This is a genomic window from Actinomadura craniellae, assembly GCF_003289645.1.
In the GTDB taxonomy this organism is placed as follows: Bacteria; Actinomycetota; Actinomycetes; order Streptosporangiales; family Streptosporangiaceae; genus Actinomadura_D; species Actinomadura_D craniellae.
This window is the reverse complement of sequence record NZ_QLYX01000003.1, coordinates 57,504-167,916: the sequence shown is the minus strand read 5'-3', so window position 1 is coordinate 167,916 and position 110,413 is coordinate 57,504. Positions and strand designations below refer to the sequence as shown.

114 protein-coding genes (2 of these 114 only partly in view) are annotated in these 110,413 nt (G+C 71.2%); 50 read left to right on the top strand and 64 right to left on the bottom strand.

The window, feature by feature from the left end; translation table 11 throughout:
* Positions 1 to 341: the 3' portion of a TetR/AcrR family transcriptional regulator gene (locus tag DPM19_RS07500; protein WP_111864090.1), read on the top strand. The gene continues 247 nt to the left of window position 1, outside the view; only the last 341 of its 588 coding nucleotides appear in the window; its start codon lies beyond the left edge, outside the window; its stop codon occupies positions 339 to 341.
* Between the two features lie 105 nt (positions 342 to 446).
* Here DPM19_RS07500 and DPM19_RS07495 read toward each other — a convergent pair whose 3' ends face one another.
* Both DPM19_RS07495 and DPM19_RS07490 read right to left on the bottom strand, forming a co-directional pair.
* Positions 447 to 1,307, bottom strand: coding sequence for an AraC family transcriptional regulator (locus DPM19_RS07495; RefSeq protein ID WP_111864089.1), 861 nt, complete (start codon positions 1,305 to 1,307; stop codon positions 447 to 449).
* 496 nt (positions 1,308 to 1,803) lie between these two features.
* Entirely contained in the window at positions 1,804 to 2,241 is a 438-nt protein-coding gene (locus DPM19_RS07490) for a gamma-glutamylcyclotransferase (protein WP_111864981.1), read from the bottom strand.
* 86 nt (positions 2,242 to 2,327) lie between these two features.
* Here DPM19_RS07490 and DPM19_RS07485 point away from each other — a divergent pair, with 86 nt between their 5' ends.
* Positions 2,328 to 3,713, top strand: coding sequence for an NAD(P)H-quinone dehydrogenase (locus DPM19_RS07485; RefSeq protein WP_111864088.1), 1,386 nt, complete (start codon positions 2,328 to 2,330; stop codon positions 3,711 to 3,713).
* On the opposite strand, the gene DPM19_RS07480 is transcribed toward DPM19_RS07485, so the two are convergent.
* The 3 genes from DPM19_RS07480 to DPM19_RS07470 all read right to left on the bottom strand — a co-directional run bounded on the left by DPM19_RS07480 (position 3,710) and on the right by DPM19_RS07470 (position 6,925).
* On the bottom strand, positions 3,710 to 4,288 hold the full coding sequence (locus tag DPM19_RS07480) for a PH domain-containing protein (protein WP_111864087.1): 579 nt from the start codon (positions 4,286 to 4,288) through the stop codon (positions 3,710 to 3,712). The two genes, DPM19_RS07485 and DPM19_RS07480, sit on opposite strands and share 4 nt — an antisense overlap.
* Positions 4,285 to 5,379, bottom strand: coding sequence for an adenosine deaminase (locus tag DPM19_RS07475; RefSeq protein WP_111864086.1), 1,095 nt, complete (start codon positions 5,377 to 5,379; stop codon positions 4,285 to 4,287). Before DPM19_RS07475 ends, DPM19_RS07480 begins: the two co-directional genes overlap by 4 nt.
* Positions 5,380 to 5,656: 277 nt before the next feature.
* On the bottom strand, positions 5,657 to 6,925 hold the full coding sequence (locus DPM19_RS07470) for a thymidine phosphorylase (RefSeq protein ID WP_111864085.1): 1,269 nt from the start codon (positions 6,923 to 6,925) through the stop codon (positions 5,657 to 5,659).
* Between the two features lie 165 nt (positions 6,926 to 7,090).
* Between DPM19_RS07470 and DPM19_RS07465 the strand changes: the two genes are divergently transcribed.
* Complete coding sequence (locus DPM19_RS07465) at positions 7,091 to 8,611, top strand: ArnT family glycosyltransferase (protein WP_199484910.1); 1,521 nt, start codon at positions 7,091 to 7,093, stop codon at positions 8,609 to 8,611.
* Here the strand turns inward: DPM19_RS07465 and DPM19_RS07460 are convergent.
* Positions 8,595 to 9,020 carry a cytidine deaminase gene (locus DPM19_RS07460; RefSeq protein WP_111864084.1) on the bottom strand — a complete coding sequence of 142 codons (426 nt, stop codon included), beginning with the start codon at positions 9,018 to 9,020 and terminating at the stop codon, positions 8,595 to 8,597. The two genes, DPM19_RS07465 and DPM19_RS07460, sit on opposite strands and share 17 nt — an antisense overlap.
* A 168-nt stretch (positions 9,021 to 9,188) precedes the next feature.
* Between DPM19_RS07460 and DPM19_RS07455 the strand changes: the two genes are divergently transcribed.
* The gene (locus tag DPM19_RS07455; RefSeq protein ID WP_111864083.1) at positions 9,189 to 9,554 is read left to right on the top strand and encodes a hypothetical protein; all 366 of its coding nucleotides are present in this window, start codon (positions 9,189 to 9,191) and stop codon (positions 9,552 to 9,554) included.
* 176 nt (positions 9,555 to 9,730) lie between these two features.
* Here DPM19_RS07455 and DPM19_RS07450 read toward each other — a convergent pair whose 3' ends face one another.
* Complete coding sequence (locus DPM19_RS07450; protein WP_111864082.1) at positions 9,731 to 11,272, bottom strand: MDR family MFS transporter; 1,542 nt, start codon at positions 11,270 to 11,272, stop codon at positions 9,731 to 9,733.
* Between the two features lie 147 nt (positions 11,273 to 11,419).
* On the opposite strand from DPM19_RS07450, the gene DPM19_RS07445 reads away from it, so the two are divergent.
* Positions 11,420 to 11,998: a TetR/AcrR family transcriptional regulator gene (locus DPM19_RS07445; RefSeq protein ID WP_111864081.1), complete on the top strand. Its 579-nt coding sequence runs from the start codon at positions 11,420 to 11,422 to the stop codon at positions 11,996 to 11,998.
* 153 nt (positions 11,999 to 12,151) lie between these two features.
* Here the strand turns inward: DPM19_RS07445 and DPM19_RS07440 are convergent, their stop codons facing one another.
* The 16 genes from DPM19_RS07440 to DPM19_RS07365 form a co-directional block, all read right to left on the bottom strand.
* Positions 12,152 to 12,667 carry a methylated-DNA--[protein]-cysteine S-methyltransferase gene (locus DPM19_RS07440; protein ID WP_111864080.1) on the bottom strand — a complete coding sequence of 172 codons (516 nt, stop codon included), beginning with the start codon at positions 12,665 to 12,667 and terminating at the stop codon, positions 12,152 to 12,154.
* A gap of 11 nt (positions 12,668 to 12,678) precedes the next feature.
* Positions 12,679 to 14,142, bottom strand: a complete 1,464-nt coding sequence (locus DPM19_RS07435) for an AlkA N-terminal domain-containing protein (RefSeq protein WP_111864079.1) — start codon at positions 14,140 to 14,142, stop codon at positions 12,679 to 12,681.
* 95 nt (positions 14,143 to 14,237) lie between these two features.
* A complete protein-coding gene (locus DPM19_RS07430; protein ID WP_111864078.1) occupies positions 14,238 to 15,107 on the bottom strand; it encodes a class II glutamine amidotransferase in 870 nt (289 codons plus the stop codon).
* A 191-nt stretch (positions 15,108 to 15,298) separates the two neighbouring features.
* Positions 15,299 to 15,670 carry a plasmid mobilization protein gene (locus DPM19_RS07425; protein ID WP_111864077.1) on the bottom strand — a complete coding sequence of 124 codons (372 nt, stop codon included), beginning with the start codon at positions 15,668 to 15,670 and terminating at the stop codon, positions 15,299 to 15,301.
* Positions 15,671 to 15,675: 5 nt separating this feature from the next.
* On the bottom strand, positions 15,676 to 15,972 hold the full coding sequence (locus DPM19_RS07420) for a BrnT family toxin (RefSeq protein ID WP_111864076.1): 297 nt from the start codon (positions 15,970 to 15,972) through the stop codon (positions 15,676 to 15,678).
* Positions 15,973 to 16,041: 69 nt separating this feature from the next.
* Positions 16,042 to 16,683: a TetR/AcrR family transcriptional regulator gene (locus DPM19_RS07415; protein ID WP_111864075.1), complete on the bottom strand. Its 642-nt coding sequence runs from the start codon at positions 16,681 to 16,683 to the stop codon at positions 16,042 to 16,044.
* 81 nt (positions 16,684 to 16,764) lie between these two features.
* Positions 16,765 to 17,616, bottom strand: a complete 852-nt coding sequence (locus DPM19_RS07410; protein ID WP_111864074.1) for an enoyl-CoA hydratase/isomerase family protein — start codon at positions 17,614 to 17,616, stop codon at positions 16,765 to 16,767.
* Positions 17,617 to 17,659: 43 nt separating this feature from the next.
* A complete protein-coding gene (locus tag DPM19_RS07405; protein ID WP_111864073.1) occupies positions 17,660 to 18,769 on the bottom strand; it encodes an acyl-CoA dehydrogenase family protein in 1,110 nt (369 codons plus the stop codon).
* The gene (locus tag DPM19_RS07400) at positions 18,766 to 20,001 is read right to left on the bottom strand and encodes an acyl-CoA dehydrogenase family protein (RefSeq protein ID WP_111864072.1); all 1,236 of its coding nucleotides are present in this window, start codon (positions 19,999 to 20,001) and stop codon (positions 18,766 to 18,768) included. Before DPM19_RS07400 ends, DPM19_RS07405 begins: the two co-directional genes overlap by 4 nt.
* Positions 19,998 to 21,338, bottom strand: coding sequence for a CaiB/BaiF CoA transferase family protein (locus DPM19_RS07395; RefSeq protein WP_111864071.1), 1,341 nt, complete (start codon positions 21,336 to 21,338; stop codon positions 19,998 to 20,000). Before DPM19_RS07395 ends, DPM19_RS07400 begins: the two co-directional genes overlap by 4 nt.
* Positions 21,335 to 22,450: a CaiB/BaiF CoA transferase family protein gene (locus DPM19_RS07390; RefSeq protein ID WP_111864070.1), complete on the bottom strand. Its 1,116-nt coding sequence runs from the start codon at positions 22,448 to 22,450 to the stop codon at positions 21,335 to 21,337. The genes DPM19_RS07395 and DPM19_RS07390 overlap by 4 nt, the downstream gene beginning before the upstream one ends.
* Positions 22,434 to 23,291 carry an ABC transporter permease gene (locus tag DPM19_RS07385; protein ID WP_111864069.1) on the bottom strand — a complete coding sequence of 286 codons (858 nt, stop codon included), beginning with the start codon at positions 23,289 to 23,291 and terminating at the stop codon, positions 22,434 to 22,436. Before DPM19_RS07385 ends, DPM19_RS07390 begins: the two co-directional genes overlap by 17 nt.
* Positions 23,288 to 24,385, bottom strand: coding sequence for an ABC transporter permease (locus tag DPM19_RS07380; RefSeq protein WP_111864068.1), 1,098 nt, complete (start codon positions 24,383 to 24,385; stop codon positions 23,288 to 23,290). The genes DPM19_RS07385 and DPM19_RS07380 overlap by 4 nt, the downstream gene beginning before the upstream one ends.
* On the bottom strand, positions 24,385 to 25,926 hold the full coding sequence (locus tag DPM19_RS07375; protein WP_111864067.1) for an ABC transporter substrate-binding protein: 1,542 nt from the start codon (positions 25,924 to 25,926) through the stop codon (positions 24,385 to 24,387). The genes DPM19_RS07380 and DPM19_RS07375 overlap by 1 nt, the downstream gene beginning before the upstream one ends.
* Positions 25,927 to 26,028: 102 nt before the next feature.
* The gene (locus DPM19_RS07370) at positions 26,029 to 27,078 is read right to left on the bottom strand and encodes an ABC transporter ATP-binding protein (protein WP_111864066.1); all 1,050 of its coding nucleotides are present in this window, start codon (positions 27,076 to 27,078) and stop codon (positions 26,029 to 26,031) included.
* A complete protein-coding gene (locus tag DPM19_RS07365) occupies positions 27,075 to 28,097 on the bottom strand; it encodes an ABC transporter ATP-binding protein (protein ID WP_111864065.1) in 1,023 nt (340 codons plus the stop codon). The genes DPM19_RS07370 and DPM19_RS07365 overlap by 4 nt, the downstream gene beginning before the upstream one ends.
* A gap of 451 nt (positions 28,098 to 28,548) precedes the next feature.
* Between DPM19_RS07365 and DPM19_RS07360 the strand changes: the two genes are divergently transcribed.
* Positions 28,549 to 30,966 carry an AMP-binding protein gene (locus DPM19_RS07360; protein WP_111864064.1) on the top strand — a complete coding sequence of 806 codons (2,418 nt, stop codon included), beginning with the start codon at positions 28,549 to 28,551 and terminating at the stop codon, positions 30,964 to 30,966.
* Positions 30,966 to 32,036 (top strand): phosphotransferase family protein, encoded by a 1,071-nt coding sequence (locus DPM19_RS07355; RefSeq protein WP_111864063.1) that lies wholly within the window; start codon positions 30,966 to 30,968, stop codon positions 32,034 to 32,036. The genes DPM19_RS07360 and DPM19_RS07355 overlap by 1 nt, the downstream gene beginning before the upstream one ends.
* Positions 32,037 to 32,051: 15 nt before the next feature.
* On the opposite strand, the gene DPM19_RS07350 is transcribed toward DPM19_RS07355, so the two are convergent.
* Positions 32,052 to 32,936, bottom strand: a complete 885-nt coding sequence (locus DPM19_RS07350) for an SDR family NAD(P)-dependent oxidoreductase (protein ID WP_111864062.1) — start codon at positions 32,934 to 32,936, stop codon at positions 32,052 to 32,054.
* Positions 32,937 to 33,015: 79 nt separating this feature from the next.
* Positions 33,016 to 35,256 (bottom strand): acetate--CoA ligase family protein, encoded by a 2,241-nt coding sequence (locus DPM19_RS07345; protein WP_111864061.1) that lies wholly within the window; start codon positions 35,254 to 35,256, stop codon positions 33,016 to 33,018.
* A gap of 210 nt (positions 35,257 to 35,466) precedes the next feature.
* Here DPM19_RS07345 and DPM19_RS07340 point away from each other — a divergent pair, with 210 nt between their 5' ends.
* From DPM19_RS07340 to DPM19_RS07325, 4 genes are read left to right on the top strand one after another with little or no spacing between them, the layout of a single operon-like run.
* Complete coding sequence (locus DPM19_RS07340; protein WP_111864060.1) at positions 35,467 to 36,345, top strand: MaoC/PaaZ C-terminal domain-containing protein; 879 nt, start codon at positions 35,467 to 35,469, stop codon at positions 36,343 to 36,345.
* A 12-nt stretch (positions 36,346 to 36,357) separates the two neighbouring features.
* Positions 36,358 to 37,539, top strand: coding sequence for a thiolase C-terminal domain-containing protein (locus DPM19_RS07335; RefSeq protein WP_111864059.1), 1,182 nt, complete (start codon positions 36,358 to 36,360; stop codon positions 37,537 to 37,539).
* 11 nt (positions 37,540 to 37,550) lie between these two features.
* Positions 37,551 to 38,009: a Zn-ribbon domain-containing OB-fold protein gene (locus DPM19_RS07330; protein ID WP_111864058.1), complete on the top strand. Its 459-nt coding sequence runs from the start codon at positions 37,551 to 37,553 to the stop codon at positions 38,007 to 38,009.
* A gap of 53 nt (positions 38,010 to 38,062) precedes the next feature.
* On the top strand, positions 38,063 to 38,734 hold the full coding sequence (locus tag DPM19_RS07325; RefSeq protein ID WP_111864057.1) for a TetR/AcrR family transcriptional regulator: 672 nt from the start codon (positions 38,063 to 38,065) through the stop codon (positions 38,732 to 38,734).
* A gap of 105 nt (positions 38,735 to 38,839) precedes the next feature.
* Here DPM19_RS07325 and DPM19_RS07320 read toward each other — a convergent pair whose 3' ends face one another.
* The 6 genes from DPM19_RS07320 to DPM19_RS07295 are packed head-to-tail and all read right to left on the bottom strand — an operon-like array spanning position 38,840 to position 46,074.
* Positions 38,840 to 39,958: an acyl-CoA dehydrogenase family protein gene (locus tag DPM19_RS07320; RefSeq protein WP_111864056.1), complete on the bottom strand. Its 1,119-nt coding sequence runs from the start codon at positions 39,956 to 39,958 to the stop codon at positions 38,840 to 38,842.
* On the bottom strand, positions 39,955 to 41,211 hold the full coding sequence (locus tag DPM19_RS07315; protein ID WP_111864975.1) for an acyl-CoA dehydrogenase family protein: 1,257 nt from the start codon (positions 41,209 to 41,211) through the stop codon (positions 39,955 to 39,957). Before DPM19_RS07315 ends, DPM19_RS07320 begins: the two co-directional genes overlap by 4 nt.
* Positions 41,212 to 41,245: 34 nt before the next feature.
* Entirely contained in the window at positions 41,246 to 42,586 is a 1,341-nt protein-coding gene (locus tag DPM19_RS07310) for a CaiB/BaiF CoA transferase family protein (protein WP_111864055.1), read from the bottom strand.
* Positions 42,583 to 43,668 (bottom strand): CoA transferase, encoded by a 1,086-nt coding sequence (locus DPM19_RS07305; RefSeq protein ID WP_111864054.1) that lies wholly within the window; start codon positions 43,666 to 43,668, stop codon positions 42,583 to 42,585. Before DPM19_RS07305 ends, DPM19_RS07310 begins: the two co-directional genes overlap by 4 nt.
* Positions 43,665 to 44,534, bottom strand: coding sequence for a hypothetical protein (locus tag DPM19_RS07300; protein ID WP_111864053.1), 870 nt, complete (start codon positions 44,532 to 44,534; stop codon positions 43,665 to 43,667). Before DPM19_RS07300 ends, DPM19_RS07305 begins: the two co-directional genes overlap by 4 nt.
* Before the next feature lie 43 nt (positions 44,535 to 44,577).
* Entirely contained in the window at positions 44,578 to 46,074 is a 1,497-nt protein-coding gene (locus tag DPM19_RS07295) for an ABC transporter substrate-binding protein (RefSeq protein WP_158566719.1), read from the bottom strand.
* A gap of 403 nt (positions 46,075 to 46,477) precedes the next feature.
* On the opposite strand from DPM19_RS07295, the gene DPM19_RS07290 reads away from it, so the two are divergent.
* Complete coding sequence (locus tag DPM19_RS07290; protein ID WP_111864051.1) at positions 46,478 to 47,620, top strand: helix-turn-helix domain-containing protein; 1,143 nt, start codon at positions 46,478 to 46,480, stop codon at positions 47,618 to 47,620.
* A 15-nt stretch (positions 47,621 to 47,635) separates the two neighbouring features.
* On the opposite strand, the gene DPM19_RS36920 is transcribed toward DPM19_RS07290, so the two are convergent.
* The 7 genes from DPM19_RS36920 to DPM19_RS07255 all read right to left on the bottom strand — a co-directional run bounded on the left by DPM19_RS36920 (position 47,636) and on the right by DPM19_RS07255 (position 50,140).
* Entirely contained in the window at positions 47,636 to 47,935 is a 300-nt protein-coding gene (locus DPM19_RS36920; protein WP_111864050.1) for a DUF397 domain-containing protein, read from the bottom strand.
* Between the two features lie 120 nt (positions 47,936 to 48,055).
* The gene (locus DPM19_RS07280; protein WP_111864049.1) at positions 48,056 to 48,250 is read right to left on the bottom strand and encodes a DUF397 domain-containing protein; all 195 of its coding nucleotides are present in this window, start codon (positions 48,248 to 48,250) and stop codon (positions 48,056 to 48,058) included.
* Between the two features lie 40 nt (positions 48,251 to 48,290).
* Positions 48,291 to 48,485, bottom strand: coding sequence for a DUF397 domain-containing protein (locus tag DPM19_RS07275; protein ID WP_111864048.1), 195 nt, complete (start codon positions 48,483 to 48,485; stop codon positions 48,291 to 48,293).
* Positions 48,486 to 48,597: 112 nt separating this feature from the next.
* Entirely contained in the window at positions 48,598 to 48,792 is a 195-nt protein-coding gene (locus DPM19_RS07270) for a DUF397 domain-containing protein (RefSeq protein ID WP_111864047.1), read from the bottom strand.
* 40 nt (positions 48,793 to 48,832) lie between these two features.
* The gene (locus DPM19_RS07265; protein WP_111864046.1) at positions 48,833 to 49,027 is read right to left on the bottom strand and encodes a DUF397 domain-containing protein; all 195 of its coding nucleotides are present in this window, start codon (positions 49,025 to 49,027) and stop codon (positions 48,833 to 48,835) included.
* A 112-nt stretch (positions 49,028 to 49,139) separates the two neighbouring features.
* Positions 49,140 to 49,334, bottom strand: a complete 195-nt coding sequence (locus tag DPM19_RS07260; protein ID WP_111864045.1) for a DUF397 domain-containing protein — start codon at positions 49,332 to 49,334, stop codon at positions 49,140 to 49,142.
* Positions 49,334 to 50,140: a helix-turn-helix domain-containing protein gene (locus DPM19_RS07255; protein WP_111864044.1), complete on the bottom strand. Its 807-nt coding sequence runs from the start codon at positions 50,138 to 50,140 to the stop codon at positions 49,334 to 49,336. The genes DPM19_RS07260 and DPM19_RS07255 overlap by 1 nt, the downstream gene beginning before the upstream one ends.
* Positions 50,141 to 50,259: 119 nt before the next feature.
* Between DPM19_RS07255 and DPM19_RS07250 the strand changes: the two genes are divergently transcribed.
* Together DPM19_RS07250 and DPM19_RS07245 are read left to right on the top strand one after the other, a co-directional pair.
* Positions 50,260 to 50,706 carry an ATP-binding protein gene (locus DPM19_RS07250; protein WP_146778766.1) on the top strand — a complete coding sequence of 149 codons (447 nt, stop codon included), beginning with the start codon at positions 50,260 to 50,262 and terminating at the stop codon, positions 50,704 to 50,706.
* A gap of 435 nt (positions 50,707 to 51,141) precedes the next feature.
* Positions 51,142 to 51,522 (top strand): MmcQ/YjbR family DNA-binding protein, encoded by a 381-nt coding sequence (locus tag DPM19_RS07245; protein WP_233509957.1) that lies wholly within the window; start codon positions 51,142 to 51,144, stop codon positions 51,520 to 51,522.
* A gap of 46 nt (positions 51,523 to 51,568) precedes the next feature.
* Here DPM19_RS07245 and DPM19_RS07240 read toward each other — a convergent pair whose 3' ends face one another.
* The 4 genes from DPM19_RS07240 to DPM19_RS07225 form a co-directional block, all read right to left on the bottom strand.
* Positions 51,569 to 52,255, bottom strand: coding sequence for a hypothetical protein (locus DPM19_RS07240; protein WP_111864042.1), 687 nt, complete (start codon positions 52,253 to 52,255; stop codon positions 51,569 to 51,571).
* Between the two features lie 22 nt (positions 52,256 to 52,277).
* Entirely contained in the window at positions 52,278 to 52,874 is a 597-nt protein-coding gene (locus DPM19_RS07235) for a hypothetical protein (RefSeq protein ID WP_146778765.1), read from the bottom strand.
* Between the two features lie 461 nt (positions 52,875 to 53,335).
* On the bottom strand, positions 53,336 to 54,007 hold the full coding sequence (locus tag DPM19_RS07230) for an alpha/beta hydrolase (protein ID WP_111864040.1): 672 nt from the start codon (positions 54,005 to 54,007) through the stop codon (positions 53,336 to 53,338).
* Between the two features lie 199 nt (positions 54,008 to 54,206).
* A complete protein-coding gene (locus DPM19_RS07225; RefSeq protein ID WP_111864039.1) occupies positions 54,207 to 54,878 on the bottom strand; it encodes an alpha/beta hydrolase in 672 nt (223 codons plus the stop codon).
* A 231-nt stretch (positions 54,879 to 55,109) separates the two neighbouring features.
* On the opposite strand from DPM19_RS07225, the gene DPM19_RS07220 reads away from it, so the two are divergent.
* Both DPM19_RS07220 and DPM19_RS07215 read left to right on the top strand, forming a co-directional pair.
* A complete protein-coding gene (locus DPM19_RS07220; RefSeq protein WP_111864038.1) occupies positions 55,110 to 55,514 on the top strand; it encodes a four-helix bundle copper-binding protein in 405 nt (134 codons plus the stop codon).
* A 136-nt stretch (positions 55,515 to 55,650) separates the two neighbouring features.
* Entirely contained in the window at positions 55,651 to 57,393 is a 1,743-nt protein-coding gene (locus tag DPM19_RS07215) for a hypothetical protein (RefSeq protein WP_111864037.1), read from the top strand.
* A gap of 204 nt (positions 57,394 to 57,597) precedes the next feature.
* Here DPM19_RS07215 and DPM19_RS07210 read toward each other — a convergent pair whose 3' ends face one another.
* A complete protein-coding gene (locus DPM19_RS07210) occupies positions 57,598 to 58,503 on the bottom strand; it encodes a helix-turn-helix domain-containing protein (protein WP_111864036.1) in 906 nt (301 codons plus the stop codon).
* A 101-nt stretch (positions 58,504 to 58,604) separates the two neighbouring features.
* Positions 58,605 to 58,949 carry an ArsR/SmtB family transcription factor gene (locus tag DPM19_RS07205; RefSeq protein ID WP_111864035.1) on the bottom strand — a complete coding sequence of 115 codons (345 nt, stop codon included), beginning with the start codon at positions 58,947 to 58,949 and terminating at the stop codon, positions 58,605 to 58,607.
* Positions 58,950 to 59,106: 157 nt separating this feature from the next.
* Between DPM19_RS07205 and DPM19_RS35165 the strand changes: the two genes are divergently transcribed.
* From DPM19_RS35165 to DPM19_RS36125, 3 genes are all read left to right on the top strand, one after another.
* Positions 59,107 to 59,253, top strand: coding sequence for a hypothetical protein (locus DPM19_RS35165; RefSeq protein ID WP_158566718.1), 147 nt, complete (start codon positions 59,107 to 59,109; stop codon positions 59,251 to 59,253).
* Positions 59,254 to 59,573: 320 nt separating this feature from the next.
* Positions 59,574 to 60,740: an alkaline phosphatase PhoX gene (locus DPM19_RS07200; RefSeq protein ID WP_111864034.1), complete on the top strand. Its 1,167-nt coding sequence runs from the start codon at positions 59,574 to 59,576 to the stop codon at positions 60,738 to 60,740.
* Between the two features lie 112 nt (positions 60,741 to 60,852).
* On the top strand, positions 60,853 to 63,024 hold the full coding sequence (locus DPM19_RS36125) for a protein kinase domain-containing protein (RefSeq protein WP_233509956.1): 2,172 nt from the start codon (positions 60,853 to 60,855) through the stop codon (positions 63,022 to 63,024).
* A 7-nt stretch (positions 63,025 to 63,031) separates the two neighbouring features.
* Here DPM19_RS36125 and DPM19_RS07190 read toward each other — a convergent pair whose 3' ends face one another.
* Positions 63,032 to 63,271, bottom strand: a complete 240-nt coding sequence (locus tag DPM19_RS07190; RefSeq protein WP_111864033.1) for a DUF397 domain-containing protein — start codon at positions 63,269 to 63,271, stop codon at positions 63,032 to 63,034.
* 4 nt (positions 63,272 to 63,275) lie between these two features.
* Positions 63,276 to 64,145 (bottom strand): helix-turn-helix domain-containing protein, encoded by an 870-nt coding sequence (locus DPM19_RS07185; protein WP_407642491.1) that lies wholly within the window; start codon positions 64,143 to 64,145, stop codon positions 63,276 to 63,278.
* Between the two features lie 337 nt (positions 64,146 to 64,482).
* On the opposite strand from DPM19_RS07185, the gene DPM19_RS07180 reads away from it, so the two are divergent.
* The 6 genes from DPM19_RS07180 (at position 64,483) to DPM19_RS07155 (ending at position 69,996) form a co-directional block, all read left to right on the top strand.
* Entirely contained in the window at positions 64,483 to 64,956 is a 474-nt protein-coding gene (locus DPM19_RS07180; protein WP_233509955.1) for an ATP-binding protein, read from the top strand.
* Between the two features lie 327 nt (positions 64,957 to 65,283).
* Positions 65,284 to 65,499 (top strand): DUF2277 domain-containing protein, encoded by a 216-nt coding sequence (locus DPM19_RS07175; RefSeq protein WP_111864031.1) that lies wholly within the window; start codon positions 65,284 to 65,286, stop codon positions 65,497 to 65,499.
* A 92-nt stretch (positions 65,500 to 65,591) separates the two neighbouring features.
* Positions 65,592 to 65,945 (top strand): STAS domain-containing protein, encoded by a 354-nt coding sequence (locus DPM19_RS07170; protein ID WP_111864030.1) that lies wholly within the window; start codon positions 65,592 to 65,594, stop codon positions 65,943 to 65,945.
* A 108-nt stretch (positions 65,946 to 66,053) separates the two neighbouring features.
* Positions 66,054 to 67,310, top strand: coding sequence for a M16 family metallopeptidase (locus DPM19_RS07165; protein ID WP_111864029.1), 1,257 nt, complete (start codon positions 66,054 to 66,056; stop codon positions 67,308 to 67,310).
* Positions 67,307 to 68,662: a M16 family metallopeptidase gene (locus tag DPM19_RS07160; RefSeq protein WP_111864028.1), complete on the top strand. Its 1,356-nt coding sequence runs from the start codon at positions 67,307 to 67,309 to the stop codon at positions 68,660 to 68,662. Before DPM19_RS07165 ends, DPM19_RS07160 begins: the two co-directional genes overlap by 4 nt.
* Positions 68,663 to 68,703: 41 nt before the next feature.
* Complete coding sequence (locus DPM19_RS07155) at positions 68,704 to 69,996, top strand: hypothetical protein (protein WP_111864027.1); 1,293 nt, start codon at positions 68,704 to 68,706, stop codon at positions 69,994 to 69,996.
* Between the two features lie 278 nt (positions 69,997 to 70,274).
* On the opposite strand, the gene DPM19_RS07150 is transcribed toward DPM19_RS07155, so the two are convergent.
* Positions 70,275 to 70,496, bottom strand: coding sequence for a hypothetical protein (locus tag DPM19_RS07150; RefSeq protein ID WP_146778764.1), 222 nt, complete (start codon positions 70,494 to 70,496; stop codon positions 70,275 to 70,277).
* A gap of 189 nt (positions 70,497 to 70,685) precedes the next feature.
* Here DPM19_RS07150 and DPM19_RS07145 point away from each other — a divergent pair, with 189 nt between their 5' ends.
* Together DPM19_RS07145 and DPM19_RS07140 are read left to right on the top strand one after the other, a co-directional pair.
* Positions 70,686 to 70,853, top strand: a complete 168-nt coding sequence (locus tag DPM19_RS07145; RefSeq protein ID WP_111864025.1) for a DUF4158 domain-containing protein — start codon at positions 70,686 to 70,688, stop codon at positions 70,851 to 70,853.
* A gap of 21 nt (positions 70,854 to 70,874) precedes the next feature.
* Positions 70,875 to 71,180, top strand: coding sequence for a Tn3 family transposase (locus DPM19_RS07140; RefSeq protein ID WP_158566717.1), 306 nt, complete (start codon positions 70,875 to 70,877; stop codon positions 71,178 to 71,180).
* A 27-nt stretch (positions 71,181 to 71,207) separates the two neighbouring features.
* Here the strand turns inward: DPM19_RS07140 and DPM19_RS07135 are convergent, their stop codons facing one another.
* Together DPM19_RS07135 and DPM19_RS07130 are read right to left on the bottom strand one after the other, a co-directional pair.
* Entirely contained in the window at positions 71,208 to 72,566 is a 1,359-nt protein-coding gene (locus tag DPM19_RS07135; protein ID WP_199484909.1) for an ABC transporter permease, read from the bottom strand.
* Between the two features lie 2 nt (positions 72,567 to 72,568).
* Complete coding sequence (locus tag DPM19_RS07130) at positions 72,569 to 73,363, bottom strand: ABC transporter ATP-binding protein (RefSeq protein WP_111864023.1); 795 nt, start codon at positions 73,361 to 73,363, stop codon at positions 72,569 to 72,571.
* A 151-nt stretch (positions 73,364 to 73,514) separates the two neighbouring features.
* On the opposite strand from DPM19_RS07130, the gene DPM19_RS07125 reads away from it, so the two are divergent.
* Positions 73,515 to 74,114 carry a TetR/AcrR family transcriptional regulator gene (locus DPM19_RS07125; protein WP_111864022.1) on the top strand — a complete coding sequence of 200 codons (600 nt, stop codon included), beginning with the start codon at positions 73,515 to 73,517 and terminating at the stop codon, positions 74,112 to 74,114.
* Positions 74,115 to 74,312: 198 nt separating this feature from the next.
* Here DPM19_RS07125 and DPM19_RS07120 read toward each other — a convergent pair whose 3' ends face one another.
* The gene (locus DPM19_RS07120; protein WP_111864021.1) at positions 74,313 to 75,194 is read right to left on the bottom strand and encodes a hypothetical protein; all 882 of its coding nucleotides are present in this window, start codon (positions 75,192 to 75,194) and stop codon (positions 74,313 to 74,315) included.
* A gap of 418 nt (positions 75,195 to 75,612) precedes the next feature.
* Here DPM19_RS07120 and DPM19_RS07115 point away from each other — a divergent pair, with 418 nt between their 5' ends.
* Entirely contained in the window at positions 75,613 to 76,224 is a 612-nt protein-coding gene (locus DPM19_RS07115; RefSeq protein WP_111864020.1) for a DUF998 domain-containing protein, read from the top strand.
* 7 nt (positions 76,225 to 76,231) lie between these two features.
* Here the strand turns inward: DPM19_RS07115 and DPM19_RS07110 are convergent, their stop codons facing one another.
* Entirely contained in the window at positions 76,232 to 77,917 is a 1,686-nt protein-coding gene (locus DPM19_RS07110) for an ATP-binding SpoIIE family protein phosphatase (RefSeq protein ID WP_111864019.1), read from the bottom strand.
* Between the two features lie 256 nt (positions 77,918 to 78,173).
* On the opposite strand from DPM19_RS07110, the gene DPM19_RS07105 reads away from it, so the two are divergent.
* From DPM19_RS07105 to DPM19_RS07075, 7 genes are all read left to right on the top strand, one after another.
* On the top strand, positions 78,174 to 81,311 hold the full coding sequence (locus tag DPM19_RS07105; protein ID WP_111864018.1) for a M14 family metallopeptidase: 3,138 nt from the start codon (positions 78,174 to 78,176) through the stop codon (positions 81,309 to 81,311).
* A 399-nt stretch (positions 81,312 to 81,710) separates the two neighbouring features.
* On the top strand, positions 81,711 to 82,277 hold the full coding sequence (locus DPM19_RS07100; RefSeq protein WP_111864017.1) for a sigma-70 family RNA polymerase sigma factor: 567 nt from the start codon (positions 81,711 to 81,713) through the stop codon (positions 82,275 to 82,277).
* Between the two features lie 84 nt (positions 82,278 to 82,361).
* Positions 82,362 to 82,736, top strand: a complete 375-nt coding sequence (locus tag DPM19_RS07095; RefSeq protein WP_111864016.1) for an SSI family serine proteinase inhibitor — start codon at positions 82,362 to 82,364, stop codon at positions 82,734 to 82,736.
* Between the two features lie 198 nt (positions 82,737 to 82,934).
* Complete coding sequence (locus DPM19_RS07090) at positions 82,935 to 83,669, top strand: ANTAR domain-containing response regulator (protein WP_233509954.1); 735 nt, start codon at positions 82,935 to 82,937, stop codon at positions 83,667 to 83,669.
* 149 nt (positions 83,670 to 83,818) lie between these two features.
* On the top strand, positions 83,819 to 85,693 hold the full coding sequence (locus DPM19_RS07085) for a SpoIIE family protein phosphatase (RefSeq protein ID WP_111864015.1): 1,875 nt from the start codon (positions 83,819 to 83,821) through the stop codon (positions 85,691 to 85,693).
* 146 nt (positions 85,694 to 85,839) lie between these two features.
* On the top strand, positions 85,840 to 86,985 hold the full coding sequence (locus DPM19_RS07080) for a glycosyltransferase (RefSeq protein ID WP_111864014.1): 1,146 nt from the start codon (positions 85,840 to 85,842) through the stop codon (positions 86,983 to 86,985).
* A 37-nt stretch (positions 86,986 to 87,022) separates the two neighbouring features.
* Complete coding sequence (locus DPM19_RS07075; RefSeq protein ID WP_111864013.1) at positions 87,023 to 87,520, top strand: DUF6328 family protein; 498 nt, start codon at positions 87,023 to 87,025, stop codon at positions 87,518 to 87,520.
* Positions 87,521 to 87,580: 60 nt separating this feature from the next.
* Here DPM19_RS07075 and proS read toward each other — a convergent pair whose 3' ends face one another.
* The 3 genes from proS to DPM19_RS07060 all read right to left on the bottom strand — a co-directional run bounded on the left by proS (position 87,581) and on the right by DPM19_RS07060 (position 89,767).
* The gene (gene proS / locus DPM19_RS07070) at positions 87,581 to 89,029 is read right to left on the bottom strand and encodes a proline--tRNA ligase (RefSeq protein ID WP_111864012.1); all 1,449 of its coding nucleotides are present in this window, start codon (positions 89,027 to 89,029) and stop codon (positions 87,581 to 87,583) included.
* A gap of 87 nt (positions 89,030 to 89,116) precedes the next feature.
* Positions 89,117 to 89,530 (bottom strand): DUF2795 domain-containing protein, encoded by a 414-nt coding sequence (locus DPM19_RS07065; protein WP_111864011.1) that lies wholly within the window; start codon positions 89,528 to 89,530, stop codon positions 89,117 to 89,119.
* 12 nt (positions 89,531 to 89,542) lie between these two features.
* Positions 89,543 to 89,767 carry a DUF6158 family protein gene (locus DPM19_RS07060; RefSeq protein ID WP_111864963.1) on the bottom strand — a complete coding sequence of 75 codons (225 nt, stop codon included), beginning with the start codon at positions 89,765 to 89,767 and terminating at the stop codon, positions 89,543 to 89,545.
* Positions 89,768 to 90,014: 247 nt separating this feature from the next.
* Here DPM19_RS07060 and DPM19_RS07055 point away from each other — a divergent pair, with 247 nt between their 5' ends.
* From DPM19_RS07055 to DPM19_RS07045, 3 genes are all read left to right on the top strand, one after another.
* Positions 90,015 to 90,914 carry an ABC transporter permease gene (locus DPM19_RS07055; RefSeq protein WP_111864010.1) on the top strand — a complete coding sequence of 300 codons (900 nt, stop codon included), beginning with the start codon at positions 90,015 to 90,017 and terminating at the stop codon, positions 90,912 to 90,914.
* 61 nt (positions 90,915 to 90,975) lie between these two features.
* On the top strand, positions 90,976 to 91,758 hold the full coding sequence (locus tag DPM19_RS07050) for an ABC transporter ATP-binding protein (RefSeq protein ID WP_111864961.1): 783 nt from the start codon (positions 90,976 to 90,978) through the stop codon (positions 91,756 to 91,758).
* 67 nt (positions 91,759 to 91,825) lie between these two features.
* Entirely contained in the window at positions 91,826 to 92,347 is a 522-nt protein-coding gene (locus DPM19_RS07045) for a YbhB/YbcL family Raf kinase inhibitor-like protein (RefSeq protein WP_111864009.1), read from the top strand.
* A 265-nt stretch (positions 92,348 to 92,612) separates the two neighbouring features.
* On the opposite strand, the gene DPM19_RS07040 is transcribed toward DPM19_RS07045, so the two are convergent.
* The gene (locus DPM19_RS07040) at positions 92,613 to 93,977 is read right to left on the bottom strand and encodes a KamA family radical SAM protein (RefSeq protein WP_233509953.1); all 1,365 of its coding nucleotides are present in this window, start codon (positions 93,975 to 93,977) and stop codon (positions 92,613 to 92,615) included.
* A 432-nt stretch (positions 93,978 to 94,409) separates the two neighbouring features.
* Here DPM19_RS07040 and DPM19_RS07035 point away from each other — a divergent pair, with 432 nt between their 5' ends.
* The 4 genes from DPM19_RS07035 to plsX all read left to right on the top strand — a co-directional run bounded on the left by DPM19_RS07035 (position 94,410) and on the right by plsX (position 97,792).
* Complete coding sequence (locus DPM19_RS07035; RefSeq protein ID WP_111864008.1) at positions 94,410 to 95,150, top strand: DUF998 domain-containing protein; 741 nt, start codon at positions 94,410 to 94,412, stop codon at positions 95,148 to 95,150.
* Between the two features lie 160 nt (positions 95,151 to 95,310).
* Positions 95,311 to 96,168, top strand: a complete 858-nt coding sequence (locus DPM19_RS07030; RefSeq protein WP_111864007.1) for an alpha/beta fold hydrolase — start codon at positions 95,311 to 95,313, stop codon at positions 96,166 to 96,168.
* The gene (locus DPM19_RS07025; RefSeq protein WP_233509952.1) at positions 96,165 to 96,530 is read left to right on the top strand and encodes a hypothetical protein; all 366 of its coding nucleotides are present in this window, start codon (positions 96,165 to 96,167) and stop codon (positions 96,528 to 96,530) included. The genes DPM19_RS07030 and DPM19_RS07025 overlap by 4 nt, the downstream gene beginning before the upstream one ends.
* Before the next feature lie 182 nt (positions 96,531 to 96,712).
* A complete protein-coding gene (plsX, locus tag DPM19_RS07020) occupies positions 96,713 to 97,792 on the top strand; it encodes a phosphate acyltransferase PlsX (RefSeq protein WP_233509951.1) in 1,080 nt (359 codons plus the stop codon).
* 34 nt (positions 97,793 to 97,826) lie between these two features.
* Here plsX and DPM19_RS07015 read toward each other — a convergent pair whose 3' ends face one another.
* Complete coding sequence (locus DPM19_RS07015) at positions 97,827 to 98,606, bottom strand: MerR family transcriptional regulator (protein WP_199484908.1); 780 nt, start codon at positions 98,604 to 98,606, stop codon at positions 97,827 to 97,829.
* Between the two features lie 6 nt (positions 98,607 to 98,612).
* On the opposite strand from DPM19_RS07015, the gene DPM19_RS07010 reads away from it, so the two are divergent.
* The gene (locus DPM19_RS07010) at positions 98,613 to 98,900 is read left to right on the top strand and encodes a hypothetical protein (protein WP_111864005.1); all 288 of its coding nucleotides are present in this window, start codon (positions 98,613 to 98,615) and stop codon (positions 98,898 to 98,900) included.
* A gap of 54 nt (positions 98,901 to 98,954) precedes the next feature.
* Here DPM19_RS07010 and DPM19_RS07005 read toward each other — a convergent pair whose 3' ends face one another.
* Entirely contained in the window at positions 98,955 to 99,437 is a 483-nt protein-coding gene (locus DPM19_RS07005) for an ATP-binding protein (protein WP_233509950.1), read from the bottom strand.
* 342 nt (positions 99,438 to 99,779) lie between these two features.
* Here DPM19_RS07005 and argS point away from each other — a divergent pair, with 342 nt between their 5' ends.
* Entirely contained in the window at positions 99,780 to 101,537 is a 1,758-nt protein-coding gene (argS, locus tag DPM19_RS07000) for an arginine--tRNA ligase (protein ID WP_111864004.1), read from the top strand.
* An 85-nt stretch (positions 101,538 to 101,622) separates the two neighbouring features.
* On the opposite strand, the gene DPM19_RS06995 is transcribed toward argS, so the two are convergent.
* From DPM19_RS06995 to DPM19_RS06980, 5 genes are all read right to left on the bottom strand, one after another.
* Entirely contained in the window at positions 101,623 to 102,174 is a 552-nt protein-coding gene (locus DPM19_RS06995; protein WP_146778762.1) for a hypothetical protein, read from the bottom strand.
* 38 nt (positions 102,175 to 102,212) lie between these two features.
* Positions 102,213 to 103,328, bottom strand: a complete 1,116-nt coding sequence (locus DPM19_RS34755; protein ID WP_146778761.1) for a hypothetical protein — start codon at positions 103,326 to 103,328, stop codon at positions 102,213 to 102,215.
* Entirely contained in the window at positions 103,325 to 104,521 is a 1,197-nt protein-coding gene (locus tag DPM19_RS06990; RefSeq protein WP_158566716.1) for an aldehyde dehydrogenase family protein, read from the bottom strand. Before DPM19_RS06990 ends, DPM19_RS34755 begins: the two co-directional genes overlap by 4 nt.
* Before the next feature lie 121 nt (positions 104,522 to 104,642).
* Positions 104,643 to 105,713 (bottom strand): AAA family ATPase, encoded by a 1,071-nt coding sequence (locus DPM19_RS06985; RefSeq protein ID WP_233510009.1) that lies wholly within the window; start codon positions 105,711 to 105,713, stop codon positions 104,643 to 104,645.
* Between the two features lie 108 nt (positions 105,714 to 105,821).
* Entirely contained in the window at positions 105,822 to 106,262 is a 441-nt protein-coding gene (locus tag DPM19_RS06980; protein WP_111864000.1) for an ATP-binding protein, read from the bottom strand.
* A gap of 130 nt (positions 106,263 to 106,392) precedes the next feature.
* On the opposite strand from DPM19_RS06980, the gene DPM19_RS06975 reads away from it, so the two are divergent.
* Genes DPM19_RS06975 through DPM19_RS06955 form a run of 5 tightly spaced genes read left to right on the top strand, consistent with a single transcriptional unit; the run spans position 106,393 to position 108,081 of the window.
* Positions 106,393 to 107,202, top strand: a complete 810-nt coding sequence (locus tag DPM19_RS06975; RefSeq protein ID WP_158566715.1) for a helix-turn-helix domain-containing protein — start codon at positions 106,393 to 106,395, stop codon at positions 107,200 to 107,202.
* Positions 107,202 to 107,387: a DUF397 domain-containing protein gene (locus DPM19_RS06970; RefSeq protein ID WP_111864950.1), complete on the top strand. Its 186-nt coding sequence runs from the start codon at positions 107,202 to 107,204 to the stop codon at positions 107,385 to 107,387. Before DPM19_RS06975 ends, DPM19_RS06970 begins: the two co-directional genes overlap by 1 nt.
* 49 nt (positions 107,388 to 107,436) lie before the next feature.
* Complete coding sequence (locus DPM19_RS06965; RefSeq protein ID WP_111863998.1) at positions 107,437 to 107,604, top strand: DUF397 domain-containing protein; 168 nt, start codon at positions 107,437 to 107,439, stop codon at positions 107,602 to 107,604.
* 39 nt (positions 107,605 to 107,643) lie between these two features.
* Positions 107,644 to 107,832 carry a DUF397 domain-containing protein gene (locus DPM19_RS06960; protein WP_111864948.1) on the top strand — a complete coding sequence of 63 codons (189 nt, stop codon included), beginning with the start codon at positions 107,644 to 107,646 and terminating at the stop codon, positions 107,830 to 107,832.
* A 54-nt stretch (positions 107,833 to 107,886) separates the two neighbouring features.
* Complete coding sequence (locus DPM19_RS06955) at positions 107,887 to 108,081, top strand: DUF397 domain-containing protein (RefSeq protein ID WP_111863997.1); 195 nt, start codon at positions 107,887 to 107,889, stop codon at positions 108,079 to 108,081.
* A 107-nt stretch (positions 108,082 to 108,188) separates the two neighbouring features.
* Here the strand turns inward: DPM19_RS06955 and DPM19_RS06950 are convergent, their stop codons facing one another.
* A complete protein-coding gene (locus DPM19_RS06950; protein WP_146778760.1) occupies positions 108,189 to 109,208 on the bottom strand; it encodes a hypothetical protein in 1,020 nt (339 codons plus the stop codon).
* 321 nt (positions 109,209 to 109,529) lie between these two features.
* On the bottom strand, positions 109,530 to 110,413 hold the end of the coding sequence (locus DPM19_RS06945) for an MMPL family transporter (RefSeq protein WP_111863995.1). The gene runs 1,273 nt beyond the window's last position; the window shows 884 of its 2,157 coding nt (coding positions 1,274–2,157); its start codon lies beyond the right edge, outside the window; its stop codon occupies positions 109,530 to 109,532.

The window sequence follows — 110,413 nt, the reverse complement described above, 5'->3', positions numbered from 1 at the left end:
GGCGCAAGTGGCAGGCCTGGCGCGAACGGATCATCAAGATCTACGACGAGCAGCGCGCGGGCTGCCCGCTGTCCGCCCTCACCGCCCACCTGAGCCAGGCCGACCCGGCCGCGGCCCAGAAGATCGTCATCCGGATGAACGAACGCTGGCAGGCCCACCTCGCCACCGGCGTGCGGGCACTCAGCGACTCGGGCGAGATCGACCCGGCCACCGACCCTGACCAGACCGCCGCGACCATCATGACCGCGATCGTCGGCGGCGCCACCCTCCTCCAGGCCACCGACTCCATGACCTACCTGGAACTGGCCCTGACCCAGGCCCTGAACTCGCTACGCCGATAACGTCCTGGCCGCCGAACACCCACATGGGAGGCCGGCGACCAACCCAGGCCCTGGACCCGCTACGGCGGTGACGCGGCGGCGGGCCGGAGACCCGCCGCCGCCCGTTCAGACCCGCTCCACCGGGATCCACAGCTCGGCGTCCGCCTCGGCGCCGTCCTCCGACAGCCGGACGCGCGAGATCTCCGGCCCTGGCCTGCTCCGGTACGGGTTGGACGGGAACCACTGGGTGAACACGTCCCGCCACAGGTACTGGAGCGCCTGCGGGAACGCCCCCGAGCTCTCGAACACCGCCCACGTCCCCGACGGGACGTCGAGCGCGTCCATGTCCTCCGGCACATCGGCGCCGGACACCACCGCGTGGTAATAGTCCAGCTCAGCGCCCTCCCGGCGGTCCTCGCCCAGTCCCGCGCTGGCGTTGACGATCCCGCCCGGCTCCTGGTCCGACAGCTCCTCGATGCGCCGCACGGTCTCCGGATCGATGCTCCGGATGAACGCGGCGATCGCGGGGTTCATCCCCTCGTGGACGACGGTGACCCGGGCTCTCTTGCCCACCAGCCGGAACCCGTCCTTCTCTACCACCCGATACCGCATGCTCGTACTCCCTTCGACGATGAGACGGAAGGACATCCGGGGCTGGGATCGCAGCACCGCACCGGTCCGCCGGGCCTCCCCCGGCCCGATGCCGTGCATGGCGCGAAACGCCCGCGCGAACGCCTCGCCCGAGCCATAGCCGTAGCGCACCGCGATATCGAGCAGCGTCTCCTCCCCCGCGAGCACCCGGGCGCCCGCAACGGTGAGCCGCCTGCGCCGGACGTACTCCGACAGCGGCATCCCGGCCAGCGCGGAGAACAGCCGCCGAAAGTGGTACTCCGACGTGACCGCGATCCGCGCAAGCTCAGCCATCTCGATCCGCTGATCGAGGTTCCGCTCGATGTGCTCCATGGCCTGGTTCAGCCGATCCAGCACCCCGGCCTCCTTCCCTTACGCCCACTCACGCTAGGAAGCACCACCCACCCCGGACCCGACATCCCATGCCCGCCCCGGTCGGGTACACCCGGCCACCGACCACATCGAGAAACACCACCAGAAGCGAAGCGAACCTGATCCTTCAGCTTCCGGTGCCATAGCGCCCCGGATCCTGAAGGATCAGCGCACATCCACCTCTTGGCACTGATCCTTCAGCTTTCGAGGCGCCCTGACGCACCGGATGCTGAAGGATCTGTGAGTGTGTGCAGCGATGATCCTTCAGCTTTCGAGGCGCTATAGCGCTCTGGATGCTGAAGGATCACGCGACAAGGAACGGACGAGAGAGCAGCCGATGCGAAGCGAGGCGGTCCGGGAGCGGCGCCCGCGCCGTCTGGACTGAGGAGCGGTGAAGATCGTGAGGAACGAACGATCTTCACCGCGACGAGGGAAGACGGCGCGCCGAAGGCGCCGCGACAAGCGAGCGAAGCGAGCCAAGCTAACAGGGCCGGCTTCTCAGGTCCTTGACGTAGTCGTCCGGGGCGCCTGCCGCTTCCGCGGCGTCGGCGAGGATGCCCAGGTAGCGGGCCGACGGAAGCCCGCCCTCGTAGTCGTCGAGCACGTACAGCCAGCACAGCTCGTCCCCGTCCAGGGTCTCCACCCGGATGCGGATCTTGCGGTAGACGCCGAGGGCCGCGCCCTCCCAGGCGTCGAGTTCCTGCTCGTCCCACTCGGGCACGTCGTACAGGACGACGAACACGTGGTGGTCGGCGGCCTCGACGACCGTGGCCAGCGCGCCGTCCTTGCCGGCGGCCTCGCCGCCGAACGTCAGCCGCCAGCCGGGCAGCCACCCGGTGCCGCGCAGCGGGGAGTGCGGGGCCCGCTGGGCCATCTGCTCGGGGTCCATGTTGGAGGCGTACGCCGCGTACAGAGCCACGGTCGCCAAGCGTACGGCCTTCCGCGGGCGGACTGGCCACCGGATGGCAGGTCAGATCATCCCGGGATGTACGAAACAATGGGAACGTGACCCGCATTGTGATCATCGGAGGAGGCCCCGGCGGCTACGAGGCCGCCCTCGTCGCGGCGCAGCTCGGCGCCGACGTGACCGTGGTGGAGCGAGACGGTCCGGGCGGGGCGTGCGTGCTGACCGACTGCGTGCCGTCCAAGACGCTGATCGCCACCTCGACGCGGCGGGGCATCATGCAGGAGTCCGACACGCTGGGGTTGCGGTTCTCCGGTGGTCCCGACGGCATCGTCGGCGGGCTCGAAGTCGACCTCGGCATGGTCAACAAGCGGGTGAAGGATCTCGCCCGCGCCCAGTCGTTCGACGTCGCCGAGCGACTGGCCTACGAGGACGTGCGGATCGTCCGCGGCGAGGCCCGTTTCGTCGATCCCCAGATCATCGCGGTGGGCGACGAGCGGCTGCGCGCCGACGTGGTGCTCATCGCGACCGGCGCCACCCCCCGGGTGCTGCCGGGCGCCGAGCCGGACGGCGAGCGCATCCTGAGCTGGCGGCAGCTCTACGACCTGCCCGAACTGCCCGAGGAACTGATCGTGGTCGGTTCGGGGGTGACCGGCGCCGAGCTGGCCTCCGCCTACCTGTCGCTGGGTTCGAAGGTGACGTTGGTCTCTTCGCGCGACCGCATCCTGCCATCCGAGGACGCCGATGCGGCCGGCGTGCTGGAGGAGGTCTTCCGCCGGCGCGGCATGAACGTCCTGTCGCGGTCGCGGGCGGCCGGGGTGGAGCGGTCCGGCGACGGCGTGATCGTGACCCTGGACGACGGCCGCAAGGTCGAGGGCTCGCACTGCCTGATGACGGTCGGCATGGTGCCGAACACCCGCGGCATCGGGCTCCCGGAGGTGGGTGTGCGGCTCGACTCGCGGGGGTTCATCACCGTCGACAAGGTGTCCCGGACGTCCGCCCCGCACATCTACGCGGCGGGTGACTGCACCGGGGTGCTGATGCTCGCCTCGGTCGCGGCCATGCAGGGCCGGATCGCCATGTGGCACGCGCTGGGCGAGGCCGTCCAGCCGCTCAAGATGGGCTGGGTGGCGGCGAACATCTTCACCGACCCTGAGGTCGCCACGGTCGGGGTGACCCAGGCGATGGTCGACTCCGGCGAGGTCAACGCCCGCGAGGTCGTGCTGCCGCTGGCCACCAACCCGCGGGCCAAGATGCAGGGTTTCGAGGACGGTTTCGTCAAGCTGTTCTGCCGGCAGTCCACCAGCATCGTGCTGGGCGCGGTCATCGTGGCGCCGCGGGCCAGCGAGCTGATCCTGGGCGTCTCGGTGGCGGTGCAGCAGCACCTCACCGTCGACCAGGTGGCGCACACCTTCGCGGTCTACCCGTCGCTGTCGGGCAGCATCACCGAGGCGTCCCGCCGCCTGATGCAGGAGTCGGCCTACTAGCCGACGGCGAAGGCCACCGCCACCGCGAGGAGCGCGGCGGGGACGGCCAGCGCGGCGACGGCCGAGCGTGACCAGCGGGCGGTGCCCGTCCCGGCGCCCGGCTCCGGGCCGCCGCGGTGCCGGGCGGCCACTTCGTTCAGTTGCTCGACGGCGTAGGTGGTGGGGGTGCGGTCCTTCAGGGCGGCGTCCCGGGTGTGGCGTTTCTGCCGGGCCGCCGCGCGGGGGGAGGTCTGCAGCACCCAGGCGCGGGCGGTGCGCTCGGCCCCGTCCGCGCCGGTGTAGTGCAGGACCACCGCGTGGGTGGCCTCGATCTTCCGCACCGCGGGCCAGGGCGCGTCGATGTCGCGCAGCGGGTTGCGTAGCCGCAGGCCGTGCTCGCCGGCCTCGATCCGGGGGCGCAGGCCCAGCACGTAGGCGATCCCGCAGCCGAGCAGCAGCGCCGCGGCCGCCACCGCCGCCGCGGCGTCGCGGCCGCGCAGCGCCACGTCCAGCAGGTTGAGCGCGGCGAACACCAGCCACACCCAGGCGGCCACCCGCGCCCCGGTGGAGCGCAGCACCATCTCCGGTCCGGTCATGCGAGCGGGCGGTCGCCGTGCCACTTGAGCCGGTCGAAGCCGGGCTTGATGACGCCATTGATGAGTTCGAGGCGCTCGTCGAACCCGATGAACGCCGACTTCATCGCATTGACGGTGAACCAGCGCAGGTCGTCCCAGTCGTAGTCGAACGCGCCGACCAGCTTGGCGAACTCCTCCGACAGGGTGGTGCCGCTCATCAGCCGGTTGTCGGTGTTGACCGTGACCCGGAAGTAGAGGCTGCGCAGCAGCCCGATCGGGTGCTCGGCGATCGACCTGGCCGCCCCCGTCTGGAGGTTGGAGGTCGGGCACATCTCCAGCGGGATGCGCTTGTCGCGCACGTACGCGGCCAGCCGGCCCAGCTGCGGCCGGTCGGTGTCGCGGTCGGTGATGTCGTCGACGATGCGCACCCCGTGGCCGAGCCGGTCGGCCCCGCACCACTGGATGGCCTGCCAGATGGACGGCAGCCCGAACCCCTCCCCCGCGTGGATGGTGAAGTGGGCGTTCTCCCGCTGGAGGTACTCGAAGGCGTCCAGGTGCCGGGTGGGCGGGTAGCCGGCCTCGGCCCCGGCGATGTCGAACCCCACCACCCCGGCGTCGCGGTAACGCACCGCCAGCTCGGCGATCTCCATGCTGCGCGCCTGGTGCCGCATCGCGGTGACCAGCGTCCCGACCCGGATGCCGTGCTCGCGGCCCCCCTCGGCGAACCCGGTGACGACCGCCTCGACGATCTTCTCCAGGGGCAGCCCGGTCTGGGTGTGTAGCTCGGGGGCGAAGCGCACCTCGGCGTAGACGACGCCGTCGGCGGCCAGGTCCTCGGCGCACTCGTACGCCACCCGGCGCAGCGCGTCCTCGGACTGCATCACCCCGACGGTGTGGCTGAACGTCTCCAGGTACCGTTCCAGCGACCCCGAGTCGGCCGCCGAGGTGAACCACGCGCGCAGTTCCTCGGCGTCCTCGGCGGGCAGGTTCCGGTAGCCGCCCGCGCGGGCGAGGTCGACCACGGTCTGGGGTCGGACGCCGCCGTCGAGATGGTCGTGCAGCAGCACCTTCGGCGCGCGCCGGATGTCTTCGAGAGTCGGCCTGTCGGTCATCTTCCGAAGTTATCCCAGGAGGACGCCCCGAATCTCTGGCGGGTTCCGCCGAACCTGACCCACTCCACGGAAGACGTTCCACCTGCCCCGGTCAGGTGACGCGGTCGTACACCCCGCTCTTGAGCGCGGCGGCGAACGCGCGCCGACGCCGGTCCGGCGGGGACGACACCCCCGGGATGTGATCGTGGAGGATCCAAGGTGCCATGGCACCTTGGATCCTCCACGATCACAGCTCCGGGCAGACGGCGATGCGGGTGGGGCCGGGCACCGCACCAGGTCAGGTGACGCGGTCGATGACCAGGGGCAGGAGTCCGGACGGGCCGTCGATCTCGACGGCGCCGTCCAGGGCGGCCAGGGCCCGGTCGAAGCGGTCGGGGTCGTCGGCGTGCAGGGTGAGCAGGGGCTGCCCGGCGGTGACGTGCTCGCCGGGGGCGGCGTGGCAGGTGACGCCGGCGCCGAACGAGACCGGGTCCTCCTTGCGGGCGCGGCCGGCGCCCAGCCGCCAGGCGGCGACCCCCACCCCGTAGGCGTCCAGCCGGGTGAGGGTGCCGGTGGCGGGGGCGGTCACCACGTGGGTCTCGGGGGCGGCCGGCAGGGGCGCGTCCGGGTCGCCGCCCTGGGCGGAGATCATCCGGCGCCAGACGTCCATCGCCGAGCCGTCGCGCAGCGCGTCCGCCGGGTCGGGGCCGGCGATCCCGGCGGCGGACAGCATCTCGCGGGCCAGGGTGACCGTCAGTTCCACCACGTCGGCGGGGCCGCCGCCGGCCAGCACCTCCACCGACTCGGCCACCTCCAGGGCGTTGCCGACGGCCCGGCCGAGGGGGCGGTCCATCGCGGTGAGCAGGGCGACGGTCTTCAGCCCGTGGTCGGTGCCGATGGCGACCATGGTCTCGGCGAGTTCGCGGGCGCGCTCAACCGTCTTCATGAAGGCGCCGGAGCCGACCTTCACGTCCAGCACCAGCGCCCCGGTACCCTCGGCGATCTTCTTCGACATGATCGAGGAGGCGATCAGCGGGATCGACTCCACGGTGCCGGTGACGTCGCGCAGCGCGTACAGCTTGCGGTCGGCGGGGGCCAGCCCGGAGCCCGCGGCGCAGACCACCGCCCCGGTGCCGCGCAGCACGTCCAGCATCTCGGCGGGCGACAGCGCGGCCCGCCAGCCGGGGATCGACTCCAGCTTGTCGAGCGTGCCGCCGGTGTGGCCCAGCCCGCGGCCGGAGAGTTGCGGGACGGCGGCGCCGCAGGCCGCGACCAGCGGCGCCAGCGGCAACGTGATCTTGTCGCCGACCCCGCCGGTGGAGTGCTTGTCGGTGGTGGGGCGGTCCAGCGCGGACCACTCCATCCGCTCGCCGGAGGCGATCATCGCCTCGGTCCAGCGGGCGACCTCGGACCGCTCCATGCCGTTCAACAGGATCGCCATGGCCAGCGCGGACATCTGCTCCTCGGCCACGGCGCCCCGGGTGTAGGCGTCGATCACCCAGTCGATCTGCTCGGCCGACAGCGCGCCGCCGTCGCGCTTGGTCCGGATGACGTCGATGGCATCCATGGTTCCCCCACTCGCTCCCGGCGGTTCCGGCCCGCCGTGCCGCCAGCACAGACTAGACGCCCCGGAAACCGGCGCACCATCCGCCGCCCGGCCTGGGGAAACCGGCACGATCCGGTCACCGAGACGATCATGACTCGTCGAGTGCCGGCAGCGTAGGGTGCGGGCATGCCTGCCCCCGGTACGGCGGAATCCGCCACGGTCGAAGATCACTCCCCTCCCTCGATCCCCTGGCGGCCGGTGCTGGCCCTGGCCGGCGCGCTGGGTGTCGTGCTGCTGGCCCTCAGCACCCGGTACGGCTACCACCGTGACGAACTGTACTTCCGGGTCGCCGGACAGAATCTGGACTGGGGTTACCCCGACCAGCCCCCACTGCTCCCGCTGCTCACCCGGGCGATCACCGAACTGTTCGGCGACGCGCTGTTCGTACAACGGCTCCCGGCGGCCCTGCTGTCCGCGGCGGGTGTGGTCGTCGCCGCCCTGACCGCGCGCGAGCTGGGCGGGCACCGCCGCGCCCAGTTGCTCACCGCCGGGGCGTACACCGTCTGCCCCTTCGTGAGCGCCACCGGCCACGCCTTCTACACGGCGACGCTCGACCTGTTCGTCTCCACCGCCCTGGTGTGGCTGGCCGTCCGCTGGGTGCGCACCCGCGACCAGCGGCTGCTGCTCGGCATCGGCGTCGTGGCCGCCGTGGCGGTGAACGTCAAGTACCTGGCCGTCTTCCTGCTCGCCGCGCTCGTGGCGGGACTGGTGATCAGCGGGCCGCGGGACTTCGCGCGCCGCCCGATGCTGCTGGCCGGAGCCTTGATCGCCGGGGCCGCCGCGGTCCCAGGGCTGCTCTGGCAGGCGCGGCACGGCTGGCCGCAACTGGAGATGGCCGACCAGATCGCCGCCGAGGGGGATTTCGGCGGGCGACCCGGGTTCATCCCCTTCCAACTGCTCCTCACCGGGGTGGTGCTCTCATGGCTGTGGATCTACGGTCTGTGGCGGCTGTTCCGCTCCCGCGAGCTGGCCCCCTACCGCTTCCTGGGGTACGGGTACCTGCTGCTGACCGCTCTCTTCCTGGTCACCGCCGGCAAGCCGTACTACCTGGCGGGCCTGTGGGCGGCGCTGTGGGCGGCGGGCGCCGTCGAGGTCGAGCGCCGCGGCGCCCCGCGCGGGGCAGGCTGGACGATCACGGTCCCGGCGTACGTGTTCACCGGGATCTCCACCGTGCTGCTCACCCTGCCCGTCTACCCGGTGGGGATGCTGGCGGACACCCCGCAGCCGGTCATCAACGCGGACACCGCCGAGACCGTCGGCTGGCCGCGGTTCGCCGCCGAGGTCGCCCGGGTGCACCGCGCGCTGCCGGCGGCCGAGCGCGCCCGGGCGACGATCGTGACGTCCAACTACGGCGAGGCCGGAGCGCTCGACCGGTACGGCCCGGAACTCGGCCTGCCCCGCGCCTACAGCGGCCACAACGGCTACTGGTACTTCGGGCGGCCCGCCGACACCGGCGGCCCCACGATCTTCATCGGCCCCGAGGGCGACGCCGGTCTGCGCCGCTTCTGGACGGACGTGACCGCCGCAGGCCGCATCGACAACGGCGTCGACCTCGACAACGAGGAACAGGGCAAGTCGGTGTGGGTCTGCCGCGGGCAGCGCATGCCCTGGACAGCGCTGTGGCCGCAGCTCAGGCACCTGAGCTGAACCGCACCCGGTCCAGGTCGTCGGGGCCGAAGGCGTCGGGTAGCACCTCGGTCATCGGGACGACCCCCCGGGCGGTCTCCAGCAGCAGGTCCGGCCCGCCGTGCTCCCACAGCAGTTGCCGGCATCGGCCGCAGGGCATCAGCGGGTCGCCGTTGCCGTCCACCACGACCAGCGCCACCAGCCGGGGGCGCTCGCTCCGCTTGCCGGGCCCGTGCAGGTCGCTGACCAGGCTGCACTCGGCGCACAGCCCAACCCCGTAGGAGGCGTTCTCCACGTTGCACCCGCTGACGACCCGCCCGTCGTCGGCCAGCGCCGCCGCCCCCACCGGGAACCCCGAGTACGGCGCGTACGCCCGCCGCATCGCGTCCCGCGCGGCCGCCCGCAGCCCGGCCCAGTCGATCTCGTTCATCGTTACTCCTTGAGGCTGGAGACCCCCGGCTTCAGCCGTGGGGAGGAAGCCGGTCCCACCCTCGTGACCTGGATGATTCCCCAGGCACGATAAGCCCTGCCCGTTCCCGCCTCCGCCGGGGGGGGAGCCCGCCCGAACCCGGCGCGGCCACCGGCCATCCGACAGAGCATGGAAACAACCCAGAGCTGGACCGTCGCCGGCGGCACCACCGACGGCGTGACGGACGCGATCCTGCGCAGCCTCGCCGCCGCGGGGTGGCGGGACCTGACCCGGCAGGACGGATCCGTCCAGGCCCGTTTCGGATCGCGGCTGGCGTTCCGCCTTTTCGGCGCCTACCTGGCCCCGGGTCGCGACCGCTTCCCGATGCGGCTCACCGTGTCGGTCGGCGAGCTGGCCACCGGCACCGTCGTCGCCGCGCGGCTCAGCAGCGACGAGGGCTTCTACCTGGCCCGGATCCCCGCCATGACCCGCCTCTTCGAGCGCAACTCCGCCGACCTGTTCGCCGCGCTGGAAACCGGCACCCGGGCGGCCTGAACCCGCCCGGGTGCCGGGGACTCAGCCGGCCACCGCGCCTTCGCCCAGTACGCGGCCTTGAGCCCGCCCGGGTGCCAGGGCCCGGTTCCCGCGCGAACCCGCCCAGGTACCGGGGACTCGGCCACCGCACCTTCGGCCAGCATGCGGCCTTGAGCCCGCCCGGGGTGCCGGGGACTTCAGCTCTTGCCCGCCGCCGCGGGCACCTCCACGGGCGTCTCCTGGGCGGGGAGGTCGAGGCTGTCGCGCAGGCTGACCGGCTTGAGGAACAGGGCCGCGACGATCCCCACCACGGCGATCCCGGCGGCGATCATGAAGATGTGGCCGGTGGCGTCCCCGTAGGCGGCGCGGACGATCTCGCGGACCGGTTCGGGCAGCGCGGCCAGGTCGAGGCTGCCGGCCGCGTCCCCGCCGCCCTGCACCCCGGCAGCGGCGAGTTGCCGGGTGATGAGGTCGGAGACGCGGGCGGCCAGGACGGCGCCCAGCACGGACACCCCGATGGTGCCGCCCAGCGAGCGGAAGAAGGTGACGGCCCCGCTGGCCGCGCCCAGTTCGCTCAGCGGCACGGAGTTCTGCACGACGAGCACCAGGTTCTGCATGGACATGCCGACCCCGGCTCCGACCAGCAGCATGGCGGCGCCGATGAGGTAGAGCGAGGTCTGGTGGTCGACGGTGCCCAGCACGGCGAACCCCACGGCGAGCACGATCGTCCCGGTGAGGATGTACGGCTTGACCTGGCCGGTCTTGGTGGTCAGCCGGCCGGAGATGGTCGAGGACACCAGCACGCCGACCATCATCGGGATGGTGAGCAGGCCCGCCTCGGTGGGGCTGTAGCCGCGTCCGATCTGGAAGTACTGGCCGAGGAATACGGCGCCGCCGAACATGGCCATGCCCACGGCGAGGCTGGCCACAATGGACAGGGCGGTGTTGCGCCGGCGCACGATGTCCAGCGGCACGACCGGCTCGGCCGCCCGCGACTCCACCCACACGGCCAGCGCGAGGACGAGCACGCCCGAACCGGCCATGGCGGCGGTCTGCCAGGACGCCCAGGCGAACGACTCGCCGACGAAGGTGACCCAGATGAGCAGGACGCAGACGCCCGCGGCGATCAGCGTGGCGCCCAGGTAGTCGATCTTGACGTTGTCGCGGCGCAGCACGGGCAGCTTCAGCGTCTTCTGCAGCAGGAGGAACGCGACGGCCGCGACGGGCACCCCGATGAAGAAGCACCAGCGCCAGCCCAGCCAGGAGACGTCCACGATCAGGCCGCCCAGCAGCGGGCCGCCGACCGTCGCCAGGGCCATGACGCCGCCGAGGTAGCCGAAGTAGCGGCCCCGCTCGCGGGGGCTGATCATGGCGGCGATGACGACCTGCACCAGGCTCTGCACCCCGCCCAGGCCCAGTCCCTGGAAGGCGCGGGCGGCGATCAGCTGCCCGGCGTCCTGCGCGAACCCGGAGACCAGCGAGCCGATCATGAAGATGACGATGGACGCCTGGAGCAGGGTCTTCTTGCTGTAGAGGTCGGCGAGCTTGCTCCAGATGGGGGTGGTGGCGGTGGAGGAGAGCAGGGTGGCCGTCACGACCCAGGTGAACTGGGACTGGCCGCCGTGCAGCGCGCCGATGATCTGCGGCAGCGCGGTGGACACCACGGTGGCGCTCAGCATCGCCGCGAAGAGCACCAGCAGCAGGCCGCTGAGCGCCTCCAGGGTCTGCCGGTGCGTCATCGGCGCGGACGGGGACTGGGAGCTCAAGAGCTGCCTCCGGGAAAACGATCTCGTCCCGCGCGAGGCGGGATTATGCCTCGGGCACTATATGCCCATTGGGTAAGTTTGCCCAATGGGCATGATTTTTCCCGGTAAGGTGACCGCATCATGAGCACCACAGTGGGGTTGCGCGAGCGGAAGAAGGCCGCGACCCGGCAGTCGCTGTACGAAGCCGCGGTCCGGCTGGCGGTCGAGCACGGGCTGGAGAACGTCACCGTCGAGGCCATCGCCGACGCGGCCGGCGTCTCCCGGCGCACCTTCTCCAACTACTTCGCCGGCAAGGACGACGCCCTCCTGTACGGCGAGGAACTGTGGCTGCGCGCCCTGCTCGCCGCGTTCACCGACCGCCCCGCCGGGGAGTCCTCACGGACGGCGCTGCGCCACGCCTTCCACGCCCTCCACGCCGAGCGCGGCGAGCCCGAGCCCGGCCGGGCCGCCCGCCTCCGGCTGGTCAAGCAGCACCCCTCGCTGCTCGCCCGGCAGATGGCCCGCTACGCGGACTTCGAGCGGGAACTCGCCGAGCTGATCAGCGCGCGCGACGGCCGGCCGGAGGTGGACGTCCGGGCGCGCGTCCAGGCCGCATCCTTCCTGACCGGCCTGCGGGTCGCCGCGCACCTGTGGATCGAGCAGCAGGGGGCGCGTTCCCTGCGCTCCGTCATGGACGAGGTACTCGACCACCTCGCCTGACCGGCCCCGGAAGCACGGCCGGCCCCCGGCGGACCTCCGCCGCCAGGGCCTCCTCCTCGCTGGGAGCCCGCCGGGCGAAGCCGGACCGGGGTGAGCAAAGTCATGAATCCGACTCTTCCGCCGAACCGGTCACGCCGCCCCGCCGGGCGCGGCTCAGAAGAGCCGGGCCTCGTCCGGGGACTCGGTGCGGGACTCCAGGTCGAGGAGGAACCGCTTGCGCTCCAGGCCGCCGCCGTACCCGGTGAGGCCGGTGGTGCCGACCACCCGGTGGCAGGGGACGACGATGCTGACCGGGTTGCGGCCGTTGGCCAGGCCCACGGCGCGCGACGCGGTGGGGTTGCCGATCTCCCGGGCGAGTTCCCCGTAGGTGATGGTCTCGCCGTACGGGATCTCCCGCAGCGCGGCCCAGACCCGGCGCTGGAACTCCGTCCCGTGCATGGCCAGCGGCAGGTCGAAGCCGGTCAGCTCGCCCGCGAAGTAGGCGGTGAGCTGTTCCGCGGCGGCGCCGAGCGGGGCGGCGCCGGGGTCGTGGACGCCGAACGTCTCGCCTGGAGGGCGGTGCCGCTGGACGTTCATGTAGAGCCCGCACAGCGCATCGCCCTCGGCCACCAGCGTGAGCGGGCCGATCGGGCTGTCCAGCACGGTGTGCGCGCGAGTTTCAGTGATCATGGAGTCCTCCTTCAGGCGGCGGGCAGCCGGTTGATCGCGTGGTCACCGGTGGCCCACAGGTACTGGACGGCGTAGGCGCGCCAGGGGCGCCAGGCGCAGGAACGGCGGGCGAGGGCCGCCGGGGCGGCGGGCAGGTCCAGGGCGCGGGCGGCGGCGCGGACGCCCAGGTCGCCCGGGACGAACGCGTCCGGGTCGCCGAGGGCGCGCATCGCGACCGTCTCGACGGTCCACGGGCCGATCCCGGGCAGCGCGGCGAGGCGGGCGCGGGCCTCGTTCCAGTCGCCGCCGACGCCGAGGTCGATCTCCCCGGCGGCCAGCTCCTCCGCCAGTGCGGCGACCGTCGCCCGGCGCGCCCGGGGCAGGGCGAGTTCCGCCCCGGCCAGCGCGCCCGGCTCGGGGAAGAGGCGGGTGAGCCCGCCGCCGGGGTCCTCGACCGGCTCGCCGCGGGCGGCGGCGAGCCGGCCCGCGTGGGTGCGGGCGGCGGCGGTGGACACCTGCTGGCCGAGCACGGCCCGGACGGCGAACTCGGCCCCGTCCGGGCTGCGCGGCACCCGCCGGCCGGGCGCCTTGTCCACCAGCGGCGCCAGCACCGGGTCGGCGCGCAGCAGGTCGTCGACCGCGACGGGGTCGGCGTCCAGGTCGAGCGTCCACCGGCAGCGGCTGATCGCGACGGTCAGGTCGCGCAGGTCGGTGAGGGTGAGCGTGCAGGCCACGTGCTCGGGCCGCGGGCTCAGCGCGACGATCCCCGGCCCGCCGGGCAGCCGCAGGGTGCGCCGGTACGCGCCGTCCCGCCACTCCTCCACGCCGGGGACAGCGTTGGCCGCCAGATGCCCGAAGAGGTTGTCCGGGCAGAGCGGCCGGCGGAACGGCAGCCGCAGCGAGATCGTCCCCGCCGCGGCGGCGGGCCGGCCCCGGGCGGCGCGTTCGCGCAGCAGGGTGGGGGTGAGCGCGAAGACCTCGCGGACGGTGTCGTTGAACGTCCGGATGCTGGCGAACCCCGCCGCGAACGCCACGTCCGCCATCGGCAGCGCGGTGGTCTCGATCAGCAGCCGCGCGGTCTGCGCCCGCTGCGCCCGGGCGAGCGCCAGCGGCCCCGCCCCCAGCTCGGCCTGGAGCTGCCGCTCGACCTGCCGGGCGCTGTACCCCAGCCGGACGGCCAGCCCCGGCACCCCCTCGCGGTCCACCACCCCGTCGGCGATCAGCCGCATCGCGCGGGCGACCGCGTCGGCCCGGTGGTTCCACTCCGGCGACCCCGGGGCGGCGTCCGGCCGGCACCGCTTGCAGGCCCGGAACCCGGCCCGCTGCGCGGCGGCGGCGCTGGGGTAGAAGCGCATGTTCTCCGCCTTCGGCGGCGTCGCCGGGCAACTCGGCCGGCAGTAGATGCCGGTGGTCAGCACCCCGGTGAAGAACCACCCGTCGAACCGGGCGTCCTTCGCCTGGACGGCCCGCACGCACCGCTCCACGTCCTCATGCATGCCTCCAGCATCGCCACCGCCCACCCACAACCGCTAGCGAAAAACCGACATCAACGTGCGGGCTCCGGCGGCGGCCCCGAACTCCGTGTCCCGGGTCAGGCCAGGCGCTGGGAGGCGGCGGCCTCCGGGCGGAGGTCGGTGAGGGCCAGCCGGTGGGTGGGCTCCTCGGGGAGCGCGATCCGGCAGGTGAGGGTGCGGTCCGGTGCGATGTGCAGCAGCTCGCCGGGTTCCATCGGGCGCCAGCAGGGGTTGTCGTCCATGCGCTCGCTGGCGACGACGGTCGCGGGGGTGGTCGCCAGGTCGTCGGAGTGGACGCGGATCCGGCCCTCGGTGCCGCAGTGGTCCAGGTGCCGGCAGCCGTACTGGCCGCCGCCGGGGCGGTCGAGCACGTGCAGCTCGTGGGTGTCGGGGTAGCGCAGCGCCCACAGCTCGTCCGGGGTGGTGATGATCAGGTTGAGGGCGTACAGCGGCAGGTTCCGGGCGACCCAGCGGGCGGCGTGCTCGATGCCCGCGGCGACGTCCCCGCCGCGGGCCTCGGTCTCCCGGCTGACCAGGGTGAAGAAGCGCTCGGAGTCGGTCTCGCCCTGGACCCGCGACCTGGCGGGCCCCAGCTCCGCGTCGAGCGCGGGCAGGTCCTCGATCACGCCGTTGTGCGCGAACAGCCGGCCGTCCTGCAGGAAGGGGTGGGTGTTGCGCTCGGCCAGCCCGCCGGTGGACGCGAACCGGATGTGCGCCAGGAACATCTCGGACTCCACCTGCCTGGCCTCCTGGGCGAAGCACCGGTCCGCGTAGGCGGCGATGGGGGACTTGTGGACCCGCGGGGCGCCGCCCGCGGCGAAGTACCCCAGGCCGGTGCCGTCGGGCTGGTGGCGGCTCTGCCGGCAGAGGCTGTCCGGCGCGTCCAGCAACCAGAAGATCGCCCGCGTCCGTGCGGGCGCGCTGCTCATCCCGAACAGACGGCACATCCGGAGCCTCCCGCGGTGGCCCGCCCCTCCCGAGCCGGAGGGGCACCGCCCCGGCACCGCCGGGTCGTGCGACCTCCCTGCCGGGGACGGCACCGGACCCCCTTCCCCGCGACGCGGCCGGCAGTCGTGGCCGCCGGTCGTGGCCGCGCACCGGCGGGAGCCCCGGTCCGGTCCGTCCGGGGGTCAGGGGTTCACTCGGAGGTCTTCGACAGCAGGCGGGCCCGCTTGCGCGCCCGGCCCCGGCTCTTCTTCTCCAGCTTCTTCACCCGGGTGAGCGCGGTGGTCAGCTCGACGCGCAGCTCGGCCAGCTCGCCCGGTTCGGACAGCACCTGCGGGGGCTCCGTCAGGGCCGCCAGGGTCGCCTGGCGGATGAAGGTGGACGTCTTCATCCCGGCGGCGTTGGCGGCTTCTCCTATCCGGACGAGCTCCTCCTCGCTGAACCGGGTGGAGATCACCCGGGCGAGCGAGGCCGGTCGGAAGCCGGCCTCGAACTCCTCGCGGTTCGCGTAGAAGTACTCGGCCTCCTCCTCTTCGGTCAGCTGCTCGAACGGCTTCTCGGTCACTCTGATCATTTCCTCTCGTACGCGGTGATCGGGCGGGCCAGGTCCAGCTCCAGCTCGCCCCACTCGCGGCGAAGGGTCACCGGATACTTGATCACAACGGTGATCCTGCGCCCGGCGTCCGTCGTGCCGTGGACCAGGTAGCGCGCTTCGAGTTCGGTTCCGTCGTTCCTGCGCGCCGGTGCGATCTCGTGCGGGTTGCCGATGGCCTGATTGATCTCTTCTTCCGTGACGCCGTGGCGCTGGGCATGGTCGCGGTTCGCGTCGTCCCATTCGAGCGGTAACTCGATCAGAGGCTTGATCACGTCGCGACCCTCATGTAATACACACTAGCTCAGTTGTATTACATCGCCGGGCCGGGTGGAATCCCCGGGTCAGCCGGAAGGGACGGACCCCTTACCCGGCACGCCCCCGAGGATCGCCATCACCGTCCGCTGCATGACCCGGGTGGCCTCGTCGACGGACAGGCCGAGGTCGTCGCGGCTCCCCATCCACGTCGGCCAGGTGCAGGTCACCAGCAGAGCGCTCACGAGCTCGTCGGCGTCCGCCCCGGCCAGCGCGATCTCCGGCGCGAACGTCTGCCCGATGTCGGTGCGCAGGCGCTCGTTGTGCCGCCGGCGGTTCCGTCTCAGCTGCTCCGAGAACGGGAGCCGTAATTGCGCGGCACGGGACGCCCCGGCGATCGACTCGAGCATCCTTGCCCGCTGGTGGCAGAAATCGCGTACCCGGTCTTCGAGGGGACGATCAGCCGGAATCACGTAATGGTGGGCGTACTGCACCTCAAGGGTCTTCTCCCCCGTCGCGGCGAAGAGGCTCTCGAGGTCGGGGAAGTGGCTCCAGAGAGTACGCAGAGAGACGCCGGCACGCTTGGCGACCTGGGCCGCGGTCGGCCGCAGGGTGCCTTCCATCATCAGAGCCATGTTGGCGTCGACGATCGAGGCTCTCGTCCGCTGCGCCCGCAGCGTCCGACCATCCGTGATCGGCTGCTGGGACGGGGCCGCCTCGCGCGAACTCATGCCGTCACACCTCCTGGGACGAGTTTCTCATGTGCGGCGAACGGACTGGCGGCATACGCTCCGGGCGAGCGACGGCGGCGATCAGACGCGGTCATCGAAGAGGTGGACGGGGAAGTCCTTCGTCTTGGAGAGCGTCCACCGGGGGTCACGCTTCTCCCGGAACGCGGTGACACCCTCGGGCGCGTCCGCATGCTGGCCCGCCCACCGGAAGAGCTCCCGCTCCAGTTCGAGCGCCGCGGTCCGGTCGGTCTCCTCGAGGAAGCGGCGCGCCACGAGTTTGGTGATCGCGGCCGAGACGGGTGCGACGTTCGTGGCGATGTCGGTGGCGAGGCGGGTCGCGGTCGCCACCACAGCCTCGGCGGGCACCGCCTGCGACGCGATGCCCAGGCCGACCGCCTCCGCCCCGGAGAAGATCCGTCCGGTCAGGAGCAGGTCCATGGCCCGGGAGTATCCGATCAGGCGCGGCAGGCTCCACAGCAGGTCGGCGTCGGGGATCACGCCACGCCGGTTGAAGACGAAACCGAGCTTGGCCTCCTCGGCAACCACGAGGATGTCGGCCCGGAGCGCCATCGTCATCCCGGCCCCGACCGCGTGGCCGTTCACGGCCGCGATGACCGGCGTGCGGATGCGGTCGGCGGGGCGGTGCGGGCCGGGGTACTTCGCCTCCGCCTCGGCGCGGGTCAGCGAGCCGTCGAACGTGCGGCCGGCGGGCAGCAGGCCCGCTCCGGCGCAGAAGGCCCGGCCGGCGCCGGTCAGGATGACCGCCCGGATGGCGTCGTCGTCCTCGAAACGCCCCAGCGCGTGACCGATCTCGGCCGACATCAGCCAGTCCCAGCTGTTGAGCTGGTCGGGCCGGTTGAGGGTGATGGTGCCGATCGGGCCGTCGCTGTCGACGAGGATCGACTCGTAGGCGGGTACAGGGGTGCTCGTCATGCGTCCTCCAGGGGAAGGGGCCGACGCGGCGCGCCGGCCGGGATCAGATGCCGATGAGGTCGGCGATGCGCCGCCGGTAGGCGCCCACGTCGCCGAACAGCATCAGGGATGCCTTGGCCCGCTTGAAGTAGAGATGCGCGTCGTGTTCCCACGTGACCCCGATCCCCCCATGGATCTGGAGGTTCTCGGCGGCGGCGCGGAAGTAGGCCTCGGCCGCGGTCGCCTTGGCCACCGCGGCCGCCCCGGCCAGCTCGTGCGGGGCGGCCTCCGCGCACCACGCGGCGTACCTCGTCATGGCGCGCGCCCCCTCGAGCTCGACCAGGATCTCGGCGCACTTGTGCTTGATGGCCTGGAACGACCCGATCGGCCGGCCGAACTGCTCCCGCACCTTGGCGTACGCCACGCTCATGTCCAGGCATGCCTGGGCTCCGCCCACCATCTCCGAGGCCAGCACGACATCGGCGTGGGCGAGCGCGGCGGAGAGCACGTCGCGGCCGCTCCCCGGAGGGGACACCGGCGTCGCCGGCGCGTCGACGAGATCGACCCGGGCCAGGCCCCGCGTCGGGTCGAGGGCGGGGAGCGGCTGGATCCGCACTCCCGGCGCGCCGGTCTCCACGGCGAACATCGCCGGCCCGCCGGGGCCCTCGGCCAGTACCAGCAGCACGGCGGCGGCGGCCCCGTCGAGCACGGGCGAGAAGCCGCCCGACACGGTCCAGCCGGACTCGCCGCCGCTCGCCCGGGCGGCGGCGGTCGAGTGCCACGAGGCGCCGGGAGCCAGCCAGGCCACGCTGACGACGGCCGACCCGTCGGCGATCCTCGGCAGCAGCGCGGCGCGGGCGTCGCCCGGGCCGGCCAGCAGGGCGGGCACGGCGAGACCCGCGGTGGCGAGCAGGGCGCTCGGGGCCAGGGCGCGGCCCGCCTCCTCGGCCAGGTAGGAGACCTCCTGGAAACCCAGCCCCGCACCGCCGAATTCCTCCGGCACGGCCAGGCCGGTCGCCCCCAGTTCGGCGGACATCCGCCGCCACAGCTCGCCGTCGAAGGCGGTCTCGGTCGCCATGACCTCCCGCACCCGGGTCAGCGGGCTCGCGGCGGCGAGGAAACGCCGGGACGTCTCCCGGAGGGCCTCCTGCTCGTCGGTGATCGCCAGGCTCATCGCGCGGCCCCCTTCGCGGGCTCGGGCTCCTTGGGGAGGCCGAGGACCCGCTCCCCGATGATGTTGCGTTGTACCTCCGCCGTGCCGCCCCAGATCGTGTGGGAGCGGGCGGCGAAGAACTCGTCCTGCCACTCGTCGAGTTCGTAGCCGGCTCCGGTCACCAGGGCGTCCGGCCCGATCAGGTCCATGGCGATCTCCGTCAGCCGGCGCTGGAACTCCGACCACCGGATCTTGCTGGTGGAACCGTTGGCCAGCCCCTGGCCGGACCGTCCGGCGGCGAGGTCGGCGACCAGCCCGAGGCCCGTCGCCCTGATGACCTGGATCTGCGACCAGGCCCAGGCCAGTTGCTCGCGCACCCGGACGTCGTCGCGGAGCCCGCGCTTGCGGACTTCGTCGACCAGCCGCCAGAACTGCCGCTCGAACGCGACGTGCTGCGTGGTGGCGCTGCCGCCGCGCTCGCTGCCGAGCGTCGTCATCGCCACCCGCCAGCCCTCGTTGAGGCCACCGATGACGTTGTCGAGCGGAGTGCGCGCGTCGGTGAGGAAGCTCTCGGCGAACAGCGCCTGGCCGCTCATCCGCGTGATGGGGCGGAACTCCACGCCGTTGGGCCGGCCATCGACTTCGAGGGGCAGCAGGACGTAGCTGATCCCGCGGTGTTTCGGCGCGGCGGGGTCGGTGCGGACCAGGCAGAACATCCAGTTCGCCTTGTAGTAGCCCGAGGTCCAGGTCTTCTGGCCGTTGATCACCAGATGGGTGCCGTCGACCTCGCCGCGGGTGCGCAGCCCGGCCAGGTCCGAGCCGGCACCGGGCTCGGAGAAGCCCTGGCAGTACTCGTGCTCGCCGCTGATGATCGGTGGCAGCACCCGCCGCTTCTGCTCCTCGGTCGCGTGCGCGATGACGGCGGGACCCACCAGGCCCTCCCCCATGCCCCGGGTCAGGCGGGGCACCCCGGCGCGGGCGAACTCCTCGTTCATCAGCGCGACCTCCACGCCCGAGAGCCCGCGCCCGCCGTACTCCCGGGGCCAGGCGACGCACATGAGGCCCGCTTCGGTGAGCGTGTCCGCCCACCGGTCGAGGTTCGCCTTGAGCTCCGGGGCGGGGACGCGTGGCACCGGCACCCCCCTCAGGTGATCCGGGGCGTTGCGCTCCAGCCAGTCCCGGATCTCGCCGCGGAACTCCAGGGCCGCGTCGCTGTACGGGATCGGTGAGACGTCCGGGTCGGGCGCCGTCATGGGCTCGTCTCCTCTCGTGCGGCCGCGGCCTCCCGGGGCACGTGCGGCGTGTCGGTGTCGGCCGTGGGGGCGTCGGCGAGCGCGGCGGTACCGCGCAGCGCGGCGATCCGCTCGGCGTCGTAGCCGAGCAGGTCACGCAGGACCTCGTCGTTGTGCTCCCCGAAGAGCGGGGCGGCCCGGCGGTGGGAGCCGGGGGTGCGGGAATGCCGGAAGGCGAGCGCGCTGTAGGTGCGCCGGCCGGCCGCGGCGTGGTCGAGATCGACCAGCATCCCGCACGCGCGCATCGCCGGGCTCCCGGCGATCTCGTCGCCGCCGAGGACCGGCGCCGCGGGCACGCCCGCCGCCTGGAGGCGCCCGGCGAGCGCCACCTTGTCGTGCCCGCGGGTGAGCTCGGACAGGACGTCGTCGAGCAGCCCCTGTGCGGCCTGCCGGTCGGCGAGGCGCTGGAAGGCGGGGTCGTCGGCGAGGTCGTGCGCGCCGAGGGTGGTGCACAGCGCCCGCCACTGCCGGTCGTCCGCCACCGCGATCGCGATCCACGCGTCGTCGCCGGCGCACGGGTAGGCCCCGTGCGGGGCCGCGTGGGGGACGTGGTTACCGTCGGGCACCCACGTCGACCCGGTCTCGACCTGCTCCAGGATGTACTCGCCGATCCAGGAGGCCGCGGCCTCGACCTGGGGGACGAGGACCCGCGAGCCGCGTCCGGTGCGTTCCCGGAGTTCCAGCGCCGAGACGACGGCCGCGACGGCGTTCAGCCCCCCGACGGGGTCCATGAGGGCGGGGCCGGTGAGGACCGGCGTGCCGTCGGGGTACCCCATGAGCGAGGTCATGCCGGCCGCGGGTTCCATCGTCTTGCCCATTCCCTGGTGGGAGGACGACGGCCCGCCGGGTCCGAAGGCCGGCATTTCCACGACGATGACGCGGTCGTTGACCCGGGCCAGATCGCGCCGCCCGATGCCCAGCCGGTCCAGGACGCCGGGGGTGAAGTTCGCCAGCACCACGTCGGAGCGGCGCACCAGGTCGTGCATCACGTCCATGGCCCCGGGCTGCTTGAGGTCCAGCGCGAGCGACCGCTTGTCGAGGTTCTGGGAGTTGAAGAGGACGTTGCGGTTCTGCGGATCCGCCCCGGGCGTCGACTCGGGGTAGTAGATCGGCGCGCCACCGCTGCGGGTGCCCCGCCAGGAGTCGGGGTGCCCGGGCGCCTCGATCTTGATCACGTCGGCGCCGAGGTAGGCCAGGCAGCGTCCGGCGAACGGCCCGGCCCAGGCGGTGGTGAACTCCAGGATCCGCACGCCGGTGAGGGGGCCGGTGACCCGGGAACCGGTCGGAACGGCGGTCATGCGGACCTCCGCCGGCTCTCGGCCGGGGCGGCCGGCAGGCGCGGGCTCGGTGACCGTACCTCCGTGTCGGCGCCCTCGATGGTGAAGACCGAGCGCACGGCCGGTTCCGCGCCGTCGGGGCCGGAGACCCGTGACATGACCTGCCGGATCCGCCACTGCTCGGAATCCAGGAGGTCGCGCAGGCTGCTGACCTTCTCCGCGCTGACCCGTCCGCGCTGGCAGGCCGCCACCACCTCGTCGGCCCGGCGCGTCGCCGCGCGCTCCTGCAGGACGGCGACGATCTCCTCCCAGTTGTGCAGCCGGTCCGCCGAGGTCCGGTACCGCTCGTCGTCCAGCAGGTTCTCGCAGTCGAGGACCCGGCACACGGTGGGCCAGTTCCGGATGACGAAGAGCACGATCCAGGCGTCCGCGCACCGCAGCAACGCGAGGAAGCCCGGGTAGCGCTGGCGGGTCCCGTGGGTGCCGTTGTAGCTGTACTGGCTCACGAGGTTCTGCCCCATCGCGGCGAGCGACTCGAAGACGGTGGCGTCGACCCGCTGCCCGGAACCGGACAGGCGGCGCTCGTACAGGGCCGACACGACGGAGATGTACGCCGTCGTCCCGGTGGCGTAGGAAGCCCGCGCGCCGATCCCGTAGATGGGTGCGCGGTCGGCCGCGCCCGTGGTCTTCATGGCGCCGCCGAGCGCCTGGTGGATCATCTCCGAGAACCGCCACTCGCCGTAGGGGCCGCTGCCGGGGGCGTCCCCCACGACGCAGTCGATCAGCCGGTCCCCGGCCCCGTCGGGCGGGTCCGACCCCTGGTCGCGCAGGACCACGTCCGCGCGGCTCACCAGCTCTCGCAACGCCCTCCGGTCGGCCGGCGAGCCGGGGTCGTGCACGAGGGACCGTTTGCCCTGGTTGAGGTGCCGGAAGAGGAACGAGTCACCGTGGGCGCGCGGTCCCTGGCGCCGGGTGGGGGTGCCGCCGGGCGGCTCGACCAGCACCACGTCGGCCCCGTTCATGGCGAGCATCCGGCCGGTGTACTGGCCGGCGACCGACGTGCTGAGGTCGAGAACGACCACACCCTCCAGCGCGGAGACGGCCCGGTCCGGCAGATCAGGCGACGACGACATCGTTCTCCTTCCGGTTGTCCGGCGACAGGTTCGAGCTCATCCGGTCGCGCAGGGCGTCCCCGATGCGGTAGACGCACAGGACCACGACTCCCAGGAGCAGGCCGGGGGGGAGGATCAGCAGCGGAGCCGACAGGATCTGCGAGTAGGCGTCGTTGAGGTCGCTCCCCCAGCTCGGTGTCGGCCGCTGGGGGCCCAGGCCGAGGAAGGCCAGGGCTCCCTGGATGACGAAGGTGAGCCCGGTGTAGATGGTCATCTGGATCACGACCGGACGCAGCGCGGTGGGCAGCACGTGCCGCACCAGCAGGATCGGCGTCCACACCCCCGAGAGCCGGGCGCTGGCCACGAAGTCCTGCTCGCGGGTCGCGAGCACGCCGGCCCGGGTGAGCTGGGCGGTGTTGGGGGCGAGGACCAGGCCGACGGCGACCATCGAGGTGACCAGGCCGACGCCGAGCGACCCGGTGATGGCGATCGCCAGCACCAGCAGCGGAAAGGCGATCATGACGTCGGAGATGCGCATCAGCACCGTGCCCACGTAGCGGGGCCAGAACCCGGCGATGGTCCCCCACGGCACGCCGAGCAGCACGGCGACCGCGATGCAGATCGCCACGCCGCCGAAGGCGTTCCGCCCGCCCCACATGAGCCGGCTCAGCACGTCGCGCCCGAACCGGTCGGTGCCGAGCAGGTGGTCGGCGCTCGGCCCCTGCAGCTTGTTCGCCAGGTCCTGCGCCAGCGGATCGTGCGGGGCGATCCACGGCGCGAGCAAGGCCATGAGGAGGAGCGACGCCAGCACGACCACCGAGATCCACGCGCCCGGGGGCAGGGCCGGGCGCCCGCGGCTCACGACGTCCCCTTCCGGATCGCCGGGTCGACCAGACCGGCCACGATGTCCACGACGAGGTTCACCACCAGGGCGATGAAGACGAAGACCAGGACGACGCCGAGGATGACCGGGAAGTCGAGCTGGCCGATGGCGGTGACGAGGGTCCGGCCCAGGCCCGGCAGCACGAAGATCTCCTCAAGGATCAGGGTCGCCCCGAGCTGCCCGAGCGCCAGCAGCCCGACGACGTTCAGGACGGTGGGCAGCACGGAGCGGAACGCGTAGTGCCAGGTGACCCTCCGCTCGGACAACCCCATGGCACGTGCGGTCCGCACGTAGTCGCTGGCCATGGCGTCGGCCATCGCGGCGCCGACCTGCCGGATCACGATGGCGCTGCCGCCGAGGATCATCGGCAGCGCCGGCAGGATCAGGTGGTAGAGGTTCTGCACGGGGTCCTCCGCGAACGGTGTGAACCCGAGCCGTGGCAGCACGCGCAGCCACACCGAGAAGATCGTGATCAGGACCAGGGCCGCGAAGAAGTCCGGAACGGCCAGTCCCAGGCCCGAGATGCTCCGGACCCACCGGCCGGACGACCGCGCGGCCCGTTTGCCCGCGAACACCCCCACCGGAATGGCGATCAGGCAGGTGCCCAGGATCGCGACGAAGGTCAGCTCCAGCGTCACCGGCAGGGTCTCCGCGATCGTGTCCGACACCGGGTAGCCGGTCTGGAAGGAGGCGCCGAAGTCGCCGGTGAGCACCTTCCCCAGCCAGCCCAGGAACTGCTCCGGCAGCGGGCGGTCGAGCCCGAGTTGCCGCTCGATCAGGGCCACCGACTCCGGTGTCGCGTTCTCGCCCAGCCGGGCGTAGGCGGGACCACCAGGGATGATCTTGATGAGGAGGAAGGTGAACAGGCCGGCCCCGAGCGCGGTGGGCGGGAAGAGCAGCAACCGGACGAGGATGAACCTGCCGAGGGAGCCCTTGATCCGCGGCCCCCGGCCGCGATCGTCGTGCGCCGCGCCCGGGGGGCGGGTCGCCTCGGCCGGGGCCTGCTCGTCCTGGCTCTTGCCCTTGCCGGCCGACCCCGTCCGTATCCCGGCGGCGTCGATCCGACCCGCCATCACTTCAGTCCAAGCGCGGTCAGGTCCGCCTCACCGTTGAGGGCGATCGAGGCCGTGCCACCGGTGACGCGCCCGGTCCAGGCCGTGACCGTGGGCGAGTAGTAGAGCAGGATGGCCGGCAGCTCCTCCTGGAGCACCTGGTGGGCGTTCTTGAGGGCCGCCTGCAACTCCTGGTCGCCCTGCGCGGCGTTCGCCCGGGCGATGGCCTCCTCGCCGCCGGGGATCGGGACGTTGCCCGCGTTGCCGCTGGACTTGGTGCTCAGCAGGCGACGGTGGATGCTCAGCCAGTCGGGCCCGGAGTTCATCCCGCTCGACATGATGTCGTACTTGTGCTCGGCGTAGAAACCCTTGGTCGCGTCCCCGATGTCCTTGGCCTCGAAGCGGACCTTGATCCCCACCTTGGCGAGCTGGTCGGAGATGACCACGCCGTTGTTGATGAACGACGGGGAGTTCAGCGCGACGCCGCGCAGGGTCAGGCCGTTGGGGTGGCCGGCCTCGGCGAGCAACTGCTTGGCCTTGGCGGGGTCGTAGGGGTAGGCGCCGTCGAGCTCGTTGAAGTGGAAGGCGTTGCCGGGCGGGAAGGGTTGCTGTGCCCCGACGTCGCTCAGGCCGCTGGTGTTGGCCTTGGCGAGCGCGGAGCGGTCGATCGCGTAGCTGATCGCCTGGCGCACCCGCTTGTCCCGGAGCGGCCCCTGGCTCCGGTCGATGCTGAGGTTGCTCATCGAGACCCCGAGGTTGTGCTGGGCGCGGACGTCGGTGCCCTGGAGCGCCTTGGGGGCCGAGTAGTCCAGCCGCCAGGCGAAGTCCACCTGGCCGCCGGTGAGCGCCGCCACCTGCGCGGAGGGGTCACTGATCATCTGCGAGGTGATGCGGTCGACCTTGGCCGCCGGCAGCCCGGCCTGCTGGTAGCCGGCCCACTTCTCGAGGGTCACCGACGCGCCGGGCACGAAGCCGGCCAGCCGGAACGGGCCGGCGCCCGCCGGCTTGGCCCCGTACTTGTCGCCCTCCTTCTCCCGCGCGGTCGGGGAGGCGATCATGCCGATGCGTGACCCGAGCATGTCGGGGAGGCCGCCGCTGGGCGCGGCCAGCTGGAAGACGAGGGTGTCGGCGCCCTGCACCTCGATGGACTTCAGTCCCGGGATCTGCTGGTTCTGGAGGGCGAGGCACTGCTCGATGCTCTTCTTCACCGCCGCCGCGTCGAGGGGGGTGTCGTCCTGGAACTTCAGGCCCGTCCTGAGCTTCAACGTCAGGGTCTTCTGCCCGTCGGAGAACTTCCACTCCGTCGCGATGCCCGGGGACAGCTTGCCCGTGCCCGGATCGGTGCGGATCAGCGGAGCGTAGATGGCGGCCAGGTAGGCCGTCTCCGACCCGTTGGCCGGCCCGCAGGGGTCGAACTGGCTCGGCTTGAGGCCCTGGAGGGTCCGCAGCGTGGTCCCGCCGCCCGCCCCGTCGGAGCCGGAGCCGCAGGCGGCGAGGGCGGAGACGAGCGCGGCGGTGAGGGCGGCGGCGCGGAAGCCGTGACGGTGGGGTCGCTGCTGCATCGGAGATACTCCTTAATCGGGGTGCTGGGTTCTCCGGAACGACGGTCGGGGAGGTCGGGGTCGGTCAGGTGGGGTCCTGGTCTGGGACGGTGCCGCCTGCGCTCAGCGCGGCTGTCGCGGGGCGGTGCCCGCGCGGATCTCGCGCCAGAAGTGGCAGGCGGTCTGGTGCGCCGAGCCGCCGCCCGGCGCGGGCTCGGCGACCGCCTCCGGACGGGGCTCCTCCCGCGCGCAGATCTCCTGGGCGAAGGGGCAGCGGGTGCGGAAGCGGCAGCCGGAGGGCGGGCGGCGCGCGTCGGGGATCTCTCCCTCGAGGAGCTGTACCTCGGCGTCGCGGGCGCCACGGGCGACCCGCGGCACCGCCCGGATCAGCGCCTGCGTGTAGGGGTGCCGGGGCGCCTGGAGTACTTCGCGCGCCGGTCCGACCTCGACGAGCCGGCCGAGGTACATGACACCGACGTCGTGGGCGATCCGGGCGATGGACGACATGTCGTGGGAGATGAAGACGTAGGTGAGGTCGAACGTCCCGCGCAGCTCGTCGAGCAGGCGCAGCACGCCGGCCTGGAGTGAGATGTCCAGCGCCGCCACGGGCTCGTCGCACATGACGAGCGGGGCGCGGGCGGCCACCATCCGGGCGATGGTGACACGCTGGCGCTGGCCACCTGACATCTGGCCGGGACGCCGGTCGGCGATCTCGGGACCCAGACCGACCTGTCCCAGCAGCTCCACGGCACGGTCACGCAGTTCCCGGGGGATCGTCAGCCGGTGCGGCACCAGGGGCTCGACGACGCTCTTCCAGACCGGTCGCCCGGGGTTCAGTGCCAGCACGGCGTCCTGGAAGATCATCTGGACCTGGCCGTCGCGCCCCACCGACGAGGCCGCCGGCGCCGGCTTCCCCTCCGGGCCGGCGATGGCGATGGTGCCGGAGGTGACCGGGACGAGTCCCGCGATGGCCTTGGCGAGGGTGGACTTGCCCGAGCCGGACTCGCCGATGATGCCGAGCGTCGTGCCGCGGGCGACCTCGACGCTGACGCCGTCGACGGCGCGCACGGCATCGCGGCGGTTGCCGTAGCGGACGACGAGGTCGCTCACGCGCAACGCGGGTGCCGGGTGCCCGTGCCCCCTGCGGGCGGGCAGCGTGCTGTCGACGGTCATGCCCCCACCCCCGGGAGCACCAGGTCATCGCTGCGCAGGCAGCGGGTCCGGCCGCCGTGCCGGGCCGGTTCGAGGGCCGGCACGTGTTCGGTACAGCGTTCCTCCGCGTAGGGGCAGCGCGGGTGGAAGCGGCATCCCCGCGGGGGACGGGCGGGGTTGGCCGGAGCGCCGGCGATGCCGCCCCCCTCGTCCGGGTGGTCCAGGCTCACGTCCGAGGCGCGCACCAGCGCCGCGGCGTAGGGGTGCTGCGGTGCGCTGAGCAGCTGATCGGCATCGTCGTCGTTGACCACCTGGCCGCAGTACATGGTCACGACTCGCGAGCACAGCGCGGAGACCACGCCCAGGTTGTGGGTGATGAGGAGGACGGCGAGATCGAGTTCGCGGGCGAGCCGCCGGAGCACCGAGACGACCTGGGCTTGGATCGTGACATCCAGGGCGGTGGTGGGCTCGTCGGCCACCAGCAGCCGCGGCCGGCAGACCAGGGCCATGGCGATCATCACCCGCTGGCACATGCCGCCCGACAACTGGTGGATATATGCATCCATGGTGCGCTGCGGGTTCGGCAGGCCAACCAGGCCGAGCATGTCGACGGCCTGGCGCCGGGCGTCGGCGACCCGTACCGGCTCGTGCGCGCGGATCACGTCGACGATCTGCTTGCCCACCGGGCGGGAGGGATGCAACGAGGCCCGCGGCTCCTGGAAGATCATGCTCATCTCGCTCCCCCGGATCCGCCGCAGGCGCTCCGCGTCGACTTCGAGCATGTCCACGCCGTCGAAACGGACGCTTCCCCGTACCGACGCGTGGGCTGGTAGCAGGCCCAGGAGGCTGAGTCCGGTCAGGGTCTTGCCGGATCCCGACTCGCCGACCAGCCCGACCAGTTCGCCTGACCGGATGGTCAGCGAGACCTCCGACAGCAACTGGTGGCCGCCGATCGACACGGCGAGGTCGTGCACCTCCAGCAGGGCCGGAGCGGTGTCGCCAGTCGTGTCGTCACGCGGGACGGGACCCGTCGTGGCCATCGGACCACCTCCGATCCAGAAAAATCTGCGCTAGCAGTGCATAAACTATTGTGGCCGCCGTCACAGGATGTCAAGGGGCACACCGGACGTTTCTGCCCCCGGGCTGAACCGTTCCGAAGCGGGCCACCGGCACTCTCGACACCCCCGCTTTCGCCACGCTGAGCACCGGCGACGCACGCCCGGTGCGCATGACGACGCCGGCTTCCAGCCAGGCGGAAGCCGTGCACGCGGCGCCTCGGGCACTCTTCTCTCAGGAATATGCACCTCAAGTGCAACGGAACACCCGGGAAGCTACGCACGTCAAGCACCCCCGGCGAGGGATTGGCAGACCAACCCCCCTGGACTAATGTGCACCATCAATGCAATAAATCTTGCCGCGCGAGACGCACCATCCCACCGCTTCGTCCAGCACGGACGAGCCGTCGACGGAAGGACCCGCATGGGCGCTCGGATGAGCATCGGTCGGCTCTTCGCCCACTTCGCCGCCACCAAGTCCGACGAGCCGGCCCTGGTGGCCGGCGACGGCTCCGAGCAGGTCACCTGGGCCGAACTGGACCGCCGCACCAACCGGCTGGCGCGCGCCTACGCCGCGGCGGGCGTCACGAGGGACGACACGGTCGCGGTCGCCCTGCCCAACTCCGTGGAGTTCTTCTGCGCGTGCGTGGCCGCCTGGAAGCTCGGCGGCACCGTCATGCCCCTCTCGCACAAGTTCCCGCCGGCAGAGCGGCAACGCGTGCTCGACCTGGCCCGCCCCACCCTTCTGGTGGGGGGCGGCGAGGCGCCCGCGGGCCTCGCCACGCTCCCGACCGGCTTCGTCCCCGGCCCCGACCTCGACGACGGCGAACTGCCCGACGTCGTCCCGACGTACTGGAAGGCGCTCACGTCCGGCGGCAGCACCGGCAAGCCCAAGCTCATCGTCAGCCACGACGACCCGCACTACGACCCCGGGTCCCCCGACGTCGATTACATGCATGCCGACGGCGTGCACCTCGTCTGCGGCCCGCTCTACCACAACGCGGCGTTCATCTACTCCGCTCGTGGACTCTTCTGCGGCAACCGGCTCGTGATCATGCCGCGCTTCGACCCCGGGCCGGCCCTCGATCTCATCGAACGGCACGGCGTCACCTGGCTCCAGCTGGTCCCCACCCACATGAACCGCCTCCGGCGCCTGCCCGAGGAACGCCTCGCCGGCGCCGACGTCTCCTCGGTGCGCACGCTCGTCCACGTGGGCGGACCGTGCCCGCCACGGCTGAAGCTGGAATACCTCGACTGGCTGGGGCCCGACCGCGTCGTCGAGATCTACGCCGGTACCGAGAGCCAGGGCATCACCCGCATCACGGGCGGGGAGTGGCTCGAGCACCGCGGATCGGTGGGGCGCGCCATCCGCGGTTCCCGGTTCGAGGTCCAGGACGAGGAGGGACGCGTCCTGCCGCCGGGCGCCGTGGGCGAGGTCTTCCTCATGCCCGCCGGTGGTCCGGGATCCACCTACCACTACATCGGTGCGGAGCCGCGCAGCCGGAACGGGTGGGAGTCGCTCGGCGACCTGGGCTGGTACGACGAGGAGGGCTACCTCTATCTCGCCGACCGGTCCACCGACTGCATCGTCAGCGGCGGAGCCAACATCTACCCCGCCGAGGTCGAGGGCGCCCTCGAATCGCACCCCGGCGTCCACGCCTGCGCGGTGGTCGGGCTCCCGGACGACGACCTGGGCCAGCGGTCCGTCGCCCTCGTGGAGCCCGCCCCCGGCGGCGGGCCGCCGCCCCGGGCCGACGAGCTCGACGAGCACCTCCGCCCGCTGCTCGCACCGTACAAGCGGCCGCGGGCCTACGAGTTCGTCGACGGGCCGCTGCGCGACGAGGCCGGCAAGGTGCGCCGCTCCGCGCTGCGCGCGGCACGGCTCCCGGGCGGCCCCGACCACGGCCGGCTGGTCCTGCCGAGCCGGGACCGGTGGCGGGACCTCAGGACGGGCTCCGCGGTCGTCGACCGGCTGCTGCGGGTGCTCGACCTGGACCAGGTCGACGAGCGCACCTTCGTGGGATCGAACACCGACCGGCCGGCGCACCGGGTCTTCGGCGGGCAGGTCCTCGCCCAGGCCTGCGTGGCGGCGGCGCGAACCGCTCCCGAGGACGTGGTGCTGCACTCGCTGCACGGCTACTTCGCCCGCGCCGGCGACCCCGCCGCCCCGATCAGGTACGAGGTGACCGCGCTGCGTGCGGGCCGGTCCTTCCACCTCCAGCGCGTCGACGCCTGGCAGGACCAGGAGATCATCGGGACGGTGACCTGCTCGATGCAGCGCGGCGAGCCCGACCACCTCGCCCACCAGGTGCCCGAGCCGGGGTCGCCGGTCCCGCCCGAGGACGCCTCTCCCCGCTACCCCTTCGCCGAGCGCGCCCCCGACGACGAGGGGCTGCCGGGCCCGGTCGAGCTGCGCGAGAACGACCGGGACGCGCCCGCCGGCCCGCTGGCGCCGTCGGAGGTCTGGCTGCGCGTGCCCGTGGGGCTGCCCGACGACCCGCTGCTGCACCGCGTCCTGGTCGTGTACATGTCCGACTACACCATCCTGCGCGCGGCCTTCCGCGGGCACGCGGTGCCGCGCGGGACGACGTCGGGCGCCAGCCTCGACCACGCCGTGTGGCTGCACCGGGCCGGGCGTGCCGACCGGTGGTTGCACTACGTCTGCACGAGCCCGTCGGCCGGGGCGGCCCGCGCGCTCGGCTCCGGCTCGCTCTTCTCCGAGTCCGGCGGGCTCGTGGCGACCAGCGCCCAGGAGATGGTCATCCGCTTCCGGACCGGAACGCGCGACGCCGGGGCGCCCACCCGCCCGGAAGCCGCGGCCGAGACGGTCCAGGTGCCGGGAGGTGGCGCCTGATGCCGTCCCGGAGCTCCGGCCCCGTACCCGGGCTGGACCTCGACCGGTTCTCCGCCTGGTACGAGCGGCAATGCCCGGGCGACCTCGGCCCCGACCTGACCGGGCAGGTGGTGTCCGGGGGCAAGTCCAACCTCACCTACGCGGTGTCCGACGGCACCACCACCCGGATCGTGCGGCGCCCGCCGCTGGGCCACGTCCAGGCGACCGCCCACGACATGGCGCGGGAGTTCACGGTCATCAGCGCGCTGGCAGGCACCACCGTGCCGGTCCCGCGGACCTTCGCCCTCTGCCGGGACGACACCGTGCTGGGGGCCCCGTTCTACGTCATGGAGCGGGTGCGCGGTACGGCGTACCGGCGCCGCGAGCAGATGGAGCCGCTGGGGCCCGAGCGCACCCGGCGCGTGGCGCTGGAGATGATCGGTGTCCTGGCCGGCCTGCACGCCGTGGTGCCCGCCGACGTCGGGCTGGCGGGCTTCGGGCGGCCCGCGGGGTTCCTCGCCCGGCAGGTGCGCCGGTGGGGCCGCCAGCTGGACGGCTCCCGCACCCGCGACCTCCCCGACGCCGACACGCTGCTGCGCCGGCTGCAGGCCGGGGTCTCGGCCCGTGCCCCCGGTCACGACGAGGCCGCGATCGTCCACGGCGACTACCGGCTGGACAACCTGCTGGTGCACGACGACCGGGTCGCCGCCGTCATCGACTGGGAGATGGCGACCCTGGGCGACCCCCTTACGGATCTGGCGTTGCTGCTCGTCTACGACAGGCTCTCCGGGATCTCGCGGGGCGCCAGCGACGCCACGGCGAGCCTGGCCCCCGGCTACCCCGGCGCGGAGGAGCAGCTCGAGCACTACGAACTGGCCGGTGGCCGGCGGCTGGGCGACCTCGAACTGCATCTGGGGCTGGCGCACCTCAAGCTCGCCGTCATCCTCGAGGGCATCCATTACCGGCATCTCCAGGGCGAGACGGTCGGCACCGGGTTCGACAACGTCGGGGACTCCGTCGAGCCGCTGCTCGCCGCGGGCCTGGCCGCCACCCGGAGCCTGGGAAAGAGGACGACCGGGCTTCGGCACTGACCCGCGGCCGGGCCCTCAGCGTGTCCGCGTCACGGCGGGGCGGAACAGCCGTTCCATGGACTCGCCCAGCGCCCCGGCGTCCCAGCGGGAACTGCCGGAGATCACGCGGACCGGTTCCGGGTTGCCGTAGAGGGTGACGTCGTAGCCGTTGGCGCCGATGATGCGGCCGGTCAGCCAGTCGGAGGCCGTACCGGCGATGTAGGTCACCACCGGGGCCACGTTCTCGGCGGCCCGCTGGTCCTCGGTGACCGCACGGGCCTTCTTCCGGTCGCCGGGGATCGAGGCCGTCATCCGGGTGGCGGCGACCGGCGAGATCGCGTTGGCCGTGACGCCGTACCGCGCCAGGCTGTTGGCGCAGGAGTAGGTCAGGCCGACGACGCCCATCTTGGCCGCGGCGTAGTTCGGCTGGCCGGGCGCGCCGAAGAGCCCCGAGCCCGAGGTGAAGTTGATGATGCGGAAGTGGCCGTCTTCCGCGCGCTGGTCGCGCCAGTGGGCGGCCGCCGGCTTGATGGTGTTGAAGTGGCCTTTCAGGTGCACCCGGATGACGTCGTCCCACTCCTCCTCGGACATGTTGAAGATCATCCGGTCGCGGAGGATGCCGGCCGCGTTGACCAGCACGTCGAGCTTGCCGAACTGCTCCACCGCCGTGCGCACCAGCCGTTCACCGGTGGCGGGATCGGAGACGTCGCCGTGGTCGGCCACCGCCGATCCGCCCGCGCGGGTGATCTCCGCGGCCACCTCCCCGGCCGGATTCGTGCCGCCCGCGCTTCCGTCGAGGTCCACGCCGAGGTCGTTCACCACGACCGCGGCGCCCTCCTGGGCGAAAAGGCGGGCGATCCCGGCACCGATGCCCCGTCCGGCGCCGGTGACGACCGCGACCCTTCCCGTCAGACTGCTCATGCTCCTCGTACCCTCCGCTGGTCTCGTGACCGGTCGTGCTCTGGTCTCTCGCGTCGCGTCCCGCGACCTCGCGGGCGGCTCACGCCCGGTCCCCCGGCATGTCCGGCGTCCGCTCGGACGGCCCGGTCACCACCAGGACGTCGAGCGCCTCCACCTGGGACCCGTGCACCCACCAGGGGTTGATCTCGAGGGTGTGCAGCGCCGACCCGAGGGACGACGCGGCCCGGGTCAGGGCGGACACGGCGCGGGCGACCGCGCCGACGTCCGCCGGCACCCCGCCGCGGATGCCCCGCAGCAGCGCGGCGCCGCGCAGTTCGCCGAGCATCTCCTCGACTTCGCCGGGGCTCACCGGGAGGGGGCGCAGGCTCACGTCCTCCAGCACCTCGACGAAGACGCCGCCGAGACCGACGGCCAGGACCGGGCCGAAGACCGGATCGACCGTCACCCCGGCGAACAGCTCGATGCCGCCCCGGCGCATCGGCGTGACCAGGACGCCCTCGACGTCGTCGGCGTGGGCCCGGCCGGCGGCGTGCACGCGGTCGAAGGCGTCGGCCGCCTCCCGCGGGCCGGTGACCATCAGCGCCACACCCCCGATGTCGGACTTGTGGGGGATGCTGGCCGAGCACACCTTGAGCGCCACCGGGTAGCCCAGGGCGTCCGCGGCCGCCCGCGCCTCCTCCCGGGTGCGCACGAGCGTGGCCGGTACCAGCGGCACGCCGTGGGAGGCGGCCAGGTCCCGCGAGGCCGCCTCCGACCAGGGGCCCGTGCGCGCGGGTGGCCGCGGGGCGGGGCCGGCGGCCGGCAGGTCCCCGGCGGGATCGTGGTCCTGCCGGAGCAGGTGCTGCCGGGCCCGCCCCCAGCGCAGGGCGTGCCCGACGGCCGCCATCCCCAGTTCGATCCCCGGCAGCACGCGCAGGCCGTGCCGGTCGAGCACCTCACGGGTGTAGGGCGAGAGGTCGGTGCAGGTCGTCGAGTAGTGCACGACCGGTTTCGCCGCCGACCCCGCGGTCTCGGCCAGCGCCGCCAGCCGGGCGTGCAGCGCGCCGGGGTCGGCGGGCTCCGCCGACGGCACGCTCAGCGAATTGAAGACGAAGTCGATGGAGGGGTCGTCCAGCATGGCCTCGAGGCAGAGGTCGGCCAGGCCGCGGCCGCCGGACGGGGGGCGCGCGAGGATGAACCCCGTGACGTCGAGCGGGTTGCGGGCCGCCGCGAACGGCGGCAGCAACTCGGTGAGCCGCTCGCACGTCCCGGGCGCCAGCTCGGGCACCTCGACTCCCTCGTCGTGGGCCCGGTCGGCGATGATGTCGCAGGCACCGCCGGAGGCGCTCACCACCCCCATGCGCGGCTCCGCCAGCGGTAGCCCCTGGGCCAGGAGGTCCGCGGTGACCAGCAGTTCCTCGAGGCTTCGTACGCGCACCACCCCCGCGCGCCGGAAGACGGAGTCGACCACCGCGTCGTCGCCGGCGACCGCGCCCGTGTGCGCCAGCGCGCTGGCCCGGCCCGCGTCGCTCCGGCCGACCTTGAGCACGACGACCGGCTTGCCCGCGCGCAGGGCCCGCCGGGCGAGATCCACGAAACCCGCGGGGTCACGGATGGTTTCGAGGAACATCGCGATGGCGTGAGTACGGTCGTCCTCGAGCAGGTGGGCGACGACGTCGGTGGCCGTGACGACCGCCTCGTTCCCCATCGAGGAGAGCAGGCTCAGCCCGATGCCGTGCCGGCTGGAGAAGTCCAGGACGGCGCTGGAGAGGGCGCCGCTCTGCAGCACCACTCCGACACCGCCGGGCCGCAGCGGGGAGGTGATCGGGAGCCCGAAGGGCGCCGCCCGGGCGTGCGGGTTGATGTAGCCCAGCGTGTTGGGGCCGAGCAGGGTCAGGTCGAGTTCGATCGCGCGGTCCACCAGGGCCTGCTCGCGGCGGCGGCCGTCCTCGCCGCTCTCGCCGTAGCCGGCGGCGAGCACCACGAGGTTGCGCACGCCGGCTTCGGCCGCCTCCTCCATCACCGACTCCACGCGTTCGGTGGCGACCTGGCAGAAGGCCAGGTCGACCGGCTCCTCCAGCGCGCGCAGGCTCGGTGCGGCGGGGAGCCCGAAAACCGACGCGTGGCGCGGGTTCACCGGCACGACGCGGCCCGGGAGGCCGCCGGCCCGCAGGCTCGCGACCACGAGCCGGGACCAGCCGGAGGACTCCGTGGCACCGACGAGCGCGACGCTGCGCGGAGCGAACAGGCCGCGCAGCCGCTCGGGCCGGGCCAGGCGGCGGCGTGCCGCCTCGCGCCCGGCGACGTCGATCGGTGCCGCACCGGCGGCTGTGCTGGCCATCGAGCGCTCCTTCCTCGACCACCGCCGCGCTCCCGGGCGGTCGCCCAACTTAGAATTGCGTTCCAAGATGGAGACTGGACCAGCGCCTTGCCGCCTGTCAACGGGTTGACAGACCGGCCCAAACTGATTAGTTCTAAAACGCGATTCTAAGTTGAGGCGGATCGGGCCGAACCACGCGACGGTGCCCGACGAACCGAGAGGAGCCGAGGGATGGCGCTCGATCACGCGCTCGTCGGAGTCCCGGGCGAGCCGGCGACCCGCTCATGGGACGGCACCGACGCGCTGCTGTACGCGCTCGGCGTCGGGGCCGGGGCGGCGGACCCGCAGCAGGAACTGGCGTTCACCACGGAGAACACCGGAGGGATCGACCAGCAGGTGCTGCCCACGTTCGCCGTCCTGGCCGCACAGGCGCGCGGCGGCCCACGCCGCCGGCTGGGCGACTTCGACCCCGCCCGGCTGGTGCACGCCGAGCAGGCGTTCCGCCTCCACCGGCCACTGCCCGTGGCCGGCTCGGTGCGGGTGACCTCCACGGTCACCGACATGCTCGACAAGGGGCGGGGGGCGCTCGTCCGCACGGAGAGCACCGCCACCGACGACGACGGCCGGCCGCTCATCACCGCCCGCAGCGGCGCCTTCATCATGGGCGAGGGAGGCTCCGGCTCGGTGTCGGCCGAGCGCTCCGGCGACCACCCGCTGCCGGGCGACGAGCCCTGGACCCGGCCCGAACGGGAACCCGACCACCAGGTCGTCTACCGCACACGGCCCGACCAGGCACTGCTCTACCGGCTCAGCGGTGACCGCAACCCCCTGCACTCCGATCCCGCCTTCGCCGCGCGCGGCGGCTTCGAGCGCCCGATCCTGCACGGCCTGTGCACCTACGGCTTCACCGGCCGGGCGCTGCTGCACACGCTGTGCGACTCCGACCCGGCCAGGTTCCACGCCATGTACGGCCGCTTCAGCCGCCCCGTCCTCCCCGGCGACGTGCTCGTGGTGAACCTCTGGCGGGACGGCGAGGGCCGCGCCCTGTTCCAGACCCAGACCGAGAACGGCACGGTCGTCATCGACCGCGGCGTCGCGCACCACTCCTGAGACGAGGTCCCCGTGTCCCTCCGCCGAGCAGCCATCGCCGGCATCCACGAGTACCCGGACCGCCTGACACCCGGCATGAGCAGGCTGCAGATCAAGGCCGTCTCCGCGGGACGGGCCCTCGCCGACGCCGGGCTGCACTGGTCCGACGTCGACGCCCTGTACGACGCCGGTGAGGTGGGGCCTATGTCGGGAATCGCCGTCGCCGAGTACTTCGGCGTCACCCCCCGGGTGATCGACACCACCGCGGTCGGCGGCAGCTCGTACGAGTTCCACGCCGCACACGCCATGCGCGACATCGCGGCCGGCCGGGCCCGGGTCGCCCTGCTCACCTACGGCTCGACCGCCCGGAGCGAGTCCCGGGCGATCGGAACGGGAGGGCGCGCCGGCCAGGCCACCCCGGCGAGCTCGATGGAAACACCGTACGGCCTCAACCTGATCGCCAACTACGCGCTCGTGGCCCGCCGCCACATGCACGAGTACGGCACGACGCCGGAACAGCTCGCCGAGATCGCCGTGACCGCCCGGGCGCACGCCGTGCGCAACCCCGAGGCGGTGGCCGCGCTGAAGTCGCTGGGAATCCGCCACACCGGCGAGATCACCATCGACGACGTGCTGTCCTCCCGCCAGATCGCCGACCCGCTCCACCTACTGGAGTGCTGCATGGTCTCCGACGGCGGCGGCGCGGTCGTGATCGTCGCCGACGACGTCGCCCGGGACCTGCGCCACCCACCGGTGTGGCTGCTGGGAGCCGGCGAGGCCGTGGGCTACCCCGGCAACGACCGGGACATCACCACCAGCGCGGCCGCGCGCTCGGGCCCGGCCGCGTTCGCCGAGGCGGGCCTGGCACCCACCGACATCGACATCGCCATGATCTACGACTCCTTCACCATCACCGTCCTGACGCTCCTGGAAGACCTCGGCTTCGCCGAGAAGGGCGGCGGCGGGACCTTCGCGGTGGGCGGCCGCCTGCGCTGGGACCGGCCCGGTGCTCCCGCGCTCAACACCGACGGCGGCGGGTTGTCCTCCAACCACCCCGGGATGCGCGGGATCTTCCTGCTGATCGAGGCGACCCGGCAGCTGCGCGGGGAATCGACGTCGCAGGTGCCCGGCGCCCGCCATGCCATCGCCCACGGCAACGGCGGCCTTCTCGGCACCCGGCACGCCGCCGGCACGATCATCCTGGGCAAGGACTGAGGAGAACGTCGATGAGCACCGACACCACGGGCACGTCCCGCGCCGAACGGCCGGCCCCGCAGCGGCCGTTGCCGCTCTTCCCCGAGCCCGACACCGAACCCTGGTGGCGGGCGACCGCCGAGCACCGCCTGCTCTACCAGGTCGGCGCGTCGGGCCGTCCGGTCTTCTACCCGAGGCTGGTCGGGCCCGACGCGCTCGAACCCGGCGGGGAGTGGCGGGAGTCCGCCGGCGCCGGCGGCGTCTACAGCTACACGGTGCTCCGCCGGCACGGCCACCCGTTCTTCCGCTCGCAACTGCCCTACGTGGTGGGCTTCGTCGATCTCGATGAGGGCTTCCGCATGCTGGCCCAGGTCGATGCGGACCCCGAGGCGATCCGGGTCGGGATGCGGGTACGGGTGGGGTGGGAGGACCACGACGGCCTCAGCGTGCCCGTCTTCGTACCGGACGAGGGCCGGGACTCCGTCCCGTAGCCTGATCTGCGCCGTTCTCCGCGGCCACGACCTGACACGAACAGGGCTTCCCGATGCCACGACAGACCACCTCAGGCGCGTCACCCGACGGTGGCACGCGGAAGTGGCGCTCGACCGAAACCGTACGTGCCGAGATCCTCGACGCCGCCCGGCACGTCTTCGCGCGCCAGGGCTTCACCGAGGCCAGCATCAGCGAGGTCGTCGAGCAGTCGGGGGCGAGCGTCGGCAGCATCTACCACCACTTCGGCAGCAAGACCGATCTCTTCCTGGCGCTGTGGGAGCGCCACCGCGACGAGCAGGTCGCGATCGTGCACCAGGGCGTGGTCGACGCGCAGGCCGCGGGTGTCACCGACCCTTTCGACCTGCTCGTCGCCGGGTCGCGCGCCTACCTTGAGGCCACCTGGTCCCGGCGCGACCTCGTGCGCATCTTCCAGGTCGGTGACACCCCTCCCGGCTTCTCCGAAGAGCAGCGACGCAGCGGCCGGGCGTGGCTCAACCGCAACTTCCGGCTCCTCGGCGCCACCGACGAGCCGGTGAACCGGGTGCTGGTGTGGCTGGTCACCAGCTACATCGGCGAAGCCCGCCGCGAGATCGCCAAGCAGCGCACGGCACGGGCGGCGCGCGAGCAGGTCGCGGCGATGCTCGAGGTGCTGGAGCGGATGCGGCCGCTGCTGGCGAGCGCCGCCGGCATGCAACTCGTCGTCCGGGACGACGAGAAGCACTGAGGGGGTGCCGTGCCCGGAGCCCCGGGCCGAGAGCCCGGCTCCGGTGGTGGACGTGATCTGCCACTGAGGGGTGCCGTACCCGGGGCCCGGGTACGGCGTCTCCCGTCAGATGCCCAGCCGGTCCGCCAGCCGCAGCCGGAAGGCCCTGGTGTCACCGAACAGCACCTGGCACGCCTTGGCCCGCTTGAGGAACAGGTGCGCGTCGTGCTCCCAGGTGAAGCCGATCCCGCCGTGGATCTGCAGGCCGTCCGCGGCGGCGCGGAAGAACGCCTCGGCGGCCGCCGCCTTCGCCAGGGCGGCCACCGTGGGCACCTCCTCCGGGCTGGCGCCGCACGCCCACGCGGCGTACCGGGCGCAGGAGCGCGCGCCCTCGATCTCGACCAGAACCTCGGCGCACTTGTGTTTGATCGCCTGGAAGGAGCCGATCGGGCGGCCGAACTGCTCACGCTGCCGCGCGTAGGCCACGGCCATGTCCAGGCACGCCTGGGCGGCGCCCACCATCTCCGCGGCCAGCAGCACGCACGCCTGGTCGCGGGCCGCGGCGAGCAGGGCACTCCCGGCTCCCTCCTCGCCCACCCGGGAGCCCGGCGCGCCGTCCAGGACGAACTCGGCGAGTCCCCGTGTCGGGTCGAGCGCCCGCACCCGGTGCCGGTCCACGCCGGGTCCCGTGGTGTCGACGGCGAACACCGACGGGCCGGCCGGCGTGTCGGCCACCACCAGGCACAGGTCCGCGGCGAGCCCGTCGAGTACCAGGGCCACCCGGCCGTCGAGGGCCCATCCGGAACGCGGACGCGGGACCGCGGTCGCGGCGCCGCCGACCGTGTCCCACGCCGCCCCGGGCGCGAGCCAGCCGACCGTGGCGACGGTCTCCCCGGCGGCGATGCCGGGCAGGTACCGGGCCTGGGCGGCGCTGTCACCGCTGGCCAGCAGGAGGGGGACCGCCAGGCCGAGCGTCGCCAGCAGGGGGCCCGGGAGGAGCACCCGGCCGGTCTCCTCGAAGACGTGCGCGAGCGCCTGCACGTCGATCCCGCTGCCGCCGTGCTCCTCGGGCACGCCGATGCCCTGCACGCCGAGTTCGACGGCCAGGGCACGCCAGGTCTCCGGGTCGTGCGGCACCGGCCGCTCCATCAGCTCGCGGGTGCGCGACAGCGGTGCGCGGGAGTCGAGGAACCGGCCGACGGCGGCCCGCAGGTCCTCCTGCTCGGCGGTGACGGCGAGGCTCATCGGCCCATCCCCCTGCTCTCCTTGGGGAGCCCCAGGACCCGCTCCGCGATGATGTTGCGCTGTACTTCCGCGGTGCCGCCCCAGATCGTCCCCGACCGGGACGAGAGGAACTGCTCCTGCCAGTACCCCAGCCCGTCCTCGCCCGCGCCCCCGGCGGTGAGGGCCTCGGGACCCAGCAGGTCCAGGGCCAGCTCACCGAACCCGCGGGCGTACTCCGACCACCTGATCTTGGTGACGGAGCCGTTCTCGGCCCGGGTGGTCGGATCCTGCCCCGCGGCCAGGGCCGCGAGCAGGTGGAGACCGGAGAACCGCATGGTCTCGATCTGGGTCCAGGCCCAGGCCAGCTTCTCCCGGACGGCCGGGTCGCCGGCCAGGCCACGGGCCCGTACCTCCTCGACCAGGGCCCAGAAGTCACGCGCGTAGGCGACGTGGGCGATCGTCGCCCGGTTCCCCCGCTCGTGCCCGAGGGTGGTCACCGTGACCCGCCACCCCTGGTGGAGACCGCCGATGACGTTGAACAGGGGCACCCGCGCCCCGTCGAGGAAGGTCTCGGCGAAGCCCGAGCGGCCGGTGAGCTGGCGGATCGGCCGGAACTCGACGCCGGTGCCCGGCCCGTTCTCGGCGACGGGGAGAAGGACGTAGCTGATGCCGGCGTGCTTGGGTGCGTCCGGATCGGTGCGGACCAGGCAGAACATCATGGTGGACTCGTAGTAACCGGAGGTCCACACCTTCTGGCCGGTGATGACGAGTTCGTCCCCCTCGACCACGCCCGACGTCCGCAGGCCGGCGAGGTCCGAACCGGCGCCCGGTTCGGAGAAGCCCTGGCAGTACACGTGCTCCCCCGAGATGATCCGCGGGAGGAAGTACGCCTTCTGTTCCTCGGTGCCGTGGGCGATGACGGCCGGCCCGACGGTCGTCTCGGCCCGTCCCCGGGTGACCCGGGGGACGCCCGCCCGGTCGAACTCCTCGTTCATGATCGCGACTTCCACGGGGCTCAGCCCCCGGCCACCGTATTCCCGGGGCCAGGAGACGCACATGTAGCCGGCGTCGCAGAGCACCTTCCCCCAGTCCCGGAGCGCCTCGGTGTGGGGGCTGCCCGGCGGGGCCGGCCAGCCGACGCCGCGCAGTTCCGGGGGTGCGTGTTCGCTCAGCCAGGCACGGAACTCGTGCCGGAAGTCCTCGGCCTCCGGGCCCGGGTCGACGGCGGCCGCCGTCGGCGGCAGGGCCCGGTACGCCGTCTGGTGGGTGGTCATCGCGGCACCTCTCCTCGGTGGGTCAGCGGCGGGGTCATCGGCGGGCTGGATCGTGGCGGACCCGGCGCGGGCCCCGGCGCGGCGGGTCATCCACCACGGGTTCGTCGGTCACCGTTCCGCTCGCCCGCAGGCCGGCGACCTCCTCGGCGGTCATCCCGAGCAGGCCGGTGAGCACCGCCTCGTTGTGCTGGCCGAAGACGGGGGCGGGCCGCCGCATCCCGCCGGGGGTGCGGTCGAGCCGGAAGGCCAGGCCGGGGTAGACGTGGGTGCCGGCCTCGGGGTGGGTCAGGGTGGTGAGGAAACCGCAGGCGTGCAGCCCGGGGTCGGCGGCGACGTCGGTCCCGTCGCACACGGGGGCCGCGGGCACGCCGGCGGCCTGCAGGGTCTCGGCCGCCTCGCGCCGGTCGCGCGTCCGGGTCCAGGCCGCCACCGCCTCCTCGAGTTCGCCCTGGTGGGCCAGCCGGCCCGCGAGCGTCGCGAAGCGCTCGTCGGCGGCGAGGTCGGGGCGGTCGAGGACGCGGCAGAGGGCCTGCCACTCCGCGTCGCCGCGCACCGCGACGACGACCCACTCGTCCTCGCCCGCGGCCGGGAACGCCTCGTGCGGGGCGGCGTCGGGCACGTGGTTGCCGTCGGGGGTGAACGACCGGCCTGATTCGAGCTGCTCCAGCACGAACTCCCCGATCCAGTGCGCCGCGGCCTCGGTCTGCGGCACCTCCACGTGGCACCCGACGCCGTCGTGCGCCCGCAGTTCCAGGGCCGTGACCACGGCCGCGGCCGCGTTGAGCCCGCCGATCGGGTCGAGGATCGCCGGGCCGGTGAGCACGGGCTCCGCGTCGTCGCCGTACCCGATCAGCGAGGCCATGCCGCACGCCGCCTCCATCGTCTTCCCCATCCCCTGGTGGGTCGACATGGGCCCGGTCGACCCGAAGGCCGGCATCTCCACGACGATGATCTGATCGTTGATCGCGGCGAGCTCCGCGTAGCCGATCCCGAGGCGGTCGAGCACGCCGGGGGTGAAGTTGGCGACCAGGACGTCGCTCACCGCGGCCAGGCGCCGCAGCACCTCCAGGCCCCCGGGCAGCTTCAGGTCCAGGGACAGCGAGAGCTTGTCGTGGCCCTGCGTGTTGAAGAGGAGGTTGCGGTTGTAGGGTTTCTCGCCCGGGTCGAGGTCGGGGTAGTGGTGGGGTGGCCCGCCGGTCAGGAACCCGCGCCAGCCGTCGGGACGGCGCGGCGGTTCTATCTTGATGACCTCGGCCCCCAGCCACGCCAGGCTGCGCGTCGCCATCGGACCCGCCCACGCCGTGGTCATGTCGATCACCCGGACGCCGGCCAGCGGGCCGGGCCCTCCCGGTTCCGGCCGGGCCCCGGCGGTCACCGGGCCTCCCCCGGGCCCGGGCCGGGCCGGTCGGCGAGGTAGGGGGAGCCGGAGATGCGGAAGACCGGCCCGAGGGCCTGCTCCCCGGCCCCCGTGCGCGCGCCGCGCACGACGCCCCGGTCGCGCCACTGCTCTGCTGACACCAGTTCCTCCAGGGTCCAGACGCGCTCGCAACTGATCCGCAGTTCCTGCGCCCGGGTCACCACCTCCTCGGTCGTCATCCGCAGCGCACGGTCCTGGAAGACCTTCACCAGCTCGTCCCAGTTGCGGATGAACGACCCGGGCTGGGCGAAGCGGGGGTCGTCGATGAGGTGCTCGGCGTCGAACGTGCGGCACACCGCCGCGGGATCGCGGATCGCGAACATCACGATGTGGCCGTCGGCGCAGCGCAGCGTGGCCAGCAGGCCGGTGTAGCGCGCCCGGCTCTCGGTCGTGCCGTTGTAGCTGTGCTGGGTCACGAAGTTCTGACCCATCGCGGCCATCGACTCGAAGACGGAGGCGCGGACCCGCTGCCCGCGCCCGGAGCGGCGCCGCTCGTGCAGGGCCGCCAGCACCGACACGAAGGCCGTGGTGCCACAGGCGTAGTAGGCCCGCCGGCCGACGCCGTACAGCGGCTGCCGGTCGCTGCGGCCGGTCGCGTTCATGTAGCCCGACAGGGCCTGGTGCACCATCTCGTCGGCGCCCCAGCCGGCGTACGGCCCGCTCTCCGGGAAGTCGCTCACCACGCATTCCACGGTCCCGGGGCCGAGCGCGGGCAGGACGGTCGTGGCGTCCCGGACGACCACGTCGGCGCCGGCCACGAGCGCGCGCAGCCGCGCGTCCCGGTCCGGCTCCGCGGCGGGCAGTGACACCGGCACCTTGCCCTGGTTGAGGTGCCGGAAGAGGAGGGAGCCGGTGGCGGCGAACGGGGGCATCCGGCGCGTCGGCGTGCCCTCGGCCGGCTCCACCAGGGTGACCTCGGCGCCGTAACCGGCCATCAGCTTCCCGCAGTACTGGCCGGCCACGCCCGAGCTCAGGTCGACGACGTTCAGGTGCCCCAGCGCGGCGGGGCGGGGCTGGTCGCGCCGCGGCGGCCGGCTCATGAGTACAGGTCCGAGGACGCCTTCATGACCCGGCTCATCATCAACACCGAGATCACCGGGGTGCCGCCGCGGCCGGCGACGGTTTCGGTCCACATGTACTCCGTCTTGGGAGTGCACCCGAGCGCTCGCACCGTGCTCGTGACGTGGTAGGTCTCGCCGAGCAGCAGCGGACCGGCCAGGTGCCGGATCTCGATCGCCCCGTAGAGACCCACGCCGGCCCCGCGCCGCTGCGCGAGGGCCTGCTTCACCGACTCGAAGGTGAACCACACCTCGGTGGACGGTGACGCGACGGCGGGGCCCCAGGGCGAGGACTCGTCGTACCAGTCGAGGGGCTCGGTCATCAGGCCCCCGCGCAGCCGGTCGCGCTGCCGCTCGCCGTCGAGCCGCAACTCGCCCAGGTCGATCACCTCACCGACCTCGATGGAGGAGAGGATCCGGATCTGGTCGGCGTCCCGGCTCGTCATCCGGTCCGCCAGGCCGCCCCGCCCACCGGGAGTTCCGGCGGTGGCCGAGCCTTCCCAGACGCGCTCGCCCGCCGCGGTGTCCATCCACAGCTCCGCCCGCCCCCCGGCGTCGCGGGTCGCGGGACCCCGGGCGAAGGCCCGCACGGCTTCGCCGTCGACGGTGGCCCGCCGGAAGTACGCGGCCATCGTCCCGCGCTCGAACCACTCCTGGCCGAAGAGGTCGAGCACCAGCGGAACCGCCTGCTCCATGTGGTAGCTGCCCGCGATCGTGCCGCCGCGGAAGCCGAGCCGCCGCGCGGTCGCGTCGTCGTGGATGCTGCCGGACGCCGTCAGGTGCAGGTTGCGTGGGCGCCGCACCTCCCCGGCGAGCGTCGCGCCGTCCGCACCGGTCCTTCTCGTCATGAACGTCGGCCTCCCTCGTTCATCGCCGTCCTCGCTCGCCGGGTCATCGGCCCAGCCCGAGGTACGCGAGGTTCACGTTGCCCTGGACCGAGGTGCTGTCCGTCGCGCCGGTCACGTCGTCGCGCCAGGCCAGCAACTCGGGGATGAAGTACAGGCCGATGAAGGGGACATCACCGGCGGACACGGCGTTGATCTGCTTCATGACCTGCTTCTGCTCGTCCTCGCCGTAGGTGGTGAGCAGCTTCTGCACCAGCGGGGTCGCGGCGGTCCTGACCTCGCCCACGTTCGCGGGGGACTCCTGGCCGTAGAACCGCGGGTAGACGTACAGCGGGGAGGTGCCGCCCATCGCCGAGATCAACATCAGGTTGTCGGTGCCCGGGTAGAAGTTCCGCGTCGCCTCCGCCGTGGGCTGGGCCTTGACCTGGAGGTCGATGCCCACCTTCTTCAGCTGTTCCTTGAGGACCACGGCATTGTCGGCGTAGGGGAAGGTGTTGAGGGCCACCGCCTTGATCGTGATTCCGTTGCCGTGGCCGGCCTGCCGCAACAGCTCCCTGGCCTTCGCGGGGTCGTGCGGCTGGGCGTTCTCGACACCGGGGTCGAAGAACGGGCTCCTGGCCGGGTACGGCCCCCACGTGGGCGCCTTCCACACCCCGCCCGAGACGGCTTCGGCCATGGCCTTGCGGTCGATCGCGTGGCTGATGGCCTGGCGCACGCGCACGTCGTCGAGTGGCGGCCTGGAACGGTTGAGGTTGATCGAGGTCCAGCCGGTCGCGACATCGTTGCTGCCGAGCGTGATTCCGGACTGGTCCTTCAGCTGCGCGACGAGAGTGGTGTTGAAGCCCCACGCGTAGTCCACTTTGCCCGCGAGGACCTCGCTGGCCAGGGCCGAGTTGTCCTTGAGGATCCGCCACTCGATCTTCTTCACCTTCGCGGCGGGAGTGCCGGCCGCGGTGTAGCCGTCCCAGCGGGTCAGTTCCGCCGAGACGCCCGGCTTGTAGTCGGTGAGTTCGTACGGCCCCGCGCCCACGGGGCGGCTCGCGAACCGGTCGCCGTCCTTCTCGCGTGCGGTCGGCGAGGCGATCATGCCCATCCGCCCCGAGAGCAGATCGGGCAGCGCCGCGTAGCGCTCGCTGAGCTTGAACACGACGGTCCGGTCACCGTCCGCGGTGATGCCGGTGACCTGCTCGGGAACCTGGTTCCCCATCTTTTTGCACTGCGTGAGGCTCTTGGCGACGGCCGCGGCGTCCATCGGGGTGTCGTCCTGGAACTTCAGGTACGGCTTGAGCTTCAGGCTGAAGCCGAGCTTGTCGGCGGAGTACTCCCAGCTCTCCGCGAGACCGGGACCGAGCTTCCCGGTCCTGTCGTCGGCCTTGATGAGCGGCGCGTACAGGACGTTGGTGTAGGCCAGCTCGGACCCGTTGCTGGGCCCGCACGAATCGAGCTGAACAGGCATCTGCTGGGTGGCGACCCGCAGGACGTCCCGGGCGGCCCCGCCGCCACCCGAACCCCCGCACGCGGTCGCGGTCGAAGCCAGAACCATCCCCCCGGCGACGGCCCAGCGTGCCGCGCGCCGCCTTTCTCCGTTGCCGTTGCGCACTCGTTGCACTGTCACTCCCATAGACACAGTCCGTTATAAGCCCTGCCTCACACAGCGTGACCGGCGAGAGCAGCACAGTATCTGCACTATGGATGCTAAAACTTTTGTGACGCCGAACACAAGAGCCCGTAACACCGACGCAACACTTGCCCCCCTCCACCCACCGAAGCGCCGCGCGTGCGGCCCGCCCGGTCCCGCCGCGCGCCCGCACCCCGATAGATGACCCAGCGGGACGGGAGCAGGCAGGCCGTGGCGCGGCGTGGCGCGGCGTGGCGCGGCGTGGCGCGGCGTGGCGCGGCGTGGCGCGGCGTGGCGCGGCGTGGCGCGGCGTGCGAGAATCGCACACATGGGCGAGATTGACGCGAAGACGCTGGGCGAACGCATCCGGGGCGCCCGCAAGCGTGCTGACATCAGCCAAGAGGACCTGGGAAGGGCGGTCGGCCTCGAACGTACGGCCGTGAACAAGATCGAGAGCGGCGTTCGCAAGGTCACGGCACTCGAACTATCGGACATCGCTGGTGCGCTCGATGTGCGCATGTCCAGCTTCTTCGAGGACCCCGTCCCAGCACTCGTCTCACATCGGTCCAGCCAAGGGCTGGACACCACGGACTCGAAGATCGACGACCTCCTCGCGAAGTACGCCGGCGAGATCGAGTTCATCGCCTCTTTGGAGGTCGACGAACTGGGCCTCGATGCCGCCGACAAAGTCAGCGAGGCGGACATCACGCAGCCCGCAACGAACGCGGCGGCCGAGGCCCTCGCCGTGAAGGCCCGCGAACTGATGGCCCTGCCGGCAGAGGCTCCCATCCAACGGCTCTCGGACAGCGTCGCCGGTATCGGGCTCCTGGCGTTCTCCCATGACATCGGCAAGGACAGCGCCGACGCCGGGACGATCTTGCTACCTCGTGGTGGCGTCAGCCTGGTCAACAGCCACATGAAGATCGGTCGCAGGCGGCTCGCTCTCGCGCACGAACTCGGCCACTACCTGATTTCGGACGACTACACGGTCGACTGGCGGGTGGACAATCACGCCGACCATTCCGTTCCGGTGGAGTCACGCCTCGATCGCTTCGCACGCGCACTGCTACTACCCGAGGCTGCGCTCATGCAGCACTGGAATGACTACGTCGAACGGTACGAAGAGCGCGGTGCGGCGATCCTGCTGGCAAGCGATTTCCGGGTCGACATGGCCACCCTGGCCAAGCGGTTGAAGGAGCTGGGATTGGCCGATGGCCAGACCACCGATTCGATTCGAGGCTACCGCACGACCCAAGCCGACATCATCGAGATGAATCTGCACATCCCACTCGAGGAGCTACAAGGAACGACGGTCCCAAGACCATTCGCACGCGCAGTGCTCCGCCTCGTCCGCGATGAGCGAATCAGCCGCGAACGAGCCCTGGACCTCCTCCAGAACACTTTGGACGAAGCGGATCTCCCACCGATCCGCGAACGGCGCTCCGACGAAATCTGGAAGTTCATCTCGTGACAGTCCCTGACGAGGTCAGAGCTCCGCTTTGACCTCACACCAGTCGAGTACCGGCTCACCGGCGACGATGGACTCCAACGCACGCCGCCCGATGAGCCCGTCCTCCATATCCTCAATGAATACAGCACGCTTTTGATCGCACTTCATGCGAGCCAGCAAGGCGGCGAACGAATCGGCGGGAAGGGCGAGTTGCGGGCCGTCAGGGTCTTTGCTGTCGCGAATACCGATCACTCCACCGAGATCGGCGACTTCAACGCACTCCGAGTTGTCAGTGCCACCGCTACGGCTCGCCTTACGCCACTGTGGAACACGCATCAGGACACCTCCGGCAGGTAGGTCCGCTATAGGGAACTTTAGTGGGGCGACAGGAACCCCGTAAGAAGCCGGGAACGGCCAGAGCCCGGCTCCGCCTGGGGCTCTGGCTGTTGGCCGGGTTCAACGGCCGAGTCCATCGTTCTTCACACGGGACAGGAAGGCTGTGAACGATTCGGCGGGGAGAGCGAGCTTCGGGCCCTCGGGATCCTTGCTGTCCCGAACACCGATCGCTTCGCCGAGGTCGGCGACCTCCACGCACGCAGAGTCGTCGGTGCCACCGCTCCGGGTTGATTTACGCCATTGGGGGGTGCTCATCAACGGGCCTCCATCACCCAGTTGGGGCAGTTGGTAAAGGTCAGAGACCGAGTCCGTCACGCTTCACGCGGAACAGGAAGGCTGCGAACGACTCGGGAGAGAGGGCGAGCTTCGGGCCGTCGGGATCCTTGCTGTCCCGAACACCGATGGCTCCGTCGAGGTCAGCGACCTCCACGCAATGAGAGTTGTCGATGCCGTCGCTTCGAGCTGGCTTACGCCACCGTGGAACGTGCATTAGGACACCTCCAGCGCATAGGTCCGTTGTAGGGAACTTTAGGCAGAGTGGCAAGAGTCCTGCGAGAAGCCAGAGCCCCGGGCTTGCCCGGGGCTCTGGCCGTAGGCCGGGTTCAGCGGCCGAATTCGTCGTGCTTCACGCGAGACAGGAAGGCGGCGAACGACTCGACAGGGAGAGCGAGCTTCGGGCCGTCGGGATCCTTGCTGTCACGGACACCGATCGCTTCGCCGAGATCGGCAACCTCCACGCACTCCGACCCAGAAGTTCCACCGCTTCGAACGGACTTACGCCATTGGGGGGTGCTCATCAACGGGCCTCCATCACCCAGTTGGGGTAGCTGGTAAAGGTCAGAGACCGAGTCCGTCACGCTTCACGCGGAACAGGAAGGCTGCGAACGACTCGGCAGGGAAGGCGAGCCGCGGACCACTGGGGTCCTTGCTGTCACGAACACCGATGACTCCGCCAAGGTCAGCGACCTCCACGCATTCAGAGTTGTCGATGCCATCACTTCGAGTCGACTTACGCCACCGTGGAACGTGCATCAGGACACCTCCAGCGCATAGGTCCGTTGTAGGGAACTTTAGGCAGAGTGGCAAGAGTCCTGCGAGAAGCCAGAGCCCCGGGCTTGCCCGGGGCCCTGGCCGTAGGCCGGGTTCAGCGGCCGAATTCGTCGTGCTTCACGCGGGACAGGAAGGTGGCGAACGGCTGGGCGGGGAGGGCGAGATTCGGACCGTCGGGGTCCTTGCTGTCACGGATGCCGATCATCCCGCCGAGATCGGCGACCTCCACGCAATGGGAGTTGTCAGTACCGCCGCTTCGAGTTGACTTACGCCATCGGGGGGTGCTCATCAAAGGGCCTCCATCACCTGTTGGATCAGACTCCGGGAAGAGTCCTCAGGCAGCGCCTTCGCGCCGATGCGCTCGTACCGCTGCATGACCGATCGGACTTCCGGGGCGCCACGAATCAGTCTTCCACCTTCGGTCGCCTCCACATACGCCACGTCTCCGGACTTGAGCGAGAAGACCACGAAGCTGCCTTCCAGCCCCAGGTGGAACCCGGTGTTCGCTGGGATCACGCGCAGTCCGACGTTGGGGCGTTCGGACACCTCCAGCAGCCAGGCGAGCTGTTCCTTCATCACTTCACTTCCGCCGATCATGCGGTGCAGGACGCTCTCGTCCATGAGCACCCACAGGAACGGGGGCTCCTCCCGGTTGAGGATTTCCTGCCGGGCCATCCGGGCGGCCACCTGCGTCTCCACGTCCATGGATCCGGCCGCGGTGAACAGGGCGCGGGCGTACGCCTTCGTCTGGAGGAGACCCGGGATCAGGGAGAGTTCGTAGTTCCTGACCACCTCGGCCTGGCTCTCGATGCCGACGTGTTCCATGAACCAGCCCGGGTCGTGGCCGAGGCGGGCGTAGTGCAGGAGGCGGGCGAAGTGGCCGCCGGTGTTGAAGTGCTGGTCCAGGGCTCGGGCGTGGTCGTCGTTGATCCGGTACTCGCCTGATTCCATCCGGGAAACAGTGGATCGGACGACACCCATGATCTTGCCGAACATCTCGCCGGTCAGGCCGGCCCGCATGCGATAGAACCGCAGGTCGTGGGCGAGCCAGGCCCACATCGAGGACAGCGGGTCGATGGATTGCCTCGGGTACATGCCTGCTCCCTTGTGTTGTGCATTGTTGTGGTTTCCCGGCCACAACAGCGACAGAGGGTTTCGGGGCCGCCACTCTTGTGCCGGATAGCACGAGAGAACGCGTCGAAGGCGGCTCAGCGGTGACCATTACCGGAACGGACAATCTGCACATACCAATGCTCGCTTCCCCGGCCTCCGCTGGACTGGCCTGGAGCCTAATCGAGCAACGTCTGATTACGTGGGGATTTTCGGAATCCAGCAGGTACGACGCCCGGCTCATCCTTTTTGAACTGGTCGCCAATGCGGTGACCGCCAGCACCATTACCGGACATATCACCATTCACTGCAAGCGGGAGGAACACGGCATAGTCCTCGGCGTCGCCGACAGCAGCCCCGTCCTCCCCCGGCACCCCGCTCCCGTCACCGAACTCCACCCCGATGACCTGGACCTGAGCGAGGCGAACTTCGACAACAACGGCGGTCGCGGGCTGGTCATCGTCACGTCCCTCGCCGCCGCGTGCGGGGTCACCCCGCTCCCGTCCGGAGAAAAGATCGTCTGGGCTCGCCTGCTCGGACCGGCCCTATGAGAATGAGCGAAATGATCTCGGGCATGGCTTTCCAGTCCCTCATTCTGATCTCCGCCGGAATCGCTGCGGGCATTCTGCTGTGCATATCCGGCACCGCGCTGGCTCGTGACCGCCGCGATCGCCGGCCCGTTTCGCGCCACTGGTAAGCCGCGGAACCAGATCTCGACCGGAAATCACTTTCCCCGCTCGCGGTCTCCGGCGAGATAGACCAAAAGGGATGTGACGTTCCCAACCTCTGCGGAATGCGGCGAGCCACCGCGGTACCGCGCCAGGCGGTGAACGGCTCCACCTGACTCGCGTTCCGGGACGGATCACCCGGCTCACCGGCACGCATCCCGCAACCGGCGGGCTCCTTCACCTGGCCCTCGGTGACGCGCGAGGCGGCCTCGCATCGGCGCAGGCGATTCTGTCGTCCCGGCGTGCGAGCATCACGGCGTGCACGAGAACGTGGGCGAGGAACTGTACGAGGCCGTCACCGGCTACTGCGAGAACTTCCTGGGCAGCGTCCGGGAGTACCCCTTCGGGGAGTCCGCCGGTGTGTACAAGGTCGCCGGAAAGATGTTCGCCCTCCTCGCCGAGGACTCCCAGCCGCCCCGGCTCAGCGTCAAACTCGACCCCGAGGAGGGGCTGGCGCTGCGCGCCGAGTACCCCGATCACGTGCTGCCCGGCTACCACCTCAACAAGCGGCACTGGAACACGATCGTCCTGGACGGCACCCTCGCCCGGGACGAACTGCTCACCCTGCTCAGGCAGTCCTACGACCTGGTCATCGCCGGGCTCCCCGAACGGCGGCGACCTCCGGCACCCGACCACTGAACCCACCGCGCGGCCGGGAGATCTCCGCGGAATCCCGCCGGATGGATCACTGCTGGATCGCGGTGACCAGCTCGCCGATGGATCGGGGCTTGGTCCACGCGGGGCCGAAGTGGTCCAGGTCCTCGATGCCTCCGACCAGTTTGGTCCCCGCCGCGGCCCGGGCTGTCGCAGGCGTTCTCTCCTCGAAGACCAGGCTCTGCGGGTGGAGCGCGGAGACGAGCGGCGCCCCCTCGGGAACCCCGCCGCCTCGGGAGGCCGGCTGATCCGGTGTGGGTCTGGTTCTTCCGAAGAGGACGACGGGGGTCCCCTTCGGGATGGCGCGCTGGAAGTCCGCGGGGGTGCGTGCGGATTGACCGGCGCCGGCGAAGACCTCAGCGTAGGCATGGCCGTCGTGCAGGTGCCGGTCCTCGCCCTTGACCTTCTTGCCCACGCGTATCCGCATGACCACCCTCTTGATCGGGCCGTCGTCGCTGGCCGGATCGCCGACATAGGAGGTCCGGCCCTCGGTGAAGCCTTCGACCGTACCGGCCACCACGATGCCGACCCCCCGGGCCACCGCAGCCGCGGCGGGCGTCTCGGCGTTCACCGAGTTGACGTGTCCCTGCCGCAGCACGGACACGTCCACCCGGCCCGCCGCGACCCGCTCGGCACCCGCGACCTCAGCGGGTTCTTGCCCCCCGCAACCGGCAACGGCGATGGTGGCCGCGGTCAGCGTGACCATGAACTTCTTCATGTGGACCATTCCTCTCAGGTGATTAGAACCACGCGTTGATGTGGCCGACGTGGTGAGAGTTGTAGGTCCGCCACAGAATGTTGCCACTGTCATGAACTCCACTGTTCATGCAGTCGTTGACTCCGCCGATGTCGGATGGAGGGGCGCCGTCGTAGTGGCGTAGCCCGACGGTGTGCCCTAGTTCGTGACAGGCGGTGTGCGTGTACTCGTTCTCATCGTTACTCGCGAAGTAATTGATCTCTGTTTCGCTGAGGAGGGCGTCGATACGGTCACATGTGCCGTTTGAATTCATGCCGTTGCAGTACGCCACCCCCAGGACGCCGTATTCCCAGAATGCCTCGACCCAGACGGTGTCGCTGCGCCCGTCGCCATCACCCGTGGTCAGGTCACACGTCGATTCGTAGCGGGTGACGGCTTGGGTCCTCGCACCCAGGGCATCGTCGGTTACGGCCCTGGCGTTGTTGGCAATATGGGCTGGCATGCCGTACTCGCCGGACGTGTTGACGCAGTACCAGTGGTCACCCGAGTCCGGATGGACCAGGATCCCATTCGGGTCGATCCCTCCTGGCCACGGGTCGGCCAAGGCTGGAGGAGCAGCGGCTGCACCGAGCAAGATCATGACTGCGAAAAAGGACGTAGCGACCTTGCGACCAAGCGGCCACCGAAGGGCATACTTCACAGGCACCTCTTCCAGGACATTGTTGTAAATCGCTAACGCATATCCCAGAAGTTGATCACAAACCAGCCCCGCCTGTCCATATGTCGAAGTATGTCACTTATTACTCCAGGTCATACCTGCGGAACACTCAGGAAATACCGGAGAGAGAAATTGATCCGTCAGGTGAAGCGGAGATTCACCTGCGTTACGGAAGTCAACGACGGCTGCACAGCGCATGAGTACACGCGAGGCAAGCCCGTCCAGGGGTCGCGACTTCTTGGGTGGCAGCCGGCCAGAAGGGACCGCCGTGGTAGCGCACGGCCCGGGTCACCGTTCCCAGCCTGGCAGGCCCACCGGACCGGTTCGGCGGGCCACCCCGCCGGTCGAGGTGGCCCGCCGCGATCCGAGTTCTGGAGAGGGGTTCAGCCGAGTTCCGCCCGCAGCAGGTCGGCCAGGGCGCCCGGGCAGGACAGGAACGGCGAGTGCGAGGCGTCCATCCGCAGCACCCGCTCCGAGCGACCGGACATCGCCTCCTGGGCCGGCACCGGGAGCGCGGCGTCCTTCTCACAGATGACGTAGGTGCTGGGAATCGACTTCCAGGCCACCCTGGTCAGCGGCTGCGACAGGGCCGGCAGCGACTGGTTGGTCAGCCGGGCGACACTGGCGGCGGCCGTCTCCGGATCGACGTCGCCGTAGAAGACCTCCTCCGGGTGCGGTGGCGGGCCGGTGTGGTCGCCGTGGTCCTCCACCCAGTCGGGTGTGGGGCCGCCGACGGCGTCCAGCAGAGACTCGCCCTCGTCGAGTTGGAAGGCGGCCAGGTAGACCAGCCGCCGCACGCCGGGCAGGCCCCCGGCCGCCTCGGTGACCGGCAGGCCGCCGTAGGAGTGCGCGCAGACCACGACCGGCCCGCCGGTGTCCGCCGCGGCCCGCACCGCCCGGGCGTCGTCGTAGAGATCACCCAGCGAGGCCACGTCCGAGCCACTGGAGGGCAGGGACACCGTCCGCACGTCCACATCCGGAAGCCGGTCGACCAGCCGTTCCCAGCACCACGCACCGTGCCAGGCCCCATGCACCAGAACCAGTGTCGGATTCATCCGCACTCCCCCGAGTCTCGGTTCCCCACCCATTGTTCTACGCCAAAGCCGCAGGTCATCGTGCGTCTTTCCGGTGGATAGAAGCCTGGGAGGGGAGCTCGGGGGGTGCCGTATCACGCCTTGCGGCGACAAGTCCGGCACCGAGTTCCCCCGGGACGGGCCGCGCCGGACGGCCCGTCCACAGGGTGGGGACGGCGGATCAGTCGAGTTCCGCCCGCAGCAGGTCGGCCAGGGCATCCGGGCGGGACAGGAACGGCGAGTGGGAGGCGTCCATCCGCAGCACCCGCTCCGAGCGACCGGACATCGCCTCCTGGGCCGGGACGGGGATGGCGGCGTCCTTCTCGCAGACGACGTAGGTGCTGGGGATCGACTTCCAGGCCACCTTGGTCAGCGGCTGCGACAGGGCCGGCAGCGACTGGTGGGCGAGCCGGGCGACACTGGCCGCGGCCGTATCGGGATCGACGTCGCCGTAGAAGATCTCCTCGGGGCGCCGGACGTCCACATGCCCGTCGTGGACGTCCCACCAGTCAGGCGGGGTGCCGCCGACGACGCCCAGCAGCGACTCGCCCTCATCGAGTTGGAAGGCGGCCAGGTAGACCAGCCGCCGCACGCCGGGCAGGTCCCCGGCCGCCTCGGTGACCGCCAGGCCACCGTAGGAGTGCGCGCAGACCACGACCGGCCCGTCGACGGCGGTCACCGCGGCCCGCACCGCCCGGGCGTCGTCGTAGAGATCGCCCAGCGAGGCGGTGTCCGACCCGCTGGACGGCAGCGACACCGTCCGCACGTCCACGTCCGGAAGCCGGTCGACCAGCTTCTCCCAGCACCACGCGTCATGCCAGGCGCCATGCACCAGGATCAACGTCGGGCTCATCCGCGCTCCCTACTCCGGGTCTCGGTGGATCCGCACACTGTCGCACGCCGAAACGGCAGGTCACCGCGCATCCTTCCGCTGAGCGGAAGCCTCGGCGGGGCAGATCATCAGCCAACCCAGCAAATACCTCATTAGCGGCATAAACCTCAGATCACCCAACAGCCGATAACCGCCGTTTAGCCGGGAACCGCGAGGACAGGGCAGATAACGAACCACCAAAAGGAGGAAAACATGACCGTTACCGCAGAAATGCTGCGGACTTACCCGCAGGACCTCGGCGGGGTCGACCGGGACAAGCTGCGCGCATGCATCGAAGCGTGCTACTCCTGCGCCCAGGCCTGCACCGCCTGCGCCGACGCCTGCCTGAGCGAAAGCGACGTCACCGGACTGGCCAAGTGCGTCCGGACCGACCTGGACTGCGCCGACCAGTGCGAGACCACCGGCCGGGTGCTGTCCCGCCACACCGGCTACGACGCCAACCTCACCCGCAGCGTGCTGGAGGCCTGTGCCCAGGCGTGCAAGAGCTGCGCGGAGGAGTGCGAGCGGCACGCGTCCCGGCACGAGCACTGCCGGGTCTGCGCCGAGGAATGCCGCCGCTGCGAGCGGGCCTGCCGGGACCTGCTCGCCTCGCTCTGAAGACCCCTTCCGGACCGGCGCCCGTGGAACGCCTCCGCGGGCGCCGCACCATGTCCGTATATGGCAAATTAACGGATGCGCCGTAACCACTTCCCGGGGACACTGGAATCCGGCTCGGGAAAAGGACGGCGCGCGGATGGGCGATCGCTGGGGCAGGCACCTGCTGGTGCTGGGAATTCTCTGGGGGTGGATGCCCGCCCTCGGCTGGCTGCTGTGGTCGCTCTCCCGATGGCTGATGCCCGGCCTCAAGTTCAACCAGGACCTGGCCTCCCTCGTCCAGCGCTGGTTCTTCCCGCACGGCGACCTCAGCGCGCTGACCGCGCTCGGCTGGCTGTGGGTGGTGACCGGGCTGGTCATCTCGGCGATCTACCTGACCGCCGCGTGGGACGACGGCGACGGCGATGGGGGCACCCTCGCGCTGGCCGCGCTGTGCGTGCTGCTCGCGCTGGCCGTGGCCTGCTTCCTGCTCCCGCCCGCCTTCTGGGACAACGACAAGGACACCGGCCGGCACTACGGCGCCACGACCGTCTTCCACCTCCCGGACCTCACCCGCGTCCCGGGCTCGATGACCGACCTGCTGCAGGGCTCCCGGCCGGGCGACGGGAAGAACTGCGACCGGCTCGGCGCACACGACGTGCACGCGTGCGTCAAGCGGGACGCCTCCTTCTCCGGCCTGCGCTGGGAGGCACGGACGTCCTCCCTGGCCGCGGCGCGGACCGCGATGGCCAACGCCGCCTCGCCGGTCCAGCAGGTCGACGTGCTGGACGACTCGGTCACCTACCTGTGGGGCGAGACGAAGGACTCCGGCCGCTGGTCGGGGCTCCTCGACGGCTCGGGCGACCACCGGCCGATGTACGGCGTGGCCGAGTGGGACGGCACCACCAACACCGCCCGGATCTGCCGCTTCGACACCTCCTACCGGATCAACCGGGCGTTCAGCGGCACGCAGCTCAACAGCATGCGCAACCTGCTGGCCGAGCGGTACCCCGCGCTCCACTACGAGTCCACCGACATCTGGGGGTATTGCCAGAACGACCGTCCGGTCATCGTGATCCCGGTGCAGCGGCAGATCGGTTACGAGAGCCGCACCGTCATGACGGCCGGCGGCGTGCTGGTGATCCGCGGTTCGGCGAGCGGCCGGCCCGCGATCGAGCACCGCGGCCGGGTCCGCCCGGGCGAGCTGCCTGGCCCGGTCTACCCGATCTCGCTGGTGCGCGCCCAGCGCGACGCGGTCCAGTGGGCGGCCGGGCGCGGGCACCGCGACCGCTCCGGGTTCGGTTTCGAGCGCACCGACTTCCGCACCCAGGCCGAGAACCGCGGCGAGTACCTGCTGCGCGGCGCGGACCGGCGGCTGTACTACGTCACGCCGATGACCCCGCGGGCGAGCCGGTCGCAGTCCCTGATCGCCTACGGCATCGCACCGGCCGACCAGGTGGACGACCGCCGGCTGAACCGCTACCACGTCCACGTGCTGGCGGACGGCGACCCGGCGGTGGCCAGCCTCAACACCCTCAACGCCCAGGCGGTGGCGCACATCTCGGGCCCGTCCAGCCCGCACCCCAACTTCCTCAACTCGGGCGGCTCGCTGCAGGAGTTCCTGCCGCTGGGCGGCGAGATGTGGCGCGTCTACGGGGTGCAGAATGGCCAGACGGTCTTCTACATCGACCTCTCAGCCACCGGCCGGACCGAGCCGCGGACCGTGCGCGGCCAGGCCGCGGCACCCCCGCCCGCCCCCGGCGCCGGCCCGGCGGCCACCGGGTGCGGCCGGCCGGTCGCCGAGCTCTCCCCGAAGGAACTGGCCGACTGCCTCGGCCGGTTCGCCGACGAGTTGCAGCGGCGCGCCACGGCACCGCCGGCGACCCCCTCCCCGCGCGGCTAAGGCGTGTTTCGAAGTGGGCCGAGTGCCGATGATCCCGGCGCGCTCGCGCAGGACCCGGCCACCTGGCACAAGCACCTACGCCGGTGATCGTTGAGGATGGGTGGGGCCCCAGCCCCACCCATCCTCAACGATCACGCGAGCAAGGCGCCGGAGACGGGCGCTGGTGGTACCGCCAGGGCTGCCGGCCGCACTTGGAGACAGGCCTTAGCGCAGGCCGTCGAGGATCGTGGCGATGACCCCGTGGGTGGCCGGCGGGGTGGCCTGGACGGCCAGCCGGTTGAGGACGGCCAGGTAGTGGTCGACGTCCTCGCGCTTGTCGAGGTAGACGGCGCCGGTGAGCTGTTCGAGGTAGACGATGTCGGGCAGGTCAGGCTCGGAGAACCGCAGGATGGTGAACGGGCCGCTGATCGCGGGATGCCCGCCGGTGTCGAACGGCACCACCTGGAGGGTGACGTTCCGCAGTTCCTCCAGCTCCAGCAGCCGTTCGAGCTGCGCGCGCATCACGTCGGTGCCGCCCATCGGGCGGCGTAGCGCGGCCTCGTCCATGACGGCCCAGACCTTGGGCGCGTCGGTCCGGGTGAGCAGTTGCTGGCGGGTCATCCGCAGCGCCACCCGGCGCTCGATCTGCTCGGTGGTCGCGCCGGGGTGACTCAGCCGCAGCAGCGCCCGGGCGTACGCCTCGGTCTGCAGCAGCCCCGGCACCGACTGCGGCTCGTAGCAGCGGATCAGCGCCGCGGCCTCCTCCAGCCCGATGTAGGACTCGTACCAGTCGGGCAGGACGTCGCCGTAGTGGTGCCACCAGCCGGGAGTGTTCGACTGCCGGACCAGTTCCAGCAGCCCCGCCTGTTCGGTCTCGTCGTCGAACCCGTAGAGCCGGAGCAGGTCGAGGACGTCACGCTCCTTGAACCCGACCCGGCCGCGCTCCAGCCGGCTGATCTTCGAGGCGGAGGCCCTGATCGCCTCGCCGGCGGCCTCGCCCGTCACCCCGCCGGCCTCGCGCAGCCGGCGCAGTCGCGCGCCGAGCAGGCGGCGCACCACCGTGGGGCCGCCCATCGGCTGGGCGAAGATGCCACGTACCGGGGGGTCGGCGTCGAACTCTGGTGTGATCATATATACATCGCCAGATCGGGGACGGGCGGACGCCCCACAGTCTCGCACCTTCACCGCCGGCACAGGACGGGGAGTCCCAACAAGATCGGGCAAGCCGACGATCAGGCGGTGTCGCCGCCGGGGTGGCCGGCCGCGGCGGCGAGTTCGGGGGACCGCCCGCCGAGGACGACTCCGAGCAGGCCGGGGAAGCGGGCGTCGAGGTCTTCGCGGCGAAGGCTGGTCATGATGGTGCGGCCGGACTGCTGCTGGCGGATGACGCCGCTCTCGCGCAGCACCCGCCAGTGGTGGGTGGCGGTCGACTTGCTGATGTCGAGCGAGATCGCGCTGCAGGCGCACTCTCCCTGCTCGGCCAGGGAACGCACGATCTTCAGCCGGATCGGGTGACCCAGCGCGTTGAGCACGTCCGCGAGTTCGATCTGCTCTCGGGGCGGGTGATAGAGCGTCACGATTCCAGGGTACGCGAACGTTCGTACGAAGAAGGGGCCGCCTGGAGGTTCAAACGGTACGAAAGTTGTCGTACGTTAGAACTGTACGAAGGTCCTCGTACTTGCACACTCCATCTGTGCCGCCCTCGTGCATGCCCGAGAGGAGAGCGAACAGCACATGCAACCCCTGATCACCAGGTCTCCGAAGAAGAAGCCCGTCAAGTCCACCTCGCTGCGCGCGCTCGCCGTGGCCGCCCGGCTCGAGCGCCGCCAGGACCACCTGACCGAACGGCACGGGACGAAAACCGTCGCCGACGCCGCCTGAGCCGAGGGAGGGAGCGGAGCGGCCCGCGAGGAACGAGTGGTCCGCGCAGCGACCGAGCGAGGCGAAGGCGGTAACGGTACGGCCTGAGCCGAGGGGTCCACGGGCCGGAACGGACCGGTGCAGGGCCCGCCGCGGGGAGTTCCCCGCGGCGGGCCCTTTGCCGCGTTACGGACACCCCCAGCCCCGACATACCGGACAGTCGGCCATGGATGGGACACCGGGTGTTCACGCGTCCCACCGGTGGGCGTTCTCCCGCCGCGCCTACGCTCGGCGCAGCCGCGGCAACGGATCGTCTTCGCCCCACCTCCAGGAGACATCTCATGGAACGCCGTACCTTCCTCCGCACCTCCGTCGTGGGCGCCGGTGCCCTCACCTTCTCCGGATCCCTGTGGCAGCGGGCCGCGTACGCCGCCCCCGCCCAGAACGCCGCCGGCCCCTACGGCGCGCTGCAGGCCGCCAACTCCCACGGCATCCAGTTGCCGGCCGGGTTCACCAGCCAGATCGTGGCCCGTACCGGCCAGGTCGTGTCCGGCACCTCCTACACCTGGCACCGGGCACCGGACGGCGGCGCCTGCTTCGCCGACGGCACCGGATGGATCTACGTGTCCAACTCCGAGACGTCCGCCGGTTCCGGCGGCGGCGCCTCCGCGATCCGGTTCAACTCCGCGGGCACCCCGACCTCGGCGTACCGCATCCTGTCCGGCACCAACAACAACTGTGCGGGCGGCAAGACCCCCTGGAACACCTGGCTGTCGTGCGAGGAGGTCGACACCGGCCGGGTCTGGGAGACCTACCCGGGCGGCGGCACCGCCGCCGTGGTCCGGCCGGCGATGGGGCGCTTCAACCACGAGGCCGCCGCGGCCGACCCGGTGCGCCGGGTCATCTACCTGACCGAGGACAAGAGCGACGGCTGCCTCTACCGGTTCATCCCGACCAGCTGGGGCAACCTGGCGTCGGGCACCCTCCAGGTGCTGCGGGCCGGCACCGCCACCTCCGGCTCCTTCACCTGGGCGAACGTCCCCGACCCGGACGGCTCGCCCACCGCGACCCGCAACCAGGTCTCCGGGGTCAAGCGGTTCAACGGCGGCGAGGGCTGCCACTACGCCAACGACACCCTCTGGTTCACCACCAAGGGCGACAACCGGGTCTGGCAGCTCAACCTCGCCAACAGCACCTACGAACTCGCCTACGACGACAACCTGGTCAACCCCGGCCCGGCCCCGCTGACCGGCGTCGACAACATCACCGGATCGGGGTCCGGCGACCTGTTCGTGGCCGAGGACGGCGGCAACATGGAGATCTGCCTGATCACACCGGACGACAAAATCTCGGTCTTCCTGCGGGTCACCGGGCAGAGCTCCTCCGAGCTGTGCGGGCCGGCGTTCAACCCGGCGGGGAACCGGCTCTACTTCTCCTCACAGCGCGGCACCTCCGGGTCCTCCACCGGCGGCATCACCTACTGCGTCACCGGCCCGTTCCGCTCCTGAATCTCCCGGCCGGCGGGGCCCCGCGCCCCGCCGGCCCCCTTCCCGATGGGTTCGTCCGTCCCCGCCTGCAACTAGGGTTGGTCCGAAACCCATGTGACGGAAGAGATTTCGCGTGACCGAGCAGACCATGCCGGAGACCGAGCCGCTGCGGGCCGGCGACCCGGAACGGCTGGGGGCCTACGAGATCTTCGGCCGGCTGGGCGAGGGCGGCCAGGGGGCCGTCTTCCTGGGCCGGCGACCCGGGGGCGAGTTCGCCGCCATCAAGCTGCTGCACGCCACCCGCACCTCCGACCCCGCCGCGCGGGCCCGGTTCGTCCGGGAACTGGAGGTGGCCAAGCGGGTCGCGCGCTTCTGCACCGCACAGGTCCTGGACGCCGACGTGGCGGGCGACCGGCCCTACATCGTCAGCGAGTACGTGTCGGGCCGCTCGCTGCACCACCTGGTCCGGACCGAGGGGCCGCGCGGCGGCGGAGCGCTGGAGCGGCTGGCCATCAGCACGCTGACCGCGCTGACCGCGATCCACCAGGCCGGTGTCGTGCATCGTGACTTCAAGCCCCACAACGTCATGATCGGCCCCGACGGGCCGCGTGTGATCGACTTCGGGGTGGCCCGGGCGCTGGGCGCGGCGGGCGAGACGCAGAACGTCGGCACCCCCGCGTACATGGCACCCGAGCACTTCTCCGGCGAGCCGCCCGGCCCGGCCGCCGACATGTTCGCCTGGGGCGTCACGATGGTGTTCGCCGCGACCGGGCGGCCCGCCTTCGGCAACGACGAGATGGCCGCGGTGATGAACCGCATCCTCACCACCGAGCCCGATCTACGCGCCCTGGCCGGACCGCTGCACGACGTGGTCGCCGCCTGCCTGGCCAAGGACCCGGCGCTACGGCCAGGCGCCCGGGAGGCCCAGGAACGGCTCGTCGGCGCGGCCACCGGCTCCGCGTTCCCGCCGGCCGTGCCCACCCCGCTGGAGGACACCCATCCGGCCGCGCGCCCGCCCGGGACGGCACCGGCCGACGAACCGCCCCGCCCCGAGCGCCCGGCCGGACAGCCACCCGCGCCCTCCGGGCCGGCACCCTCTCCCCTTGAACGGTCGCCCATCCCCCTGGGGCAGGCATCCGCCGCCCACGGGCAGGTCCCCGTCCCCCCCGAGCAGGCGCCTCCACCGGCTGGGCGGCCGCCCGCGCCTTCCGAGCAGGCGCCCATCCTGCCGGGGGCGATCCAGACTCCACCCGAGCAGGCGCCCGCCCTACCAGGAGCGATGCAAGCCCCACCCGAGCAAGCGCTCTCGCTGCCCGGGGCGATGCAAGCCCCGCCCGAGCAGGCGCCCGCCCTACCGGGAGCGATGCAAGCCCCACCCGAGCAGGCGCCCGCCCTACCGGGGGCAATGCAGGTCCCACCGGAGCAAGCCATCTCGCTGCCCGGGGCGATGCAAGCCCCACCCGGGCAGGCGCCTGCTCCGTCCGGGCAGTTCCCCGCTCCGGCAGCCGTGCCGCCAGGGCAGGCGGCCGTCCCGCCCGGAGGTTCGACGGCTCAGGCACCGCTCCCGTCAGGGACGCAGCCGGCGGGCCCGTTCCCTCCTGGTGGGGGCGCTCACCCGTACGGGCCGGTCCCCGCGGCGCGGCGGCGGCGCGTGCTGCCGCTGATCGGGGCGGCGGCGGTCGGCGCGCTGCTGGTCGGCGGTTCGGTCTGGGCGGCGACGCTGCGCGGTGACGGTCCGCCGGACGGGCGGAACGCGGAGGTCGCCGGGAACCTGCCCGGGGCGGGCCCGGAGGACGACTCGGCGGCGGGGGCCGGCGGGCCCGGGACCGTGCGGTCACCGGGCGCCACCCCCTCGGCCCGTCCCTCCGAGCGAGCCGGAGCGAGCGCGCCACCGCAGAACGCCCCCAGCCGGCCGCCCGGCTCCAAGCCGCCGGCTGCCCCGCCACCCGGTACCGGAGGCACGGGGGGCGGCACCCAGCGCACCAACCCGTACACGGCCCAGCAGGTCTGCGGCGGCGGCTACTACGTGCAGCGGTCGAGCGCCTTCTCCGGCGGGCGGACCTACCAGCTGTACAACACCTCGACGAAGAACAACTGCGTCGTCACCCTGAAAACCGTCGATGTGGGGCGGCCGACCAGGGTCTGGGCCAAGCTCGAAGCCCAGGGCGGCGGCACGCGCTCCGACAGCGGTTCCTTCTCGTACTACGCGGGTCCGGTGTACGTCGAGGCCCCGGGCAAGTGCGTGCGGTACTCCGGTGGGGTGGGCTCGGCGAGTACCAGCGTGGGGTGGGCCAACTGCGGCTGACCCGGGGTCAGCCGGGCACGCCGAGGAGGTTGTCGAAGTCGCCGTCCTTGGCGCCGAGGATCAGCGCCTCGATCTCCGGGCGGGTGTAGACGAGCGCGGGCCCCTCGGGGTCGCGGGAGTTGCGCAGCGCGATGCCGCCGTCGGGGAGTTCGGCGAGTTCGACGCAGTTCCCCTGGGAGTTGCTGCGCTGGGACTTGTGCCATCGGACCCCGCGCAGCGTGGTCGCGGGCACGCCGTTGTACGTCATCGGCTCACGTCCTCCCGAGCATGTCTCCGAGGAACTCGATCGTCTGTTCCGGGGTGGCGCTGTCGACGCACAGCCGCTCCATCGCCTGGAGGTACACGTCGACGTCGTCGCGCTTGTCCAGGTACAGCGAACCGATCAGGTTCTCCACGTACACCACGTCCGGCAGGTCGGAGTGCGGGAACCGCAGCAGGGAGAAGGCCCCGCCCTCGGCCGCGTGCCCACCGAACTGGAACGGCATCACCTGGATGGTGACGTTGGTGAGCTTGGACATGGCGATGAGGTGCTCGAACTGTTCCCGCATCACCTCGGGGCCGCCGATGGGCCGGCGCAGCGCGGCCTCGTCCAGTACCGCCCACAGCCGGGGGGCGGCGGGCTCGGTCAGCCGGCGCTGGCGCCGCATCCGCAGGTCGACCCGCTGGTCGATCTCGGCCTCGTCCGCCTCGGCGTTGCCCTGGCGGATGACCGCGCGGGCGTAGGACTCGCACTGCAGCAGCCCGGGCACGAACTGGAGCTCGTAGGTGCGGATCATCGAGGCCGCCTCTTCGAGGCCGACATAGGTCTGGAACCAGTGCGGCAGCACCTCGGTGTAGCGGTGCCACCAGCCGGGGGTGTTGGCCTCCTTGGCCATGCGCAGCAGGGAGTCGCGTTCGTCCCGGTCGGCGACCCCGTACAGGGTGAGCAGGTCGGCGACGTCCCGTTCCTTGAAGCTGACGCGGCCGAGCTCCATCCGGCTGATCTTGGATTCCGATGCGCGGATGGCGTATCCGGCCTCCGGGCGGCTCACGCCGCGGGACTCGCGCAGCCGGCGCAACTCCGAGCCGAGCAGGATGCGGCGCACGGTCGAACCCGGTCCCGACGCATCGGCAGGGGTCACGACCCGTCCCTCCGGCTGTGGTGACCGTACGGTGTCTCGCCGCCCGCTCGGCCACCGGATCGCGAACAGCGCACCAAGTGTGCCACTCCCCTCCGGTGGTACGGCCTCAAGTCGGGCGGACTGTGCCTGACGAACTGACCTCCCGTCCATGCACTGAGCAAATGCACGTGCATTGGGGCTTGCATTAGCACGCTACGATGCGCAGGATAACGCACAGGACTTATCTGCCACGGCCGCACGACGAGATCACATGCGGGGTCTGAGGATGACGTCACGCCAGGCGCGCAACGAGGTGCTGGAAACTGCTCCCACCTCGGCTGATGCAGCGAGCCCAGCCGTGCCGGTACCCGAGTCCGACGAGCTCCCGCCCTACCTCGAAAGCGCGCTGGCATCGCTCATCAGTGAGTGGCACGACCCCTCGTTCACCGTGACGCCGGAGCTCGATTCGGTAACGGCCGCCCGGCACTTCGCCACCCGGACGCTGGGCGGCTGGGACATGGGCGCCCTCGCCGACGACGTCGGCCTGGTCGTCACCGAACTGGTCACCAACGCGCTGCGGCACAGCCTCCCGCCCTGCCCCAAGGCCGCCGAGCGGACCTCGATCCGGCTACGGCTGCTGCGGCAGTACTCCTGGGTGCTCTGCGGAATCATGGACGCCGCGTCCAGCGCGCCGATGCGCCGGGAACCCGACTTCGTGGCCGAGACAGGCCGCGGGCTGCACCTCGTCGACTCCTTCAGCGCCCGCTGGGGCTGGCGCGGCCTCGCCCCCGGCGGCAAGGTCGTCTGGGCCCTCTTCCACGTCCCCGCCTGAGCCGAGGGAGTGCGCGGAGCGGCCCGCGAGGGACGAGCGGTCCGCGCAGCAAACGACCGAGGCGAGGGCGGAGACCAGCACAGCCTGAGCCGAGGGAGTGCGCGGAGCGGCCCGCGAGGGACGAGCGGCCCGCGAGGGACGAGCGGTCCGCGCAGCAAACGACCGAGGCGAGGGCGGAGACCAGCACAGCCTGAGCCGAGGGAGTGCGCGGAGCGGCCCGCGAGGGACGAGCGGTCCGCGCAGCAAACGACCGAGGCGAAGGCGGCAACGGCACGGCCTGAGCCGAGGGACGGCGCCGTTGTCGGTGGCCCGGGGCAGAATGCGGTCATGTGCCGCAGCATCAAGACCCTCCGCCCGCCGTTCGAGGACGACGTCACCGAGGAGGACGTGCGCGCAGCCGCCCTGCAGTACGTCCGTAAGATCTCCGGATTCCGCGCGCCGGCCGCGCACAACGCCGAAGCCTTCGACCGCGCCGTGGACGCCGTCGCGGCCGCCACCGCGGAGCTCCTCGCGTCGATCGAGGTGCGCGGCGCGCGCAGGTGACTTCTGGATAGAACGCGTTTGTGCGGGTATAGCGACAGCCCCGTGGCCAGCGGGACAGGATCGCGACCGCCGACGAGAGGCATGGAGAGTTCGTGGATTTCGCCGTCGAGCAACGCGTTGAGAAGGATCTCACGGTCATCGAGGTGACCGGCGAGGTCGACGTCTTCAGCAGCCCCCGGCTGCGCGAGACCCTGCTGGAGGTGATCGACGGGGGCGCCCTGCACCTGGTCGTGGACCTGGGCGGCGTCACCTTCCTCGACTCCACCGGGCTGGGCGTGCTGGTGGGGATCTTCCACCGGCTGCGCGCGCGGAACGGCACGCTGTCCTTCGTCGGAGGGAACGAGCGCGTGCGCCGCGTCTTCCACGTCACCCAGCTCACCAAGATCTTCGTGCTCTACGACTCCGTCGAGGAGGCCGTCGCAGCGCACAGCGGTACCGCGTCCTGATCCGAGCGCGCCCCCGAGCCGGTACGGTGCAAACCGGGAATCAATGGCCGGTACAGGCGCTCCGCACGGCGCGCCCCGGCCGACGCGCCAGCGGAAGGGGAGCGCTCCGTGGCAGAGCAGCCGCTGCACGAGCACACGCTCGGCAATGGGCTACGCGTGGTGATCCGCGAGGACCACGTGGTACCACTGGCCGCCGTGAACATCTGGTACGGGGTCGGCTCGCGGCATGAGCAGGCCGGCCGTACCGGGCTGGCGCACCTGTTCGAGCACCTGATGTTCCAGGGCTCGGGCGGCGTCGCCGAGGGCGAGCACGCCGCCCTGCTGGAGGCCGCCGGGGCCACGTTCAACGCGAGCACCTCGTTCGAACGCACCAACTACTACGAGACCGTCCCCGTCAGCCACCTCGAACTGGCGCTCTGGCTGGAGGCCGACCGGATGGGCACGCTGCCTGCCGCCCTCACCCAGGCCAACCTCGACAACCAGCGCGACGTGGTCAAGAACGAGCGCCGGCAGCGCTACGACAACCAGCCGTACGGCACCGCGTTCGAGCGGTTGTGCGCGCTGACCTTCCCGGCCGGGCACCCGTACGCGCACACCCCGATCGGGTCCATGGACGACCTCGACGCCACCACGCTGACCGACTGCACCGACTTCTTCGCCACCTGGTACGCCCCCGGGAACGCCGTGCTGTCGATCGTCGGCGACGTCGATCCGGCGGCCGCCCTGGCCGCGGCCGAGCGCTACTTCGGCCCGGTGCCCGCCGGCCCTGCCGCACCGCCCGCCCGGCCCGCCCCCGGCGACCGGCTGGCCGAACTCCGCGTCGAGAAGGTCGACGAGGAAGTGCCCTCCCCCGCCTACTTCGCGATGTTCCCGCTGCCCTCCGACGGCACCGCGGAGATCGAGGCCCTCGACCACGCCCTGGAGATCCTGGGCGGCGGAACCGGTTCCCGGCTGTACGACCGGATGGTGCGCCGCGACGAGATCGCCACCGAGGTCTGGGCCGGGGTGACCCGGCTGGCCGCGGGGCCGTCGGTGGCGATCGTCGAGGCCATCGGTCCCGACCTGGGCGTGCTCGCCGACGTCCTGGACGAGGAACTGGCCGCCTTCGCGACCGAGGGCCCGTCCCACGACGAGACCGTGCGGGCCGTCGCCCAGGCCGAGCGCGCCTACCTGGCGCAGACCGAGACCGTCACCGGGCTGGCCGACGGGCTGTCCCACAACGCCACGCTGTTCGGCGACCCGAACCGGGTGTTCACCGCTCCGGAACGCGCCGCCGCCGTCGATGCCGCCGACATCCGGGCGGCCGCCGCGCACTGGCTCGCCCCGGGCGCCCGCGCCGTCGTCACCTACGGAGGAGCAGCTTGAAGATCGACTTTCCGCCCCGGCCCGTTCCGGGCCCGATCCCGGCCTGGGCGTTCCCGACCGGCACCTCCGGCCGGCTCGGCGCGGGGCTCGGCACGCTCCGCTGCGACCTGCCCGGGCGGCGGCTCGCCGCGGTCCGGCTCGTGCTGCCCGCCGGGGCCGCCCGGGAGCCCGCGGACCGCGACGGCGTCGCCACGCTGACGGCGCGGGCGCTGCTGGAGGGCACCTCGCCCGGCGGGGGCACCCGGCTGGCCGCCGCCCTCGACCGGCTCGGCGCCACCCTGAACGCGTCGGCCGACCTCACCGCGCTGCGGATCGCGCTGGACGTGCCCGTCACCCGGCTGCCCGCCGCCCTCGACCTGCTCGGTGAGGTGCTGCGCGGCCCGGCGCTGGACGACGCCGACGTGCGCCGGCTGATCCGCGAGCGCCAGGAGGAGATCGCCCAGGAGGACGCCGACCCCGGCAGCCGGGCGCACCGGGAGCTGCGCACCACCATGTTCCCGGCCGGCAGCCGCATCTCCCGGCCGACCGGCGGCCGCCCCGAGAGCGTGGGCGCGCTGACCGGCGCCGACGTGCGCGCCTTCTACGCCGCGATCGACCCGGTGCAGGCGAACGCGGTGGTCGCCGGCGACCTGTCCGGTCTCGACGTCGACGCGCTGCTGTCGGCCGCGCTGGGCGACTGGACCTCCACCGGCGCGGCGCTGCCCGCCGCCGACACCACGCCGCCCACCGCCGGCCCCCGGCTGGTGGTGGTCGACCGGCCCGGGTCGGTCCAGACCTACCTGGCGTTCGCGCACGGCGTGCCGCCGCGCGACCACGCCGACTGGGCCCCGCTGACCGTGGCGGCCCGGGTACTGGGCGGGGGGCTGACCTCCCGGCTGAACGCGGTGCTCCGCGAGGAGAAGGGCTACACCTACGGCTTCCGGGCCGGGCTGATGCGGATGCGGCACTGCGGGCTGTTCGTCGCGCAGGGGTCCGTGCACACCGAGGTCACCGCGGCCGCCGTCGCCGACACGCTCACCGAGCTGCGCGGCGTCGTCGAGCGTGGCATCACCGCCGAGGAGCGGGCCACCGCGGTCAGCGCCCTCGCCGACCGGGCGCCCGCCGAGTACGAGACGGCCCGCGCGGTCGCCGCGGAACTCGCCGACGCGCTCGCCGCCGGGCTGGGTGCCGACCATCCGCGCCGGTACATCGACGCGGTACGGGAGGTGACGCCCGAGGACGTCGCCCGTGCGTACGCTGCACACGTATCACCCGAATCGCTCACTGTTGTCGCTGTAGGTGACGCTTCGCAGATCAGAGAGTCCTTGGAAGAGCTTAAATTCTCCGCGGTCACCGTCATTTCCGCGGAATGAGCGGTTAGGGTCGTGCCAGCCGACCCTGCTCCGAGGAACTCATGACCTACATCGTGGTTCTCCTGTGCCTGGCCATCGCCGGCCGGGAGCTGTATCTGGCGTTCGACCGGCGGCTGCCCAACACGCAGGCCGACCTGCGCGCGCTGCGCGGCGAGGTGCGCGGCCTGGACGAACGGGTCGGCGAGTTGTACACCCGGCTCGCCGGCGGGCGGGAGGCGGACCCCGCCCCGCTCGCCGACCGGCCGGACACCGGCGACCGGATCGACGAGCTGGCCGACCGGGTCGCGCAACTGGAGTCGTCCGACGGCGCCGAGACCGCCCAGCGCATCACCCGACTCTCCGCCCGCCTCACCGCGCTGGAGCTCGCCGCCGAGCCGTCCGGCGGCCCGCCGAACACCCGGGCCCTCGACGCCCTGACCGAGCTCACGACCCGCCTCACCGCGCTGGAGGCCGCCGCCGCGGACGGCACCGGCCTCGCGGCCCGGGTGGCTGCCCTGGAGAGCGCGGCCGGCGCCCCCACGGCACCCGAAGCCCGGGACGAGCAGACCGCCGAGCTGGCCGACCGGGTCGCCGCGCTAGAGGCGCGGAACACTTTCGCGGAAGCGGAGGCCGCACGGGTGGCGGCGCTGGAGGCCGGCGGCCCCGGCGAGCACGCGGACGAGCTGATCGCGCGGATCGCCGCGCTGGAGGCGAAAAGCCGCACCGAGGACACGAGCGAGCTGGCCGCGCGGGTCGCCGCGCTGGAGGCGCGGGGCGGCGTCGAGGGCGCCGGCGGGCTGGTGGAGCGGGTGGACGTGCTCGAACGGGACCAGGAGTCGGTTCCGGCGCTGGCCCGGTCGCTGGACACGGTGGAGTCCACGATGAACGGGCTGCGCCGGGAACTGTTCGACCGGCTGGACCAGGCCGACGACACCGTGCACGGCCTGCTGCTCGGCGACGACCCGGTGGACGAACCCCTGCTCGCCGCCGCGTACGAGCGTTGCCTCAAGGAGGCCGGGCTGCGGGTGCGGCTGCGCGAGGAGGCCCTCGACGACCGCCCCTGGCACACGGTCTACCACCTGTCCGGCCGGCCCCCGGCCGAGGTGGCCCGGGAACTGCTGGTCGCCGCCCGGGAGAGCGGACCCGATTCGGCCCTGGGCGCGCTGCTCGCCACGCTCGGCGAGCAGCGCGCCGGGATCGCCCGCATCGGCCCCTTCACCGCCGCCCGCACCGGGCGCACCCTGACCTGCGGGGTACTCGACGACACCCCGGTGCACGACCCGGAGTCCGCCGCGACCCGCATCGCCGAACTCCCCATGGTCGCCCGCGCCGACCTGTACCACCTCCTGGGCTGAACCACCGAACGACCCCGGCCGGACGGCTCCGAGCCGAAGCGTCGCGATAACGACCCGCGTGGAACACGCGGCCCACGAAGCGACGAGCACGGCTGGCCTTGGCACGGTACTGATGGTGAGCGGGCGGGCCTGTCCCCCCGCGGCGGCCGAACACGACCAACACGGACCGGCAGGAAACATCCCACCCGGCGGCCGAGCACGACCGGCACAGACCGGCACAGACCGGCGAAGAAGCGACCCGTGCGGTGCCCGGCTGCCGCGGACAGTCGGCCGCGGCGCTACCCGCGGCGCCGGCGCCGCTGGATCCGCTCGATCCGGCTCGCCGCCCCCTCAGGTTCATCGATCCCCAACTGGACGCGGCGTTCCAGCCGGTAGGTGACGGCTTCGCCCAGCGGGGAGTCGGGCGCCTTCTGCCAGACCTTCGGCCAGCGGGACTTCAACCGCTGCTCGACGGCGTCCTCGACGACCGCGTCCGGCACACCCTTGGCCGCCGCGAGCACCTGGCGCGCCCGGTGCCGGTTGGCGCGATGGGCCAGCGCCCGGTTGCGCGGGATGTTCCTTCTGGAGGACTTGTCGTTCTCGGCCCGCGAGGAAGCTGAGTGCAGAAATTAGCGGTAGGGAGGCGATCTTCGTTTCGGTTCGGTGACGGGGTGGGTTTGCCCTGGTGAGGGCCCGTACGTTCCGGGGTCATGCCTTTCGAATTTCTCTCTGATGAGCAGGTCGCCCGCTATGGCCGGTTCCCGCAGGAGCCGTCGCCGGGCGAGCTGGAGCGGTTCTTCCGGCTGGATCAGGCCGCGCTGGAGCAGGTGGGGGAGCGGCGGAGCCTGGCGACGAAGCTGGGTTGGGCGGTGCAGTAAGGCACCGTGCGGATGCTGGGGGTGCTTCTGACTGAGGAACCCACGACGGTTCCGGCTGGCGCGGTGGGGTTCGTCGCCGAGCGTTACCGCGAGGGCATGGAGGACCAGCTCGGCGCGCTCAACGCCGCGGTGTGGTGGAACACCCTCTACCTGGACGCCGCCGTCAAGCAGATCCGCGCCGACGGGTTCCCCGCCACCGACGAGATGTGCGCCGGGCTTTCGCCCATCACCTACGAGCACATCAACTTCCTGGGCCGCTACGCCTTCACCCGCACCGATGCCGCGACCGGGCTGCGGCCCTCCCACGATCCGGCTGCTGAGCGCTAGTCGGCGGCCGGATCGTGGAAGGGGCGGTCAGGGGGCCATTGCGTCGACGGCCGGGGTGCGCAGCATCCTGTGCGCGGTTCCCAGCGCGGCGCTCAGGGTGGCGGTCACCGCGACGGCGATGATGGCCAGCAGGACCCAGGCCGGGAGGTCGGGGATCCAGCGGTCGGCGCGGACGATGCTGTAGGGCAGCACGGTGACCGCGCTGGCCAGGACACCCAGGACGGTGCCGGTCGCCACGATCACCAGGCCCTCGGTGCGGACGGTCCGCAGTACTTGGGCGGGTGTGGCGCCGGCGAGCCGCAGCTGGGCGAACTCGCGGCGGCGGAAGGTGGTCGAGGCGACCAAGGTGTTGATCAGCATGATGCAGGCGAACACCACGATCATGCCGATGACCACGAGGTTGAGCGTCTGGATGTTCTGCTGCTCGTTGCTGCGCAGGTAGCCGGTGGCGGCGACGGCACGGTTCTCGATGAGCTGCAGATACAAAATGCCGGTGCCGATGCCGGTGAACAGGATGATCGGCATCAGCGCGCTGGCGGCCTGCCCGGTACGGCGCCGCAGGTGCTGGACGGTCAGGTAGCCGGCCGCGCCGCGGCCGTGCAGCAGCCGGCCGGTCAGGGCGGTGGTGGCGCGGACCAGGCCGGGGGCCAGGAGCGCCAGCCCCATGGAAGCCAGGATGCAGGCCTGCCCGGCGACCGGCATCGCGTCCGGACCCTTGTCGGCGAACGCGGTGACGGTCAGCACGCCCAGGTAGAGGCCGCCGATCAGCAGCACGGCCGCCGGCACGATGCGCTTCCAGGTCAGCCGGACCGGGCCGGTCGCGGCGCCGATCACGGAGACGGCCACGCTGACCCGGGTGGCCTGGCGGGCCGTCCACAGCGCGGCGATGACCGCCGAGCCCACGGTGACTCCGAATCCGACCAGCAGCGCGATCGTCCCGAACGCGAACGCGACGCCGCCGGCGACCTGGCCGGTGTCCTTCAGCAGGCCCAGCAGGAACCGGCCCAGCAGGTAGGACGGCGCCACCGCGGCCGCCGCGGCGGCGACCGAGACCAGCGCCGCCTCCCCCGCGATCATCCGCACGATCTGCGCCGGCGTGGCACCGGCGCTCTTGAGCAGCGCCGTCTCGGTCGCGCGTTGCCGCACTGACAGGCCCAGGGTGGAGACCACCGCGAACACCACCAGGCACATGCCCCAGCCGCCGACCACGCTGCCCATGGTCGTCAGCGTCTCCGAACTGATCGCGTCCACCCCGGTGCCGCGACCGGTGTCCAACATCGAGGCGAACGACATCACCATCACCGCGCCGAACAGCAGCACCAGGAAGCTGCCGGTAAAGGCACCGGCGCGGCGGCGCAGCGAGGCGCGAGCCAACCAGAACACCACCCTCACACCCCTTCGGCGACGCGGCCGCGGGCGGCCTGGTCGGTGAGCCGGGTCATGGCGTCGGCCACGGCCGCGGCGGTCGGCTCGGCCAGCCGGCCGACGAGGCGGCCGTCGGCCAGGAACAGCACCTGGTCGGCGTGGGCGGCGGCCACCGGATCGTGGGTGACCATCACCAGCGTCCGGCCGTCGATGCGCACCGCCTCCTGCAGCAGCGCCAGCACCTGGCGCGCGCTGCGGGTGTCCAGCGCGCCAGTCGGCTCATCGGCGAACACCACCCGCGGCCCGGCGACCAGCGCCCGGGCGATCGCCACCCGCTGCTGCTGGCCGCCCGAGAGCTGCGCGGGCAGGTGGTCCAGCCGATCGGCGAGCCCGACGCGGGTCAGCACCTCCACCGCCTGCGTACGGTCGACGCGCTTGCCGGCCAGCCGCAGCGGCAGCGTTGCGTTCTGCAGCACCGTCAGGGTGGGCAGCAGGTTGAAGTGCTGGAAGACGAACCCGATCCGGTTGCGGCGGAACCTGGTCAGCTCCGCTTCGGTGCCGCCGCTCATCTCCACACCGTCCACCAGCACCCGGCCGGAGGTGGGGGTGTCGAGCCCGGCGGCGCACTGCAGCAGCGTGCTCTTGCCCGATCCGGACGGGCCCATCACGGCGGTGAACGAACCGCCGTCCAGAGCCAGAGAGACACCGTTGAGCGCCCGCACCGTGCCGCCCGGCGACTCGTAGTGCCGGGTGACCGCGTCCAGGCGCAACGCCTGTCCAGAAGCAAGAGGAGGAGTGACCATGCCTTGTTGAAACATCCAGAGTCCTTCGCGATGGGCAGACGATCGGTCCGTGGCGTGCCTGCGAGTCGATGCGACAGCACGACACGGCCCGTGCTGTTTCCCAGCAAGGATGCACAGCAGGGTGCCCAAAGTCAACACGGCACGTGCCGTGTACTAGCCTGGTGGTATGACAGACCATCAGCCCGTGCGCGCCGCCGACCGAACCGAGAGGATCAAGGGAGCCGCGCTCGAAGTGGCCCGCGAGGCCGGCTTCGCCAAGCTCAGCATCGAAGCGGTCGCGGCCCGCGCCGGCGTCAGCAAACACACCGTCTACCGCCGCTGGCCCTCCCGCGGACTGCTGTTCCTGGATGCGGTCCTCAGCCTCAACACCGCGGGCCTGGGCCACCCCGACACCGGCGACATCGTCGCCGACCTGCGCACGGTGATGACCACAGCCACGGACCTGCTCGGGCGGCCGCCATGGGGGCCGCTGTACCAGGACCTGATCGGCGAGGCCCAGCACGACCCCGAAGTCGCCGCCGCGCTCAACCAGCGCTTCATCGCCCCCCAGACCGCCGACACCCTGGCCCGCCTCAAACGGGCCATGGACCAGGGCCAACTCGCACCCGACTTCGACCTGGACCTGGCCATGGAGATCCTGTCGGGCCCGCTGTACTTCCGGCTGCTGATCACCCAGCAACCGCTCACACACGCCTACATCGACCGTGTCCTGCACGCGGTCTTCGCCGGAATGAGCCCCAGATCGCAATACGACGGCCGACCATGATCCGCGGAGCGGTACACCAGGGACCCGACCGAGGCCGAGGCAGAACCACGGCCTGCGCCGACGTGACACAGAATCCGCATTGTGTGAGAGAAAATCGGGGCGGGAGACGCCACCCGCAGACACGGCCGGACATGAACCGACAGGCCGTCTCGGCCCGGTTCAGGAGAAGTGGTAGTGCCCGAGCATCCAGGCGGTGAGTCAGGGGCGGAGGAAGCGGACGGCTTCGTCGCCGGGGGCGGTGGGGGCGATTTCGAAGGCGAGCAGGCACCATGGTCTGCGGTCGTCGCCGAGATACAGGCAGAGGCCCAGGTGCAGGGACGGGTCGATGACGACCACCTCGCGCACCTCGCGCAGCGTGCGGCGGGCCGTGGCCCGGCTGGCCGGTCGCCAGGGGTCGTGCAGTGCCCGGGCCAGGGTGCGGGCGGCGTACCACCACAGTGCGGCGGCGTCCACGATCCGGGTGCCGGTGTTCCGCAGGTCCGCCAGGATGACCGCTCCGGGGACCGCCGTTTCGGGGCTTCCCGTCGGCACGGCGAGGTCCGGTGCCGGCAGTCCGGTCGCCGCCGCGTCGATCACCCAGACGCCGGTCGGGGCCGGCGCGGCTGGGGTGGGCGACGGCGGCTCGGCGGCGGGATAGGGGTTCCAGCCGGTCACGGCGTCGTCGGGCGGAGCCGCGGGCACCAGCCGGGCGAGGACCTCGGCGGGCGGCAGGGCCGGGAGAACCGGGCCGGAACCGAAACGGGCGATCAGGTCGAAGACCAGGCCGGCCTCGCCCACCCGGGCGGGGACCTCCAGCCCGGCCTCTCCGGTGGGGTCCTCACGGTCGCGGTCCAGCCCGAGTTCACCGGCCTTGCGCACCACCGTGGCGAGCAGGCCCAGGCCCGGGAACAACCCGTGCAGCACCACCAGCGCGGCCTGCCAGGTCATCCCGCCGAGGAAGCCGGTCACGAACTCGTCGGACAGCGATCTCGGCCGGGCCGCCGCACGCACCCGGTCCGGCCGCGCCATCAGCCCGCGGCCCACCGCCTGCCCGCCGGCCGGGTCCGGGGCGTCGAGGGGCGCGGGCCGGTCCGCTCCCAAAGGTTCGCGCTCACCGCCCGGCACCTCAAGCCCCGCACCACCGGCCGAAGAGTCGATCTCCTGCCACTCACCCCGGCCGGCCAACCGCTCCGCGCCCCGCCCAAACGGCTCGCGCCCGCCACCCCCCGCCTCAAGCCCCGCACCACCGGCCGGAGTGCTGACCCCCTGGTGCTCGGCCGGGCCGGTCGGGTGCTCCGCGTCCCGTGCGGCCGGGCGGGAGATTCGCCACAGCGGGCTCGGTGGCCGAGATGGAAGGGCCCGGACTCGGTAGCGGTATCTCATGGGCCGATCCTCCGTCCGGCGGGCCCGCCCCGGCAAGGGTTCGGGATTCCTCGGCACGAGTCGTCGAAATCACCCGAGCCCGTTCGACGAGCCGGTGACGGGCCGGAACGACCGGGCCGGAGACAGGAGACAGAGCATGAACACCATCTCGGGCGCCGCCCGGCCGCTGCTGGGCTGCGGGATCGTCGCTGGGCCGCTGTACGTGGGCGTGTCCGTGGCCCAGGGGCTGGTCAGGGACGGCTTCGACTTCGGGCGGCACGCCTGGAGCATGCTGGCCAACGGCCCCTACGGCTGGATCCAGTCGGCCAACCTGATCCTGGTCGGGATCCTGGTGGTGGCGTTCGCGGCGGGCCTGCGGCGCGCCGGCGCGGGGCGGGCCGCGTCGTGGCTGGTCGCGGTGTTCGGCGCCGGCATGGTGGCGGGCGGTGCCTTCCCCGCCGACCCGGGGTTCGGGTTCCCCGCGGGGACGCCGGACGGGCCGGGCACGGCCAGCCTGTCCGGGACGCTGCATCTGGCCCTGTCGGGAGTGGGCTTCGTGTGCCTGGTCGTCGCGGCCTTCCTGCTGGCCCGCCAGTTCGCGCCGGTCTGGACCCGGGCCGTGGCCGTCGCCTTCCTGGCCGGCTTCGGGTGCATCGCCACCGGCGGCGGGGCCGTCTGGGCGAACCTGGTCTTCACCGGCGCGATCATTCTGGTCTGGGGCTGGGTGACGGCCCTGGCCGCCGACGAGTACCGGGGCGCCTCCGCGTGACCGGGATCTAGGGTAGGACGTGCTCGAACCAGACGATCTTGCCGTGGTCGGTGCGGCGGACGCCCCAGCGCTCGGCTATGTACCCCACGAGCTGGAGGCCCCGGCCCGACTCGTCGGTGAGCGAGGCGTCGCACAGGTACGGCAGCTCCTGCCCGTCGTCGCCCACCTCGCACAGCAGCGAGTTCGCCCGGATCAGCCGGAGCGTGATGGCGCCGGCGCCGTGCACGAGGGCGTTGGTCACCAGCTCGCTGACCAGCAACTGCATGCTGTCGGTGAGCTCGGACAGCCCCCAGCCGGCGAGCCGTTCGGCCACCTCGGCCCGGACCCGGCCCACCATGGCGGGTTCGGCCGGCAGTTCCCAGAACGCCACGTCCTCGGCCGGGATGCCGTCGCACCCCACCGCCACCAGCGCGATGTCGTCGATCGGCACCGCGGGGGCCAGCGACTCGATCACCTGGTCGCAGGCGTCGTCCAGGGACGGCGGGGCTCCGGCGAGCTCCTTGCAGAGGGCGGCCACGCCCTCGTCGATGTCGCGGCCCCGGCGCTCGATCAGCCCGTCGGTGAACAGCACCAGCCGGGCGCCGTCGGGCACGGGGATCTCGACGGTCTCGAACGGGACCCCGCCCACCCCGATCGGCAGCGCGGCCGGCAACTGGACCGGTTCGCACGCGCCCCCGCCGGGTTCGACCAGCACCGGGAGCATGTGCCCGGCGTTGGCGATCTGGCAGGTGCGCGCGATGGGGTCGTACACGGCGTACAGGCAGGTGGCGATGCAGCCCTCGCCGAGCCGCTGGGCCAGCTCGTCGAGCAGCGAGAGGAGCCGGTCGGGCCGGGGGTCCTGGCCGGCCAGGGTGCGGACGGCGGTGCGCAGCTGCCCCATGATCGCCGCCGAGGTGAGGCCGTGGCCCATCACGTCGCCCACCACGATGCCGAGCCGGCCGCCCGTCAGCGGGATGGCGTCGAACCAGTCGCCGCCGACCTGCGCGGCCTGCCCGGCCGGCTGGTAGCGGAAGCGCACCCGCGCCCCGGCCACCTCGGGCGGGTCCTCGGGCAGCAGGCTGCGCTGGAGTTCCTGGGCCACGCGCACCTCGCGCCGGTAGAGCCGGGTGTTCTCGATGCACAGCGCGGTGCGGCGGCACAGCTCTTCGATCGTGGCCTGGTCGATCTCGTCGAACGGTGGCCGGTCGGGCTTGCGCATCAGCGCTATGCCGCCGAGCACCTGGTCGCGGGCGACCAGCGGGACGACCAGCAGGGTGCGTCCCCTGATCAGCGGGCGCAGGTCGCGGCCCCCGGTGAAGTTGGCGGCGATGCGATCGGCCAGTTCCCGCTCGACGTTCGCCAGGTGGATGGTGCGGCGGGCCCGCATCGCCTGGATGAACGGCGAGGCCGCGGGCAGCCGCAGCGTCTCGCCCTCCGGCACCAGCTTCCCCCACCGGTCGGGCTCGTCGTTGTGCACCACCGCGAGCCGCCGGGTCAGGGTCAGCTCGTCGTGCTGCTCGGGAGCCATCTCGTAGTCCCGGACGACCCGCTCGAGTAACTGCACGCAGGCGAAGTCGGCCAGCTCGGGCACCAGGACCTCGCTGAGCATCGTCGCCGCGTGGACGTGGTCGAGCGAGCCGTCGATGCGTTCACCGGCGGCCCCGATGAAGGCCAGCCGGTCGCGAAGCTCTGTCTCGCCGATAGCGATCACCACGTGAAACCCTCCCCAGGTGGGGTGGCTCCGATGACACCCCCGAAACTCGTGGTACAGGGGACGTTACCGGGCGTACAGCAATTGCGCCGGGTATACCGCCAAAGAGTCGGCCGCGATCAGGGTGTTTAGGTGATCCCTATCACGGGCGCAAGTCCGTGACCAGATCCGGCAAATGCCACCATTCTCTCATTGACCTGCATTTCCCTCAGAGAGACCATCACGCATCACCTTTTCTAGATCTCAGCTGAGAGGTGCGATGAAGCGCAGGTCAGTGCCCATCGTCGCCGCCCTGGCAGTGATCCTCTTCGGATCGCTGCTCTCGGCGCCGGCCCATGCCAGCCCCAAACCAGCCCTCCCCGCCGGTGACACCCTCGATGTCTACACCGGCCAGCTCACACCGGAGCAGTTCAAGATCCTGAACAGCGCCGGAGTGGACCGTGACGACGTCGCCGTCGGCCGGACCCAGAACGGCCGCACCCAGGTCGAACTGGTACTGAACGGAATCCAGGTCAGGGACCTCGCCCGCCGGGGGGTCCCGCTGACCATCAAGAAGATCAAGGGCAAAACAACCTCCCAGCGGGCCACCGCCCTCCAGGAAAAGGTGTTCCGGCCCTACAGCGGCGCGGGCAACATCCGCGAGGAACTGCTGCAGGTCGCCGCGGACCACCCCGAGATCGCCCAGGCCGTCACCATCGGCAAGTCCCACCAGGGCAAGCCGATCACCGCCGTCCGGGTGAGCAAGGGCGTGGCCAAGCTCAAGGACCGGCAGCGCCCGGCCGTGGTCTACCAGGCCACCCAGCACGCCCGGGAGTGGATCACGCCTGAGATGGTGCGCCGGCTGCTGCACCACTACGTGAACGGCTACGGCACCGACGCCCGGCTGACGAAGATCATCAACACCACCGACCTGTGGTTCATCCCGGTGGTCAACCCCGACGGCTACGACTTCACGTTCACCGAGGGCAACCGCCTGTGGCGCAAGAACCTGCGCGACAACGACGGCGACGGCCAGATCACCGGCCAGGACGGCGTCGACCCCAACCGTAACTTCCCCTACAAGTGGGGTTACGACAACGAGGGCTCCTCGCCGATCCGCACCTCCGAGGTCTACCGCGGCCCCCGGGCGGGCTCCGAGCCCGAGACCCAGGCGCAGATGAACCTCGCCCGGCGCATCCAGCCCAAGTACCTGATCAACTACCACTCGGCGGCGGAGCTGCTGCTGTACGGCGTCGGCTGGCAGGCGCTGACCAGCAGCCCCGACGACCTGATCTACAAGGCCCTGGTCGGCGACATCGACAAGCCCGCCGTGCCCGGGTACAACCCGCAGCTCGGCGCCCAGCTGTACACCACCAACGGCGACACCGACGGCTGGATGGACAACGTCGGGGGCGCCCTGTCCATCACCCCGGAGATGTCGACCTGCGTCGCCGCGTCCAACGTGGACCCGAACGACGCCTGGCGGCCCGAGGACTGCGGCAGCGGCTTCGAGTTCCCCGACGACGAGAAGCTGATCCAGGGCGAGTTCGCCAAGAACGTCGAGCTCGCGGTGTCCACCGCGCTGTCGGCGCACACCCCGGACGAGCCGGTCTCACCGGTCGGCCGCACCGTGCCCGACTTCGAGGTGGACGACTTCACCACCTCCTACGGCGACGAGCAGGACGTCGCCGCGGTCATCCGCCGGTCGCTGAAGGACAAGCGGCTGAGCTACCGGATCAACGACGGCCCCACCCGCTCGATCAAGGTCGGCGAGTGGCAGGGCGGCGAGCGCTTCGGCGACGAGAACCACCACTACTTCGCCGAGTACCGCGCCACCGTGCCGAAGCAACGGCCGGGCGACAAGGTCCAGGTCTGGTTCAGCGGCGTCAAACCCGGCAAGGGACGCGTCAACAGCCAGAGCTTCACCTACCGCGTCCGGGACCTCGGCCGCGCCAAGGTACTGGTGATCGCGGACGAGGACTACAAGGGCATCAACCCGACGTACCCGGCCGGCACCACCGCGCCCAAGTACGCCGGGCAGTACGTCGACGCCCTCAAGGCCAACAAGATCGACTCCCTGGTCTGGGACATCGACAAGGACGGCGTGCCGCACGACCTCGGCGTGTTGAAGCACTTCAAGGGCGTGGTCTGGTACCTGGGCGACAACCGGCTCACCCAGGACCCGGCCGACGACCCGGTGCAGACCTACGTCGGCCCGTTCCCGGACTCCCAGGTGGCCGACCGGGCCCTGGAACTGGTGCTGAACGTGCGGTCGTACCTCAACGAGGGCGGCAAGCTGCTCTACACCGGTGAGACCGCGGGCTACTACGGCCCGCTGGCCCAGGCCAACGGCGGCGGCATCTACTACGGCCTGAAGGGGCACCCGGAGCGGCCGTGCGTGATCACCGTCAACCCGCGGGACGACTGCGAGCTGTTGTCGGACGACTTCACCCAGTACTACCTGGGCGCGTACGACCGCGGCGCGATCCGCAACCCGACCAGGTTCGAAGGCTCGGACCGGCCGTTCACCAAGGTGCTGGCCGACCTGGCCGGGACGCCGTCCAACCCGCTGAACGAGGCGGGCGGCTTCCAGGTCACCAGCTCGGTGCTGCCGGCCGACCAGTTCCCGCAGTTCCGCAGCTGGAAGGCGGGCGACTACACCGGCGCCACCGGGCCCTACGAGCCGATCGAGGGTTCCTGGTACGTGGCCGGCGGTCACGAGGACTCGCTGTACCGGCGGCTGACCCGCACAATCGACCTCACCGGGGTCACCGCGGCCCAGGCGCCGACCCTGCAGGCGCAGCTGTCCTACAGCACCGAGACCGGGTACGACCATGTGCTCGTTGAGGCGCACACGGTCGACGCGGACGACTGGACGACGCTGGCCGACAAGAACGGGAGGACCAGCACCAGGGTGCCCACGGAGTGCGAAGCCGGCTACTTCATGGACATGCACCCCTGGCTGGGCCGCTACCTCACCGGCGGCAACCCGTGCACCAACACGGGTACCAGCGGTAGCTGGAACTCGTTCACCGGAAACTCCAACGGCTGGGTGCCCGCCGCCTTCGACCTGTCGGCGTACGCCGGCAAGAAGGTGGAGGTCTCCATCGCCTACGTGAGCGACCCGTTCACCGGCGGTTCCGGCCTGTACGTCGACGACACCCGGGTCACCACGACCGGCGGCCAACTCGACGCCGAGGGCTTCGAGTCGGGGCTCGGCCCGTGGGCGATCCAGGGCGCGCCGGCGGGCAGCCCCGGCAACTTCAGCGAGTTCGTCCGGTCGCAGGCCCTGGTGGACCTGGTGTCCGCCGTGGCGACCCGCGACTCGCTGATCCTCGGGTTCGGGCTGGAGCAGCTGAAAACCCCGGCCGAGCGCAACGCCGTCCTCGGCCGCGCACTCGACCATCTGCTCGGCTAGTCCGAACCCGACCCGCATGACCGACCGATTGAAGTAGATCTTCTGGCCCCACAGTCATGGGGCCAGAAGATCTACTTTTTGTGCGCCAGGCCACGCAACCTTAACGGCCGCACCATGCGTCTTACATGACAAGAAAAAGTTATAGATCGAGTGGCCGCCCGCCGCCCATGACGGCCGGCGAACCGTTCCCCGGTACGACCATGCGGCCGCTTCAACCCTTCGCCACCGCGGCCGGAACGGCCCCTGACCGCACGTCGCCGTGCGGCCGTGAACCCGCCGGCACCGGTGGCGCGTACTTCGCCCGGGCAGCACAGGCGCGAGCCCGGGACCCACGTGCGGACGGCCCGACGCCCGTCCGGAGGCGGAGGGCCCGCCCAGACCAGACCGCAGGGAGCGCTGATGACCACCGTCGCCACGCCCGCCCGCGAGCAGGAGCGCTACGAGCGCGACGTGCTCCCCTACATCGACCCGCTCTACGCCAGCGCCGTGCGGATGACGCGCAACAGCGCCGACGCCGAGGATCTGGTGCAGGAGACGCTCGCCAAGGCGTTCGTCAACTTCCACCAGTTCCAGGAGGGCACGAACCTGAAGGCCTGGCTGCACCGCATCCTCACCAACAACTTCATCAACGGCTATCGCAAGCGGCAGCGCGAGCCGCAGCGCGCCGGCACCGAAGAGCTGGAGGAGTGGCAGCTCGCCCAGACCGAGTCCGACCACGCCGGGTTCCGCTCGGCTGAGACCGAGGTGCTGGACCGCATCCCCGACTCCGCCGTGGTGAACGCGCTCCGGTCGCTGCCCCGGGAGTTCCGCGACGCGATCTACCTGGCGGACGTCGAGGGCTACCCCTACAAGGAGATCGCCGCGATGATGGGCACCCCCATCGGGACGGTCATGTCCCGGCTGCACCGCGGCCGGCGGCAGCTGCGCGAGCTGCTGACCGACCGGCGGCCCGCCGTCGCCGCCTGAAAACTCCGCACCACGCGAAACCCGCGCCTCCGGGTAGCGACATGGATACAGTGAGCGACGATCAGCTCACCTCACGGAGTGTCCATGCCGTATCTCTTCAGCGCCCTGCTCGGCGCGTCGCTGGCGCTGCTGCCCGGCACGCCGGCGCCCCAGCCCGCCTCCGTCCTCAGGCTGACGGTCACCCACCCGGGCGCCAAGCTCTCCGGTACCCGCACCGTCGAGTTGCACTGCGATCCGGCCGGCGGCTTCCACCCGCACGCCGACGCCGCCTGCCGCGAGCTCGTCGGGCGCGGGGGCAGGATCGACCGCGGGTTCGCGGCGAGCACCTGCGCCGCGATCCACCAGCCGGTGCTGGTCGAGGCGATCGGGCACTGGCGGGGCAGGCCGGTCGCCTTCCGCACCGAGTACGGCAACGACTGCCTGCGGGCGGCTCACTCCGGCCGGGTCTTCGAGTTCTGATCTACCTTCCCTTGACCTTCCGGTTCGCCACGTCCCGGCGGTAAAGGCCGCCCCACCGCATAGGGCTCCCGGCTGGGGGTACGGCGCGATTGGCCCGGCACGCGGCCCGGGCGTCCGAGGGAAGGAAACCCGCGCATGGAACCGGCCGTATCCGCTCCGAAGAGGATGGTGCTCCTGCGCCGGGATACCGTGAACGACGTGCCCGTCTCCACACTCCGCAGCGTCATCTCCGACGAGATCGCCATAGAGATCGCCCGGCTGGGCATGGTGCGCGAGTCCTCCGACGCGACCACCCTCCACCGGGTCACCGAACTGGCCTCCCGGGCCGTCACCGGCTGTGCGGGCGCCACCAGCGTCCGCTGGTCCCACTCCGACCGGCCCGAGCCGCTGGTGGTCGCCGCCAGCCACCCCGACCTCGCCGACCTGGTCGACCTGCAGATCGCCCGGGGGAGCGGCCCCAGCTTCGACGCCGTGCTCGACCGGACCTCGGTGAGCTGCGAGGACACTCTCGCCGAGACCCGCTGGCCGGAATACGTCCCCGCCGCGCTGCGCCGCGGCGTCCGCTGCTTCAACACGACCCTGTACGAGAACGACCGGGTGCTGGTGACCCTCAGCCTGTACGGGGTGGTCCCCGGAGCGCTGGACCCCCGGCATCTGGCACTGGCCGAACTGCTGGTCGCGCAGAGCGGCGCGGCGGTCTCCAACACCCGGCAGTACGACGACGTCCACCGCACCGCCGTCCAGCTCCAGCAGGCCGTCGAGGCCCGCGCGATCGTCGACCAGGCCAAGGGCATCCTGATGCACGCCCTCGGCTGCGACGCCGACCGGGCCTTCGCCGAGCTGCGCCGCATCTCGCAGACCCGGCACGTCAAGCTGACCGCCATCGCGCAGCGGATCGTGGCCGGTCACGGGCACCTCGACGACGGCCGGTAAGCCCCCGGTATCCCTCCGCTGACCTGCGAATCCGTCTCCCTGCCGGGAAATGTCGCGGGCACCGCCACCGCCGCATAGGCTGCGGCCATCGGTGTACGCCGCACGCCCCGACCGGCGGGGCGAAGTCATCACTCAGCAGGGAGCGGTGAATGCCAGAACAGCTCGAGCCCGATGTACTGATGCGCGAGATCAGCGAGCTCGAGGGCCGGATCGAGGAACTGCGCCAGGCCTCGGCGATGCCGCGATCCGATCTGCGGGCGACACTCGACGCCGCCCTGGTCGAACTGGGGATGGCCCTGGCCACGCTGCGCACCTTCGGCACCGACCGGGCGGGCTCAGAGGACCGGTCGGCCGCCGCAGAGAACGAGCGGCGGGTGCTGCGCACCGTCTTCCAGGACGCCCCCGTACCGCTGTTCCTGCTCGACCGCGACTGCAACGTGCGGCGGGTGAACCGGCAGGCCGCCCAACTGCTGGACACCTCCCCGGGATACGTCTCCGGCAAACCGTTCACCGTGTTCTGCGACCTGCCCACCCGCGCCCCGCTGCGCTCCCAGCTCGCCGCGGTGGTCCGCAACGGCCGGCGCCGGCACGCCGACGTCCGGTTCCTGGGCCGCAAGCAGCCGGTCGAGGCCGTCGTCACCCTCGCCCGGGTGTGGATCAAGGGTGAGCCCGAGCCGCTGGTGGTGGCTGCGGCGGCACCGAAGGGCGGGACGCTGCCCGAGACGCGGCAGCCGCGGCGCGCCGAGGGCGACGACGAGGCGGTCGCCACGGTGGTCCACCGGATGGACGTGCTCGCCCGCGCCGGCGAGCTGCTGCTGGACGAACCGGTGTTCAACGAGTCGGTCGCGCTGCGCCGGTGCGCCCGGCTGCTGGCCGGCGAACTGTCCGACTGGGCGATCATCGACCTGCTGCAGGACGGCGAGCTGACCCGGCAGGTGGTCATCGGCCCGTCCGGCGACCAGTCGGCCCCGGTCGCCCGGGCGCTGGAGGACCTGGCACCCGTCCCGGGAACGCTTCCCTACACCGTGTTCACCGAGCGGCGGGCCATCCTGCACCCGCACGTGGAGGACCTGGCCATGCTCGGTACGCTGCCCGACGGTGGCCCGGCCTGCGGGCTGATGGGAGCCACCTCGGTGCTCAGCGTCCCGATCGAGGAGAGCGAGGGCTGCCTCGGCGCGATCACGCTGACCGGCAGCGGCGAGCACGGCCCGTTCGACCTCATGGACCTCGGGGTGGTGCAGCGGCTGGGCCGGTACCTGGGCCTGGTGGTGCGCGCCTCCCGGCTCTACCGCCGCCGCGCCGAGGTCGCCGACACCCTCCAGGCCAGCCTGCTCCCCCAGCGGCTGCCCGCCGTCCCCGGGCTCGACGTGGCCGCGCGGTACATCTCCGCGGCCCGCGGGGTGGAGGTCGGCGGCGACTTCTACGACGTGTTCCAGACCGCCGGCGGCTGGGGTTTCGTGCTCGGCGACGTCTGCGGCAAGGGCGAGGAGGCCGCCGCGGTCACCGCCACCGCGCGGCACGGCGTGCGGCTGCTGGCCCGGTGGAAGAGCGCGCCGACCGAGGTGCTGGGCATGGTCAACCAGGCGCTGCTCGACGAGGACCGGTTCGTCACCGCGGTGATGGCCGGGATGGAGATCGGCGAGAACGGGCTGGCGCTCACCCTCGGCACGGCCGGGCACCCCCCGGCGATCGTGATCCGGCAGAACGGGGTGATCCGCACCGCGACCGGCGGCGGGGTGCCGCTGGGGCTGTTCGAGGACTTCGAGCCCGCGGTCGAGTCGATCTCCCTGGACGAGGGCGACACCCTCTTCCTGCACTCCGACGGGGTGCTGGACGCCTGCGACCTGATGCGCGAGCGGTTCGGCCACGAGCGGCTGATCGAGCTCCTGGCGGCCCACGCCGACCGGCCGGTGGGCGAGATGCTGATCGCCGTCGAGCGGGCGCTGATGGACTTCTGCGACGGGGATCTGCGCGACGACGTCTCGATCCTGGCATTGCGGGTACTGCCCCGAAGTCTCAACTGAAGCCCTGCATCATCCCAGAACATGCCCGAATTTCCCGGTTTCTGGTTTGGGATCGCTCTTAGTTGGCAGACTCCTTACATCTGATCTCGTGCCTAAGAAGCAGGCACAACCCCCTGTGACAGGTGTGCGCCCGTGGGAGTTGTGCTGTGAAGATCGCCATGGTCTGCGAACGGACCGACACGCACGTCGGCGAACTGGCCCGCGAACTGGGCCGCCAAGGCCATCACGTCACCCTTGACGTCCGGCGCGACTGCCCGGAGCCGCGCGACCGGGTGCGCCGCGACCCCGGGGTGACCGTCGAGTACGTCCCCGCCGGCCCGCCCCGGCCGCTGCCCGACGACGAGACGCTGCCCTACCTGCCCGACTTCGGGCGGCGGCTCGCCGAACGCTGGGAGCGCACCCGGCCCGACATCGTGCACGCCCACGCCTGGCTGAATGGCCTGGCCGCGCTGGCTGCCGCCCGGGACCTGGACCTGCCGGTGGTGCAGACCTACCACTCGCTGGGCGTGGTGTGCAGCCGGCAGGGCGACCCCGGCCACCCCGCCCGGATCCGGCTGGAACGGGCGATCGGCCGGACGGCCGACGTCGTGATCGCCGGCTGCTCCGACGAGGCGACCGAGCTGCTGCGGATGGGCGTCCCCCGGACCCGCATCAAGATCGTGCCCGGCGGGGTCGACGGCGGCCGTTTCTCGCCCGACGGCCCGGCCGACCCCCGGGGCGACGCGCACCGGCTGCTGGCGCTGTCGCAGGCCGGAGCGGACACCGCGATCGCCGCGCTGGGCCGGATCCCCGACACCGAGCTGATGATCGCCGGCGGGCCGCCACGGGAGGAACTCGACAGCGACCCGGCGGTGCACCGGCTGCGGGAACTCGCCGAGCGGGGCCGGGTGGCCGACCGGGTGACGTTCCTGGGTGACGTGCCGCGCCGGCAACTGCCCCGGCTGCTGCGCTCGTCCGACCTGGTGCTCACCCTGCCGCCGTACGGGCCCGCCGAGCCGGTGCCGCTGGAGGCCATGGCCTGCGGGGTGCCGGTGGTGGCCACCGAGGTGGGCGGGCACGCCGAGACGATCATCCACAACGTGACCGGCATGCACGTCCGGCCGCGCCAGCCGGTCGAGCTGGCCCGGCTGCTGCGCGACCTGCTCGCCGACCCCACCCGGCGGCACGCGATGGGCATCGCCGGGGCCGACCGCGCCCGCTCCCGCTACTCGTGGGAACGGATCGCCCACGAGACCGCCGAGGTCTACGCGCGGGTCGTCGAGCTCAGAGCCCCCGTCACACCCACCCCCTGAGTGAACCCGTCCCCGCGGCGGTGAAAGGAACCCCCCGATGACGCACACAGCCGAGGGCGGCCGGCACACCGGTACGTCCGACGAGAGCCACAAGGAGCGGGTGGACCGGGAACTGCTGGAGATGCTCCAGGGCTTCCGGGTGGCGACCACCGGCGTCCAGGTGCTGTTCGCCTTCCTACTGACCGTGCCGTTCGCCTCCGGGTTCGACCGGCTGACGACCGCCGGGCGCGACCTGTTCTACGTGGCGCTGTTCGCGGCCATGCTGGCGACGATCTGCTTCATCTCCCCGGCCGCCCAGCACCGCATCCTGTTCCGCCAGGGCGACAAGGAGCGGCTGCTCCACCGGTCGAACAAGTACGGCATCCTCGGCGCCCTGTCGCTGGCGGTGGCGATCACGGCCGCCGCCACGCTGATCATGGAGATGATGGTGTCGACCCTGGCGGCGACGATCACCGCGGCCCTGACGGCCGGGCTGGCCGCCTGGGCCTGGTTCGTCCAGCCGATGCTCGCCCGGAAGCGGGAGACCCGCCACTGAAGACCCCGGTCTCGGCGGGCGGGGGGTCGCCCGCCGAGACCGGTTCCAAACCCGTCGGGCTCAGTACGAGCGGCCGAAGATGACGCGCTTGCCGTAGGCCGACGGCTGGTCGCACTTGACGCAGCGGCCCTCCTCGGCGGGGCCCTCGGCCGGGATGCAGCGGGGGGTCGCGGCCGTGTCGGCCTTGATCTCCTCCTCGCACTCGGTCCGGCCGCAGTGGAAGGCCAGGGACCAGCCGGTCGGCACCTGCGCGGCGAAGTCGGCCCAGCTGTCGGCCGGCCGGGTGTTGTCCTCGCGGAACGCCTCGGCGCGGGCCAGCAGGAACGCCTGGAAGTCGGCGAGGATGCCGGGCAGCAGTTCGGGCACCCGGTCCAGCGGGACCGCTTCCTTGCCCTGGGCGTCGGCCGTGGGCAGCCGGCGGGCCAGCGTGACGACCCCGTTGTCCAGGTCGCGTGGGCCGATCTCCAGCCGGACCGGCACGCCGCGCATCTCCCAGTCGTTGAACTTGAAGCCGGGCGACAGCTGCGGCCGGTTGTCGTCCACGTGCACCCGGATGCCCATCGACTTGATCGCGGCCCCCAGCCGCCGGGCGGCCTCGCCGGTGCGCTCGGCGACCTCGCCCCGCCCGATCGGCACGATCACCACCTGGTAGGGCGCCAGCCGCGGCGGCAGCACCAGCCCCTTGTCGTCGCCGTGGGTCATGATGACCCCGCCGATCATGCGGGTGCTCATGCCCCAGGAGGTGGTGTGCGCGGGGACGAGCTTCCCGGCCTCGTCCTGGTACTGGATCTCGAACGCCTTGGCGAAGTTGGTGCCGAGGTAGTGGGACGTGCCGGCCTGCAGCGCCCGGCCGTCGCGCATCATGCCCTCGATGGTGTAGGTGCGGACCGCACCGGCGAACCGCTCGCCCGGCGTCTTCTCGCCCGCCACCACCGGCATCGCGGCCAGTTCGCGGGCCAGCGAGGCGTACGCGTCCAGCGCCCACATCGTCTCGCGCATCGCGTCGTCCTCGTCGGCGTGCGCGGTGTGCCCCTCCTGCCAGAGGAACTCGGTGGTGCGCAGGAACATCCGCGGACGCATCTCCCAGCGGACCACGTTGGCCCACTGGTTGAGCAGCAGCGGCAGGTCGCGGTGCGAGTCGATCCACTTGGCCATGTACTCGCCGATGACCGTCTCGGAGGTGGGCCGCACGACCAGCGGCTCCTCCAGCTCCTTGCCGCCGGCGTGGGTGACCACCGCGAGTTCGGGCGAGAAGCCCTCCACGTGCTCGGCCTCGCGCCGCAGGTAGGACTCCGGGATGAACATCGGGAAGCTGGCGTTGTCGTGCCCCGCCTCCTTGATGCGCCGGTCGAGGTCGGTCTGCAGCAGTTCCCACATCCGGTACCCGTACGGCCGGATCACCATCGTGCCGCGCACCGGCCCCCGGTCGACGAGCTGCGCCTTGATGACGACCTCGTTGTACCAGGCGGAGAAGTCTTCGCTCTGTGGTGTAACGCCTTCACGACTCACGAGGGAGAGCCTACTAACTCATGGCCGCCCGAGATGCAAGAGCGCCGGACATCCGGTTTCCACGGATGTCCGGCGGCTCCCGGGCGGTCAGCCGCGGCGGCCGGGCGGCGGCTCGGTGTGGACGCCCATGGCGCGGACGAGCTCACCGACATTCCGGAACTTCCGGTCGCCGGGGACGCCGCTCACCGCGAGCAGCACGTTGCCGGGGGCGTTCGCCCGTTCCAGGGCTGTCAGCAGCTCGCCCCGGCTGGCCGGGAAGGCGCCCGGCCCCAGGACCTGGGCGATCTGGCTGCGCCAGGCGACCTCGCGGGGGGACATGCCGCCGGGGGCGCCCGGCTGCCGGCCCGGAGGCTGCTCGGCCGAACCCGCCGGCTCCTCCAGCGCCTCGGTCTCCCGCCAGCGCTCCGCGTGGGTGCTGCCGTTGCCGCGGATCAGCCCTTGCGTCTCGTGCTTCATCTGGTCGTCCAGCCGCGGGCCGTGCTTGGAACTGTCGCGGTGCATCCGATCCCCTCCTCAGATCCTGGCGCGGGCACCCTCCCGCAGCCGTTCGGGATCTATCTCCCGTTCCGGACGGCGGCGGAGATACTCGGCCTCCAGGTCGGCGGTGCGTCGGGTGTGTTCCTCCATGGCCTGGTCGGCGGCGTGCCGCAGGGCGTCGAGCCGGGTCGCGTACAGGTGACCGAGTTCGCGCAGCAGGTCGTCGTCGCTGAGCAGGCCGGGGTCCAGTCCGTGTGCCATCTTCCCCTCCGCATCCGCCTTCACATCGAATCGGCGCAGATGCACCTACCCGGCGGACCGGGCGCAAACATCACCCACAAACCAGCCCTGTGCGGACATGTCCTACAAAAGATCACAAATGGGCGGACACTGAGGGCGAACGTCACGCACACCACCCCGTCTGCAATAGGCTTCGCGGCATGAGTCACCCGGAAAAGCCCGGTGCCCCGGGTGGCGAGCCGGTCGAACGATCGCGGAGCCCCCTTCAATGAACGCCACCACCAGCGACTCCCTGGCCGAGTTCGCCGCGCGGCACGGGCTGACCAAGAGCGCAGCCCGCCCGCCGTTGCGCAAGTACATCGCCGATCTCTGGCAAAGACGCACTTTCATATGGCAGTTCGCGTCGTCCAAGAGCATGGCGATGTACACCTCCTCACGGCTGGGCCAGCTCTGGCAGGTGCTCACCCCGCTGCTGAACGCCGGGGTCTACTTCCTGATCTTCGGGGTGCTGCTGGGCACCGACCACGGCGTCACGAACTTCGTGCCGTTCCTGGTGACCGGGGTGTTCGTCTTCTCGTTCTGCCAGCGTTCCCTCACCGCGGGCGCCCGGTCGGTCGGCAACAACCTGTCGCTGATCCGGGCGCTGCACTTCCCCCGCGCCACGCTGCCCTTCGCCTTCGTGATCGTCGAACTGCAGCACCTGATGGTCGCGATGCTCGTGCTTGCGGGGATCGTCCTCGCCTTCGGCGAGCCGATCACCTGGCACTGGATCCTCCTCGTCCCCGCGCTGGCGCTGCAACTGGTGTTCAACATCGGGGTCAGCCTGATCATCGCCCGGATGGGCGCCTTCATCCGCGACGTCCAGCAGTTGCTGCCGTTCATCATGCGGACCTGGCTGTACGCCTCCGGCGTGATCTTCGCGATCCCGGCCATGGCGCACAAGTTCAAGGACCACCCCTGGGTCATCGACCTGCTGGCCGCCAACCCCGGCTCGGTGTACGTCGAACTGGTCCGGACCTCCGTGATCGACTCGTATCGCGATGATCTCGTGACCCTGAACTGGGGTACCGGTCATCTGTGGTGGTACGCCATCGCCTGGGCGGTAGTCGCCTTCGCTGGCGGGTTCTGGTACTTCTACCGTGCCGAAGAGAGGTACGGACGTGGCTAACGTCAAGGAAAAGACCGGCAAGCCCGTGGCCAAGACCGGCAAGGGCAAGCAGCGGCAGGACATCGAGCAGCCCGCGGTGGTCATCGACCCCACCCGGGAGCCGATCGTCGTGGTCGACGGCCTGCACATCGTCTACCGGGTGTACGGGGCGGGCGGCGAGAAGGGCTCGGCGGCGACCGCGCTGATGCGGGTGGTGCGCCGGCAGAACCGGCCGCAGATGAACGAGATCCACGCGGTGCGCGGGGTGTCCTTCGTGGCCTACCGCGGCGACGCGATCGGCCTCATCGGCACCAACGGCTCGGGCAAGTCCACCCTGCTCAAGGCCATCGCCGGGCTGCTCCCGCCGGCCGGGGGCGGGGTCTACACCGACGGCCAGCCGTCCCTGCTGGGGGTCAGCGCCGCGCTGATGCGCGACCTGTCCGGCGAGCGCAACATCGTCCTGGGCTGCCTGGCGATGGGCCTGACCCCGCAGCAGACCCGGGAGAAGTACGACGAGATCGTCGAGTTCGCCGACCTCAAGCCGGGCTTCATCCAGTACCCGATGAGCACCTACTCCTCCGGCATGGGCGCCCGGCTGCGGTTCGCCATCGCCGCGGCGCGCACCCACGACGTGCTGCTGATCGACGAGGCCCTGGCCACCGGCGACGCCAAGTTCAAGCGGCGCAGCAAGGCCAAGATCGAGGAGCTGCGGCGGGACGCGGGCGCGGTCTTCCTGGTCGCGCACAACCTCGACGTGATCGAGGAGACCTGCAACCGGGTGATCTGGCTGGACGACGGGCAGATCCGGATGGACGGCGACCCGGCCGAAGTGATCGCCGCCTACACCGAGGCGACGAGCAAGTAGCGCCCTGAAGATCCACGGCTGCTGATAGGTATGGGGAGTCCGTAATCCTCACCCCTGGAGGTAGCGCATGGCCGGCCAGGCTCCGCTCCCCTACGACCATCTGCCCGAGGTCCCCTCGTTCACCGTCACCAGCGACGACGTGGCCGACGGGGCCATGCTCGCCGACGCCCAGGTGTTCGACGACTGGGGCTTCACCGGCGGCAACCACTCCCCGCAGCTGAGCTGGTCGGGCTTCCCGGCCGGGACGCAGAGCTTCGCGGTGACCTGCTTCGACCCCGACGCCCCCACCGGCAGCGGATTCTGGCACTGGGTGCTGTTCGACGTCCCGGCGGACGTCACCTCGCTGCCCACCGGGGCCGGCGCCGCGGACGCCGCGGTCGGCACGCACGCCCGCAACGACTACGGGAACAAGGCGTACGGCGGGGCCGCCCCGCCGCCCGGCACCCCGCACCGTTACGTGTTCGCGGTGCACGCCCTGGACGTCCCGGAACTCGGGGTCGACGCGGACACCAGCCCGGCGGTGGTCGGCTTCAACGTCACCGCGCACACCCTGGCCCGGGCGGTCATCACCCCCGTCTACGGGCACTGAGCCCCGGGCCGCACACCGATCCGGCAGCCGGCACCGCCTCGGGCCGCACACCGATCCGGCAGCCGGCGTCGCCCGGGCCGCGCACCGATCCGGCGGCCGGCACCGCCTCGGGGCACGCGCCGATCCACCCGGAGACGGCGTCACCCCAGGACACGGCCGATCCGCCCGGAGACGGCGTCGCCTCGGGGCGCGGGCGCCGGGTTCCGGCCGCCGGCGGCCGGCGTGGGCGGACGCCCCGGCGCGTGCGCCGGGGCGTCCGCCGCCGTCACGGGAGGGACGGGCCGCTCGCCGCGAGGTCATGCGCCGCCGAGCCGCCGAGCGTCAGGTGCTCGAACGGGAAGGCGTCCGCGAAGGCCGGCTTGAGGTCGTCCAGCCAGATCGCCGACGGGTCGTACTCGGCGTAGAACGGCCGGTTCACCAGGTCCGGGTCGCGGCACTGGATGAACTTGAGGGCGAAGACCTTCTGGCCGAAGAGCTCCACCACGCCGTCCACGCAGACCTTGCCGGGCGTGGCCGACATGGACGGCCCGCGGACCGTCCGGGCCAGCCCCGAGATGCCCTGGTAGGCCTCCCGGAAGATCTCGTACGCCTGGCCCAGCGGGACCGCGAAGTAGTCGCGCGGCCCGGTGTCCCGTTCCACGAACATGTAGTACGGGATCATGCCCAGCCGGGTCTGCGTGCGCCACATCGCCGACCAGTCCTCGGGCCGGTCGTTGATCGAGCGGATCAGCGGGGCCTGGGTCCTGATCACCGCTCCGGTGTTCCGGATCCGGCGGACCGCCTCCCGCACCATCGCGGGCTCCAGCTCGCGGGGGTGGGTGAAGTGCGCCATGAAGGCCAGGTTCTTGCCCGCCGCGACGACGCGTTCGAACAGCCGGAGCATGTCGTCGGCGTCCGGGTCGGTCACGAACTTCTGCGGCCAGTAGCCCAGCGACTTGGTGCCGATCCGGATCGACTCGATCTGTTCGAGGTCCAGCAGCGGCTCGATGTAACGCCGCAGCACCGACTCACCCATGATCATCGGGTCGCCCCCGGTGAACAGGACGCTGGTGACCTTCGGATGGGCGATCAGGTAGTCGCGGAGCCGGTCGATGTCGTCTCCGGCCATCTTCAGGTCGGGCTCGCCGACGAACTGCGCCCAGCGGAAGCAGTACGTGCAGTAGGTGTGGCAGGTCTGCCCCTGTTTGGGGAAGAACAGCACGGTCTCTTCGTACTTGTGCTGCACGCCGGGCATCGAGTCCGGCACGTTGAGCTGGAGCTGGCCGGCCGGATGCGGGTTCAGCCGCATCCGCACGGCCCGGGCCGCGGCGTCGATCTCCGCCTTGGGGGCGTCGCGGCGCAACAGGTCGGCGATGCGCGCCACGTCCTGGGCGGGGAGCATGTCCTCCTGCGGGAAGACCAGCCGGTAGATGGGGTCGTCGGGAGCGGCGGACCAGTCGATCAGTTCGTCCACGACATAGGCGTTGGTCCGGAACGGCAGGACCGCGGCTACGGCTCTGGTGGCCAGCCGCTGCTCGGCCGAGAGACCCGCCCGGGCGGTGAGCTCGTCCAGGTGCTTCACGGTGAGGGCGCGGAACTTGCGACCGGCGGTGGGCGCGGTCGGTGCGACCGCGTCGTTGACCAATGTCACGTTGGGATGACTCCTTGGTGTGCGGGCTCCATCAGAGGCGCCGCGATGCCCCGCGTGTTCGCGGGTACGGCGGGACCGCACGGCGCCCAGGACACGCCGCCTCAACACCGTCGAGGCGGCACGGGGACACACCTCCTCACGGCCAGGCCCCGCCACTCCGTCGGGCCGGGGCAAAACGTGTTGTAACCCTTGTACCGTTGCCCAGTACCCAAGGACGCACGCCGCGCGGAGTCACCTGGTCAGCGCCCCCGCGGCCCGGTCCGGGGCACCGGGCACCGGTGGGGCCATCTGTACAACGACAGCACATGCGCAAAAGGTTCGCCCGGATTCCGGTTTCCGGGCATGGATCACGATCAGCGGCCTTTCCTGTCCGCCATGCTCCCTATGCTGGGCGGACGTCGGACATGACGGGGACATGACGGGGAGGGGTGCGTGGGGTCGGTGACGCCTGGACGCCGGGCCGCGCTGCCGGCCGCACTCGCCGGGGTCTGCTACTCCTCGTTCCTGCTGGAGCACTTCCTCAGCCCCGACCTCAGCTCGGTCAACGGCTATGTCAGCGAACTGTCGGCGCGCGACCAGCCGTACCACCTGGTGTACGGCGGGGGCGACTTCGTCACAGGGGTTCTGGTGATCATGGTAGCCGGGCTGGTGCTGCGGACCCGTCCCCGCGGATGGGCGGCCGTCGGGTGGACCCTGTTCGGGCTGTTCGGGGTGGGCGCGATCGGCGACGCCGTCTTCCCGCTCGACTGCGCGCCGAGCCTCGACACCACCTGCGCCCTGCACGAGCGGGCCGGCGCGGTGTCGTTCTCCCACCAGTTCCACGCGGTCACCAGCAGCACGGTCGTCTGTTTCGGGACGCTGGCCCTGGCGACCCTGGCGATCGCCGCCCGGCGGACCGGCCGGTGGCCGCCCCTGGCCCGCTGGGGCCTCCCGCTGGCCGCCGCCGAGGCCGGGTTCGGCCTCGTCACGGTCGTCCTCATGGTCACGGGCGGCCCGCTGGGCCTGACCCAGCGCATCCAGATCGCCATCCTGTGCGCCGCCCTCCTCCTCGTTGCCCACGCCCTCTGGACGGACCGCCCCCGACCGGGCCATCCGGAGAGTACACCCGGCCCCCGCGCGCGGAGCGAGCCCGACGAACGCGGTCGCCCCCCGCGAGCGGAGCGAGCCCGATGAACGCGGTCGGGCGCGCGCCGTCTGGACTGAGGAGGGTTCAAGATCGTGAGGAACGAGCGATCTTGAACGTGACGAGGGAAGACGGCGCGTCAAGCGCCCGACCGCCGCGAGCGAAGCGAGCCATGAACACAGAGCGAGCCATGAACACAGAGCAAGCCCGATGAACACAGAGGTCGCCGGCGAGCGGGTGCACGTAGTGGAGACCGGGCGGTCCGACCGGCCGGCGCTGCTGCTGAGCACCGGGCTGGGCGGGGCCTGGTTCGACTGGCGGCCCACCGTCGACCTGCTGGGCGACGACTACCGGGTCGTCGCCTTCGACCGGCCAGGGCTGGGGCTGAGCCCGGCCGGGCGGCGGGCGCCCAGCCTGCGGCGGGAGGTGCGGTTGCTGGCCGGGCTGCTCCGCCGGATGGGCGGCACCCGGCCGCCCGTCCTGGTGGCCCATTCGGTGGCCGGGTTCCACGCCGAGGCGCTGGCCCGGGTGCACCCGGAACTGGTCGGCGGCCTGGTCCTGGTCGATCCGAGCTACGCCCCGGCCCCCTGGTCGGCGATGCGGGTGGCGGCCGCGGTGGCCCCGCTGACCCGGCTGGCCGGGGAGGCGCTCGACGCGACCCGGGCGGCCCGGGTGGTCGGCCCCTGGCTGCGCCGGCAGATCCTGCGGCGGGTGAGCCGGCGCGGCGAGTGCGCGCCGGCCGAGGTGGTCCGGGCGGTGTACGGGCGGGGCACCGTCCTCGGCACGGTGCTGGCCGAGAACACCGCGTACCGCGAGATGGCCGCCGACCTGGTGGCGTTGCGGCACCGCCGCCCCTTCCCGCCGATCCCGCTGGAGGTGCTGACCGCGCTCGGTGACCTGGGCGACCCCGACCGCGCCCGCACCTGGGACGAGGGTCACGGCGTCCTGGCCGCGATGAGCCCGTACGGCCGCCAGGTCCGGCTGCCGGACGCCCTGCACATGGTCCAGTTGGACCGGCCCGAGGAGGTCGCCGCCGCCGTCTCCCGGGCCTTCCGGGACGCCCGGTGACCGCCCGCGCCGTGCGTGCGGCCGCCCTGGCGCTCGTGGTGCTGGTGACCGTGCCGGGCTGCCGGGTGCTGGAGCGGATCTCCGAGAACGCCTACCTGAACGCGGTCGCGAGCGGGGCCACGGCGGAGCTGGACGCACGGGGGCACCCGGTGGCCGGGCGGCTGGACTGCGCGCTGTCCCCGTCCGGCACGGTGGCGCTGCGGGTGGGCTGCACCGGCCGCACCGCCGCGGGCCGGCCGGTGGCGGTCGTCGGCACGGTCACCGGCGCCGACACCGCCCGCCCGCGGGAGCGGTACGTCGTCACGGTCGGCGGCCGCGAGGTGCTGCGCACCACCTGCCTGGGCGCCGCCTGCCCCGGGTGATCTCGCGCTCACCCGGAAACCGAAGATCGCAGGTGACGGTCGAGGCGCGTTCCGGCAGGTTCCAGACCGGACGTAAACTCATTCCATCCCCCGAACCCGCAGGTGTCCGGGTCGGCTCTGCTCGCCGGCCGCTCCGGCGTTCGTCCCTTGCCGCCGTCCGGCGGTCCGTCCCTGGAGTCCGCATGCCCGGCACCGACGCGCGGCGCGCGCCACCACCGGTGGCCGTCGACACGATGGGGGGCGACAACGCCCCCGAGGAGGTCGTCGCCGGGGCGGTGGCGGCCGTTCGGGAGCACGGGGCGCGGCTGGTCCTGGTCGGGCAGGCCCCCCGGATCCGGCAGCAACTCGACCTGCACGGCGTGGCCGGGGAGATCCCGATCGTGCATGCCGACGAGGCGCTGGGGATGGGCGAGGGGGCGCTGGCGAGCTGGCGCAAGCCGCGCTCCTCGGTCGCGATCGCCTGCCACCTGATCCGGCAGGGCCGGGCGTCCGCGCTGGTCTCGGCGGGCGGCACCGCCGGGGTGGTGGCCACCTCCCGGCTGCGGCTGAAGGGCCAGCAGGGGGTGATGCGCCCGGCGATCGCGGTGGCGCTGCCCACCCGGCCGCGGCCCACGGTGCTGCTGGACGCGGGGGCGACGTCCGACGTGCGGCCCGAAACGCTGGTGCAGTTCGCCGCGCTGGGCACCGCGTACGCGGAGATCACGACGGGGTTGCAGCGGCCCCGGGTGGGCCTGCTCAACATCGGCTCCGAGCCGGGCAAGGGCGACAAGGTCACCCGGAAGGCGTACGAGCTGCTGAGCTCCGGGCAGCCCGGCATCGAGTTCGTCGGCAACGTGGAGGGCGACCAGTTGCTGAGCGGGGTGGCCGACGTGATCGTCACCGACGGGTTCACCGGCAACGTCGCCCTGAAGACCATGGAGGGCGCGGTCCGCATGGCGTTCGGCGAGCTGCGCGCCTCGCTGTCCTCCGCGCGGACCGCCCGGCTGGGCGCCGCGTTGCAGCGCCGGCAGTTGCGCGAGTTGCGTGACCGGCTCGACTCGGAGACCTACGGCGGCGGGGTGCTGCTGGGGCTGAACGGCACGGTGGTCATCGCGCACGGCGCCGCGGGCGCCCGGGGGATCACCTCGGCCTGCGTGCTCGCCCAGCGGCTGGCGGCGGGGGCGATCGTGGACCGGATCCGCGACCACGTCGCGGCCACCCGCACCTCCCGGTTCCGCCGCCAGCACGGCGAGAAGGAGCAGCCGGACCCGGGCCAGCCCTGACCGGCGGCCGGGACCGTGTGTCGGTGACGTCGGGTCACACGTTCAGTTGCGCGCGGATGAGCGTGTCGATTCGCCGCCATGCCGGGGACGAGGCGTTGACCGTGCCCTGGATGAGGATGGGGATCTCGGAGGCCGCATCCAGCTCGGGCGGGGCATCGGGGCCGTAGCGTTCTCTGGTCGCCTGGGCGATCCGGCGGGCGAGGTCGTCGACGCGGGGGTCGTCGGCGTCGAGGTCGTGCGCGCGGTCGTAGTCGAGGAAGAGCCGCCGCAGCGCGGGATCGGCCAGGATCTCGCTCTGGTCCCGGAACAGTGTGATCGCCTGGTCCGGATGGGTGGCGAACACCAGGATCCACAGATCGCGTTGCAGGTCCACCCATCGAGGGGTGAACCCCCAGCGGGCCAGCCGCTCCAGATGTGTGCCGACCTCGGCGGGCAGCGATGCCAGCCGCCCGGCGGCGAGTCGGCGCAGGCGCCCCTGCGTCGCCCGCAGGCCGCGGATGCGGGCGGTGAGCTCGTCGTCGATCTCGCGCAACGCCCGCTGAAGCTCCTCGTCGGGCGCCGACTTCAGCTCCCGGATGCGGGCCAGGGGGACGCCGGCTTCGGCGAGCGTCCGGATCTTGATCAGGTCGATGGCGTCGTTCGCGCCGTACCGCCGGTAGCCGGACGCGTCGCGGGCAGGCTCGGGGAGCAGCCCCTTGTCGTGGTAGACGCGGACGGTCTTGATCGACACTCCGACGTACCTGGCCAGCTGCCCGATGGTGATCACCTGCCCATCGTCCCACTTGACCTTTCCCCTGGGGCAGGGTCGCACCATGGCTCCATGGCTGATGTGAACATCGATCGGGACACCTTGCGCGAGCTGGCCGACGCGGGCAACGAGACCGCGCTGGACCGGCTGGCCGACCTCGCCGACGCGGCCGGCGATCTGGAAGAGCTGAGCGAACTGCTGGACGAGGGTTCCATGAGGGCCGGCCTCCTGCTCACCCGACGCGCAGCCGCCGCCGGCGACCTGCGCGAGCTGCAACGGATCTCCGACGCCGGCTACGACGAGGCCGGGAACGAGCTGAACCGGCTGCTGGAGGCACCGGCCGGCGGGCACCGGGACTGATCGCAGCGGGCGGCGTGCCCGGGATGGACGGGGCGAACGCCGCCCGATGCGGCGTTAGCGCTCGTCGAAGACCGCGGTGACCGTGCGGCCGGCCGGCCCGCCGCACCAGTCCCACCAGGACGCCGTCGCCGAGATCGTCAGCAGCCCCCGGCCGGATTCGGCGAGCGCGCACAGCTCGTCCACGGACCCGTCGAAGCCGTCGCACGGCGGGCGGGACCGGGGTTCGCCGTCGCCGCCCTGGTCGATCACGGTCAGCGCCGCCCCGCCGCGCCACCGGCGCACCTCGACCACGAACAGGCCGCCGGGCAGCCCCGACCGGGTGTGCTGGAGCACGTTGGCCACCAGTTCCCCGGCGGCCAGGACCATGTCGTCGGCCCGGGCGAAACCGGCCATCAGGAAGCCGACGAAATCACGGGCCCGGCGGGCCTCGGCCGGCCGGCCGGCGAAGGCCCGCCGCCAGCACATGTCGCCGACCGGGAACTCCCGGCCGCGCATCCGCACGGTCGTCTGGACGTGTGTTGCCTCGATCACGGTCATCTCGACCGTCCCTCTCCCGATCGGGGGCGAAGCGTTGTGGCGCGGGCTTCCCTGCCAGGATCGAGCAGTCTTTGGAACGCTCTCAGCCGAACGCTGTGAACTGTTGGCTACACGCTCCTCACATCTCTCCCCCAAACAGAAGAGACCGACCATCAGGGACACACATGGACATATGACCCATATCCTGTGTCGACTCCACGCGCCCTCCTCCCTCTGGTATGGGACAATGGACGTCCCCGCCCGGTCACATCACCTCAGGTTGCCGGGAGCGGGCAGATCGCACGGTCCACCGGCCCCCTCGGGTCGCCCGTCACGGACCAGAACCGACGAACCAGGAAGACGATGAGTCCGGTCACCTCTGTTGCTGCCAAGATCGAGTCCGCGCTGAGCGCCGCGATGCGCCAGGCTCTGCCCGCCGACCAAGCGGGGGCCGATCCACAGGTGCGACGTTCCGACCGGGCCGACTTCCAGGCCAACGGGCTGCTACCGTTGGCCAAGAGGCTGAAGTCCAATCCCCGCGAGATCGCCGGCATGGTCGTCGCGGCCCTTGACGAGAGCGAGGTCTTCGCCTCCTGCGAGATCTCCGGCCCCGGCTTCCTCAACATCTCAGTGACCGATACGGCTCTGCTAGAGCAGGTCGCGGCACGGCTGGCCGACTCCAGGCTCGGTATCGACCGGTTCGAGGCCGGCACCACGGTCATCGACTACTCCCAGCCCAACATCGCCAAGGAAATGCATGTCGGGCACCTGCGCTCGACCATCATCGGTGACGCACTCGCCCGCACCCTGGGTTTCCTCGGCGAGAATGTGGTCCGGCACAACCATCTCGGTGACTGGGGCACCCAGTTCGGGATGCTGATCCAGTACCTCACCGAGCACGGCCACGACTGGCAGCACGAGGGAGAGATCGCCGGTTCGCTGTCCCGGCTCAACCAGCTTTACCGGGACTCCCGCGCCCTGTTCGACTCCGATGCGGAATTCGCCGAGCGGGCTCGGCGCCGGGTCGTGGCCCTCCAGTCCGGAGACGCCGAGACGATCTCCCGCTGGGAAGAGATCGTCGCCGAATCCAAGCGGTACTTCAACGAGGTCTACGACAAGCTCGACGTACTGCTCACCGATGACGACGCCGTCGGCGAGAGCTTCTACAACCCGTTCCTCAACGATGTCGCCGACGAGCTGGAAAAACTCGGCGTGGCACAGATCAGTGACGGAGCGCTGTGCGTCTTCTTCGACGATGTCACCGGGCCCGACGGTGACCCCGTACCGCTGATCATCCGTAAGAGCGATGGCGGCTTCGGCTACGCCGCCACCGACCTGGCCGCGATCCGCTACCGCACGGGCACGGTGAGCGCTCACCGCATCCTGTACGTCGTCGATGCGCGGCAGGCGCTGCACTTCCGCATGGTGTTCGAAACGGCACGCCGGGCCGGCTGGCTGAATGACGAGGTCACCGCAGTACATGTCGCTTTCGGCACGGTACTGGGGCCGGACGGCAAGCCGTTCAAAACCCGTGCCGGTGAGACGATACGGCTGATCTCACTGCTCGATGAGGCGGTGAGCCGGGCACGTGCGGTCGTCCAGGAAAAGAGCCGGCATCTGGACGAGACGGCACTGGAGACCACCGCGCGGCAGGTGGGCATCGGCGCTGTGAAGTACGCCGACCTGGCGACCAGCCGGGCCAAGGACTACATGTTCGACATCGACCGCATGGTCTCCCTCAACGGCAACACCGGCGTCTACCTTCAGTACGCGCACGCCCGCACCCGCTCGATCCTGCGCAAGGCCCCCGCCGGGGTGGTCGAGAAGGCCACGGTGCACACCGGAGTCCCGCTGGAACCGGCCGAGCGTGCCCTCGCCCTCAAGCTCGACGAGTTCTCCGCCGCCCTGCGGGAAGTCACCACCACATACGAGCCGCACCGACTGTGCGTCTACCTCTTCGACCTTGCCCAGGCCTTCACCGGGTTCTTCGAGCACTGCCCTGTGCTGAAGGCACCCACCGAGGAGATTCGGGACAACCGCCTGCTGCTGTGCCGGCTCACCGGCGACACCCTCAAAACGGGTCTGGGTCTCCTCGGACTCTCCGCGCCCGATCAGCTCTAGCCATCCCGCCCGGCCGAGCAGGGCGGCGGGCCCCAGGGGCTGCCCAAGTCGCCGGACCAGATATGAACGACGGCCCAGTGCCGGCTCATATCCCGGGGCCCTTGAGATACCGCACATGCCCTTTGAAGAGCCTTCGCAAGTCAAGCCGATCCAGTTCCTCAGGCGACTCGCTTCGGATCGCACGAATCTCGGTGCGCCAGCGTGCGCCGAGTCGCGCCGCGCGTTCCAGAACGTGTTCGAACCCATCCTGTGTGATCGCCGGTCCACGAACAACACCGAGTTTTCGCTCGATCAGCGCATCGGCCCATAGAATCGCCTCGTACTCATACTGTGTCTCGATCACACCCCGAATTCGGCGACTCTCCAGCAGGGCGAGCCTGCGGTCCAGGTCGTCCAGGGCAACGAGTTCACCCGGGTAGTCATGATCTGGAGGTAGACCGAGTCGCCGATGCAGATCGAAGTACCAGGAGATGAAACGGGCACCATCATCTGTGGGGAGCAGGTCCACGGCCACGAACATATCGATGTCGTGATTCCAGCCGCCGTATCCTTTACCGAATCCACCGAAAACGAAGGCGAACCCCAGCCGGTCACCGAAGATCTCGGGAACCATCGCAGTGAACTCCGCCTCGATCATGCGACGGTGCTCCACGGGGAACGACCGCTCCGATTTCTTCACTTTCCATCCCCAAAGCCGATGGGCCTGGCAAGGCCGAGCGCCGAGGCCGTTCTCCCGACCAGCCGGTAATCGACGTTCATCAGGGTGTTCCAATCGTCGATCAATGTCGACAGCGCGGGAGTCGGCACACCCGCAAGCCTCCCTGCGCTCTCAAGCGGAACCATCGACCAACCAACGTCTTCGTAGCCGTGCGCGGTAAAGGTCTCCGGCCGGGGAACGGTGGATAGTAGTCCATGACCATGCCGGTACCCCGCCGTGCCCGGACTGGCGAGCCCGGGGACCTGAAAAGTGGTGGCATCGAATGTACGCAGGTCTCGATATACATGTCGAGTGTAAGCGCTGGCCACCTGGTCACGATCCCGGGTAACCTCATTGATACGAGCAACAATTTTCTCGGTGTAGAGGGCAGGATCGTAGAGACTGCCCTCTACACCGAAATGCCCACCACGTAGACATTCCAGGTCCTGCACCGCGTGAACGATGGAGTTGATATTCTCGAAAGCCAGGTCAAGTGTCGTATCCATCCAGCGAATCCGATCGAGACCGAAAATCTCTTTGATCACCGATCCGGCATCCTTTCGCATGGCTTGGTGGACCGGAGCAGCCAAGACGAAAGGTTTGGAGTACAGCAGGCTGGTCACAGCGTCGCGTCTACGCTGGTAAGCCAGCAACGGTGGGGAGTTGAACGCCACCGCACTGGCCGGACGCCAGCCAGGATGAGCCAGCTCTGCAGCACGACATAGAGCAACGGTCCCCATGAACCGGTCCGAGACGTTCACGATGTGCTTGTGACGCAATGCCGGAGCCAGTTGGAAGCCGATGAACTCCGCAAGGTAGGACGGAAGGCAGAAAACAAAGACCTCGCATCCACGCACCTCCGATCGGCTGACCCATTGGTAACGAGCGGCACCGTCGTCCATCGCGGCCTGCGGCTCACCGTGCACCGCGAAGCGCTCCAGTCGACTGAGCGGACGTGGCGGACGCCGCGGAACGCCGGGAATCGGCAGGAACCCGGGCCGATAGTGAGTGATCCGATGACCTCGGCCGGCCAGCAACGCGGAAACGCCCTCAGCCACCTGGCCACCGCCGCCGATCACGCACACCTCGGTCATCGACCGCCGCCCTGCCCCACCGTCGACAGGGCCGCGGACACAAGTACCGGACCCCGGATGGGTGGCTCGCCACTGCGTTTGACGAATGATGCCTCGGTACCCCATCCCCCGAATGGCAGATTCCCATCCTCGTGGTCAAGAACGGTCTCATCGCGCAGCACCGTGGTCTTGAGCAGATCTCCCTTGAGCGAACCATAGACGCTCGCATACATGGCATGCCGCTGGTAGCGATCGCTATGAATGAACGCCATGACCGTATCCGGGTCGTCGAAAACTCCGATGTTCAAGACAGGTGCATACAGTTCTGGAAAGCGGAACTGATCGTCCAACCTGGAGACCACCAACGTCGGATGGATCAGGCGGCGTGGGACATCGATGCATCCTCCCACGACGACCTCTCCCCGGTGATCCGTCAAAAAATCAACAACATTGGTAACTGATGATGGGCGTGCGACCGGCCCAATGTCCACAGCCGGGTCACCACAGGACCCAATATTCATTTTCCGCAGACCGGACGCCAGAATGCCAATTATTTCGTCTGCAATTATTGAATGGATCAGCACACACTTTGGTGCGGCGCAGTCCTGGCCACTGTTGTAGGTGACGCTACGGATAATTCCATCAGCTGCTCGCCCCAGGTCGGCATCCGGCATCACCACGACCGGGTTCACACCCGAACCGTTGAAGATGAGCAGACTCCCCGACTTCAGGCCGGCACGAGCTACAGAAAGGGCCGTGGCATAAGTACCCGTGAGGATCACGGCATCGGACTCCGATGCGCACTCCCGCGTGAAGTGTCGACGCTCCGTGTTGCGTATGCTCAGGCGACTCTCCAGTTCGGGAACCGAAATTCGCTTCCAGATGTCACTGACAACGTCCGCTGTTACCCAGGAGGGCCGCACCTCCACCCGGCGAACCATGAGGGCGGGCATGATTCCAAACAACGTCAGCCCGTACAGTGGTTGATTGACCGGGAGGAACGAAGCCACGGTCAGGCGCTGATCAACATCGCGAATGTACTGCCACTCTCGAGCGATGCCGTTGAGCGTTCTGATCGACCGAAATATTTCATCATGAGCGGTCCCCCAGGTCTCATACCTGGTGAGGCATTCAAGAATGGCCGATGAATTGCGCTCCAGTTTGTCAGCCAGACCAGCTGAAACTTGCTCAACCCACGAGCGATTCTGCTTCATCCACCTAGCCCGACCATGCTGAACCACCATCCAACGTTTCGGACAATCCGCAAACGAGAATGATTTTGGCTGCCGCGCAAGCATGCAGTCAAGGTTGTAAAACTACGCAGAGCATCAATCGTCAGACAGGCAGAGCAGACAACCGCTCCACCTCGCCGACGACCCGGGGCGGTTCCTGCTCGTCCGGGCCGGAGAGCCGGATCAGGCCGCCCGGGTCAGCGCTCTGGCAGATGTACGGGCTGTGCGTGGTGACGATGAACTGCATGGCGGGGAAGTGCGCCTTGAGCCAGCCGCCGATCTTCTGCTGCCAGCTCACGTGCAGGTGGGCGTCCACCTCGTCGATCAGCACGATCCCGGGATAGGGCAGCGTCGGTGTCCCGTCCCGCTCCTCGATCTCCAGGGTGCCGTAGGCGGCGTGCATCCGCCGGACGATGTCCACCACCAGCGCGGTCACCGTCCGGTAGCCGTCGCTCATCTGGCGCAGCGGGAACTCCCGGCCGTCCCTGGTGACCCACAACCCCCTGGAGTCGACCTTGCAGACCTGGAACCCGTCGGGCAGCAGCCCGTCCGCGAGAAAGGCCAGTACCGTCCGGATCAGTTCGGCCGCGCCGGGCTTCTCCTCCAGCCTGAGGAGGTGCTGGCCGATAAGCCAGCTCACTCCTTCCACCAGTGTCGCGTCCTCGTCGAAAAGCGTCCGCAGCGCCTCGAACCGGCGGGGAGCCTCCGGCCCGCCGAGGCCCACGTCCGGATACGAATGCCGCCGGAAGGGCCCGTACCCCGTGTAGAACCAGCCGTCAGGCCGCGTGGTCCAGGAGGACACCTCGCCCGTGCTCCCCTCGCTGCTCCACAGCGCCACGGTTTCGTCGCTGAAGGAGCAGTTCCACTTCACTCTCAGCTGCGCGTCATCGCCGCCCCTCGGATCGAATCGATCGTCGGTGGAGATGGAAATGAGCAACTGGTTGTCCTTCTCGAGCGTCGCGTCGCCCCATGAATCCACATCGCGGATGGCGCCGGAGTTTCCCGGGCCCAGCAAAGCCAGCGCGACCGCCTGGAGCAGGGTCGACTTGCCAGAGCCGTTGCGGCCGGCGAGGACGGTCCAGCCCGCGTGGGTGCCGTCGGGCCGGGTGAAGTCGAGATCGACGGTACGGGGACCGTCGAAGCCGCGTATGCCGGAGATCTCCAGCTTGGCCACGTACAACCTGGGCCTCCGTGGGTGAACGAACGGGCGTCACCACTTTAGGGCTCGACCTTCGATCAGACCGCCGGCCGTGGGAAAGCCCTGCCGCACCGGGCCCAGCGGTCAGAGCCGCAACCGCGACCATACGATCTTGCCGCCGCGCGGCAGCGGGGTCACCCCGCAGTCCGCGGACAACGCCCGGATGATGGTGAGCCCCCAGCCGCCATTCGCGTCGAAGTTCTCCTCGCGCAGGTCCAGGTCCCCGGGCTCCAGTTCGGTGACCGGCGCCGGGTTGCGCGGGAGCTCCGAGCAGGGGTCGGCGATCCCGACCACCACACCGGCGGGCTCCCTGTGGCAGTACACGGTGATGTGCCCGCCCATGGGCGTGACCGCCACCGCGTTGGCGACGAGCTCCGCCAGGACCAGGTGCGCGTCGTACCGCGCGGCCTCGCCCACCCCCCAGGTGATCAGCCGCTGCTCCACCAGACTCCACGCCAACCCGGCACTGGCCGGGGACGCCGCCATCGGCATCCGCAGCCCGTCCGGCCGCACCGCCATGTTCATCGCGTACCACCCTCGTCACTTTCCGCATTCGTGGGACAAGGCTGGACGCCGCGAACTAGCTTCTCCCTGTTCCTGGGAACATCCGGAAGATTCTGGAAGAGCGGAGGGGCTCATGTCAGAACGAGGACTCATGAAGAACGCCCGGCCGTCACCGGACCCGCGCTCCTCGATCTGGGCGTGGATCGCCTATGAACTGCGATTCTGCCGCGTCCAGCGCGGCCTGTCCGGGCAGGACTTAGCCAAGATCCTCAACTGCGGCCGGTCCTCCATTTCCAGGCTGGAAACCGGAGAGTCGCAGCTCGACGACAAGCAGGCCGCCCTGCTCGACAAGATCTGGAGCACCGGCGGGCGCTTCTCGCTGCTGCTCTGGTACGCCCGCCTCGGCCACACGCCGGACTGGTTGAACCAGTACATCGGCCTAGAGGATCGAGCCTCCATGATCAAGATATGGCAGATGAACTTCGTCCCGGGCCTGCTCCAGACGCCTGAATACGCCAGGACCACCTTCATGGCAGGCGATGTCAAGGACGTCGAAGCCGCGCTCGAAGCTCGAATGACCCGACAAGAGATCTTGAACAGGGAAGATCCACCACTGCTGTGGGTCCTTCTGTTCGAGGGACTACTGGACATCCCCGTGGGCGGACCCGAGATCATGCGAGCTCAACTCGCTCACCTCCTGGAAATGTCCGAACGGCGAAACGTCTCGATCCGGGTGGTACCTAAAACAGCACCCGCCCATCCGGGACTGGATGGAGCGTTCATGCTGCTCTCGGTGGATAACACAGAGGTGGCGTATGTAGAAGCTCCGGAAGGAGGGAGGCTGGTCGTATCGGCTGAAGACGTACGATCCTTTGTAATACGGTACGACCGCACTGGGCAGGAAGCCTTGCCCGCAGGTCCATCACAGGACCTGATCAGAAAAACGATGGAGGCCATGTGATGAGCCACCCCGTATGGCGTAAGTCCAGCCGCAGCAACACTTCGGGCGAGTGCGTCGAGGTCGCCCGCCTCTCAACAACCATCGGCCTCAGAGACTCCAAGAACCCCGGTATCGGACACCTGTCCATCTCACCTGAGTGCTTCGCCGACCTACTGGCCCGCGTGAAGCACGGAGAACTCTCCTAACCCCGCTGCGCACCCGGCCTCACGCGTTCCCCTACATAGAGGTTGTGAAATGCCCCTTCCCGCATGGCGCAAGGCAAGACGAAGCATGGCTCAGGGCGGAGACTGCGTCGAGATAGCCCGGTTCTCCGGATCCTTTGGGCTCCGGGACTCCAAGAACCCCGACGCCGGTCACCTCACTTTTCCGCAGAGGGTTTCGCCGCTCTCCTCACTCGTGTGAAGCGCGGCGAGTTCAGCCCTTGAGCTGGGAGACCATGTGATGAGCCAGCCCGTATGGCGCAAGTCCAGCCACAGCAATACATCGGGCGGCGAGTGTGTCGAGGTCGCGCGACTCTCCATGACCATTCGCCTCAGAGACTCCAAGAACCCCGGCATCGGGTACCTGTCCATCTCGCCCAGAGAGTTTGCCGATCTGCTGGCCCGCGTGAAGCGCGGCAGGCTCCTCTAGCTCAATGGGCGAAGCCCCGGCTCGGCTTTTCCGGGGGCCGTTTGGAGGCCATGAATGGCCAGCCCCACCTGGCGCAAGTCTACTCATAGCGGCGCACAGGAAGGAGCCTGTATCGAGGTCGCCCGCCTCTTCTCAACGACCATCGGCCTCAGGGACTCCAAGAACCCTGACGCAGGGCACCTCTCCCTCTCGCCCGAGAGTTTCTCCGTTCTCCTCACCCACCTGAAGCGCGGCAACCTCACCCTCTGACCGCACTACCGTTGATCCTTCAGCCTTCAGGGCGCTGGAACACCCCGGATGCTGAAGGATCACCTGGTCGGGGGCGCAGGGGAGCTGATCCTTCAGCTTTTAGTGCGCTATGGAGCCCTGGATCCTGAAGGATCAGCGAGGTTACGAGTGGTCAGAAGGCGGCGCAGGGTGGGGAGGGCGGTGCAGGCGGGGCCGCAGGTGGTGAGCTGCTGGTGGTGGCCGCGGTCGATGTAGATCTTGGCCAGTAGGGCGGCGGTTTCGCAGGGGCGGGAGGTGACGTCGTCCCAGCCGAATCGCAGGGTTGTATCGCCGGCGAGAGCGGCAGCGTTGTCGCGCCACATGTCGCGGAAGGCGCCCTGGTCGGTGTGGCCCGCCCGACCGTCGAGTTCGACGCGGAGGCGGTGGTCCTGGTTGAGTGCGTCGACGAAGACCGACCTGCCGCTGTGCTCCCACCTGGCCTGGCGCTGCATCGGCGGCAGGCCGTGTGGGCGTTCGACCCGGGTGAGGAAGCGGTGTTCCAGCAGCGAGTGCACCCCTTGGCCGGCAAGGGCGCACGCCATGGTCAGCTCCTCGCGCCAGCGCAGTTTCTTGCGGGCGGTGAAGGATTCCAGCAGCTTCTCGTAGGTGGTCAGCCGCTGCCGCACGGCACCGGTGATCACGCTGATCGCCGCGTCGATGCCCGGCGTGCTCTGGGTCAGGTCCACCACCGTGTCCTCCACCCGCGTGCACGGCGGGGACTTGGCCGGGTGCCGGGAGGAGCCCAGCCGCGAGGAGTAATGCAACGCCACCCCGGCCGGTGCGATGATGTAGCGCCCGGACGGGATCGTCACGTGGATCGGCTCATCGGCCTCCGCCTGCCGGGCGGCGTCCGGTAATCCCCATATCTCGGCCGCCGTCCAGTGGCTCAGCACCGCGCCCTGCCCGCACGCCAGCACCGCCGCCCACCGCATCGCCTCCCGGCCGGGTGGCCCGGAGAACGTCGCGTACACCCCAGGATGGATCCGCTGCCATCGCCTGGCCCGCACCTGAGCCTTGATCGCGTCAACGGTCGTTCCCGATGCCAGCACCTGCAATCGGCCGACCATGCCTTCCTGCCGGGCGGCGGCTTCATCCCATGAACCCTTCATGAGCACACCCTGTGCCGTCCGCCCTGTTTTCCACCACAGCCGCCCCTACCTGTGGAAAACCTTGCGCAGTAGGCGTGAGCAGGGCCCGGTCTACTTCCGGTCCTGCACAGCGGACAATGCGTGCGGCACGGCCCCGCAACCGATTCGGCGAGCGGGTATCTCGTTCCTCGGTCGGATCTCCGCCTGGTCGCTCGGCACACACTGCGCGTCCGGTCGCCGTGCACGCTCCATCGGCCACGTGGGCCAGCCTGCGACGGTCGTCCAGGCCGCGCATCGGCCGGGGCGGGACACGGCGGTCTTCTCGCCCCGGCCGGGGGGCGGTCAGACGTGGACGGGGTCCCGGGTCTCCTGGGGGGCGGGGGCGGGGCGGAGGGATTCTCCTTCGATGTCGAGGTTGGGGAGGGCGCGGTCCAGGGGGCGGGGGAGCCACCAGGCGGCGCGGCCGAGGAGGGACATGACGGCCGGGACCAGGGTCATGCGGACGACGAAGGCGTCGATGAACACGCCGATGGCCAGGGCGAAGCCGATGGACTTGATGATGGGGTCGGGCATCAGCACGAACCCGGCGAAGACCGAGATCATGATGAGGGCGGCGGCGGTGACGACGCGGGCGTTGTGGCCCAGACCGTTGACGGTGGCCTGCCGGGCGGTGTCGCCATGGACGAAGTCCTCGCGCATCCGGGAGACCAGGAACACCTCGTAGTCCATGGCCAGGCCGAACAGGATGCCGATCAGCAGGATGGGCAGGAAGCTGATCAGCGGGCCGGGGGTGTCGACGCCGACCAGGCCGGCCAGGTGTCCCTGCTGGAAGACGGCCGTGGTGATGCCGAAGGTGGCACCCACCGTCAGCAGGAAGCCCAGCGCCGCCTTGAGCGGCACCAGCAGAGAGCGGAAGACCAGCATCAGCAGCAGGATCGACAGGCCCACCACCAGCAGCAGGTAGACCGGCAGGGCGGCGGCGAGCTTTTCGGAGATGTCGATGCCGACCGCGGTGACGCCGGTCAGGGCAACCTCTCCCCCGGTCACGGCGGCCACCTCGGCGCGGATGGCGTGGACGGTGTCCTCGGTGGCGGCGTCGGTGGGCGCGGTCTTGGGGATGACGGCGACCAGCGCGGTGGTGCCGGACTGGTTGAACTGCGGGGGCGCGACGGCCAGCACACCGTCCACACCGCGGATGAGGGCGCCGGCCTGCTGGGCCGCGGCGC

What these genes read in the sequence shown, in the direction of transcription:
- DPM19_RS07375 (WP_111864067.1), bottom strand. Translation starts at nt 25,926, where the DNA reads ATGCAGCAGCGACCCCACCGTCACGGCTTCCGCGCCGCCGCCCTCACC.
- DPM19_RS07100 (WP_111864017.1), top strand. Translation starts at nt 81,711, where the DNA reads ATGACCACCGTCGCCACGCCCGCCCGCGAGCAGGAGCGCTACGAGCGC.
- DPM19_RS07105 (WP_111864018.1), top strand. Translation starts at nt 78,174, where the DNA reads ATGAAGCGCAGGTCAGTGCCCATCGTCGCCGCCCTGGCAGTGATCCTC.
- DPM19_RS07240 (WP_111864042.1), bottom strand. Translation starts at nt 52,255, where the DNA reads ATGAAGAAGTTCATGGTCACGCTGACCGCGGCCACCATCGCCGTTGCC.
- DPM19_RS07400 (WP_111864072.1), bottom strand. Translation starts at nt 20,001, where the DNA reads ATGACGGCGCCCGACCCGGACGTCTCACCGATCCCGTACAGCGACGCG.
- DPM19_RS06995 (WP_146778762.1), bottom strand. Translation starts at nt 102,174, where the DNA reads ATGATCGAGGCGGAGTTCACTGCGATGGTTCCCGAGATCTTCGGTGAC.
- DPM19_RS07005 (WP_233509950.1), bottom strand. Translation starts at nt 99,437, where the DNA reads ATGACCGTGATCGAGGCAACACACGTCCAGACGACCGTGCGGATGCGC.
- DPM19_RS07255 (WP_111864044.1), bottom strand. Translation starts at nt 50,140, where the DNA reads ATGTACCCGAGGCAATCCATCGACCCGCTGTCCTCGATGTGGGCCTGG.
- DPM19_RS07435 (WP_111864079.1), bottom strand. Translation starts at nt 14,142, where the DNA reads ATGCATGAGGACGTGGAGCGGTGCGTGCGGGCCGTCCAGGCGAAGGAC.
- DPM19_RS07395 (WP_111864071.1), bottom strand. Translation starts at nt 21,338, where the DNA reads ATGACCGCCGTTCCGACCGGTTCCCGGGTCACCGGCCCCCTCACCGGC.
- DPM19_RS07085 (WP_111864015.1), top strand. Translation starts at nt 83,819, where the DNA reads ATGCCAGAACAGCTCGAGCCCGATGTACTGATGCGCGAGATCAGCGAG.
- DPM19_RS07200 (WP_111864034.1), top strand. Translation starts at nt 59,574, where the DNA reads ATGGAACGCCGTACCTTCCTCCGCACCTCCGTCGTGGGCGCCGGTGCC.
- DPM19_RS07320 (WP_111864056.1), bottom strand. Translation starts at nt 39,958, where the DNA reads ATGAGCCTCGCCGTCACCGCCGAGCAGGAGGACCTGCGGGCCGCCGTC.
- DPM19_RS06970 (WP_111864950.1), top strand. Translation starts at nt 107,202, where the DNA reads ATGAGCCACCCCGTATGGCGTAAGTCCAGCCGCAGCAACACTTCGGGC.
- DPM19_RS07315 (WP_111864975.1), bottom strand. Translation starts at nt 41,211, where the DNA reads ATGACCACCCACCAGACGGCGTACCGGGCCCTGCCGCCGACGGCGGCC.
- DPM19_RS07215 (WP_111864037.1), top strand. Translation starts at nt 55,651, where the DNA reads ATGGGCGATCGCTGGGGCAGGCACCTGCTGGTGCTGGGAATTCTCTGG.
- DPM19_RS07350 (WP_111864062.1), bottom strand. Translation starts at nt 32,936, where the DNA reads ATGAGCAGTCTGACGGGAAGGGTCGCGGTCGTCACCGGCGCCGGACGG.
- DPM19_RS07360 (WP_111864064.1), top strand. Translation starts at nt 28,549, where the DNA reads ATGAGCATCGGTCGGCTCTTCGCCCACTTCGCCGCCACCAAGTCCGAC.
- DPM19_RS07470 (WP_111864085.1), bottom strand. Translation starts at nt 6,925, where the DNA reads ATGGATGCCATCGACGTCATCCGGACCAAGCGCGACGGCGGCGCGCTG.
- DPM19_RS07270 (WP_111864047.1), bottom strand. Translation starts at nt 48,792, where the DNA reads ATGAGCACCCCCCAATGGCGTAAGTCCGTTCGAAGCGGTGGAACTTCT.
- DPM19_RS07450 (WP_111864082.1), bottom strand. Translation starts at nt 11,272, where the DNA reads ATGACGCACCGGCAGACCCTGGAGGCGCTCAGCGGCCTGCTGCTGGTG.
- DPM19_RS07045 (WP_111864009.1), top strand. Translation starts at nt 91,826, where the DNA reads ATGGCCGGCCAGGCTCCGCTCCCCTACGACCATCTGCCCGAGGTCCCC.
- DPM19_RS06980 (WP_111864000.1), bottom strand. Translation starts at nt 106,262, where the DNA reads ATGAACATGGCGGTGCGGCCGGACGGGCTGCGGATGCCGATGGCGGCG.
- DPM19_RS07370 (WP_111864066.1), bottom strand. Translation starts at nt 27,078, where the DNA reads ATGACCGTCGACAGCACGCTGCCCGCCCGCAGGGGGCACGGGCACCCG.
- DPM19_RS07365 (WP_111864065.1), bottom strand. Translation starts at nt 28,097, where the DNA reads ATGGCCACGACGGGTCCCGTCCCGCGTGACGACACGACTGGCGACACC.
- DPM19_RS06990 (WP_158566716.1), bottom strand. Translation starts at nt 104,521, where the DNA reads ATGAAGCAGAATCGCTCGTGGGTTGAGCAAGTTTCAGCTGGTCTGGCT.
- DPM19_RS07265 (WP_111864046.1), bottom strand. Translation starts at nt 49,027, where the DNA reads ATGCACGTTCCACGGTGGCGTAAGTCGACTCGAAGTGATGGCATCGAC.
- DPM19_RS07210 (WP_111864036.1), bottom strand. Translation starts at nt 58,503, where the DNA reads ATGATCACACCAGAGTTCGACGCCGACCCCCCGGTACGTGGCATCTTC.
- DPM19_RS07295 (WP_158566719.1), bottom strand. Translation starts at nt 46,074, where the DNA reads ATGGTTCTGGCTTCGACCGCGACCGCGTGCGGGGGTTCGGGTGGCGGC.
- DPM19_RS36920 (WP_111864050.1), bottom strand. Translation starts at nt 47,935, where the DNA reads ATGCGTGTTCCACAGTGGCGTAAGGCGAGCCGTAGCGGTGGCACTGAC.
- DPM19_RS07060 (WP_111864963.1), bottom strand. Translation starts at nt 89,767, where the DNA reads ATGGCACACGGACTGGACCCCGGCCTGCTCAGCGACGACGACCTGCTG.
- DPM19_RS07390 (WP_111864070.1), bottom strand. Translation starts at nt 22,450, where the DNA reads ATGTCGTCGTCGCCTGATCTGCCGGACCGGGCCGTCTCCGCGCTGGAG.
- DPM19_RS06950 (WP_146778760.1), bottom strand. Translation starts at nt 109,208, where the DNA reads ATGAAGGGTTCATGGGATGAAGCCGCCGCCCGGCAGGAAGGCATGGTC.
- DPM19_RS07075 (WP_111864013.1), top strand. Translation starts at nt 87,023, where the DNA reads ATGACGCACACAGCCGAGGGCGGCCGGCACACCGGTACGTCCGACGAG.
- DPM19_RS07145 (WP_111864025.1), top strand. Translation starts at nt 70,686, where the DNA reads ATGCCTTTCGAATTTCTCTCTGATGAGCAGGTCGCCCGCTATGGCCGG.
- DPM19_RS07030 (WP_111864007.1), top strand. Translation starts at nt 95,311, where the DNA reads ATGAACACAGAGGTCGCCGGCGAGCGGGTGCACGTAGTGGAGACCGGG.
- DPM19_RS07015 (WP_199484908.1), bottom strand. Translation starts at nt 98,606, where the DNA reads ATGGTGCGACCCTGCCCCAGGGGAAAGGTCAAGTGGGACGATGGGCAG.
- DPM19_RS07230 (WP_111864040.1), bottom strand. Translation starts at nt 54,007, where the DNA reads ATGAATCCGACACTGGTTCTGGTGCATGGGGCCTGGCACGGTGCGTGG.
- DPM19_RS07175 (WP_111864031.1), top strand. Translation starts at nt 65,284, where the DNA reads ATGTGCCGCAGCATCAAGACCCTCCGCCCGCCGTTCGAGGACGACGTC.
- DPM19_RS07190 (WP_111864033.1), bottom strand. Translation starts at nt 63,271, where the DNA reads ATGACGTACAACGGCGTGCCCGCGACCACGCTGCGCGGGGTCCGATGG.
- DPM19_RS07455 (WP_111864083.1), top strand. Translation starts at nt 9,189, where the DNA reads ATGGAAACAACCCAGAGCTGGACCGTCGCCGGCGGCACCACCGACGGC.
- DPM19_RS07065 (WP_111864011.1), bottom strand. Translation starts at nt 89,530, where the DNA reads ATGCACCGCGACAGTTCCAAGCACGGCCCGCGGCTGGACGACCAGATG.
- argS (WP_111864004.1), top strand. Translation starts at nt 99,780, where the DNA reads ATGAGTCCGGTCACCTCTGTTGCTGCCAAGATCGAGTCCGCGCTGAGC.
- DPM19_RS07460 (WP_111864084.1), bottom strand. Translation starts at nt 9,020, where the DNA reads ATGAACGAGATCGACTGGGCCGGGCTGCGGGCGGCCGCGCGGGACGCG.
- DPM19_RS07130 (WP_111864023.1), bottom strand. Translation starts at nt 73,363, where the DNA reads ATGTTTCAACAAGGCATGGTCACTCCTCCTCTTGCTTCTGGACAGGCG.
- DPM19_RS07010 (WP_111864005.1), top strand. Translation starts at nt 98,613, where the DNA reads ATGGCTGATGTGAACATCGATCGGGACACCTTGCGCGAGCTGGCCGAC.
- DPM19_RS07465 (WP_199484910.1), top strand. Translation starts at nt 7,091, where the DNA reads ATGCCTGCCCCCGGTACGGCGGAATCCGCCACGGTCGAAGATCACTCC.
- DPM19_RS35165 (WP_158566718.1), top strand. Translation starts at nt 59,107, where the DNA reads ATGCAACCCCTGATCACCAGGTCTCCGAAGAAGAAGCCCGTCAAGTCC.
- DPM19_RS07355 (WP_111864063.1), top strand. Translation starts at nt 30,966, where the DNA reads ATGCCGTCCCGGAGCTCCGGCCCCGTACCCGGGCTGGACCTCGACCGG.
- DPM19_RS07305 (WP_111864054.1), bottom strand. Translation starts at nt 43,668, where the DNA reads ATGAGCCGGCCGCCGCGGCGCGACCAGCCCCGCCCCGCCGCGCTGGGG.
- DPM19_RS07115 (WP_111864020.1), top strand. Translation starts at nt 75,613, where the DNA reads ATGAACACCATCTCGGGCGCCGCCCGGCCGCTGCTGGGCTGCGGGATC.
- DPM19_RS07480 (WP_111864087.1), bottom strand. Translation starts at nt 4,288, where the DNA reads ATGACCGGACCGGAGATGGTGCTGCGCTCCACCGGGGCGCGGGTGGCC.
- DPM19_RS07095 (WP_111864016.1), top strand. Translation starts at nt 82,362, where the DNA reads ATGCCGTATCTCTTCAGCGCCCTGCTCGGCGCGTCGCTGGCGCTGCTG.
- DPM19_RS34755 (WP_146778761.1), bottom strand. Translation starts at nt 103,328, where the DNA reads ATGACCGAGGTGTGCGTGATCGGCGGCGGTGGCCAGGTGGCTGAGGGC.
- DPM19_RS07225 (WP_111864039.1), bottom strand. Translation starts at nt 54,878, where the DNA reads ATGAGCCCGACGTTGATCCTGGTGCATGGCGCCTGGCATGACGCGTGG.
- DPM19_RS07440 (WP_111864080.1), bottom strand. Translation starts at nt 12,667, where the DNA reads ATGATCACTGAAACTCGCGCGCACACCGTGCTGGACAGCCCGATCGGC.
- DPM19_RS07125 (WP_111864022.1), top strand. Translation starts at nt 73,515, where the DNA reads ATGACAGACCATCAGCCCGTGCGCGCCGCCGACCGAACCGAGAGGATC.
- DPM19_RS07330 (WP_111864058.1), top strand. Translation starts at nt 37,551, where the DNA reads ATGAGCACCGACACCACGGGCACGTCCCGCGCCGAACGGCCGGCCCCG.
- plsX (WP_233509951.1), top strand. Translation starts at nt 96,713, where the DNA reads ATGCCCGGCACCGACGCGCGGCGCGCGCCACCACCGGTGGCCGTCGAC.
- DPM19_RS07275 (WP_111864048.1), bottom strand. Translation starts at nt 48,485, where the DNA reads ATGCACGTTCCACGGTGGCGTAAGCCAGCTCGAAGCGACGGCATCGAC.
- DPM19_RS06960 (WP_111864948.1), top strand. Translation starts at nt 107,644, where the DNA reads ATGAGCCAGCCCGTATGGCGCAAGTCCAGCCACAGCAATACATCGGGC.
- DPM19_RS07235 (WP_146778765.1), bottom strand. Translation starts at nt 52,874, where the DNA reads ATGATCTTGCTCGGTGCAGCCGCTGCTCCTCCAGCCTTGGCCGACCCG.
- DPM19_RS06955 (WP_111863997.1), top strand. Translation starts at nt 107,887, where the DNA reads ATGGCCAGCCCCACCTGGCGCAAGTCTACTCATAGCGGCGCACAGGAA.
- DPM19_RS06975 (WP_158566715.1), top strand. Translation starts at nt 106,393, where the DNA reads ATGAAGAACGCCCGGCCGTCACCGGACCCGCGCTCCTCGATCTGGGCG.
- DPM19_RS07380 (WP_111864068.1), bottom strand. Translation starts at nt 24,385, where the DNA reads ATGGCGGGTCGGATCGACGCCGCCGGGATACGGACGGGGTCGGCCGGC.
- DPM19_RS07325 (WP_111864057.1), top strand. Translation starts at nt 38,063, where the DNA reads ATGCCACGACAGACCACCTCAGGCGCGTCACCCGACGGTGGCACGCGG.
- DPM19_RS06965 (WP_111863998.1), top strand. Translation starts at nt 107,437, where the DNA reads ATGCCCCTTCCCGCATGGCGCAAGGCAAGACGAAGCATGGCTCAGGGC.
- DPM19_RS07300 (WP_111864053.1), bottom strand. Translation starts at nt 44,534, where the DNA reads ATGACGAGAAGGACCGGTGCGGACGGCGCGACGCTCGCCGGGGAGGTG.
- DPM19_RS07410 (WP_111864074.1), bottom strand. Translation starts at nt 17,616, where the DNA reads ATGACGAGCACCCCTGTACCCGCCTACGAGTCGATCCTCGTCGACAGC.
- DPM19_RS07155 (WP_111864027.1), top strand. Translation starts at nt 68,704, where the DNA reads ATGACCTACATCGTGGTTCTCCTGTGCCTGGCCATCGCCGGCCGGGAG.
- DPM19_RS07220 (WP_111864038.1), top strand. Translation starts at nt 55,110, where the DNA reads ATGACCGTTACCGCAGAAATGCTGCGGACTTACCCGCAGGACCTCGGC.
- DPM19_RS07405 (WP_111864073.1), bottom strand. Translation starts at nt 18,769, where the DNA reads ATGAGCCTGGCGATCACCGACGAGCAGGAGGCCCTCCGGGAGACGTCC.
- DPM19_RS07475 (WP_111864086.1), bottom strand. Translation starts at nt 5,379, where the DNA reads ATGACCGACAGGCCGACTCTCGAAGACATCCGGCGCGCGCCGAAGGTG.
- DPM19_RS07290 (WP_111864051.1), top strand. Translation starts at nt 46,478, where the DNA reads ATGGGCGAGATTGACGCGAAGACGCTGGGCGAACGCATCCGGGGCGCC.
- DPM19_RS07415 (WP_111864075.1), bottom strand. Translation starts at nt 16,683, where the DNA reads ATGAGTTCGCGCGAGGCGGCCCCGTCCCAGCAGCCGATCACGGATGGT.
- DPM19_RS07055 (WP_111864010.1), top strand. Translation starts at nt 90,015, where the DNA reads ATGAACGCCACCACCAGCGACTCCCTGGCCGAGTTCGCCGCGCGGCAC.
- DPM19_RS07260 (WP_111864045.1), bottom strand. Translation starts at nt 49,334, where the DNA reads ATGAGCACCCCCCGATGGCGTAAGTCAACTCGAAGCGGCGGTACTGAC.
- DPM19_RS07280 (WP_111864049.1), bottom strand. Translation starts at nt 48,250, where the DNA reads ATGAGCACCCCCCAATGGCGTAAATCAACCCGGAGCGGTGGCACCGAC.
- DPM19_RS07445 (WP_111864081.1), top strand. Translation starts at nt 11,420, where the DNA reads ATGAGCACCACAGTGGGGTTGCGCGAGCGGAAGAAGGCCGCGACCCGG.
- DPM19_RS07430 (WP_111864078.1), bottom strand. Translation starts at nt 15,107, where the DNA reads ATGTGCCGTCTGTTCGGGATGAGCAGCGCGCCCGCACGGACGCGGGCG.
- DPM19_RS07340 (WP_111864060.1), top strand. Translation starts at nt 35,467, where the DNA reads ATGGCGCTCGATCACGCGCTCGTCGGAGTCCCGGGCGAGCCGGCGACC.
- DPM19_RS07345 (WP_111864061.1), bottom strand. Translation starts at nt 35,256, where the DNA reads ATGGCCAGCACAGCCGCCGGTGCGGCACCGATCGACGTCGCCGGGCGC.